This window comes from Enterococcus hermanniensis (genome assembly GCF_001885945.1).
GTDB lineage: Bacteria > Bacillota > Bacilli > Lactobacillales > Enterococcaceae > Enterococcus_A > Enterococcus_A hermanniensis.
This window is the reverse complement of the sequence record NZ_JXKQ01000001.1, coordinates 1-115343: the sequence shown is the minus strand read 5'-3', so window position 1 is coordinate 115343 and position 115343 is coordinate 1. Positions and strand designations below refer to the sequence as shown.

At 38.3% G+C, this 115343-nt stretch carries 118 protein-coding genes, 2 tRNA genes, 1 pseudogene and 1 other annotated feature (1 of these 122 running past the window's edge); of the genes and pseudogenes, 104 read left to right on the top strand and 17 right to left on the bottom strand.

Going from position 1 to position 115343, the window contains the following annotated elements:
- Nucleotides 1–599, bottom strand: the 5' portion of a protein-coding gene (locus RV04_RS00595; RefSeq protein WP_071856536.1) for an SDR family oxidoreductase. 133 nt of this gene lie to the left of the window's left edge; 599 of the gene's 732 nt are visible here — the first part of the coding sequence; the start codon lies at nucleotides 597–599; its stop codon lies off the left edge, out of view.
- A gap of 83 nt (nucleotides 600–682) precedes the next feature.
- Here RV04_RS00595 and RV04_RS00590 point away from each other — a divergent pair, with 83 nt between their 5' ends.
- Nucleotides 683–1123, top strand: coding sequence for a MerR family transcriptional regulator (locus RV04_RS00590; protein ID WP_071856535.1), 441 nt, complete (start codon nucleotides 683–685; stop codon nucleotides 1121–1123).
- Nucleotides 1124–1180: 57 nt separating this feature from the next.
- On the opposite strand, the gene RV04_RS00585 is transcribed toward RV04_RS00590, so the two are convergent.
- Entirely contained in the window at nucleotides 1181–2713 is a 1533-nt protein-coding gene (locus RV04_RS00585) for a YfcC family protein (protein WP_071856534.1), read from the bottom strand.
- Between the two features lie 245 nt (nucleotides 2714–2958).
- Between RV04_RS00585 and RV04_RS00580 the strand changes: the two genes are divergently transcribed.
- The 6 genes from RV04_RS00580 to upp all read left to right on the top strand — a co-directional run bounded on the left by RV04_RS00580 (nucleotide 2959) and on the right by upp (nucleotide 8820).
- On the top strand, nucleotides 2959–3534 hold the full coding sequence (locus tag RV04_RS00580) for a thymidine kinase (protein ID WP_071856533.1): 576 nt from the start codon (nucleotides 2959–2961) through the stop codon (nucleotides 3532–3534).
- Between the two features lie 95 nt (nucleotides 3535–3629).
- A complete protein-coding gene (gene prfA / locus RV04_RS00575; protein ID WP_071856532.1) occupies nucleotides 3630–4703 on the top strand; it encodes a peptide chain release factor 1 in 1074 nt (357 codons plus the stop codon).
- On the top strand, nucleotides 4696–5526 hold the full coding sequence (gene prmC / locus RV04_RS00570; protein WP_071856531.1) for a peptide chain release factor N(5)-glutamine methyltransferase: 831 nt from the start codon (nucleotides 4696–4698) through the stop codon (nucleotides 5524–5526). The genes prfA and prmC overlap by 8 nt, the downstream gene beginning before the upstream one ends.
- Before the next feature lie 177 nt (nucleotides 5527–5703).
- Nucleotides 5704–6714: an L-threonylcarbamoyladenylate synthase gene (locus RV04_RS00565; protein ID WP_071856530.1), complete on the top strand. Its 1011-nt coding sequence runs from the start codon at nucleotides 5704–5706 to the stop codon at nucleotides 6712–6714.
- Nucleotides 6715–6823: 109 nt separating this feature from the next.
- Nucleotides 6824–8071, top strand: a complete 1248-nt coding sequence (gene glyA, locus RV04_RS00560; RefSeq protein WP_071856529.1) for a serine hydroxymethyltransferase — start codon at nucleotides 6824–6826, stop codon at nucleotides 8069–8071.
- A 119-nt stretch (nucleotides 8072–8190) separates the two neighbouring features.
- Nucleotides 8191–8820 carry a uracil phosphoribosyltransferase gene (upp, locus tag RV04_RS00555; protein WP_071856528.1) on the top strand — a complete coding sequence of 210 codons (630 nt, stop codon included), beginning with the start codon at nucleotides 8191–8193 and terminating at the stop codon, nucleotides 8818–8820.
- 40 nt (nucleotides 8821–8860) lie between these two features.
- Here the strand turns inward: upp and RV04_RS00550 are convergent, their stop codons facing one another.
- Nucleotides 8861–9097, bottom strand: coding sequence for a hypothetical protein (locus tag RV04_RS00550; protein ID WP_071856527.1), 237 nt, complete (start codon nucleotides 9095–9097; stop codon nucleotides 8861–8863).
- Between the two features lie 136 nt (nucleotides 9098–9233).
- Between RV04_RS00550 and RV04_RS00545 the strand changes: the two genes are divergently transcribed.
- The 14 genes from RV04_RS00545 (at nucleotide 9234) to sufB (ending at nucleotide 21849) form a co-directional block, all read left to right on the top strand.
- Nucleotides 9234–9306 (top strand) — tRNA-Thr (locus RV04_RS00545).
- Nucleotides 9307–9655: 349 nt separating this feature from the next.
- Entirely contained in the window at nucleotides 9656–10342 is a 687-nt protein-coding gene (locus RV04_RS00540) for a DNA-directed RNA polymerase subunit omega (protein ID WP_071856526.1), read from the top strand.
- Between the two features lie 118 nt (nucleotides 10343–10460).
- Nucleotides 10461–11081: a DUF1361 domain-containing protein gene (locus tag RV04_RS00535; RefSeq protein WP_071856525.1), complete on the top strand. Its 621-nt coding sequence runs from the start codon at nucleotides 10461–10463 to the stop codon at nucleotides 11079–11081.
- An 88-nt stretch (nucleotides 11082–11169) separates the two neighbouring features.
- Nucleotides 11170–12363 (top strand): FtsW/RodA/SpoVE family cell cycle protein, encoded by a 1194-nt coding sequence (locus RV04_RS00530; RefSeq protein ID WP_071856524.1) that lies wholly within the window; start codon nucleotides 11170–11172, stop codon nucleotides 12361–12363.
- Nucleotides 12356–12712, top strand: a complete 357-nt coding sequence (locus RV04_RS00525; RefSeq protein ID WP_071856523.1) for an arsenate reductase family protein — start codon at nucleotides 12356–12358, stop codon at nucleotides 12710–12712. Before RV04_RS00530 ends, RV04_RS00525 begins: the two co-directional genes overlap by 8 nt.
- On the top strand, nucleotides 12713–13045 hold the full coding sequence (locus tag RV04_RS00520) for a glycine cleavage system H family protein (RefSeq protein WP_071856522.1): 333 nt from the start codon (nucleotides 12713–12715) through the stop codon (nucleotides 13043–13045).
- A 63-nt stretch (nucleotides 13046–13108) separates the two neighbouring features.
- Nucleotides 13109–13361, top strand: a binding site (T-box leader).
- Between the two features lie 168 nt (nucleotides 13362–13529).
- Nucleotides 13530–14564 carry a methionine ABC transporter ATP-binding protein gene (locus tag RV04_RS00515; protein WP_071856521.1) on the top strand — a complete coding sequence of 345 codons (1035 nt, stop codon included), beginning with the start codon at nucleotides 13530–13532 and terminating at the stop codon, nucleotides 14562–14564.
- Nucleotides 14557–15243 (top strand): methionine ABC transporter permease, encoded by a 687-nt coding sequence (locus RV04_RS00510; protein ID WP_071856520.1) that lies wholly within the window; start codon nucleotides 14557–14559, stop codon nucleotides 15241–15243. Before RV04_RS00515 ends, RV04_RS00510 begins: the two co-directional genes overlap by 8 nt.
- 74 nt (nucleotides 15244–15317) lie before the next feature.
- Nucleotides 15318–16160 carry a MetQ/NlpA family ABC transporter substrate-binding protein gene (locus tag RV04_RS00505; protein WP_071856519.1) on the top strand — a complete coding sequence of 281 codons (843 nt, stop codon included), beginning with the start codon at nucleotides 15318–15320 and terminating at the stop codon, nucleotides 16158–16160.
- A gap of 244 nt (nucleotides 16161–16404) precedes the next feature.
- On the top strand, nucleotides 16405–17175 hold the full coding sequence (gene sufC / locus RV04_RS00500; RefSeq protein WP_071856518.1) for a Fe-S cluster assembly ATPase SufC: 771 nt from the start codon (nucleotides 16405–16407) through the stop codon (nucleotides 17173–17175).
- 13 nt (nucleotides 17176–17188) lie between these two features.
- Nucleotides 17189–18463, top strand: coding sequence for a Fe-S cluster assembly protein SufD (gene sufD, locus RV04_RS00495; RefSeq protein ID WP_071856517.1), 1275 nt, complete (start codon nucleotides 17189–17191; stop codon nucleotides 18461–18463).
- The gene (locus tag RV04_RS00490) at nucleotides 18463–19698 is read left to right on the top strand and encodes a cysteine desulfurase (protein WP_071856516.1); all 1236 of its coding nucleotides are present in this window, start codon (nucleotides 18463–18465) and stop codon (nucleotides 19696–19698) included. Before sufD ends, RV04_RS00490 begins: the two co-directional genes overlap by 1 nt.
- A complete protein-coding gene (gene sufU, locus RV04_RS00485) occupies nucleotides 19685–20158 on the top strand; it encodes a Fe-S cluster assembly sulfur transfer protein SufU (RefSeq protein ID WP_071856515.1) in 474 nt (157 codons plus the stop codon). Before RV04_RS00490 ends, sufU begins: the two co-directional genes overlap by 14 nt.
- A 296-nt stretch (nucleotides 20159–20454) precedes the next feature.
- Entirely contained in the window at nucleotides 20455–21849 is a 1395-nt protein-coding gene (sufB, locus tag RV04_RS00480; protein WP_071856514.1) for a Fe-S cluster assembly protein SufB, read from the top strand.
- Nucleotides 21850–21945: 96 nt separating this feature from the next.
- Here the strand turns inward: sufB and RV04_RS00475 are convergent, their stop codons facing one another.
- Together RV04_RS00475 and RV04_RS00470 are read right to left on the bottom strand one after the other, a co-directional pair.
- Nucleotides 21946–23097, bottom strand: a complete 1152-nt coding sequence (locus RV04_RS00475; protein WP_071856513.1) for a tyrosine-type recombinase/integrase — start codon at nucleotides 23095–23097, stop codon at nucleotides 21946–21948.
- Nucleotides 23098–23142: 45 nt separating this feature from the next.
- Nucleotides 23143–24003 (bottom strand): helix-turn-helix domain-containing protein, encoded by an 861-nt coding sequence (locus RV04_RS00470; RefSeq protein ID WP_071856512.1) that lies wholly within the window; start codon nucleotides 24001–24003, stop codon nucleotides 23143–23145.
- Between the two features lie 155 nt (nucleotides 24004–24158).
- Here RV04_RS00470 and RV04_RS00465 point away from each other — a divergent pair, with 155 nt between their 5' ends.
- The 27 genes and pseudogenes from RV04_RS00465 (at nucleotide 24159) to RV04_RS00345 (ending at nucleotide 42620) form a co-directional block, all read left to right on the top strand.
- A complete protein-coding gene (locus RV04_RS00465; RefSeq protein WP_071856511.1) occupies nucleotides 24159–24344 on the top strand; it encodes a hypothetical protein in 186 nt (61 codons plus the stop codon).
- Nucleotides 24344–24616 (top strand): hypothetical protein, encoded by a 273-nt coding sequence (locus RV04_RS00460; protein ID WP_071856510.1) that lies wholly within the window; start codon nucleotides 24344–24346, stop codon nucleotides 24614–24616. Before RV04_RS00465 ends, RV04_RS00460 begins: the two co-directional genes overlap by 1 nt.
- Before the next feature lie 74 nt (nucleotides 24617–24690).
- A complete protein-coding gene (locus RV04_RS00455; RefSeq protein WP_071856509.1) occupies nucleotides 24691–24996 on the top strand; it encodes a hypothetical protein in 306 nt (101 codons plus the stop codon).
- A 136-nt stretch (nucleotides 24997–25132) separates the two neighbouring features.
- Nucleotides 25133–25288 carry a hypothetical protein gene (locus RV04_RS13150; RefSeq protein ID WP_169818173.1) on the top strand — a complete coding sequence of 52 codons (156 nt, stop codon included), beginning with the start codon at nucleotides 25133–25135 and terminating at the stop codon, nucleotides 25286–25288.
- Nucleotides 25288–25644, top strand: a complete 357-nt coding sequence (locus tag RV04_RS00450) for a hypothetical protein (protein WP_071856508.1) — start codon at nucleotides 25288–25290, stop codon at nucleotides 25642–25644. The genes RV04_RS13150 and RV04_RS00450 overlap by 1 nt, the downstream gene beginning before the upstream one ends.
- Nucleotides 25641–26546 carry a primase alpha helix C-terminal domain-containing protein gene (locus tag RV04_RS00445; protein ID WP_071856507.1) on the top strand — a complete coding sequence of 302 codons (906 nt, stop codon included), beginning with the start codon at nucleotides 25641–25643 and terminating at the stop codon, nucleotides 26544–26546. Before RV04_RS00450 ends, RV04_RS00445 begins: the two co-directional genes overlap by 4 nt.
- On the top strand, nucleotides 26543–27946 hold the full coding sequence (locus RV04_RS00440; protein ID WP_071856506.1) for a DNA primase family protein: 1404 nt from the start codon (nucleotides 26543–26545) through the stop codon (nucleotides 27944–27946). Before RV04_RS00445 ends, RV04_RS00440 begins: the two co-directional genes overlap by 4 nt.
- Nucleotides 27947–28246: 300 nt before the next feature.
- Nucleotides 28247–28516: a hypothetical protein gene (locus tag RV04_RS00435; protein ID WP_245791022.1), complete on the top strand. Its 270-nt coding sequence runs from the start codon at nucleotides 28247–28249 to the stop codon at nucleotides 28514–28516.
- 20 nt (nucleotides 28517–28536) lie between these two features.
- The gene (locus tag RV04_RS00430; protein ID WP_071856505.1) at nucleotides 28537–28866 is read left to right on the top strand and encodes a hypothetical protein; all 330 of its coding nucleotides are present in this window, start codon (nucleotides 28537–28539) and stop codon (nucleotides 28864–28866) included.
- A 12-nt stretch (nucleotides 28867–28878) separates the two neighbouring features.
- Nucleotides 28879–29019: a hypothetical protein gene (locus RV04_RS13145; RefSeq protein ID WP_169818172.1), complete on the top strand. Its 141-nt coding sequence runs from the start codon at nucleotides 28879–28881 to the stop codon at nucleotides 29017–29019.
- A 291-nt stretch (nucleotides 29020–29310) separates the two neighbouring features.
- The gene (locus tag RV04_RS00425; RefSeq protein ID WP_071856504.1) at nucleotides 29311–29769 is read left to right on the top strand and encodes a hypothetical protein; all 459 of its coding nucleotides are present in this window, start codon (nucleotides 29311–29313) and stop codon (nucleotides 29767–29769) included.
- A complete protein-coding gene (locus RV04_RS00420; RefSeq protein WP_071856503.1) occupies nucleotides 29769–30368 on the top strand; it encodes a hypothetical protein in 600 nt (199 codons plus the stop codon). Before RV04_RS00425 ends, RV04_RS00420 begins: the two co-directional genes overlap by 1 nt.
- A gap of 22 nt (nucleotides 30369–30390) precedes the next feature.
- Complete coding sequence (locus RV04_RS00415; protein ID WP_071856502.1) at nucleotides 30391–30663, top strand: hypothetical protein; 273 nt, start codon at nucleotides 30391–30393, stop codon at nucleotides 30661–30663.
- On the top strand, nucleotides 30647–30931 hold the full coding sequence (locus tag RV04_RS00410; RefSeq protein ID WP_071856501.1) for a hypothetical protein: 285 nt from the start codon (nucleotides 30647–30649) through the stop codon (nucleotides 30929–30931). The genes RV04_RS00415 and RV04_RS00410 overlap by 17 nt, the downstream gene beginning before the upstream one ends.
- On the top strand, nucleotides 30928–31557 hold the full coding sequence (locus RV04_RS00405) for a hypothetical protein (RefSeq protein ID WP_071856500.1): 630 nt from the start codon (nucleotides 30928–30930) through the stop codon (nucleotides 31555–31557). Before RV04_RS00410 ends, RV04_RS00405 begins: the two co-directional genes overlap by 4 nt.
- A gap of 125 nt (nucleotides 31558–31682) precedes the next feature.
- Nucleotides 31683–32048 carry a hypothetical protein gene (locus RV04_RS00400; protein WP_071856499.1) on the top strand — a complete coding sequence of 122 codons (366 nt, stop codon included), beginning with the start codon at nucleotides 31683–31685 and terminating at the stop codon, nucleotides 32046–32048.
- 78 nt (nucleotides 32049–32126) lie between these two features.
- A pseudogene (locus RV04_RS00395) lies at nucleotides 32127–33245 on the top strand (phage tail tape measure protein); the annotation flags it as partial.
- A gap of 77 nt (nucleotides 33246–33322) precedes the next feature.
- On the top strand, nucleotides 33323–33607 hold the full coding sequence (locus tag RV04_RS00390; RefSeq protein WP_071856498.1) for a hypothetical protein: 285 nt from the start codon (nucleotides 33323–33325) through the stop codon (nucleotides 33605–33607).
- Between the two features lie 106 nt (nucleotides 33608–33713).
- Entirely contained in the window at nucleotides 33714–33914 is a 201-nt protein-coding gene (locus tag RV04_RS00385; RefSeq protein WP_071856497.1) for a hypothetical protein, read from the top strand.
- 39 nt (nucleotides 33915–33953) lie between these two features.
- Nucleotides 33954–35030, top strand: a complete 1077-nt coding sequence (locus RV04_RS00380; protein WP_071856496.1) for a PDDEXK family nuclease — start codon at nucleotides 33954–33956, stop codon at nucleotides 35028–35030.
- A gap of 337 nt (nucleotides 35031–35367) precedes the next feature.
- The gene (locus tag RV04_RS00375) at nucleotides 35368–38142 is read left to right on the top strand and encodes a sigma 54-interacting transcriptional regulator (RefSeq protein ID WP_211271161.1); all 2775 of its coding nucleotides are present in this window, start codon (nucleotides 35368–35370) and stop codon (nucleotides 38140–38142) included.
- A 77-nt stretch (nucleotides 38143–38219) separates the two neighbouring features.
- A complete protein-coding gene (locus tag RV04_RS00370) occupies nucleotides 38220–38639 on the top strand; it encodes a PTS sugar transporter subunit IIA (protein WP_071856494.1) in 420 nt (139 codons plus the stop codon).
- 11 nt (nucleotides 38640–38650) lie between these two features.
- On the top strand, nucleotides 38651–39121 hold the full coding sequence (locus RV04_RS00365; protein ID WP_071856493.1) for a PTS sugar transporter subunit IIB: 471 nt from the start codon (nucleotides 38651–38653) through the stop codon (nucleotides 39119–39121).
- Between the two features lie 3 nt (nucleotides 39122–39124).
- Nucleotides 39125–39988: a sugar phosphate isomerase/epimerase family protein gene (locus RV04_RS00360; RefSeq protein WP_143139469.1), complete on the top strand. Its 864-nt coding sequence runs from the start codon at nucleotides 39125–39127 to the stop codon at nucleotides 39986–39988.
- Nucleotides 39976–40764, top strand: a complete 789-nt coding sequence (locus tag RV04_RS00355) for a PTS mannose/fructose/sorbose/N-acetylgalactosamine transporter subunit IIC (protein ID WP_071856491.1) — start codon at nucleotides 39976–39978, stop codon at nucleotides 40762–40764. Before RV04_RS00360 ends, RV04_RS00355 begins: the two co-directional genes overlap by 13 nt.
- A complete protein-coding gene (locus RV04_RS00350) occupies nucleotides 40754–41581 on the top strand; it encodes a PTS system mannose/fructose/sorbose family transporter subunit IID (RefSeq protein WP_071856836.1) in 828 nt (275 codons plus the stop codon). The genes RV04_RS00355 and RV04_RS00350 overlap by 11 nt, the downstream gene beginning before the upstream one ends.
- Before the next feature lie 34 nt (nucleotides 41582–41615).
- Entirely contained in the window at nucleotides 41616–42620 is a 1005-nt protein-coding gene (locus RV04_RS00345; RefSeq protein WP_071856490.1) for an SIS domain-containing protein, read from the top strand.
- Nucleotides 42621–42882: 262 nt separating this feature from the next.
- On the opposite strand, the gene RV04_RS00340 is transcribed toward RV04_RS00345, so the two are convergent.
- Nucleotides 42883–43782 carry a DUF2382 domain-containing protein gene (locus RV04_RS00340; RefSeq protein WP_071856489.1) on the bottom strand — a complete coding sequence of 300 codons (900 nt, stop codon included), beginning with the start codon at nucleotides 43780–43782 and terminating at the stop codon, nucleotides 42883–42885.
- Nucleotides 43783–44103: 321 nt separating this feature from the next.
- On the opposite strand from RV04_RS00340, the gene RV04_RS00335 reads away from it, so the two are divergent.
- From RV04_RS00335 to RV04_RS00320, 4 genes are all read left to right on the top strand, one after another.
- A complete protein-coding gene (locus RV04_RS00335; protein ID WP_071856488.1) occupies nucleotides 44104–44331 on the top strand; it encodes a hypothetical protein in 228 nt (75 codons plus the stop codon).
- Between the two features lie 149 nt (nucleotides 44332–44480).
- Nucleotides 44481–45017, top strand: coding sequence for a TetR/AcrR family transcriptional regulator (locus RV04_RS00330; RefSeq protein ID WP_071856487.1), 537 nt, complete (start codon nucleotides 44481–44483; stop codon nucleotides 45015–45017).
- A gap of 104 nt (nucleotides 45018–45121) precedes the next feature.
- Nucleotides 45122–46150 carry an amidohydrolase family protein gene (locus RV04_RS00325; RefSeq protein WP_071856486.1) on the top strand — a complete coding sequence of 343 codons (1029 nt, stop codon included), beginning with the start codon at nucleotides 45122–45124 and terminating at the stop codon, nucleotides 46148–46150.
- Nucleotides 46151–46370: 220 nt separating this feature from the next.
- Nucleotides 46371–46745: a DUF2922 family protein gene (locus RV04_RS00320; protein ID WP_071856485.1), complete on the top strand. Its 375-nt coding sequence runs from the start codon at nucleotides 46371–46373 to the stop codon at nucleotides 46743–46745.
- A gap of 56 nt (nucleotides 46746–46801) precedes the next feature.
- Here RV04_RS00320 and RV04_RS00315 read toward each other — a convergent pair whose 3' ends face one another.
- Nucleotides 46802–48010, bottom strand: a complete 1209-nt coding sequence (locus RV04_RS00315; protein ID WP_071856484.1) for an MFS transporter — start codon at nucleotides 48008–48010, stop codon at nucleotides 46802–46804.
- A gap of 125 nt (nucleotides 48011–48135) precedes the next feature.
- Nucleotides 48136–48663, bottom strand: a complete 528-nt coding sequence (locus RV04_RS00310) for a PadR family transcriptional regulator (RefSeq protein WP_071856483.1) — start codon at nucleotides 48661–48663, stop codon at nucleotides 48136–48138.
- Between the two features lie 181 nt (nucleotides 48664–48844).
- Between RV04_RS00310 and RV04_RS00305 the strand changes: the two genes are divergently transcribed.
- From RV04_RS00305 to recN, 12 genes are all read left to right on the top strand, one after another.
- On the top strand, nucleotides 48845–49546 hold the full coding sequence (locus tag RV04_RS00305) for a hypothetical protein (RefSeq protein WP_071856482.1): 702 nt from the start codon (nucleotides 48845–48847) through the stop codon (nucleotides 49544–49546).
- Nucleotides 49547–49854: 308 nt separating this feature from the next.
- Complete coding sequence (locus tag RV04_RS00300) at nucleotides 49855–50919, top strand: M24 family metallopeptidase (protein WP_071856481.1); 1065 nt, start codon at nucleotides 49855–49857, stop codon at nucleotides 50917–50919.
- 186 nt (nucleotides 50920–51105) lie between these two features.
- Complete coding sequence (gene efp, locus RV04_RS00295) at nucleotides 51106–51663, top strand: elongation factor P (RefSeq protein ID WP_071856480.1); 558 nt, start codon at nucleotides 51106–51108, stop codon at nucleotides 51661–51663.
- Between the two features lie 98 nt (nucleotides 51664–51761).
- On the top strand, nucleotides 51762–52187 hold the full coding sequence (locus RV04_RS00290) for an Asp23/Gls24 family envelope stress response protein (RefSeq protein ID WP_071856479.1): 426 nt from the start codon (nucleotides 51762–51764) through the stop codon (nucleotides 52185–52187).
- Nucleotides 52180–52638, top strand: a complete 459-nt coding sequence (nusB, locus tag RV04_RS00285) for a transcription antitermination factor NusB (RefSeq protein ID WP_071856478.1) — start codon at nucleotides 52180–52182, stop codon at nucleotides 52636–52638. The genes RV04_RS00290 and nusB overlap by 8 nt, the downstream gene beginning before the upstream one ends.
- A gap of 58 nt (nucleotides 52639–52696) precedes the next feature.
- On the top strand, nucleotides 52697–53554 hold the full coding sequence (locus RV04_RS00280; protein ID WP_071856835.1) for a bifunctional methylenetetrahydrofolate dehydrogenase/methenyltetrahydrofolate cyclohydrolase: 858 nt from the start codon (nucleotides 52697–52699) through the stop codon (nucleotides 53552–53554).
- A 15-nt stretch (nucleotides 53555–53569) separates the two neighbouring features.
- Complete coding sequence (gene xseA / locus RV04_RS00275) at nucleotides 53570–54904, top strand: exodeoxyribonuclease VII large subunit (protein ID WP_071856477.1); 1335 nt, start codon at nucleotides 53570–53572, stop codon at nucleotides 54902–54904.
- Complete coding sequence (locus RV04_RS00270; protein WP_071856476.1) at nucleotides 54904–55128, top strand: exodeoxyribonuclease VII small subunit; 225 nt, start codon at nucleotides 54904–54906, stop codon at nucleotides 55126–55128. Before xseA ends, RV04_RS00270 begins: the two co-directional genes overlap by 1 nt.
- Nucleotides 55129–56007: a polyprenyl synthetase family protein gene (locus RV04_RS00265; RefSeq protein ID WP_071856475.1), complete on the top strand. Its 879-nt coding sequence runs from the start codon at nucleotides 55129–55131 to the stop codon at nucleotides 56005–56007.
- Nucleotides 56008–56070: 63 nt separating this feature from the next.
- Complete coding sequence (locus RV04_RS00260; protein WP_071856474.1) at nucleotides 56071–56886, top strand: TlyA family RNA methyltransferase; 816 nt, start codon at nucleotides 56071–56073, stop codon at nucleotides 56884–56886.
- 19 nt (nucleotides 56887–56905) lie between these two features.
- Nucleotides 56906–57364: an arginine repressor gene (locus RV04_RS00255; protein ID WP_071856473.1), complete on the top strand. Its 459-nt coding sequence runs from the start codon at nucleotides 56906–56908 to the stop codon at nucleotides 57362–57364.
- Between the two features lie 69 nt (nucleotides 57365–57433).
- The gene (gene recN, locus RV04_RS00250) at nucleotides 57434–59104 is read left to right on the top strand and encodes a DNA repair protein RecN (protein ID WP_071856472.1); all 1671 of its coding nucleotides are present in this window, start codon (nucleotides 57434–57436) and stop codon (nucleotides 59102–59104) included.
- A 173-nt stretch (nucleotides 59105–59277) separates the two neighbouring features.
- On the opposite strand, the gene RV04_RS00245 is transcribed toward recN, so the two are convergent.
- Complete coding sequence (locus tag RV04_RS00245) at nucleotides 59278–59394, bottom strand: DUF4044 domain-containing protein (RefSeq protein WP_071856834.1); 117 nt, start codon at nucleotides 59392–59394, stop codon at nucleotides 59278–59280.
- 233 nt (nucleotides 59395–59627) lie between these two features.
- Here RV04_RS00245 and RV04_RS00240 point away from each other — a divergent pair, with 233 nt between their 5' ends.
- The 17 genes from RV04_RS00240 (at nucleotide 59628) to ileS (ending at nucleotide 77826) form a co-directional block, all read left to right on the top strand.
- Entirely contained in the window at nucleotides 59628–59996 is a 369-nt protein-coding gene (locus RV04_RS00240) for a DUF3397 domain-containing protein (RefSeq protein WP_071856471.1), read from the top strand.
- A 166-nt stretch (nucleotides 59997–60162) separates the two neighbouring features.
- Nucleotides 60163–60594: a division/cell wall cluster transcriptional repressor MraZ gene (gene mraZ / locus RV04_RS00235; RefSeq protein ID WP_071856470.1), complete on the top strand. Its 432-nt coding sequence runs from the start codon at nucleotides 60163–60165 to the stop codon at nucleotides 60592–60594.
- 15 nt (nucleotides 60595–60609) lie between these two features.
- Nucleotides 60610–61569 (top strand): 16S rRNA (cytosine(1402)-N(4))-methyltransferase RsmH, encoded by a 960-nt coding sequence (rsmH, locus tag RV04_RS00230; protein WP_071856469.1) that lies wholly within the window; start codon nucleotides 60610–60612, stop codon nucleotides 61567–61569.
- On the top strand, nucleotides 61569–61958 hold the full coding sequence (ftsL, locus tag RV04_RS00225; protein ID WP_071856468.1) for a cell division protein FtsL: 390 nt from the start codon (nucleotides 61569–61571) through the stop codon (nucleotides 61956–61958). The genes rsmH and ftsL overlap by 1 nt, the downstream gene beginning before the upstream one ends.
- A complete protein-coding gene (locus RV04_RS00220; RefSeq protein WP_071856467.1) occupies nucleotides 61959–64160 on the top strand; it encodes a penicillin-binding transpeptidase domain-containing protein in 2202 nt (733 codons plus the stop codon). It abuts the gene before it with no gap.
- A gap of 16 nt (nucleotides 64161–64176) precedes the next feature.
- Nucleotides 64177–65139 (top strand): phospho-N-acetylmuramoyl-pentapeptide-transferase, encoded by a 963-nt coding sequence (gene mraY, locus RV04_RS00215; protein ID WP_071856466.1) that lies wholly within the window; start codon nucleotides 64177–64179, stop codon nucleotides 65137–65139.
- Between the two features lie 14 nt (nucleotides 65140–65153).
- Nucleotides 65154–66518, top strand: a complete 1365-nt coding sequence (gene murD / locus RV04_RS00210) for a UDP-N-acetylmuramoyl-L-alanine--D-glutamate ligase (protein ID WP_071856465.1) — start codon at nucleotides 65154–65156, stop codon at nucleotides 66516–66518.
- Nucleotides 66519–66531: 13 nt separating this feature from the next.
- Nucleotides 66532–67623, top strand: a complete 1092-nt coding sequence (murG, locus tag RV04_RS00205) for an undecaprenyldiphospho-muramoylpentapeptide beta-N-acetylglucosaminyltransferase (RefSeq protein ID WP_071856464.1) — start codon at nucleotides 66532–66534, stop codon at nucleotides 67621–67623.
- A gap of 3 nt (nucleotides 67624–67626) precedes the next feature.
- Entirely contained in the window at nucleotides 67627–68778 is a 1152-nt protein-coding gene (locus tag RV04_RS00200) for a cell division protein FtsQ/DivIB (RefSeq protein WP_211271158.1), read from the top strand.
- A 168-nt stretch (nucleotides 68779–68946) separates the two neighbouring features.
- Nucleotides 68947–70275: a cell division protein FtsA gene (gene ftsA / locus RV04_RS00195; protein WP_071856462.1), complete on the top strand. Its 1329-nt coding sequence runs from the start codon at nucleotides 68947–68949 to the stop codon at nucleotides 70273–70275.
- A gap of 21 nt (nucleotides 70276–70296) precedes the next feature.
- Complete coding sequence (gene ftsZ / locus RV04_RS00190) at nucleotides 70297–71535, top strand: cell division protein FtsZ (protein WP_071856461.1); 1239 nt, start codon at nucleotides 70297–70299, stop codon at nucleotides 71533–71535.
- 14 nt (nucleotides 71536–71549) lie between these two features.
- The gene (locus RV04_RS00185; RefSeq protein WP_071856460.1) at nucleotides 71550–72230 is read left to right on the top strand and encodes a YggS family pyridoxal phosphate-dependent enzyme; all 681 of its coding nucleotides are present in this window, start codon (nucleotides 71550–71552) and stop codon (nucleotides 72228–72230) included.
- 5 nt (nucleotides 72231–72235) lie between these two features.
- Nucleotides 72236–72898, top strand: a complete 663-nt coding sequence (locus RV04_RS00180; protein WP_071856459.1) for a cell division protein SepF — start codon at nucleotides 72236–72238, stop codon at nucleotides 72896–72898.
- Nucleotides 72899–72910: 12 nt separating this feature from the next.
- Entirely contained in the window at nucleotides 72911–73186 is a 276-nt protein-coding gene (locus RV04_RS00175; protein ID WP_084405480.1) for a YggT family protein, read from the top strand.
- A gap of 12 nt (nucleotides 73187–73198) precedes the next feature.
- The gene (locus tag RV04_RS00170) at nucleotides 73199–73981 is read left to right on the top strand and encodes a YlmH family RNA-binding protein (RefSeq protein ID WP_071856458.1); all 783 of its coding nucleotides are present in this window, start codon (nucleotides 73199–73201) and stop codon (nucleotides 73979–73981) included.
- Nucleotides 73982–74002: 21 nt separating this feature from the next.
- Nucleotides 74003–74707: a DivIVA domain-containing protein gene (locus tag RV04_RS00165; RefSeq protein ID WP_071856457.1), complete on the top strand. Its 705-nt coding sequence runs from the start codon at nucleotides 74003–74005 to the stop codon at nucleotides 74705–74707.
- Nucleotides 74708–75039: 332 nt separating this feature from the next.
- Nucleotides 75040–77826: an isoleucine--tRNA ligase gene (gene ileS, locus RV04_RS00160; RefSeq protein WP_071856456.1), complete on the top strand. Its 2787-nt coding sequence runs from the start codon at nucleotides 75040–75042 to the stop codon at nucleotides 77824–77826.
- A gap of 100 nt (nucleotides 77827–77926) precedes the next feature.
- Here ileS and zwf read toward each other — a convergent pair whose 3' ends face one another.
- Both zwf and efaR read right to left on the bottom strand, forming a co-directional pair.
- Entirely contained in the window at nucleotides 77927–79441 is a 1515-nt protein-coding gene (gene zwf / locus RV04_RS00155) for a glucose-6-phosphate dehydrogenase (protein WP_071856455.1), read from the bottom strand.
- Nucleotides 79442–79561: 120 nt separating this feature from the next.
- On the bottom strand, nucleotides 79562–80209 hold the full coding sequence (gene efaR, locus RV04_RS00150) for a transcriptional regulator EfaR (protein WP_071856454.1): 648 nt from the start codon (nucleotides 80207–80209) through the stop codon (nucleotides 79562–79564).
- A 213-nt stretch (nucleotides 80210–80422) separates the two neighbouring features.
- On the opposite strand from efaR, the gene gltB reads away from it, so the two are divergent.
- The gene (gltB, locus tag RV04_RS00145) at nucleotides 80423–84913 is read left to right on the top strand and encodes a glutamate synthase large subunit (protein WP_071856453.1); all 4491 of its coding nucleotides are present in this window, start codon (nucleotides 80423–80425) and stop codon (nucleotides 84911–84913) included.
- A 1-nt stretch (nucleotide 84914) separates the two neighbouring features.
- Nucleotides 84915–86351: a glutamate synthase subunit beta gene (locus RV04_RS00140; RefSeq protein ID WP_071856452.1), complete on the top strand. Its 1437-nt coding sequence runs from the start codon at nucleotides 84915–84917 to the stop codon at nucleotides 86349–86351.
- Nucleotides 86352–86388: 37 nt separating this feature from the next.
- Here the strand turns inward: RV04_RS00140 and RV04_RS00135 are convergent, their stop codons facing one another.
- The 4 genes from RV04_RS00135 to RV04_RS00120 form a co-directional block, all read right to left on the bottom strand.
- A complete protein-coding gene (locus RV04_RS00135; RefSeq protein WP_071856451.1) occupies nucleotides 86389–86820 on the bottom strand; it encodes a threonine/serine exporter family protein in 432 nt (143 codons plus the stop codon).
- 13 nt (nucleotides 86821–86833) lie between these two features.
- Nucleotides 86834–87580: a threonine/serine exporter family protein gene (locus RV04_RS00130; protein ID WP_071856450.1), complete on the bottom strand. Its 747-nt coding sequence runs from the start codon at nucleotides 87578–87580 to the stop codon at nucleotides 86834–86836.
- Between the two features lie 15 nt (nucleotides 87581–87595).
- Nucleotides 87596–88273: a DUF1361 domain-containing protein gene (locus RV04_RS13660; protein ID WP_425429332.1), complete on the bottom strand. Its 678-nt coding sequence runs from the start codon at nucleotides 88271–88273 to the stop codon at nucleotides 87596–87598.
- 167 nt (nucleotides 88274–88440) lie between these two features.
- A complete protein-coding gene (locus RV04_RS00120; protein ID WP_071856448.1) occupies nucleotides 88441–88794 on the bottom strand; it encodes a DUF4828 domain-containing protein in 354 nt (117 codons plus the stop codon).
- Between the two features lie 107 nt (nucleotides 88795–88901).
- Between RV04_RS00120 and sfsA the strand changes: the two genes are divergently transcribed.
- The 4 genes from sfsA to RV04_RS00100 all read left to right on the top strand — a co-directional run bounded on the left by sfsA (nucleotide 88902) and on the right by RV04_RS00100 (nucleotide 92034).
- Entirely contained in the window at nucleotides 88902–89651 is a 750-nt protein-coding gene (sfsA, locus tag RV04_RS00115) for a DNA/RNA nuclease SfsA (RefSeq protein WP_071856447.1), read from the top strand.
- Entirely contained in the window at nucleotides 89648–90649 is a 1002-nt protein-coding gene (locus RV04_RS00110; RefSeq protein WP_071856446.1) for a Gfo/Idh/MocA family protein, read from the top strand. The genes sfsA and RV04_RS00110 overlap by 4 nt, the downstream gene beginning before the upstream one ends.
- Before the next feature lie 8 nt (nucleotides 90650–90657).
- Nucleotides 90658–91836: a DEAD/DEAH box helicase gene (locus RV04_RS00105; protein WP_071856445.1), complete on the top strand. Its 1179-nt coding sequence runs from the start codon at nucleotides 90658–90660 to the stop codon at nucleotides 91834–91836.
- A 124-nt stretch (nucleotides 91837–91960) separates the two neighbouring features.
- Nucleotides 91961–92034 (top strand) — tRNA-Arg (locus RV04_RS00100).
- Nucleotides 92035–92077: 43 nt separating this feature from the next.
- Here RV04_RS00100 and RV04_RS00095 read toward each other — a convergent pair.
- Nucleotides 92078–93316 carry an aminopeptidase gene (locus tag RV04_RS00095; protein WP_071856444.1) on the bottom strand — a complete coding sequence of 413 codons (1239 nt, stop codon included), beginning with the start codon at nucleotides 93314–93316 and terminating at the stop codon, nucleotides 92078–92080.
- 111 nt (nucleotides 93317–93427) lie between these two features.
- Nucleotides 93428–93871 carry a flavodoxin gene (locus tag RV04_RS00090; RefSeq protein WP_071856443.1) on the bottom strand — a complete coding sequence of 148 codons (444 nt, stop codon included), beginning with the start codon at nucleotides 93869–93871 and terminating at the stop codon, nucleotides 93428–93430.
- 140 nt (nucleotides 93872–94011) lie between these two features.
- Here RV04_RS00090 and map point away from each other — a divergent pair, with 140 nt between their 5' ends.
- From map to RV04_RS00005, 17 genes are all read left to right on the top strand, one after another.
- Entirely contained in the window at nucleotides 94012–94776 is a 765-nt protein-coding gene (map, locus tag RV04_RS00085) for a type I methionyl aminopeptidase (RefSeq protein ID WP_071856442.1), read from the top strand.
- Between the two features lie 13 nt (nucleotides 94777–94789).
- Nucleotides 94790–95719 (top strand): YihY/virulence factor BrkB family protein, encoded by a 930-nt coding sequence (locus tag RV04_RS00080; RefSeq protein WP_071856441.1) that lies wholly within the window; start codon nucleotides 94790–94792, stop codon nucleotides 95717–95719.
- 87 nt (nucleotides 95720–95806) lie between these two features.
- Entirely contained in the window at nucleotides 95807–96925 is a 1119-nt protein-coding gene (locus RV04_RS00075) for an MraY family glycosyltransferase (protein ID WP_071856440.1), read from the top strand.
- Nucleotides 96926–96937: 12 nt separating this feature from the next.
- Complete coding sequence (locus tag RV04_RS00070; RefSeq protein ID WP_211271160.1) at nucleotides 96938–97735, top strand: glycosyltransferase family protein; 798 nt, start codon at nucleotides 96938–96940, stop codon at nucleotides 97733–97735.
- 16 nt (nucleotides 97736–97751) lie between these two features.
- The gene (locus RV04_RS00065; protein ID WP_071856438.1) at nucleotides 97752–98525 is read left to right on the top strand and encodes a glycosyltransferase family 2 protein; all 774 of its coding nucleotides are present in this window, start codon (nucleotides 97752–97754) and stop codon (nucleotides 98523–98525) included.
- 90 nt (nucleotides 98526–98615) lie between these two features.
- A complete protein-coding gene (gene rfbA / locus RV04_RS00060; RefSeq protein ID WP_071856437.1) occupies nucleotides 98616–99485 on the top strand; it encodes a glucose-1-phosphate thymidylyltransferase RfbA in 870 nt (289 codons plus the stop codon).
- Nucleotides 99486–99496: 11 nt separating this feature from the next.
- A complete protein-coding gene (rfbC, locus tag RV04_RS00055; RefSeq protein WP_211271159.1) occupies nucleotides 99497–100069 on the top strand; it encodes a dTDP-4-dehydrorhamnose 3,5-epimerase in 573 nt (190 codons plus the stop codon).
- 20 nt (nucleotides 100070–100089) lie between these two features.
- The gene (gene rfbB, locus RV04_RS00050; protein WP_071856435.1) at nucleotides 100090–101118 is read left to right on the top strand and encodes a dTDP-glucose 4,6-dehydratase; all 1029 of its coding nucleotides are present in this window, start codon (nucleotides 100090–100092) and stop codon (nucleotides 101116–101118) included.
- A gap of 78 nt (nucleotides 101119–101196) precedes the next feature.
- A complete protein-coding gene (gene rfbD, locus RV04_RS00045; RefSeq protein WP_071856434.1) occupies nucleotides 101197–102042 on the top strand; it encodes a dTDP-4-dehydrorhamnose reductase in 846 nt (281 codons plus the stop codon).
- A 20-nt stretch (nucleotides 102043–102062) separates the two neighbouring features.
- Complete coding sequence (locus RV04_RS00040; RefSeq protein ID WP_071856433.1) at nucleotides 102063–102902, top strand: glycosyltransferase; 840 nt, start codon at nucleotides 102063–102065, stop codon at nucleotides 102900–102902.
- Nucleotides 102892–104976, top strand: coding sequence for a DUF7657 domain-containing protein (locus RV04_RS00035; protein WP_071856432.1), 2085 nt, complete (start codon nucleotides 102892–102894; stop codon nucleotides 104974–104976). Before RV04_RS00040 ends, RV04_RS00035 begins: the two co-directional genes overlap by 11 nt.
- Nucleotides 104977–104994: 18 nt before the next feature.
- Complete coding sequence (locus RV04_RS00030; protein WP_071856431.1) at nucleotides 104995–106248, top strand: EpaQ family protein; 1254 nt, start codon at nucleotides 104995–104997, stop codon at nucleotides 106246–106248.
- A gap of 322 nt (nucleotides 106249–106570) precedes the next feature.
- Nucleotides 106571–107383: an ABC transporter permease gene (locus RV04_RS00025; RefSeq protein WP_071856430.1), complete on the top strand. Its 813-nt coding sequence runs from the start codon at nucleotides 106571–106573 to the stop codon at nucleotides 107381–107383.
- Between the two features lie 14 nt (nucleotides 107384–107397).
- On the top strand, nucleotides 107398–108603 hold the full coding sequence (locus RV04_RS00020) for an ABC transporter ATP-binding protein (RefSeq protein WP_071856429.1): 1206 nt from the start codon (nucleotides 107398–107400) through the stop codon (nucleotides 108601–108603).
- A gap of 2 nt (nucleotides 108604–108605) precedes the next feature.
- A complete protein-coding gene (locus RV04_RS00015) occupies nucleotides 108606–111767 on the top strand; it encodes a glycosyltransferase (RefSeq protein ID WP_071856428.1) in 3162 nt (1053 codons plus the stop codon).
- A 4-nt stretch (nucleotides 111768–111771) separates the two neighbouring features.
- Nucleotides 111772–113919, top strand: a complete 2148-nt coding sequence (locus tag RV04_RS00010; RefSeq protein WP_071856427.1) for a glycosyltransferase family 2 protein — start codon at nucleotides 111772–111774, stop codon at nucleotides 113917–113919.
- A gap of 191 nt (nucleotides 113920–114110) precedes the next feature.
- Nucleotides 114111–115343: hypothetical protein (locus RV04_RS00005; RefSeq protein WP_143139467.1), on the top strand; the 1233-nt coding region annotated here is incomplete at its 3' end.

Sequence of the window (115343 nt, the reverse complement as noted above, 5' to 3'; positions counted from 1 at the left end):
GCTTCATAATCAGTCAAAGCACCTTGATCAGTGACGTGTGTCAGTAATTCTGTTTCCGCAGCACCTGGAGCAACTAAAGAAACGCGCACGTTGTCTTTTGAGACTTCTTCACGGATCGTTTCGCTCAAACCGTGGACACCGAATTTTGAAGCAACATACGCAGCATGGTTGGTAAATGTTTTCTTACCAGCTAATGAAGACATATTGATGACTGTTCCATGTTTACGGTCTTTCATGTCAGGAAGAACGATCTGCATACCATTTAAAACCCCCATGACATTAGTGTTCATCATTGTTTGCCATTCTTTTGGATCTTGATTCAAGACGTTTCCTAATAACATCACGCCAGCATTGTTGACTAATAAATCAACCGGACCATAGACAGCCTCGGCTTTTTTGATGCTTGCTTCAAATGCTGGATAGTCAGTAACGTCGACGGCTTCCACCATAACATTGTCAAAATTCAACGGTAATGCCTTGATTTTTTCCACTCGACGACCTAAAAGTAACATTGGAAAACCTGCTTGATTAAAAATTTTGGCGATTTCGGCACCAAAACCTGAACTTGCTCCTGTGATAACGACCAATGATTTTTCCATAGATATTGCCTTCTTTCAAATTTATGATAGACTAACTGTACTACTTGGAGTTGACTCCAGGTCAAGAAGGAAGCGTTAAAAAAATGAAAAAATATTTGATTGGTGATATCGCAGCGAAATATGGGATTTCTCAAGATACATTACGCTACTACGATAAAGCTGGATTACTGCCCTTTGTAAAGAAAAATGCCGCAGGTCGTAGAGAATTCACGGAAGATGACTTAGGCTATATCGAAGTGATTGATTGTTTGAAACGCTCGGGGATTCCTGTCAAGGAAATCGCCAAATTCATGGACTGGTGTGTTGAAGGAGACCAAACATTACCGCAGCGCTATACGTTTATGATCGAACAAGAAGCAGCCTTAGAGAAAAAAATACAGGAACTGCAAGCACAGCTTGATTTTTTACGTTGGAAGAAATGGTATTACCAGACTGCTAATGAAGCAGGAACGGAAACTATTTTCTTCAAACCAGGAACGCATCAGGTGGATGAAAAGTGGCATGAAAAATATTTGAAGCACTAAAAAATAAGCTGCGACCAAAGTAGAAAATACTTTGGTCGCAGCTTTTTTATCAAGCATTTAAATCAAGACGCCAACAGCTAATAGAACCAAAATCAAGACGATGATGATACCTAGTAATTTGCTGACAAATTTGATCCACTTATCAAAGCCAATATTTACAACGGATAGTGAAACTAAAATCAAGCCAGTTGGAGCGACTAAACCAATCAAGCCTTGTCCCCAGTTATAAGCATTTACGATCAATGCCCGATCGATACCCACGACATCTGCCAAAGGTGCCATGATCGGCATCGAAAGAACGGCTAAACCAGAAGAAGATTGGATGAAGAAGCCTAAGACGATATAGACTAAGAACATGAACCAAATAAAGATGACATTATTCATGCCGCTGATCGCATTGCTGAAGAAGTTCATGATTGTATCACTGATAAAGCTGTTTTCCATGACGATCCCAACGGAGCGCGCTAGACCTACGATCAAAGCAACACCCAAGAGATCCGCTGCACCAGTCACAAAGCTGTCGATGAATTTCTTTTCACCAAGGCCAGAAACAAATGCCAAAATATACGTTACCGCTAAGAAGACAACGGCGATCTCAGTGAAGTACCAACCAAGTTGTTGGACGCCATAGATCATGACGACGAAACCTAAAGCAAAAACAATTAATGAAAATTTTTGTCTACCGGTAAAATCAACATTGGCTAATTTCGTTTGGTCACCTAAGAAATGTTTACGATCACTTTCCGCTTGATCTGCGACCAGTGAGGTTTCCGGATTTAAACGAACTTTTTCTGCATAGCGAATCGTATAGATGATCGAGATACCGACTGCAGCGACCCACATCAAAATACGTAAAGGCATGCCCTCGGTAAAATTAATCCCTGCGGCATTGGACGCAATGACAGTGGAAAAAGGATTAATGGTCGAACTCATCGTTCCAATCGCCGTTCCTAAATAAATCGAAGCAACGGCGGTCAATGTATCATATCCTGCCAATAAGAAAATTGGGATCAAAATTGGATAAAAAGCGATCGTTTCTTCGGCTAGACCAAAGGTTGTTCCGCCAATCGCAATCAGGGTCGTCACGATCACGATCAACCATTTTTGTTTGCCTTTTAACTTTTCGGATAACCGCATCATTCCGGCGTCCATTGCACCAGTAGCGTTGACGATGCCGATCACCCCACCTAAAATCAAGATGAAGATCATGATATCGACACTTTCGGTGATCCCTTCAACTTGTGAACGTAAAAATTGGGTGATCGTGCCCGTTATCCCTCGTTTAGGTTTAACGATTTGTTCATAAGAATTGGGAATGGCTGCGGGACGGTAGATCGTGCCATCTCGGAATTTACTGACATCAATCCGAATTTTGTAGTCATCTAATGTTTGTTGTGTCGCGGGCTTCATGGTTGTTTTGTCATGAGCATCAGTAATCGCGAATTGATCTTTTCCGCTGTCATAAGTCAAGGTACTGTATTTTCCTGAGGGGATAAAAAATGTGAGTGCTTGAACCAAAATCAGTACAATGATGATGACTGTGTACGCGGAAGGGAAGCTACGGCGCTTCTTTTTAGCCGTTTGATCCATTAAAAAACCTCCTAAGTTAGTTTTGGATAATTAAATTTTATTAAAAGCACAAAACGCTCATTAAATAAAAAGTAATTATAATTAAATTATATCATTGAAGGATTGTTAACTTAAAAGATAATAGATGCTTCTATTTAAATTGTTAGAAATTTTCTCGTTGAAAGAATTCTATGAAAATTATTACTGTAAATAATTGTGCTTTTCCGCTATAATACGATAGGAACAAAAGGGAAAGGTGACAAGAAATGGCCCAGCTTTTTTTTAAATACGGTGCAATGAATAGTGGTAAGACGATCGAGATCTTAAAAGTCGCCCACAACTATGAAGAACAAAATAAGCCAGTAGTACTGATGACTAGTGGTTTAGATACGCGAGATGGAATAGGAACGATTTCGAGCCGAATCGGATTGAGCCGTCCTGCTGTCCCGATTTTTGCTGAAACGGATATTTTTACGTTTATTAAAAATCTAGATTACAAACCCTATTGCATCTTGATCGATGAATCGCAATTTCTATCGAAAGAGCATGTCGTACAATTAGCCAAAGTAGTGGATGAATTAGATATCCCAGTCATGGCATTTGGCTTGAAGAATGATTTTCGAAATGAAATGTTTGAAGGCTCAAAGTATTTGATCCTGTACGCTGATAAATTAGAAGAATTGAAAACGATTTGTTGGTTCTGTCATAAAAAGGCAACCATGAATCTCCATTATATCAATGGGCGTCCGGTCTATGAGGGCGATCAAGTCCAAATCGGCGGGAATGAAGCCTATTATCCAGTTTGTCGTAAACATTATTCACATCCTGAAATCATCGAGTAACGTATAATTAATAGTGAAAAGACCGCAGCACGAAAGTCTATTATTTTTTGAGCATTTTTAATCGGAATGAAAATGAATTAGGAGGAAATTTATCCATGTATGATCAATTACAATCAATCGAAGATCGTTACGAAGAGCTTGGCGAATTGTTAAGCGATCCAGAAGTCATCACAGATACAAAACGTTTCATGCAGCTTTCTAAAGAAGAAGCCAATACGCGTGATACTGTCGCGACCTATCGTCGTTACAAAAAAGTAGTCGAAGGTATCAGTGACACAGAAGAATTATTAGGTGAAAATCTAGATCCCGATATGGCTGAAATGGCCAAAGAAGAATTGTCAGATTTAAAGAAAGAAAAAGAAGTATTAGAAGAAGAAATTAAGATTCTTTTATTACCTAAAGATCCTAATGATGACAAAAACATTATCATGGAAATCCGCGGAGCTGCTGGTGGTGATGAAGCCGCATTATTTGCAGGCGATCTATTCAACATGTACCAACGTTATGCAGAAAGCCAAGGCTGGAAAACTGAAGTCATGGAAGCCAATGTGACAGGAATCGGCGGATACAAAGAAGTGATCATGATGATTTCTGGCGATAATGTCTATTCAAAATTAAAATATGAAAGTGGCGCTCATCGTGTACAACGCGTCCCTTCAACAGAATCTCAAGGTCGGATCCACACGTCTACTGCCACAGTTGTTATCATGCCGGAAGCAGAAGAAGTCGAAATCGATATGGCAGACAAAGATATTCGTACCGATATCTATCATGCATCTGGGGCTGGTGGACAACACGTCAATAAAACAGCTTCTGCTGTTCGTTTGACTCACCTTCCAACAGGGATCGCTGTGGCGATGCAAGATGAACGGTCACAAATCAAAAACCGCGAAAAAGCAATGAAAATTTTACGAGCACGGGTATATGATAAGATCCAACAAGAAGCACAAAGCGAATACGATGCAAATCGTAAATCAGCAGTTGGTACGGGAGATCGTTCTGAACGAATCCGGACGTATAATTTCCCACAAAACCGTGTGACCGATCACCGTATCGGTTTGACGATCCAAAAATTAGATCAAATCTTAGCAGGTAAGCTAGATGAGATTGTTGATGCCTTAATTATGTATGATCAAACCAAAAAATTGGAAGATATGCAAAATGGCTAAAACTTATGTAGAAGTCCTGTCAGGGGCTTCTTCTTTTTTAGAAGCAGCTGGCAAAGAAGGCTACGCGATCGAATATTTATTTTTGGCACGTAAAAATTGGGACAAAACCCAATGGTTGATCCATATGCGAGATGAAATTTCTTTAGCCGATGAGCAACAGATCAAAGCAGATGTGGCAGAATTGCTGAAAAATATTCCACCACAATATTTATTGGGCTATGAGTACTTTTTTGATCATCGCTTCAAAGTGACGGAAGCCACTTTGATTCCCCGTCCAGAAACAGAGGAATTGGTGGATCTATGCTTAAAGGATAATCTAAACAAACCCAAAAAAGTGGTTGATATTGGCACTGGAACTGGGGCAATCGCGATTAGTTTGAAAGCGGCTCGTCCTGAATGGCAAGTCACAGCTGTCGATATTTCAGCAGCAGCACTGGCTGTAGCTAAAGAAAATGCGGAAACAATCGGGGTTGAAATTGATTTTAAATTAAGTGATGTGTTATCTGCAATCACTGAAAAACAAGATATCATTATTAGTAATCCACCATATATTAGTCAAGCTGAGTGGCATTTGATGGATGAGAGTGTTCGGACCTATGAACCCAAAACAGCATTATTTGCTGAAAATGATGGTTTAGCAATTTATCAAAAAATCGCACAAGAAAGTCAGGCATTATTACAGCCTGAGGGAATGATCTTTCTAGAAATTGGTTTTCAGCAAGGCAAAGCAGTCAAAGAATTATTTCAAAAGGCGTTTCCTGAGAAATGTGTTGAGGTCCGTCCAGATATGATGGGGAACGATCGAATGGTCATTGTCCGTTAAAATTATTTTTAGCAAACAAAATGATAAAAAAACATTGATTTAAAAGGCTTACAAAACCTAAAAAGTTATCAACATGGTTATGCACACTTGACTTATTTACTATCCACAATGTGGGGGTAACTAAAAGACGGATGTTTTTAAATCAATCAAAATATAAAAGGGAGCTGTGGAGAAACTGTGGAAACGAAAATTTTTCAATCAGATCAACTAGATCAAGCGGCAGAATTATTGCGTCAAGGAGAATTGGTGGCCTTTCCAACGGAAACCGTCTATGGATTAGGAGCTAATGCGCTTTTACCAACTGCGGTAAAACAAGTTTTTGCGGTCAAAGGTCGTCCAAGCGACAATCCGCTGATCGTCCATGTAGCGGATTTTACAATGACTAAAGAATTTGTTGAAAGCTATCATCCGCTCACCGAAAAAATCATTAAAAACTTTTGGCCAGGACCGTTGACATTGATTTTTAAAATCAAAAAAGATAGTCTTAGCCCGATTGTGACGGGTGGGTTATCCACAGCTGCCTTTCGGATGCCAGATAATAAAAAAACATTGTCTTTAATTGAAAAAACGCAAGCGCCTTTAGTTGGGCCAAGTGCAAATACCTCAGGTAAACCGAGTCCGACTACTGCTTTACATGTATATCATGATTTAAATGGAAAAATCGCTGGAATTTTAGATGATGGTGCTACGTCGATTGGAGTTGAATCAACCGTGTTAGATTTAAGTGGTGATACACCGACGATTTTACGACCAGGGGCTGTAACGCAAGAAAAATTAGCCGCAATCTTAGGCATTGAAGTTCCTTTGGATAAGCATTTAGTATCAGAAAGTGAAACACCAAAAGCACCGGGAATGAAATACAAACATTATTCTCCAGATACCGATGTTTTGATGGTTCAACCAAATGACTGGGATGAAGCCATGGCTTGGGCGCAAGAAAATAATCAAAAAGTGGGTTTGTTGGTTTCGCCAACGATTGCAGATAAATACCTTTCGGCAGATCGGTTTGTATTTGCAGATGATACGATTGAAGCTGCGACACGCGGGTTGTTCAGTGGATTGCGGGCGTTGGATGAAGCGGATAAAGTCGATTTGATTTTTGCTCAAGTTTTCCCAGAAGATCATTTAGGTTTGGCCTATATGAATCGGTTGAAAAAAGCCGCCGGACAAAAATATTTTGCAAAATAGGCGTTGTTGATCAGAAAAATGGTTTGGGGAAAAAATAGAAACAGAAAATTCGATTATCTGCATGATCTTTCGTATACTTAAAACATGAAAATGAAAAGGTGGCGGTAGGATGGATTACAAAACACTAGATCCCGAACTATGGGGAGCTATCGAAAAAGAAGCCCAACGGCAAGAGCAGAATATTGAGTTGATTGCCTCTGAAAATATTGTGTCAGAAGCAGTTCGAGCAGCACAAGGTAGTGTTCTAACGAATAAATACGCGGAAGGCTATCCTGGCCGACGCTATTATGGCGGTTGCGAATTTGTGGATGTCGTTGAAAATTTAGCGATTGATCGAGCGAAAGCTTTGTTTGATGCAAAGTATGTCAATGTTCAAGCGCACTCAGGTTCTCAGGCAAATCAAGCCGCATATTTTGCATTGATCCAACCTGGTGACACTGTTTTAGGAATGGATCTATCTGCGGGTGGGCATTTAACCCATGGTTCACCGGTCAATGTTAGCGGGAAATTATACAACTTTGTTAGTTATGGGGTCGATCCTCATACAGAAACGATTGACTATGAAGTCGTTCGTATTTTAGCGCGCAAACATCAGCCAAAATTGATTGTTGCTGGTGCCAGTGCTTATAGTCGGACGATTGATTTTGCGCGTTTTCGTGAAATCGCGGATGAGATCGGGGCAAAATTAATGGTCGATATGGCACATATTGCCGGCTTAGTTGCTACAGGTCTTCACCCTAATCCAGTTCCGTATGCAGATATCGTCACGTCAACTACTCATAAAACATTACGCGGTCCACGAGGCGGATTGATTTTGACTAATGACCCCGAGCTTGCAAAAAAAATCAACAGTGCGGTTTTTCCTGGTTTACAAGGTGGTCCCTTAGAGCACGTCATCGCAGCAAAAGCGGTCGCTTTCAAAGAAGCCTTGGCGCCATCGTTTAAAGAGTATAGTGAGCAAGTATTGAAAAATGCTGAAACTATGGTAAAAGTATTCAATCAAACACCAGAAACAAGGGTCGTTTCAGGGGCTAGCGATAACCATTTGATGTTAGTTGAAGTCAGTGGTTTTGATGTCACCGGCCGTGAAGCAGAAGAGTTGTTAGACACGGTTCATATCACCGTCAATAAAAATTCAATTCCTTTTGAAACAAAGAGTTTTAAAGAAACAAGTGGGATTCGCGTTGGGACACCGGCCATCACAAGCCGTGGCTTTAAAGAAGCGGATGCGAAACAAGTTGCTGAATTGATCGTCGAAACCTTACGTTCAAAAGGTGATGAAGAAAAATTAGTAGAAATTCGTCAAGCAGTTTTAGCATTAACAGAATCTCATCCAATTCAAGGGGAATTAGACTAGTTTTCTTTCTGCAATTGTCTTATAATAGGAGAAATGCAGAATAAAAGGTGTTTATTTTCTGATTGATTTTAATCAAAATAGAAAACTAACGCAATCAAATGAATAAGGAGCAATTAATTATGGGCAAGTTTCAAGTAATTGATCATCCACTGATCCAACACAAATTAACAATTATTCGTGATAAAAATTGTGGAACGAAAGTTTTTCGTGAAGTCGTTGATGAAATCGCGATGTTAATGGCGTATGAAGTCTCACGTGATATGCCATTAGAAGATATCGAGATCGAAACACCGATCACACCATCAACACAAAAAACATTATCAGGTAAAAAAGTTGCCATCGTTCCGATCTTACGTGCGGGTATTGGCATGGTAGACGGAATCTTAGAATTGATTCCAGCTGCTAAAGTCGGACATATCGGAATGTTCCGTGATGAAGAAACGTTCGAACCACATGAATATTTCTTTAAAATGCCTGAAGATATCGATAGCCGTCAATTATTTATCGTTGATCCAATGTTAGCAACTGGTGGTTCAGCAATCATGGCTATTGATTCATTGAAAAAACGTGGGGCTTCAAACATGAAATTTGTTTGTTTAGTTGCTGCGCCAGAAGGTGTCAAAGCGTTACAAGAAGCACATCCAGATGTAGATATCTACACTGCGGCATTAGATGAACGTTTAAATGAACAAGGCTACATCGTTCCTGGTCTGGGCGATGCCGGGGATCGTTTATTCGGTACAAAATAAGAAAAAAGCGAACCGCTCAGCGGTCCGCTTTTTTTTGAATCTAAATCTTTTCCATTTGTTTGTAATTGATCACTGCAACACCATTAGACTGAACAATCAAGTCTTCATTGTCTTGCTTTTCATCAATTTCAACAATTGCTGCGTTTTTCAATTGTTTCGTGACGATCCCAGTTTGGGATTTGCCGCGTAAAGCGAACATGACGTGTGTCTTGACTGGAAATTCTTTTCCAGCTTCGGAAGGATCAACGTGTGTTTCAATTTTGCCAAATGTAGCCATCTGTTTCAACCGCCTCCTTTTGTATCACATAACTTATTTTAGCATATTTTCAAGAATTTTTCATGTAATCGCTTTTTGATTATAAAATCACTTTACTTTTTGGAGAAAGTTCTCTATAATTTTCTTGTATAGAAAGGCCAGCTTAGCTCAGTTGGTAGAGCAACGCACTCGTAACGCGTAGGTCACAGGTTCAAATCCTGCAGCTGGCATCTTAGTTTAAAACGACTTGATCAATAATTTATTGATCAAGTCGTTTTTTTTTTACTTTGCTCATTTAATCTGGCGCAATAATGAATAAAAAACGTTGTTTATCCAAAATGAGAAAGGTTTTATTGGAAATCCGCAGTAAATATTGTATTCGTCATTTAATAAATAATCTTTTTTCGAAATGGTATATAGTGAATTTTGAATTAATTAACATAGATATAATTTTATTTTAATCTTTGACAATTGTTAAAGTCCTAAAAAATTATATTTGTTATTGACTATTCCTAACTATATCGATAATATAATATTTGCTATTAAATATTTTAATATTTATAAGGAGAAAACTAAATAATGAAAAAGAAACATTATGTATTAATGACGGTTGCAATGTTGGTAATAATGATTGGTATGGCCGGGAAGCATTATGCAGATAACATAATCATTTGGGGTGGCGAGGACAATATCTCAACGATTAACGACAACTTAGACAAATTGAACACCTCCTTGTCGACCAAAGATCAACAAATTGCACAATTGACGACTAGAACAGCAACCAACCAAACGCAACTTGACCAAGCAATCAAAGATCGTGATACTTACAAACAACAAGCAGATACGTTAAAAAGTGAACGTGATCAATTAGCTAGTGACAAAACAAGTCTTACTGCTCAATTAAACGGGAAAGATTCAGAGCTTGCAGCCAAGCAAAATGAAATCCAAACAAAATTGGCAGAAATTGAACAAAAAAACCAAGAAATCCAACGATTGAATACCGAGATGAATGCAAAAGTAGATGCAGCAAACCAAAAGGTCAATGAATTGCAAGCAACTTATGATTCATTGAACACAAAATTAAATCAAGCGATGAGCGATAAAACTGCTGTCGAAGCGGAATTAGCAACAACAAAACAAAAATTAACTGAAGCTACGCAAGAAAATACTAACTTAAGAGCTTATATTGATAAGCTTGAAAAAGCTAAAGCAGATGTAAAAACGACTGCAGATAAATCACAACAAATCGTCGACCAACATAAATAAAGTAAACAACTCTCTACATATAATAGTAGGGAGTTTTTTTATTAGGGATTTTTAGAGCCTAATTTTAGGATTTATGCTATCGTAATAGATAGAAAAAGAAATAGAATAAAGGAGAGTTATGCAAAAGAATTATGGGTTTCATCTAGGCGTCATTCTTTACATCGTAGGAATGAGCTTTTTTCAACAGACATTTTCTTTTATGGGATTGAATGTTTTCTTGGCTTGGCTGCCAATCGTGTTTGGGCAACTTTTTATGAAGCTCGATTCTGGGTGGCATTGGTTGCTGGGGCTATTATGGCTATTATTTTTCCCGAATATTCCGTATCTACTGACGGATCTTTTCTATCTAACTAGTTTGGATATTTATCGACCAAACGGTTTGTTCAGCGCCACGTTTCCAGACTGGTGGTCCTTTTTATTGTTGGTGTTGCCGATTTTGATGATGGTCTTTATTGGAATGGGTCAGGTCTTTAGTTTATTGAAAACAGTAACTTTGGATTTAAAACAACAAGTAGCTAGTTTGACGATACTTGCGTTTTTGTCAGGAATTGCAGTCTATATCGGTCGTTTCGAACGAATCCACTCGATTGAATTGCTTATTCATCCAATAAAAACAGTGACTTTGTTGATCGGAGATTGGAGTATGGCGAAAGTTCAATTTGTAGCGCTCTATAGTTTTATCCAGTTAAGTATTTGGGGCTTGATTTATTTTTTACAAAAAATGTCCAAAGAAGAATAAAGATTTTACAAAGACAACGATGCTGACTTTTCTTTCTGGAAAAAAGTGTCTATAATAAGGCGAGTACACTGTGGAAAAGAGATGAAAAATGGATAGCTTAAGAAAAAACAATGATAGTCGTATTGATTACGGCGTTATTTTACCTGTGTTCATATTATGTTTGGTAGGGATGCTTTCCCTGTATGTGGCGTTGACCCACGACCCAAGAGATCCTAATATTTTTCGAAATATGGTCATGCAAGGCGTATGGTATCTGGTAGGAGCTTTAGCAGTTGGTATTATTATTCATTTTGACGCAAAGCTTTTATGGCGGATAACGCCCTTTTTATATGTGATCGGTTTAGCCGTCATGTTAGCATTACTGAAGTATTATGATCCGACATTAGCCGCTTCGACAGGCTCAAAAAACTGGTTTAAGATTGGTTCTTTGACGTTCCAACCGGCCGAACTTATGAAGATCGCATATATTTTGATGATGGCTTTAATCATTACTAAACATAGTGTGGCTCATAAGGTTCGTTCGTTAAAAAGTGATTTTGGTTTGATTTTTAAAATGGTATTGGTTTCGATCCCTGTATTTGGTTTAGTTTTAGCCCAAAAAGACTTCGGGACGATGCTAGTCTTTCTGGCCATTTTTGCCGGCATGTTTTTGATGTCTGGTATTTCATGGTTGATTATCGTTCCAGTGATCGTTGCTGCTGTTGTCCTTGGCGGATCGGTTATTTTCTTAGTAACGACGGACGCAGGTCGCGAGTTGCTGACGCATGTTGGGTTTAAAAACTATCAATTTGCACGAATCGATTCGTGGATTGATCCTTTCCATGACCCTCAAGGAAAAAGTTTCCAATTGGCGCATTCATTGATGGCGATTGGTTCTGGCGGGATGTTAGGAACTGGTTATAATGTCAGTCATGTCTATGTTCCTGTCCGTGAATCGGATATGATCTTTACCGTGATCGGTGAAAACTTCGGTTTTGTCGGTGGCGCATTTGTGATTTTACTGTATTTTATTTTGATTTATCGGATGATTCGTTTATGCTTTGATATGAATAATGAGTTTTATGCGTATATTGCTTCTGGAATCGTTATGATGATGTTGTTCCATGTATTTGAAAATATCGGGGCAAACATTGGTCTATTACCGTTAACGGGGATTCCATTGCCGTTTATCAGTCAAGGGGGATCTTCGATTTTAGGAAACATGATCGGGATCGGTTTGATTCTCTCAATGCGCTATCAAAGTGCTGACAAACAACCTATCAGGAGGACACGACGTGCTTAAATTTTATTGGTACCCAAAATGTTCGACTTGTCGCAAAGCCAAAACATGGCTAGATCAACAAGGAGTCGCTTATGAAACGATCGATTTGATCGAGGCAACTCCGTCAAATGCGGATTTTGAACAATGGATTAGTCAAAGTGACTTGCCGATTCGCCGTTTCTTTAATACCAGCGGCATGAAGTACCGTGAATTAGGTCTGAAAGATAAAATCGCAGATCTTTCAGTCACTGAAGCAAGTGAGTTATTAGCTAGTGACGGGATGCTAGTCAAGCGCCCATTGCTGATCAAAAATGATCAATTTTTGATCAATGGATTCAAAGAAGAAACTTACGAAGGAGCGTTTAAATAAATGAGTTACTTAAAGAAACAAGAAGGACTATGGATTTTACATAACGATAAAGACTATTGCATGGGATTGACCGCTGAGATGTCAGAAACATTAGGTGAAGTTACGTTCATCTCTTTACCAAAAATCGGCCAAACAATTAAAGCCGGCGAACCTTTTATTGAGATCGAAGCAGAAAAAGCTGTTCAAGAATTCAAAAGTCCCTTAACAGGTGTCGTATCTTCTGTCAGTGAAAAAGTCCAAGCAGATCCTGCGGCCTTGAACACAAAAGAAGAGTTAGATGCCTGGATATTATCATTGCGTGAAGTAGACGAAGCAGAGTTTGAAAATTTATAAAGAAAATTTTCAATTCGTGTTTGACATGCTAATAATTGCCTGATATAATCCTTTCATACACATGAGAAAGCGATGAAAAGAAAAGTACATCTGATTAAAGTACAAAGAGAGCTCCTGTATGCTGAGAGGGAGTTATGGAAATGAGATGGAAAATGGTCTTTGAGCGGGATAGACGAGACACAGTTAAGTCTATCACGGGAGTGCCCGTTATAGCACCTCAGTATGCGCAAGTTGCAAGTACTGGTAGAGGTCGTGATCGTAAGGTCAGGATAAATTTTAGGTGGTAACACGGAAGTCAAAAGCTTTCGTCCTAAGTGTACAATAGTACATTTATGGACGGGGGCTTTTTTTGTTAGTCTTAGGCAGACAAGCATAAAACGCAGTATGCAAATGAACGGACTATTTTTCAACAACTTGGTAAAATAGTTACATAATTAAGAGTTAGCTATAAGCTATCCGCTTATCTAGAAGGGAAGTCAGAAACATGGCATTGATTGAATTAAATCAAGTGGGGAAAAGTTTCGCTGGCAAAAAAGGAACGATCCACGCAGTCAATGGAATCAATTTAACAATCGAGGAAAAAGATGTGTATGGCATCGTCGGTTATTCCGGAGCAGGAAAAAGTACATTGGTTCGCTTATTGAATGGTTTAGAAACACCAACTGACGGCCAAGTGATCGTCAATGGCGAAGATGTAGCAAAATTACAAGGAGCAGCATTAAGAAGCTTTCGTAAAAAAGTTGGGATGATCTTCCAACATTTTAATCTGTTATGGTCACGTACAGTGATCGAAAATATTCAGCTACCACTAGAATTGGCGGGGGTAGCAAAAGAACAACGTCAGAAAAAAGCGGAAGAATTATTGAGTTTAGTGGGACTTGATGGCCGTGGGGACGCTTATCCTTCCCAATTATCCGGAGGACAAAAACAACGGGTCGGGATCGCTAGAGCATTAGCCAATGATCCAGATATCCTCCTTTGTGATGAAGCAACCAGTGCATTGGATCCACAAACGACGGAAGAAGTTTTGGAATTATTAGCCAATATCAATCAAAAATTAGGTTTAACGATCGTATTGATCACTCATGAAATGAATGTGATCCGTAAAATTTGTAACAAAGTCGCTGTGATGGAACTTGGAAAAATCGTCGAAGAAGGATCTGTTCGTGAAGTTTTCCGTCATCCACAACAGGAAGTGACCAAGATTTTCGTCCAACAAGATTTAGAACCAAAAGCAGATCCATCTGCTTTACTCGCCGAATTTATCAAAGAAAATCCAACGGGCACGTTAGCAACCTTGAATTTCTTGGAAAACAATGCGAATGAACCAGTTGTTTCACAAGCAATCCGTCAATTCCCCATCAACATCAGCATTGTTTACGGGAATATCGAACGAGCAACGGGAAGCTCTTTTGGCACATTGACTGTTCAGTTGACGGGTGAACCAAAAGAAGTCGATCAAGCGATTCGCTTTATAGAAAGTCAACAAGTTGGCGTGGAGGTGCTGCACCGTGGATAAAAGTTTTACAGAAACCTATTTAAATTTCCAACAAGTATCGTGGGATACATTAAAAGAAGCCATCAATGATACGTTGTTCATGACGATTATTTCAATGGTCATCGTTTTCATATTAGGCTTATTATTAGGCTTACTACTTTACTCATTAGGTCGAAAACATTCAAGTGCGCGCAGTATTTTATACGGATTGGTTTCGATCATCAGTAATATTTTCCGCTCAACGCCATTCATGATCTTGATGGTTTTGATCATTCCATTTACCAAAAGTTTAGTCGGAACGATGTTAGGAGCGAAAGCGGCAATTCCAGCGTTAGTACTTTCAGCCGCACCCTTTTATGCTCGTTTAGTAGAGATCGCCTTTCGTGAAGTTGACTCAGGCGTTTTAGAAGCAGCAGATGCGATGGGCGCAAGTTATTTCCAAACGATTTGGAAAGTTTTGATTCCTGAAAGTCTGCCAGCGTTGATTTCTGGTTTGACAGTTACATCAGTTTCAATGATCGGATTTACAGCTATGGCCGGTGCGATCGGGGCCGGTGGTCTTGGTGCATTAGCTTGGCAAGAAGGCTATCAACGCGGAAACTATACGGTCACTTTAGTAGCTACCGTGATCATTCTATTGATCGTATTCATCGTTCAAGGAATCGGGGACTTCTTAACAAAGAGAACCGATAAGCGTTAATTTCACTCGTGGGGTAACAGTAAGAATTTTTTCTTATTAAAAATAAAAAACAGTCAATTTAGGGGGAACCAGCAATGAAAAAGAAATTTTTAGGTTTTGCAGCAGTAGCATTATTAACAGTCGGCTTAGCCGCTTGTGGGAACAGTAGCTCAAGCTCTTCTGATAGTAGTAGTAAAAAAGATAGCGATACTTTAGTTGTCGGTGCTTCACCAACACCGCATGCTGAAATCTTGGAACACATCAAACCGTTACTTGAAAAAGAAGGCATGAAACTAGAAATCAAAAAATTCGATGACTATGTTTTACCAAACAAAGCGTTAGCTGATGGCGATATCGATGCTAACTACTTCCAACATAAACCATTCTTTGACAAAGCCGTAAAAGAAAATGATTATAAATTTACGGATGCTGGTGCGATCCATATCGAACCAATGGGCTTATATTCTAAAAAAATCAAAGACATCAAAGATTTGAAAGATGGCGCAACGATCATTACTTCAAACTCTGAGTCTGACTGGGGCCGAATCATCACGATCTTACAAGATGCGAATTTAGTCAAAGTTAAAGATGGTGTTGATTTAGAAACAGCCACTTTCGATGATATTGCTGAAAACCCTAAAAACTTGAAATTTGAACATTCTATCGATCCAGCATTGCTTGCTACGACTTACAACAATGACGAAGGCGACTTAGTTGCGATCAATGCCAACTTCGCTTATGGCGCGGGGCTAAACCCAGTCAACGATGCTTTGTTACTTGAAAAAGACAACTCACCATATGCCAACATCATTGCGGTTCGTACAGAAGATAAAAATGATGCGCGAATCAAAAAATTGATCAAAGTTTTACGTGAAAAAGATGTTCAAGACTGGATCTTGAAAAAATGGGACGGTTCTGTAAAACCCGTGGAAGAATAAGAAGTACTGACACCGAAGGGAAACATCCTTTCGGTGTTTTTTTGTCACAATAGGTTTGTAAATAAGAGCTACAATAATGAAGGATTTTATTGTTTGCAGAAGATTTAAATTGCAAGCGAACATAATTATAATAATTCTAAATAAATAGTCGTTTTTGAAAAGAAATTATGCGAATCAATTTGTATTCCATTCTCATTTAGATTAAAATGTGTGAGAACGAGAAAAAATATTTGGAGGTACTTTCATGTCAGTTTTAGAAATCAAAGACTTACACGTAGCCATTGACGATAAAGAAATTTTAAAAGGCGTTAACCTAGTAATGAAGACTGGCGAAATCCACGCCATCATGGGACCAAACGGTACAGGGAAATCAACATTGTCTGCTGCTATCATGGGCAACCCAAACTATGAAGTCACACAAGGGGAAATCCTGTTTGACGGTAAAAATATTTTGGACTTAGAAGTCGACGAACGTGCGCGTTTGGGCTTATTCTTAGCAATGCAATACCCAAGTGAGATCCCAGGAATCAGTAATGCTGAGTTCATGCGTGCTGCGATGAATGCACGTCGTGGTGAAGACGATAAAATCTCAGTGATGCAATTCTTGAAAAAATTAGATAAAAAAATGGAATTATTGAATATGCCGGAAGAAATGGCAGAACGCTATTTAAATGAAGGTTTCTCGGGTGGAGAAAAGAAACGTAATGAAATTTTACAATTATTGATGATCGAACCAACCTTTGCGATCTTAGATGAAATCGACTCTGGGTTAGACATTGATGCCTTAAAAGTTGTGTCTCGCGGTATCAACGAAATGCGCGGTGAAAATTTTGGCGCTTTGATCATTACTCACTACCAACGTCTATTGAACTACATCGTACCAGATGTGGTCCATATCATGATGGAAGGCCGTGTGGTCTTAACTGGAGATGCGGATCTTGCACGCCGTTTAGAAGCAGAAGGCTATGCAGGAATCTCTGCTGAATTAGGTATCGAATACAAAGAAGAAGTTTAGGAGGGCAAGATAGATGAAAAAATGGACAGAATATCTTGAGGCCGTCAAAGCATACTCTGCTGAATGGGCCGAACCTCAATGGATGACCGACTTACGTGTCAATGCGTTGAATAAAATCGACGAATTGCCATTGCCTGTCATCGAAAAAGTAAAATTCGCGCGTTGGAATCTGTACAACGTGAAACCAGAACATCAAGAAATCGGTGGAACGATCCCAAGCTTTGATGAAATGAAAGACAATCCTATCATTGTCCAAGCTGGTGAAACTACGATTTTTGAACAAATCTCACCAAAATTGGTCGAACAAGGAGTGATCTTCACTGATTTAGTGACAGCACTTCAAGAATACCCTGAATTGGTACAAGAATATTACATGCAAAAAGCCGTACCAGTTGAAGAAAATACGATGACCGCTTTACATGCAGCTTTCATGAACAATGGTGTGTTCTTATATGTTCCTAAAAATGTTGTGATCGAAGAGCCTATCGAAAGTCTATTCTTACACAACGGCAATGACGATGCGCACTTTTTCAAGCATGTCTTGATCGTAGCGGAAGCCAACAGTGAATTTTCTTACTTAGAGCGTTTTGAATCTCAAGGTGTTGAAGCGAAGAAACTTTCTGGGAACGTGGTCGTTGAAGTAATTGCCAAACCAGGTGCCCGCGTGAAATTCTCAGCGATCGATGCCTTAGGGGCCAATATCGCAACGTACATGAATCGCCGTGGTTATTTGATGCGCGATTCAATGATCGATTGGGCAATCGGAATCATGAATGATGGCAATGTGATCGCAGACTTTGATTCAGATTTAGTCGGCGAAGGGTCGCATTCAGAAGTAAAAATCGTTGCTATCAGTACAGGAAAACAAATTCAAGGAATCGATACACGTGTAACGAACAAAGCACCACACACGATCGGTCACATCTTACAACATGGAGTTATTCTTGAAAAATCAACCTTGACATTCAACGGGATCGGTCACATCTTAAAAGGCGCAAAAGGAGCAGATGCGCAACAAGAAAGCCGTGTGTTGATGTTGTCTGAAAAATCTCGTGGCGACGCCAACCCGATTCTTTTGATTGATGAAAATGAAGTTACTGCCGGCCATGCAGCCAGTGTTGGTCGTGTCGATCCGGAAGAATTATTCTATTTGATGAGCCGTGGATTAGAAAAAGCAGCTGCTGAACGTTTGGTGATCCGTGGTTTCTTAGGACCTGTGATCACAGCGATCCCTGTAAAAGCTACGCAAGAACAATTGATTGATCGGATCGAAGGGAAGTTGAACTAATGAAAGATTTTGCTACGATCAGAAATGATTTTCCGATTCTTTTTCAAGAAGTCAATGACGAACCATTAGTCTATTTGGACAATGCAGCAACCACCCAAAAACCGAAACAAGTCTTGGATGTTTTACGTCATTACTATGAAACGGATAATGCGAATGTTCATCGCGGCGTCCATACACTTGCTGAACGTGCAACCGCTGATTATGAAAAGAGTCGCGAAAAAGTTCGCGCGTTCATCAATGCCAACGAAACGGCCGAAGTTCTGTTTACTCGTGGGACAACGACGGGTTTGAATTGGTTGGCGCGTAGCTATGGTGATGCGTTTATTAAAGCTGGAGATGAAATCGTCATCTCTTATATGGAACACCACTCAAACATTATTCCGTGGCAACAATTGGCTCAACGAAGCGGCGCGATCTTACGCTACTTGCCATTGACAGCCGAAGGTTTTATCGATCTGGCTGAAGCCAAAAAAATCATCAATGAAAAAACAGCGATCGTCTCTTTAGCGTATGTCTCAAATGTTTTAGGCGTGATCAATCCGATCAAAGAGTTGGCAACACTTGCGCATAGCAATGATGCAATCATGATCGTCGATGGGGCCCAAGCAACACCGCATATGCAGGTGGACGTGCAAGCACTGGACGCAGATTTCTTTGCCTTTAGCGGGCATAAAATGTGCGGACCGACCGGAATCGGTGTATTATATGGCAAACGTTCGTTATTAGAACAGATGGAACCGGTCGAATTCGGCGGTGAAATGATTGATTTTGTTCGTCTGTATGAAAGTACCTGGAAAGAGCTACCTTGGAAATTTGAAGCCGGTACACCAAACATTGCCGGTGCAATTGCCTTAGGCGGAGCGATCGATTACTTGAATGAGATCGGGATGGACAACATTCATCAGTACGAACAAGAATTAGTCGCTTATGTCTTGCCCAAATTACACGCAATTGGCGGCGTAACGATCTATGGACCGCAAGATCCAGAACATCATACGGGAGTGATCGCCTTTAATTTAGATGGCATCCACCCACATGATGTCGCGACGGCACTAGATATGGAAGGCGTAGCGGTAAGAGCCGGGCACCATTGTGCGCAACCATTAATGAACTATTTAGATGTATCTGCGACGGCGCGGGCCAGCTTCTATTTCTATAATACGAAAGCAGATGCGGACCGTTTAGTCCAAGCAATCCAAGCTACAAAGGAGTTTTTCAAAGATGGCGCTAACTAGATTAGACAACTTATATCGACAAGTAATCTTGGATCACTCAGCTCATCCTCATCATCGCGGCAAATTAGATGAATCGACCAAGACGATCGAGATGAACAATCCGACGTGCGGCGACGTGATCGAACTTGAATTGATCGTTGAAGAGGGCATCATCAAGGACATCGCTTTTACTGGTAGCGGCTGTTCGATCTCAACGGCCAGCGCATCAATGATGACGGATGCAGTGATCGGTAAACCTGTTTCAGAAGCTGAACATTTAGCGGTGATTTTTGCTCAAATGGTTCAAGGCAATGAGATTCCCGCAGCGGATGAAGACGCATTAGGCGACGCAGCGATGCTTAGCGGTGTGGCGAAATTCCCGGCTCGAATCAAATGCTCGACTTTGGCCTGGAAAGCCTTAGGGAAAGCTTTGACAGATGAACAAGGAAAAGCCCGTGAAGGACAACTGCATAAAGATTAAATAAAACATTTTTCGTTTTTTTGAAAAATGAATACTTAAATAGGAATAAGGATGTCAGCTCTGCTTTTCACAGTTTTCTAGAAGCTAAAAATGTTTAGCAGAGTGATAAGATCAAACTCATTTTTCGTTCTTTTGAAAAATGAATACTTAAATAGGAATAAGGATGTCAGCTCTGCTTTTTGCAGTTTTCTACTAGCTAGAGTTGTTTAGCAGAGTGATATACGGCATGAAGATCAAACTCATTTTTCGTTCTTTTGAAAAATGAATACTTAAATAGGAATAAGGAGCGGGATACTATGAGTAGTGTACCAGAAATCGAAGAATATCAATTTGGCTTCCATGATGATGTCGAACCCGTCTTTACGACTGGTGAGGGTCTATCGGAAGAAGTCATCCGCGAAATCTCCCGCGCAAAAGGAGAACCAGAATGGATGTTGGATTTCCGTTTGAAATCCTTAGAAACATTCCGTAAATTAGAGATGCCTGATTATGGCCCTGATTTATCTGGTTTGGATTACGATAAAATCAATTACTTTATCCGTTCAAGTGACAAACCAGCACGTGATTGGGATGATGTTCCAGAAGAAATCAAAACAACCTTCGAACGCTTGGGAATCCCTGAAGCTGAACGAGCATACTTAGCCGGTGCTTCAGCCCAATATGAATCAGAAGTGGTTTACCACAACATGAAAGACGAATTCACAAAATTAGGCATCGTCTTTACCGATACCGATTCAGCACTAAAAGAATACCCTGAATTGTTCAAAGAATATTTCGGAACTTTAGTGCCACCTTCAGATAATAAATTAGCTGCCCTTAATTCAGCCGCTTGGTCAGGTGGAACCTTCATCTATGTACCAAAAGGTGTGAAGACCGATATTCCGATCCAATCATACTTCCGTATCAATTCAGCCAATACAGGTCAATTTGAACGGACATTGATCATCGTAGACGAAGGTGCCAGCATCAACTATGTCGAAGGATGTACCGCACCAACGTATTCTTCAGATAGTCTACATGCAGCAGTCGTAGAAGTTTTCGTGAAAAAAGATGGCTATTGCCGGTATACAACCATCCAAAACTGGTCGAACAACGTTTATAGTTTAGAAACCAAACGTGGACAAGCCCAAGAAAACGCAACGATGGAATGGGTCGATGGCAACTTAGGATCAAAAGTTACGATGAAATATCCAAGTGTTTATATGGAAGGTCGCGGAGCTCGCGGTACGATGTTATCAATTGCTGTCGCCGGTAAAAATATCGTTTTAGATAATGGCGCTCGCATGATCCATAATGCACCGAATACCTCTAGCACGATCGTTTCAAAATCAATCGCTAAAGATGGCGGTGCCGTGGATTACCGTGGAACGGTTCGTTTCGGTCGTGATAGTGCCGGTTCATTCAGCCATATCGAGTGCGATACGATCATCATGGATGACCAATCAAGTTCCGATACGATTCCATACAATGAGATCTTAAATGGCAATGTTTCGCTGGAGCATGAAGCGAAAGTCTCAAAAATCTCCGAAGAACAATTGTACTATCTAATGAGTCGCGGTATCTCCGAACAAGAAGCGACTGAAATGATTGTCATGGGCTTCGTCGAACCATTCACTAAAGAACTACCAATGGAATACGCAGTCGAATTAAACCGCTTGATCCAGTACGAAATGGAAGGCAGTGTAGGTTAAAACCTAACTATAGGCTAAGAACGTTGATATTATAGCGTTCTTGGCTTTTTATTTGCCTTCAATCTCATAAATACTATCCGAAAAACTATCTATTTGTCAGAAACCTAAATAGTTTGCTAACTTCTGACTGGTGTTTTCTGCTTGTTGCGGTGTAACGTGGCTATAAATGTTCATGGTAGTCTTTACATCCTTATGACCTAAGCGCTTCTGAACCTCATTAATCGTTGCGCCAGCTTCAAACATAAGCGAACAAGCAGTATGTCGGAAACCATGAGGACTTATTCTTTTTAAAGTTAGGCCTTCTTTTTCTGCTTTGTCATAAATCCAATCAAGCCAATCGTTTACTACTTGTGGATAATATAAATCGTTACTCATATTGCTAAACATGAGTTGTTTTGCTTTTGACGTATTAAATCCGAGTTTGAAGTAATCTTCTTTTTGAATACTGAACCATTTTTGTAAAATTCGTATCGTTTCATCATCTAAGCTGATGGTGCGGTATGAATTTTTTGTTTTAGGGGTCTGTAAAACAACTTGATCGTATTCATCAATGGCTATTGTTTTACCGATTGTTAGTGTTTTGTTGAATATGTTCAAGTCTTTAATATACAGCCCTAACGCTTCTGATTTACGCATGCCAGTAATAGCAAGTAAACGGAAAAAAGCATAATATTTATAGTTATCAAGTGTTTTAACGAATGTCATAAACTCGTGTAATTCATCTTTACTATAAAAGTTAGGTTTCTTTTCCTCTTCTTTTTTGCGTGGAAGAATCGTCTTTTTCATGGGGTTACTTTCCATTAATTCCATAGATACGCCATAATTCATGACCTGAGCAGTAGCACGTCTTATATAGTGATATTGCTTGTATTTGTCGTGCCATTCATTCACACATTTTTGACAAAAAGAAACGGTTATTTGGTCTAGTTTTAACTTGCCGAATTTTGGCAATACATGACCTTCAATAAACCGTCTATTGGTGGCTACTGTAGAAGATTTAACACTTTTGCGGTGTTGTTCCAACCAATCGTCATACAGCTCTTGGAATGTGATTGTACGCTTCTTTTTAGAACCTTTTAGAATGCTTGCTTTCAATTTATCAAACTCAAGACTTGCTTCTGCCTTGGTGTCAAAACCCTTACGAGTGGTGACAATCTTTTTTTCTGTAATAGGATCAGTAGCAACATATCCACTGAATAACCATTTTCTCTTATTGTTTTTATCTTTGTATTGTTCAAATTTTGCCAATATTATTCCCTCCTGGTACTGCTGGGGGCAAGTGGTGGAGGTTAGTTAGTCGGCTAATCTATTGATAATATTTAGAAGTAACGTTTTATCATCTTCATTTAAAGTCTTACCATTCACTACGATTGTTTCACCGTCAAATAAATCTTCTTGGGTATTAATGCGAATGGTTTTTTCAGTGACTTTTTTGTAATAATACTCTTGACGTAAAGCAGATAAGTAAAAGTATTTATCATCAGATGAAAGTTTAGAAATATCACTCTTGATCGCAAATATTTCACATAAACGATAATGTATTAAAAGTTGTTCTAATATATTTCCGGATAAGCGAATCGAAAGTAATTTTACATCTTTATCAGAATAATTTTCTACAAGTTTGTATAAGTTTTTGTCGTCTAAAATAATCTCGTCTTCAGAGAAGAGTTCTGGAACATTGTCAATTGGAATATTATTTTTATTAATAATGAAATCAAATAAATCAGAAGGTAGTTTGAATTTGCCAAAATCAATTATCTCATTACTTGAACTATAAGAGTAAGCATTTTTTTTATTTTCTAAAGTAGATTTGGCATTCTCTTTTTTTATTTTAGATAAAAGGTTAAAAAACTGGTCTGTACGTTTTTCGACAACAAATTCATCTAAATATTTGTCTCTATAAGGATTTTCAGAATCATAAAAGCCGTCAAATACATCTTTTCCCTTAGCTAAAGCAATAGAAAGTTTACGGATAATTTTTTCGCTAGGAAGTCGTACATCATTTTCTAATTGCGAAATATATGGTTGCGAAATATTTGCTTTTTTTGATAATTCGGTTGTTGTCATTTCCTCGTTATATCTAATTTTTCTTAAAGCTTCTCCAAATGAGAGTTGTAACCAAGCTTCGCTTTCAAAATCAATTTCTTCATTCATCTTTTTCCCTCCATTAGTGTATTTATTATAAAGTACCAAAAAATAGCAAATATAGCAACAATAAAAATAATATTGTTTTTATTGTTGACACCAGGATGAATAAGTAATATTATTGCAATATAGCAAATATTGTTTTTGTGAGAAAGGAGAATTAGATGAAAGCGAATAAAGATTTAAGAGAACTGATTTACACAGAAAGATTAAAAAATTGGCAAGTGGCAGATAAAATCGGAATTTCTGATAGTCGTTTTTCAGTGTGGTTAAGAACGCCACTAAATGAAGAACGAAGATTGAAAGTTATTACTGCAATTAATGATTTAAAAAAAGAAGGTGAATGTTGATGAAGTTAGAAGTAGATTTGACTCCCGTATTCGAAGAGCGTTTTGAAGAAGTTGCTAATCGCGTAGAGAAGGAAATAAAGCAGCGTGAAGCGGAGAAACGGATTTTCCCAGAATGGATGGACTTAGAAACGACTTGTGATTATCTACAAGTATCACGATCCAATCTATCTAAATTCATTAAAGAGCTGGATTTTCCAGTTTCTGTGATCAATCAAACGAAGCGCTGTAATCGGAAAAAGGTTGATGAATGGATGACGCAATTTGAAATTTAATTAATCGCTGGGGGCAAATGGGAGACAAGTTAGTCAAGTGTAGTCGCAAAGGGTTTGATATAGGAGGAATAACAATGGAAATCACACAAAATCAAGCAGTCGAAAAAGCTTTACGAGAAGTCATTTCAAAGGAAGCAGCGGCAGAATTAGCAAATATCGAGGGGCAAAGTTTAACTGATGTTTATAATTCCTTGCACGAACAAATGGAGTGTCAAGGCTTGGTACCTGAAGAGCCAACGGTTACTTCTGTTGTGAAAAGTTTGAACGAACTTGCAACCGCAGAAATAGAGGAAAACCTAACTCTGAATAATGAGTATCAAGATATTTTATATCGTGAAATTGATTTGTTGGCTATGTTGTTAGGTATTGACTTGGAGTAAAAAAACTATGGATGGAGAAAAGAAAAAGCCCTTGCTGTAAAGATTCTTGACGGAATCAGCAAATGGCTACACGATAGGATATTTCCTATTATTCTTTTCTCCATTATATCAATAAATGGATGGGAGATAAAGAAAAATGAACAGAAAATTAAAATTAATCATTGTGCTATGTGTCACGGTGTCAGCACTTCCTTCAATGGTGAAGGCACTCATTGCGCTACCGATCGTTGCGGCACTTGTAATCGAATTTGATGAATACGATTATAAAAACAAATTTGGAGGCATGGAATAATGGATATTTTAAAATCGGATGTACTTAAAACATTAGATTCTTTTAGTTTGGAAGATATTCAGCAAGCTATTGAAGAAGTGAACACGCAAAAAGGGCGTGTGTGGTTTGGAAAAAGTTGCGATAACCTTCAGCAAGTTTTATATATTTTAGCAGAAAACGCCGAAAAAAAATTACTTGATAAAGAAGTCCATGATTTAAAACAAGCGCTAGTTGATAAATATAAAAAAAATATGGACCATGCTTGCGCTAGTGCTAAGGTTTACAATATTTGGGGCTTTTACCAAAACAAAGGCAAAGGGCAAGTTTTTGTAAGGGATGCGTTGTTAAAAGAACTATATGGGGAAGTGACGCAATGATTTATATAGGTAAAGTGCGGCCATCCATTATGGAACCACCAATAGATAAAAGTATTATTCAATTTTTTTCAGAATATACACCGATTAAAGTTAATGTTTCTGATAATCCTGAAGAACAGAAGAAATTAAAAACGATTGTAATTGATGGGTTCATAGCTGGTGAAATGAAGGCTTTGATACGAAAAAATGAAAATTTAATCAATCGAGATTGCCTAATTTTAGATTTAGATGATGTGACCGTATCTGAAATTGATTTGATAGCTGCCATCAAACAAAAACTAGCCAAGTTTGCTTATGTTCTTTATCCAAGTGTTAGTCATGGGTTAAAAGGCGTACGCTATCGGTTAGTTATTCCACTGGATAAACCAGTGAATGAACAAGAGTACAAGCTACTGATTTACTTTTTTTCAAATAAAATACTGAATGGCATTATCCACAATGCGGATCAGTCAAACCTTACCTGGTCGCAAATACAGTTACTACCAGTGTTGACACAATATTCTAAGCAAGAACAAATTATTGTCCATGGCGGAGAAAAATTATTTCCCATATCTGATGGCTTAGATGCCGCAAAACGTTGGCTGAAAGACTACAAGCAAGACACGGGAGGCGTAACTTCAAGAAAATTGTACAAAAACACAAGCCAATTCAAAAAAGGCGGGTCAAGATATAGGAATACAACTACTGAACTTTTCGAAAGCATTGTGTGCGGATGTGAAGAGGGAAATCGCAATAATCGCATTGCACAAATCACAGGGGGATTGTTGGCAAGAGCAGTAGATGTAAAGGCAGTATTCGAATTAGTTAAAGTCGCCAATCAATATTTTACAGAACCACTATCCGAAAAAGAAGTGGAGGAAACATTCTATTCGATAGCGAAAAAGGAGTTGGGAGCCAATTGAGTGAAATTATTGAGTTACAAGAATTACAAAAAAAGAAGATTGGCGAAGAAAAGAAACTGCCTTATTGGATTTACACAGATGAAAAAGGAAACACTAAAGTAAATGCTTCTAAGTTAGGTTATGAAATTATGAACGAGATACCAATGATCCGAACAAATGGTTTGCTCTACGGTGCGAGGTTTGATAAAAAAACAGGATCATGGCGAATTGATAGTTTAAGCGACTTTTTAGACGGTTATATCACTGACAAATTGGAATCTTTCAATAAGTGGAGCCAGCAAAAACTAGGCGAAACAAAAAAGTTCATCATGATTAAGATTTTTGACCCGGCTATGAAAGAAAATCCTTTTAACAATAGCAAGCCGTATCTGGCCAATTTTAAAAACGGAACTTACAACATAAAAACTGGTGAACTGAAACCGCACGATACTAAAGACTATATTCTTCAAAGTCATGATTATGTTGTAGATCCGAAATCAAATTTGAAGCCAGAGAAGGCAATCGAATGGCTGCGAGATTTGACTGGTGATGAAAAAAGCGCACAGCATTTAATGGAAATCATAGGATACTGTTTCTATCGAAGTTATGCACCTTTTCAAACCATAACGATTTTGCAAGGGAGCGGCGAGAATGGTAAATCCACTTTCTTAGATTTTCTAACAAAAGTCATCGGTAAGGACAATACCAGCAATATGACGCTTCAAGAATTAGGGAACAAACAGAATCGTTTTGCTGGTGCCAACCTATTTCAGAAAGAAGCCAATCTGTTTGCGGATGTTGATTCCGAGTTTCTCAAGTCAACAGGGCTACTCAAAGCCCTCACTGGTGGGGATCGTTTATCTGCTGAGTTTAAAGGAAAAGATCACTTTATGTTTGTGAATTTTGCGAAGTTGATATTTTCAGCCAACGAGTTGCCAGCGTTCAATGACTTCACACACGGTTTTGAGAGGCGCTTATATGTAGTTCCTTTTGATTGCGTGATAGACGAAAGTTTTAAAACTAAACACGATTTGAAGGCCATTGAGAAAGAGATCCCACTATTCGCCACCTATTGCATAAGGATGTTTAAAGAAGCGCTAGACCGCAAAGAACTGACTGTATCAGACAAGATGAATCAAGCGAAAGATAAATGGTTGAAAGAATCGAATCATATCATGAGGTTCATTGAAGAAGTGTGCGAGGTTGACATGGAATCAAGTGAGGGAGATTCTTCTAAAATGATATACGAAGAATATAGAAATTTTTGTTTCAGGGAAAACCTCAAAGAACTATCTCAACCGAAGTTTACTAAGCAACTTGAAAAAATAGGGATTTATAAAAAGAACCCAAGAGTAGAAAATCAGCGAATGAAACGTTACATTCATTTGTTTTTGAAGCAATATATTTCGATCGAAGACTGAGTGTGTGTCTGGAAGAAGTGAAAAATACCGAACCATCCGAACCTGTTTTGGAAAACGTTGGCATAGCAGTGTTCTGAAGTCGAACCAACCAAGAAAAAAATCGAACCAACCCGAACCAGAATTTTCGAACAAATGAATAGGTACTTAATGGTTCGGTATGGTTCGGTATGGTTCGGTTTAGGTACTTAGTGGTTCGATAATAAACAGCAGTGGAAATGTTGATAAATCAGGGTTTTGTACTAACGGTTCGGACGGTTCGGCTATATTTATCTAAGGAATACACACGCAAAGAAGATAGGAGTGAAAACACTGAAAACCAATAAAAATGAAAGAAAATACCCAATTTTAATCGCTTATGATACAGGATCACAATATGCAGTTTGGTGTCCGTATTGTTCGAAATGGCATTTTCACGGAAAGAAAGATGGAATGAGGGTGGCCCATTGCACTAACCCACACTCACCGTTTAAAAAAACTGGTTATATTATCAAGCTGGCGACAAGAAACGATTTGGATTTCAAAAGTCATAATCTCTATCCAAATGACTATCCAATGTTTGAGGAAAAATAAAAAATGAGCGGAGGCATGTAATGGAAGAACTTACGATTATTGAACAATCGGTACTTGAATTAATCCCAAGAGGGTTTGAAAGGAAAATCAAAGTACCAGATATATGCTCTATTATTGATCTGGACGAACGAGACGTAAAAGCAGTTATTCAAATGCTGCGAGCCAAAGGCGTGCCTATTGTTTCTGTCAGAGGATATGAAGGCGGCATGTTCATTGCTACTAATGAAGACGAACGGACTATTGGCCTTCAAGCGTTTAGAAACCAATTTAAGAGCATGGAGCAAACAATCACGAATATTGAACAAGCAGATCTAAAAAACTGGCAAGAAACAATAAAAATTGCTAACTAAGGAGATGGAACGATGAACACAGATAAAGTATATATTGACAAACCAACGAAAACGGTAGAACTTACACTACCAGAATATGGGGAAATTATCCTGATCGTAAAAGATGGTCAAGTAGTCAGATATGAGACGAAAACAACAAATAAATTAGAATGAAAAAGTGTGTTAAAAGTTGATATATCAACGTTTCATAAAGATTTTATCGCTCAAATATGGTATAATAAAGACAACTTAATAATAATATCTGATTAGGAAGAACCAACGGATATGAGACGAAAAAAGCCAGTAATATGGCAGACGTCTCGTGTCCGTTTTTTATTATTAGTTGTCCTTTGAAAACTGTATACTGCGGTTGCTGAAAAAGCCGTCCTAGATGATGACAATCCCAAGCTAGACCAACGATCAAAGCCGCAACATAATAGAATACTGTTTTTTTAGGAGGGAAGCATGGATAGTGAATACAATTTAAACCGCTATTTGAACATAGAGGCTTATATCAGAAAGCTGGAAGAAGAAAAACGATTAATTAGGCAAGAGCTTTATTGCCAAAGCCTATGCACAGGAATTGCCTATGATGAAATTGCTATCCATGCAAAAGCTCCCAAGATTGATTATTTAGTAGCAGATAACGTTGAAGCGTGTATGCTCATTGACAAGCGGATAGAGCGGTGGAAGTTTAGGCACAAACATTTTACGCACTTCTTAAATGAATTGCCTGTAACTGAACGTGAGAGCCTTTTAAAAGGGATTGAAAGCCTACCGTTGAGACAGAAGGCACTCGATGAAATATACGAGATAGAAACAGCTATGGCGTTCAGATATGAATGGGAAGTGCCGCAAGAAAAGGTTGAACTAACGGACGATTTATTTTCGAATATTGCACTAATGGCGGAGGTGTTTGGATAGTGAGTTATGATTTCGAGATTCGTCCAAAGTGGATACTCACACAATGGAAGGCATTTGTGGTAAATAGGAATCATTTAGGCGATGGCAATGCCAAGGGGTATGCTCGTCTACTATTTGCTGCTTTAAAAGAGTTGCCAAAAGAAGATGTTTTAATTCTTTCTGAAAAGTATTACGAAACTGAACAAGGTGCCAACTTTAGTTATATGCATAACGGTTATCGAACTTATATACCTATAACAGATAAGGTATTGGCTGACCGAAGAGGAATATCTGTTCTTGAATATCGAAAAATCAGGAGCAAGTCGGAGGCGAAACTGCAGGCTATTATCAATCGGCTGAGAAAAGAGTTTATCGAAATTGATGCTGACGAACTAGAGGAATACATTCTAGGCGTAGGAACTATTTATTTGAAGGACTACAAAATCATTAGCGGCAATCGCGCGGATCCAGATTCTTATATCTTCACGCAAGATAGGTCCAAAGCGAAAAGATTCAAACAGGACTCTACACAGGGTCGCCAGCTAAAGATGTACCTTCGATTAAAGAAAATGGAACCTCGAGACGAGTATATAAAGTTTATTGATATATGGTTTGACTGATTAAGCAGAAAGGAAAGTGTAAATGACTATTGTAGAGATTATGAAGACACGTAAAATCAAACAGAAGCATTTGTGTGAAGTCACAGGGCTAAGTCCTGAGCAAGTGGAGAATGCTCTAAATGAGGATCGGGATGGAGTGTTAACTGATAAGAAGAAGTTGGTTTTGCTTAAAGGCATTTGTACCGCTGAGTTTAAACGCAAAGCAATGCTCACCTTGGTAGCAAAGAATACAAATGGGTTAGATCCTGGTACTCGTAAGAAAGTAGAGGAGTTGGCAAATGAAAACAGAAGATGATTTCTTTAGCTATAGAGAATGGGAGAAATACCTTGAAGAACAACAAATGAAGCAAGAGCTGGAAGAAAACCCAGATGAAATTAAAAAGCTCTCGTTAGTCGAATTAAATAAGTTGATCGAGGAAGACAGTACAAATGAAATTGCCATCGAGCGCCGCAGAGAGTTGTTGGCTCAATATAAGAAAGAACGAGTAACACAGATCAAAGAACCTAAGAAAACAGTAGTAAGTAAACTCAAAGAAAAAATCAAAGGAGCGAATCAAGAATGACAGTAGAGTACACAGTAACCACACCAGAGGTAAAAGAATTAAAAGAGATCGATATCAATATCAATGAGTTGGAGAAAGAGTTAGATAGTCTGGTTGAAAAGAGAGACAAGAAAGCTTCAGCAAAAGGTAAGTATAGTCTAGAAACATTCAAGGCTAACAAAGAAGCGAATAAGGATATTGAAGATCTTGAGAAGGTGATTGCCGAGGCGTATCAAGAGCGTGCAGAGATTGCCGATAGTATCTATCTGAATTATATCAATCAGTTGAGAAATGAAACAAACCGAAAAGAAGCAGCGCTGTTATCTGAAACAAAAGAACTATTTGACAATAAGGGATTCGCTGAAGTAACTGCTTTATTAGGAACAGAAACCACTAGACTGCTTCAATTAAATGGTCAGTTAATCAAATCGCATAACAGCTCAATGAAACAACTTATAGATGTGTTGGGCATTAAGAACAAAAACATATTGGAGAGAGTTCAACGAGAATACTACAAAGGAGGATGGGGCTACGCCTCAGTGTTGGGTTCTTATTTCCATGATGTTAAACGATCAGTGAGTAACTACTTAGATGAAATCATTAGACTAAATGGTACGGCAAATAATAAATTTGAAATTAAAAAATAAATTAAATGATTAACGGTGTGGGATTGCTTTATCCCCCCGTTATTTTTATAAAAAATAAATCGTTTAGGAATCGGGGATGGAACTCCGAAAAACACACAGGACCACACACGGGAGGGGGGCAAACATTGAAAAAGAAAGCAAAAGAAGCACGGATAGCGGCTGAGAAAGAAAGACTAACAACATTGATGGACGGAGTACCCAGTAGTAGCGCTGAAGTAGTCAAAGGTTTGATTGAGCGAGTTTCATTTATGAATGTTACTTTGTCAGAACTTGAAGAAGATATCAATAAAAATGGGTCTATTGAACTTTTCAAGAATGGCAGCCAAGAATTTTATAAAGAATCTGCTTCAGTCAAGACATATAACACGATGATCAATAGATATACTGCCGCAGTTAAAGAATTGCTTAGATTGGTAGTCGAGAATGATAAAACAAAAATAGGAAATCCAGAAGTAGATGAATTTATGAACTTTCTAACAACCAGAGAATGATCGGGGGATGAAAAATGGATAGATTAGAATTTTTGCGGGATAAGGCGGATAACATTTGGTATCAACATACAGTAAAACCTAGAAGACTTGGCAAAAATAGCAGATGAAAGCCAAGGAGCGGTTGGAGAAACATTTGAAGCTACGCTAGATCCGATTGATAAGTCTAACCAAGCGATGAACAATGCAAAATTCGCTTTAGCAGACGTCGGCGAATCCGTCCAAATAAGCTTATTACCTTTCTTTGAAATGGCGATTGATGCTTTAAAAAGTTTTAAAGGTTGGTGGGATTCTCTGGATCAAGGCACTAAGAACTGGATTATTACACTCGCTGGTATAGCTGCAGTAATCGGACCAGCTTTGGTTGTCATAGGAACGCTTATGAGTTCCGTTACTAAGATCACCGCTGGGGTTAAAGATCTGGCCACTGTGTGGAGTGGGCTAGGCAAATTATTCGGATTATCTGGCGGATGGTTTGCCGTAGCTGTAATAGCAATAGCCGCATTAGTCGCTGGGCTAGTTTGGGCTTATAACAATGTTGAATGGTTTAGGAACGGTGTGAATGCATTCTTCCAAGGTGTTTCTGATATAGCGGTAGAAGTATTTAATTTTATGGGCGGATACATGAGCAATATTTTTGGAGGAATCATTCAAAATTTCCAAAACTTTTTCGATGCAGGAAAGAAAATTTTTACCGGCTTTATAGATTTTATAACTGGTGCGTTTACTGGTGATTGGGAACTAGCTTGGAAAGGCGTTGCAAATATTTTCGGTGGTATATTAGATGGAATCGCTGCTATGGCGAAAGCGCCAATTAACGGAATGATCGGCTTGATTAATGGATTTTTAGGTGGTTTGAATAATATCAAGATTCCTAAATGGGTTCCTGGCGTAGGCGGCAAAAGCTTTAGCATTTCCACTTTGCCTTATTTGGCAGATGGCGGTCATGTACTGAATGGCCAAGCAATCGTTGGTGAAGCTGGACCAGAATTGCTTACGAATAAAAACGGTAAGACGACTGTTACTCCGTTATCAGACGAAGAAAAACGCAAAGGCATTGGCGGCAAAGTACAGTCAAGCAAGGTTGAACAACATATTCATATTGGAAGTGTGGATGCAAACAATCCAAGCGAACTGAACAAGATGAATCGGAAATTATTTAAAGCCGGTAAACAAGCACTTGGCGGAATAGGAGGATAAATATAAGGCACCTAGCTTATCGGCTGGGTGTCTTTTTTGTTATGCTTGAAATACTAAGAAGAAAAGGAGTGGAAGCAATGATTTTACACATACCTGATGAAATGATGCAAAAACAGATAGCTTCAGAAATCGTTGCAATCGCAACTGCAGAAATTGAAAAGCGCATGAAGCTTTTAACGAAAACTATTGAGCTACCACCGTACGGAAACAAAGAAACCATCAAGCAGGTTTTAGGTATTGGAGATAAAAAACTCAACAAGTGGATTTCTATGGGATTAAAAATACAGGTTTGGAGTCCGCAAGATATTCGGATTGAGAGAAATAGTCTTCAGCAGTTCTTAAAAGAAAATTTTGAAGTATAAATAAAATTATCAAAAGAATAGTACGGATCGGGTTTTATCAAAACAAAAAAATATTTGAATAGCATATAATTAATTGGTAATATCAATATAAAAAGGAGCTTATTATATGAAGATTGGCATGAGAAAACCAAGCATAAAGAAATCAATTTCCGCCAGGACTACAGGGAAAGCAAAAAGAGCAGTGAAAAAGTCTATCAATCCATTGTACGGCAAAAAAGGGATGGGGTTTGTTAAATCGCCTACCAAATCGGTAAAGAACAAAATTTATAAGAAAACTACATTTAGTTTTTGGGATTTGTTTAAGTGAATTAGTGTAAAAAGTCTAGTCAAAAAAACGGAGTTAATTATGACTTTAATTTCTATGAGTGTAAAAAAAAGAAAAAGCAGGCATTTTAATAAAATAGAACATACTTTTAGAATGATGCCGAATTTTCAAGAACAACTAGGAAAATATATCTATTTCGAGATAATTGATTTCGATGATTTTTGGAAAAACTATCAAGAAATAGAAATGTTATATGATACGTTAGTAAAATGGAAAGATGTCAGAATTACAATATTTGAAAAAGAGATCCCTTTTAGATATAAAATATATTTCAGAGAGTTGGAATCTTATGTAAGAAATAACTATGCTTTCTTACCGTCGTCGGATTTTACAATTGAGGATAATCTTCCCATGAAATATGTTTTCTACGATTGGTGGGCTTGTTTTTTTGTTTTTATGGATAAAAAAGATACTTCAGCATATTATTTTTGTGATTGCCAAAAAAATGCCGTTATGGAAAGCATGAGATTATTTGATAATATGAGACTAAATTTCCCTGATTTTGTGTGTAAAGATTATGAAATATCTGATAGAAAAGAGAAATTTTTTGACGGGAAATTCAAAAAGAATCTTTGTTTTACTTGCAATGGTAGTTCATCTGTTAGAAGTTTTTGTAACCGAATGTATGGATCTAGATTTTTACAAGATTATGGGTGGTACGTATATAGCAGAGCTTACGAGAAAGGAATAAATCCATGGTGTGATAATGAGGACTTGAGAGAAGTAGAAAATGAAGTTAGGGAAAATTATGGATACCATAAAATCGGGGAGAAATGGATAAGCGAAACTAAAATGTATACTCTTATTAAAGAAATATTTCCAGAGGAAGAAGTTATTTTCCACTATAGGTCGGAATGGCTATCGTACTTAGAAATCGATGTCTATATTCCTAGATTAAAAATAGGTTTTGAATATCAAGGAAAGCAGCATTTTGAGCCTGTAAACTTCTTTGGTGGTGAAAGTAGTTTTAATATTCAACGTGCCAACGATAAGAAGAAAGAAAAAATTTGCAATGATAACGGAATTAAGTTAATTAAAGTCAATTATGACGATCCGTTAACTAAAAGATTTATAAAACAATTGATTGCCCCCAGCTAAAAAAGCTATCTAAAAACTATCTATTTGTAAAAATAGTTGTGAATATATGGATTTTAGAAGATAACTTTTAGAGATTTTTTTGTTGATATAACAGCATTTGTGCGTATTAAGATAGAAAATCGTTAAATGGAAGGATCAGTGGGATAGTGTAAGTTGAAGATAGAGACACCAATTAATTGGTGTCTCTATTTTTTAGTTTAAATATAAAAATAATTGATTAGATGGGTTAAACAATCGATCTTTTATTAATTTTTTTAAAAAAGTTTCAATAAATTTAGAATTGCTTTTTTTAAAAGATTTGTTAGAATTTTCTAGATTGAAGGTAGTTAGGAGGAGTATCGTGAAAGAGAAATTATTAAACTATTTAGAAATACAAACGGCGTTTTTAGACCTTGATAAAATCGATCAATTATTTTCTGCTAAAGGACTCGCTGAAATTTTTAAAGTGAAACGTAATACAGTCAGTCATTATTTAAATCAGCTAAATGAAAGTGGTTTCTTAGTTAAAATAAATACTCGTCCAGTCTATTATTTTCATAAAGTATCCTTCAGTGAACATTTTTTCCCTTTAAATAAAGACATCTATACTGGAATACAAGACATTAAAAAAGAACGCCCTTTTTTTCAACCAAAACAAGACTTATTTTCTTTGTTAGTTGGTAGTGAAAAAAGTTTGACTAGAACTATTGAGCAAATTAAATCAGCTCTTTATTACCCTGATAATGGTCTGCCCGTATTAATCACAGGAGAAAGTGGAACGGGGAAAAGTTATTTGGTACGTTTAGTTTATGAGTATTGTTTAGAACATGATCTAATAGAGGAAGATGCCCCTTTTGTGACACTAAATTGTGCTCAATACGCGGATAATCCAGAACTATTAACAAGCAATCTTTTTGGTCATGTCGAAGGAGCGTTTACGGGTGCAGATAAAACAAAAATTGGAGCTTTTGAAGCTGCAAATAAAGGAATTCTTTTTTTAGATGAAGTTCATCGATTGAACCCTGAAGGACAAGAAAAACTCTTTACGTATTTAGATCAAGGAAATATTTATCGAATGGGTGATACTAGCCATCCAATAGCCATCCAAACACGATTATTCTTTGCAACAACGGAAGATTTAGAAAGTACTTTTTTGACGACATTTATCAGAAGAATACCTATTCAAGTCAAATTGCCTACTTTAGAAGAACGCAGTCGTAGTGAACGAATAGAATTGATTTACTCATTTTTTATTGGTGAACAGCGGCGCATTGATCGTCCAATCAATATATCAAGTCAAGTTTTGTCTTTATTGTCTAATAGTTCATTTAAAGGAAACATCGGTGAGTTAAAGAATCTAGTAAAAGTAATGACAGCTAATGCTTTTGCTGAACAAACGGATCAAGAAGAATTAGCTATAACTATTTATCACGTACCAGGAAATAAATTTGGTCACTCGGTTCAAAATATAAAAAATAATTCTGAAAAGGATGTCCGAATTACTAGTAATAGCACAACTGCATTATTGATCAATCGAAATTTTCCTAAACAACAACGCTTAGTTCATACCTTCAAAAATTTATTGAATACATTTAAAAGAAATGATTGTCAGATTGAATTGTGCAAAGAAATTTTAAAAAAAGAAGTAGAATCATTATTTGATTATTTACTATTTGAGACAGGGCGTCAGCAAAAACACGAAATCCTACTTTATATGACGCAATATATTCGTGAGACGCTTAGACAAATGGAAACTGCTCATCAAATAAAGTTCAATGGAAACAGTGTGTATGCCATTAGCTACTATCTTTTCCAAAGGGATGCTAGAAGTTGGCAACCTGAATCGATCGAAATCAATCAATTGATTCGAGTGATGGAAAGTCAAATAGTCGAGGTGTATTCAGGCAGTTATTACTATGTAACGAGAATTTTAGAGTTGTGTCAGCCAAAACTTGACTTAGACATCTCTTCTATGGATAAAATTTTGATGACTATTTATCTTCAAGGGGCAGATTGGGCAAAAGACAAAGCCGTACCAAAAGCAATAATTGTAGCACATGGATATGCTACAGCAAGCAGTATCTCCAATGTAGCTAATCGCTTCTTAGATAAAGAAATCTTTGAGGCGTTTGACATGCCGTTAGATGTGACACCACAACAAATCGCTGATGAAATTCTTGATTACAGTGAGTATAATAATATTTCCAATGGATTGGTCATTTTGGTAGATATGGGATCATTAAAAGAAATTTATCAATACTTTCCTAAACAAATTACTGCACCAATTATTATTATGAACAATGTCACAACGCCATTAGCGATTTCTATTGGTGAAAATTTACAAAAAAATCTTCCCTTGAAAGAGTTGGCGGAAAAATCTATTAGTGAGTCACAGTTAGACTGGGAAATAATCTATCCGCAAGAGAATAAGTTACAAGTTTTATTAACAACTTGTTTTACGGGGATCGGAACGGCAACTCAAATTTCTCACTTATTGGAACGAAGTTTGCCACAAAATTCTGAGTTGAAAATTTTTCCATATGAATATGAGTTATTAGAACGAAATAAGCACTCAGAAGCAGTTTTTTCAATGTATGAAGTGGTAGGAATCGTTGGGACTGCTGACCCAGTCATTGAGGATATTCCTTATATTACTTTAGAAAGCTTAATCTCAGGAGATAAAGAACATATCTTAACAAAATGGTTGAGTAATGTGTTGTCAGAAGAAGAACAAAAAGCTTTTAATGCAAATATTATCCGTAACTTTTCTCTGGAGAAAGTCATCGACTCCGTAACTATTTTAGATACGGATAAAGTGATGAAGGAGATAGAGTTATTCATGCGTGAATTAGAGGAAAACATACGAGTTACACTTACAAATGCTCAGAGACTCTCTCTTTATGTGCATATCAGTTGCTTAATTGAGCGATTGATCCGGAATATTCCGATTGAAACATATAAAGGATATGATGAATTGTATCAGTGTCAAAAGGAGTACTTATTTAAAATTAAAAGGGCCTTTAGTGTCATAGAGAAAGATTATAGTGTCAAAATACCTGATTCTGAATTAGCCTACATCTATGATATTTTAAAACAAACAGTTGATAATTCAGCAGAAATAGAAGAATTCTAAAATGTACAGAGCGTGCCACTAAATTTGGCACGCTCTTTGCTTATATATAAGTGAAGAGGAAAGAAAGGAGCAAAAAGATGAGAAAAAAAATTATTTTAGCTTCACATGGACATTTTGCCTCAGGGATTTTGAGTTCTTTACGGCTTATTTGTGGAGAAAACAAATCGATTGAAGCTTTAGATTGTTATGTAACTAAAGATTTTGACTTGCAAAAAGTTGTAGAGCATTTAATGTTAGATTCAAAAAATTCAGAAATAATTGTTATCACGGATATCTTTGGTGGCAGTGTGAATAATGAATTTTTAAAGTACATCGAACAACATAATTTTTATCTTATTGCCGGATTAAATTTACCATTTCTAATCGAGTTGTCAACTAAATTATCTACTTTAGATTCTGTCGAAGTTCTAATTAGAAGTGCATTGGAAGAATCAAAACATTCTATTCAGTTTTGTAATGATACATTCAATAAAAAAGTAAGTGAAGAAGAATTTTAGGAGGGAAAATAATGATTTTATTAACAAGAGTCGATCATCGATTGTTACATGGCCAAGTGGCTTTTTCATGGACACAAGATATTGGAGCAGATTGTATCTTAATTGCAAATGATCAAGTCCCTAAGGATGAGATACGTAAGACGACCATTAAACTAGCAAAACCACAAGGAGTAAAGTTAGTCATCAAAACACTGGAGGATTCTATTACAGCCTTAAAAAGTGGTGTGACTGATAAATATAAACTATTTATTGTAGTTGAGTCGATTGAAGATGCCTATAAATTAGCTATAGCTTATCCAGAAATCCACCAAATTAATCTCGGAGGGACAAGGGCAGCTGAAGGAAAGTCTAATCTATCAAAGGCTATTCATGCAGACGAATCAGAACGACGGTTATTGAAAGAGCTTTTAGAAAATGGGACGGAAGTTGAAATTCGTCAAGTCCCCTCGGATAAGAAACTTCAGTTACAGGACGTGTTATAAAGCGTGAAAAAAATAATGAACCGATTTGCTGGGATGAACTACTATTATCGGTATTATCCAATCGATTATTTTTTTGAATCTCTTAAAAAAAATCAGCTAACGTGTTTTGAATTATGGACCTGTGCGCAACACTTTGATCTATCGGATGCAAGCTACCAAGAGACAGGGTTATTTAAGAAAAAAATGACCCAGCTAGATTTAAAAGCTATTTGTTTAACCCCGGAACAAAGTAATCCTAAGCCGTATAACTTGGCAAGCAAAGATCCTTTTCTAAAAAATAAAACACAGTCCTATCTAAAAAATGCAGTACGAGCGGCAAATGAGTTAGAAATTCCAATGCTTTCTCTAAATACTGGATGGGATTTCTACTCTGAAAATCCCTATGAAGCATGGCAACGTTCGACAGAAATGATGAATACTATTGCATCATTTGCTGAAGTAAATGGGGTGAAAATAGTTTGTGAAGCTTTGCAGCCAAATGAATCTCATTTAGTCAATACAATCAATGATATGTGTTTATATCTTGATCAAGTTAACCATGAAAATGTGTTTGTCAACATTGATTTAGGAGCAATGGCTCGCGCATATGAAACTATCCAACAGTATTTTGAAACATTTGGTAAAAGAATCCGTCATTGCCATTTTGTGGATGGAAAACCTACGGGGCATCTAGCTTGGGGAAATGGAAATCGAGATGTAGTAACTGATTTAGTGAACTTTATCAAAAATGATTATAATGGATACTTTACTTTTGAATTTGCCAATCCGGCTTATTTTTTACAACCATTTGAAACAGATAAAGGAGCATTAACGTTTATAGAAAAGGAATTAGATAGAGGGGAGAACAGGTTGTTATGGGAAATCTAGTTACAGCATTACTTATTGGTTTAATAGGTTTTTTAGGACCAATGGACTTTGCGATTGGAAGTAATTTACTGAATCGTCCACTGATCATGGGACCACTAGTGGGTTTAGTATTAGGTGATTTGACACAAGGAATTATTATCGGCGCTTCATTAGAATTAATATTTATGGGAGCAGTTTCAGTAGGAGCTTATTTACCCCCTGATGTTATTGTAGGAGGGGTTTTAGGAACAGCTTTTGCTATTTCACTAGGAAAAGGCGTAGGAGCAGCAATTACGATCGCTATGCCAATTGCCATGCTTTCTCTGGCTGTCGGAAATTTAATGAGTATTATTTTCCCTATGATTGCTCATTACGGTGATCGAGCTGCAAAGGAAGGAAAAGCTGGCGGCATCACGTTATCCATGTGGTCAATTGGATTATTAGAATGTTTAAGGCGTGGTGTGTTGTGTTTTGCAGGTTTTTATCTAGGAAGTGCTCAAATAGAAAAAGTTTTGAATACGATTCCAGATAAAATTATCAGTGGACTAGAAGTATCTGCTAATTTATTACCTGCAATTGGGTTTGCTATTCTTTTACAAATGATTTTATCTAAACCGATCATTCCATATTTTTTCTTAGGATTTCTTCTTTCATCGTATTTAAAAGTTCCAGTGTTAGGTGTAGCATTATTTGGCTTAATTCTAGTCTTTATAATGACAAAAAATAATGCAAAAAATGCAAATTCAGTTGTTGTAACAACGAGTCAGGAGGTAGATGTTGATGATGATGACTTCTAATGAAGGAGCCGATAAGAAGATAACCAAGAAAGATTTATGGCAAATTTTGTGGCGTTCGTTACCAATGGAATTCGGTTGGAATTATGAGCGTCAAATGCATTTAGCATTTGCTCATATGATGGCTCCTCTAATGAAAAAATTATATGGAGATACGACTGAAGCCTATACGAATTCTTTGGAACGCCACATGGAATTCTTTAATTGTACGCCTCAAATTGCTCCATTTATTGGAGGTGTAGTCGCTTCTATGGAAGAAAGTAACGCAACAAATAGTAATTTTGATGTATCTTCTATTGGTGCAATAAAGACAGCATTAATGGGTCCTCTATCTGGAATTGGCGATTCTATTTTTATCGGAACGATTCGAGTGATCGCGACCGGATTGGCTACTTCTTTAGCAGCAAAAGGAAATGTGTTGGGACCAATTTTATTTCTTTTGATTTATAATATTCCAGGCTATTTACTACGTTACTTTGGAGTGATGTATGGCTATAAATTGGGCGTAGGATACTTAACCAAGATACAAGAATCGGGCTTAATGGAATCGTTTAAAACAGCCGCTTCAATTTTAGGCGTCATGGTTATTGGCGCGATGACTAATGAAATGGTGAGTATAAATTTCGTAATGAAATTAGGTAGTGGCAAGAGTGCAGAAACATTACAAAGTGTTATTGATAGTATGATTCCGGGCGTTATGAGTTTAATCGTCCTTTATATCTTTTATGTGCTTAATAAAAGAAAAGTTAACGTGTTGTGGCAAATATTAGGTGCAGCAATTATTGGAATTACGTTAACATGGTTTGGTATTTTAGGCTAGATCATAATTTTTTTAATGTAGGAGGAATATGATAATGTTAAAATTTAATGAAGAACAACAAGTTAAAGATATTCAAGGAGCACTTGAATTACGTCCAGAAGTGGAGAATATCGTAGATGAAATTTATGACCGTGGGTTTGATAATATCTTTTATTTAGGTATTGGTGGAACGTATGCGTCAGCGATGCAAGCAGTCACGTATATTAATGGTAAAAGTAATTTACCCGTGTATGTTCAACATGCTGCAGAGTATTACACGACAGGCAATAAACGTCTAACTAAAGAATCTCTTGTGATTATTTCTTCCGTAACCGGGACTACTGAGGAAGTGGTTCATGCTACAAAAATGGTAAAAGAAGTTGGCGCAACTATTTTAGGTTTTATCGATACTAAAGATAGCTTATTATCAAAAATCTGCGACTATGTCATTAGTTATCCAAATCCTGGAACAGAACAATTAAAATTCTTTATGGTAGCAGATCGTTTAATGTACAAACAAGGCGAGTTTACTGATTATACAGAATACTATAAAGAATTGGATGAACATTTAGCAGTTGGCCTAGTCGAAGCAGAAAAAGAAGCAGATGAGTTTGGCCGTATTTTTGCAGAAAAACATCGGCATGATGCGATGCATTACTTTATTGGTGCTGGAAATCAATGGGGAGCCGTTTATTCATATGCGATGTGTTATTGGGAAGAGCAAAGCTGGTTACGATCAAAATCAATTCATTCAGCTGAATTCTTACATGGTACATTAGAAGTTATTGATGAAACGACACCAGTAACTTTATTTATTGGTGAGGATGAACAACGTCCTTTATCAGAAAGAGTGGCTAAATTGTTACCACGTATTTGTGGCGATTCAACATTCATTGATACAAAAGATTATAAAGTTAAAGGAATCAGTGAAAAATATCGAGGCCGTATTTTAACGGTACTCTTAATGCATGCTGTAACACAAAGAATTGATGCACATGTAGAGAAGTTAAATTGTCATCCGCTAGATATTCGTCGTTATTACCGTCAATTTGAATACTAAAATGAATGTCAGTTTTTCAAGATAAGTTATGCAAATTTATCCCAGTATTCTTCTTTGTATAGGTATTTTACTGTTTTCTTTTAGAACAGTGAGTCAATTCATTCTGAAAAATTATAAGGTGTTTTTTTAGTATTTTAGAAAATCAAAAAATACTGGCGAGTATCCACTAATACTAAAGATATATGTAGCAACAAAGAGATTACTGATTTGCAACTTAGATGCTTGTCAGTAATCTCTTTGTTTATTTATTCAACGCTTTATCTTAAAGTCTATCATGGTTTTCCCGTGGGTTATCACGGAGGTCTTCGATATGAACATCACCGCTCGTATCGATATCTAGTTCTTCACGGCTTACGTTTTCAGTCACTTTTTTCACGTCTTCATGTTCTTGTTTGTGAATGTCGACTTCTTCTCGGACGACTGTGCGTTTGTTGACATCGATTTGCTCTTCTTTGATTGGGATCGTGATTGTATCGTCTTCTAAAGTATCATTGATGTCTGTATTTGTAGTCTCGCCGTTTACCGGTTTTCTTTCGATCACGATTTCTTCTCGTTTCACGGGGACTTCGACTGTTTTTGTTTCATTGACAACATTTTTGTGGATGTTAACTTTACCAGTTGTTACATCGTGAGTATTGATATCCAGTTGCTCTTCTTTTAGTTGGATACTGTCATTATCTGTGTCTAGTACATTTGTGTGAGCAGCTTCTGATGCATGGAGATTATTTGTGCTAGGTCTTTCAGTTGCATGTTTGCTCGCAACATTTTCCGGTGTTTGGACAGTGTCATTTTTATAATTATTGACGGTAATAATGATTTTACCAGCTGAGATATCATCTCGGTATTGGTAAAGTGGGTCATGTTCAGCATAGTCAGCTTCTTCATTTAAGGTTGTATCGTATTCATAAGTATCAGCAGAAAACGCATCTTTGATTCTTTCCCATAACGAGCGATCTTCGTGAGTTGTTTCGGCATCATTGATATCAGTTTCGACATCAATTCCAGACAATCCAGCAAAACCGAAATTTTTTGCGGCTTCTTTGGTGGTGTAAATAATGATATCATCGCGGCTATAGCCTTTTCTCTGTAGTTGTTCAATAACAGATAATGCCTCTTCTCTTGTACTGTAACTACCAATAACCGTTAGCTTTCTTTCCATCATATGAATGCCTCCTGTAAGATTTTTTGAATTCGCTTACAATAATAGCTTAACGAATAAATTATAATAAAACAAATAATACGGATGGATAACGTGGATAAAGGGAATCGATATTAATCTTTTTATTATAAACCAAAGCTGTTTTTGCGTTTTTTTAATTAAGTATAATTTTACTACATGCCATTTGTATGAGTAAGTCGGTTTTTTTCGTCGTCGTTTGGCTGTTTGCTAGGCATGCATATCGACGCTGAGTGCAAGAAGGATTATGATAGTGGTAAGGATGAACCATTATTCAAACACAAGCATGACAAGGGGGAGAATCAGATGGAAGAAACAGTATTCTTTAATCTAGGAAACGCAATTGCAGCAAAACGTGACCCGAAGGAATTGATCAAAGAGGCGCAGATTGTCAAAGACCATCGTGGTCCTTTAGGCAAATTGGTCATCGTGGAAGATGAAACAAATGGCGACCACATTTTATTTGAGGTCAATGATCAAGAAGCACCCTCAGATAAGACTAAAGAATTTAAAGTAAAAGAGATTATCGATTAATGAGTTCTCATAGTAGTTAACAAAAGCTAAGGATCTGAAGCTAGATCTTTAGTTTTTTTGTATTGCGAAGGAAATTGACGCAGGTATTTATGGGTGTTTTAATAGAATAGATAGCAGTAGAAGCTGTTTAAAATTTTAAAGGAGCGATTATGAAGATGACGGGTGATGTACGGTTTAAACGAACGGAAGAGAAAATCTATCAAGCTTTACTGGAACTGTGCCAGCAAAAAGTCGATTTTGAAACGGTCAGTGTACGAAGACTCGCTGAGGTGGCAGGCATATCCCATCAAACATTTTATCGGCATTATGATTCGCCAAAACAAGTGATCATCCAAGTCATCGATCGTCATCTGGCAGAATTTTTAAAAGATTTTCATCGGAAAAATCTCACTGCTCGCAAAATGGTCAACCAATTATTGAAAATTTGGAATGAGCGGGAAGAGGTATTTCAATTATTGGAATGGTCGGATCTGAGGTATGAATTTATTGAACGATTGGCACGTTTCAATCAAAAAATCGCGGAGCAAAATGGTATCCATTTGATCGATATCGAACAGATCTGTAATGTCTATGCGGCGGCTATCTATATGTTTTTGCGGAGTTATGTATTAGAAAAGCGTTGGAACGATGAGCAGGCGACAGAGCTATTATTGGATCTGACGAATCAAATGAATAAAATTTTTTAGTTATGTGACAAATGTCTAAAAGCTGTCCATAACTTAGCTAGAATCGGCCGTATACTTTAGTCAAGCTCTTAACCGAGAGTAAAACACAGACTGGAGTGACAAACATGAAATTAATCGCAATCGAAGAACATATGAGTACCGCTTATGCGAATCAAGCGATCATGGAATACTTACAAAAACAACCGATCGAAGACCCAAAAGCATTACAGGAATTTGGTCGTTCATTTGAAGAAGGGTTAGTAGCCTATGCGACGAATCCGGAGGAAATGCAAGATTTAAGTGAAAAACGAATTCAATATATGGACCAAAATGGGATCGACGTCCAAGTTTTATCGTATGGCGATGCCAATACGAATCCTGATCTATTACCGCCAGAACAATCGATTCCCTTGACGCAGCAGATCAACAATGACATTGCAGCGGCTGTCAAAGCGCATCCAGATCGTTTCTTAGGCTTTGCGACATTGCCTGTTTCTGATCCAGAAGCAGCTGCCCAAGAATTGAAACGTAGTGTAACCGAACTTGGATTAAGTGGTGCGTTATTATTGGGTACGTCCCAAGGGCATTTTCTGGATGAAGAACGTTACTTCCCGATTTTTGAAATGGCCGCATCGATGGATGTGCCGTTATCGATCCATCCATCGATGCCGAGCGAAACGATTCGCAAAGAATATTATAGTAACATGGCACCGATTGGTTTTAATGCCATTATGGCTACACCCGGTTGGGGCTGGCATATGGAGGCTGGCTATCATGTGATTCGTTTGATTTTATCGGGATTGTTTGATAAATTGCCGACTTTGAAATTGATCTCTGGACACTGGGGCGAATTCGTTCCTTATTTCTTAGAACGTTTGGATGAAGCCGTCTCACCAGTTGTTGGAAACCCGTTGGAACATTCGATTTCTTATTATTATAAAAAGAATGTCTGGATCACACCAAGTGGAATGTATACTTGGCCGCAAATGCAATTGGTTTTAGCTGAAATGGGCGTCGATCATGTGATCTGGGCGCAAGACTATCCGTATGTTAAAGGCGATGCGCAAGCTTTTCTGCTGGCTACACCGATATCTGAAGAAGACAAAGAAAAAATCGCACACGGCAATGTCGAGAAGTTATTGAAATTGAAGTAATTAAAAGAGCTAAACCACGGTCAAATTGGTCTGATCGTGATTTAGCTCTTTTTTATTATCGAGGAAATGATTGGCTGCCGCAATATTTTTGAATTGTTTCCAGCAATCGTTTTTTAGTCACTACCTTGTTAAAAGATAGCACGTCAATTGAACATTTGCTTTTTCTATTCGTTAATACTAATGACAGATGAATTAACAGCTAGAAAAAGGAGGCCGTTCAATGTTTTGTTTAGTGGTATTATTTCAAACCAGTGCAGGGAAAATCCATAAATGGCAGTTCAAAGACGTAGATCCAACAAAGACGGCCAATGAATACCAACGATTGTTAGAAAAAATGACGACACTGGGCTTATTTGAAAAGAATGGTGAGCGTTTATTTGATACAGTCCTTTCGGCAACCCTAGTCCAAACGATTGAGACCTCGATTTTTGATCTGACCGATAAAGAATCAGAATCAATCAGCGAGGTGTCTAAAGAAATGCTAATACAGGCGCAAGAAATAACTATTATTGAGCGAATAAGAGAGTTAAAAATCGTTGAACAGATAAAACAGTATTTGCTAGCAAAACAAGAGTTTTATTGGAACACAAGCTAAAAAAGTAGATCCTAGAGACTAGAATCTACTTTTTGAGGTTATTTTTGTCCTGCTTTTTACTGAATTTGTTCTAATTCTTCTGCGGCTTCTTCTTTAGTTCCGAAGTATTGTGAGTGAACCACCACGAGAATGATACCGATGAAGACCATCGCACTTGCAAAGTAGAAGGTATAATTACCACCAAATTTGGCACCAATCAGACCGGCTACAAACGGAGCTAATGAACCGCCGAAGAAACGAACGAAGCTATAAGTCGATGAAGCAATGTTGCGTTTGATCCCAGGAATTTCCATCGCGATCGTTGTCATCAATGTATTGATAATTCCTTGGAAGAAACCAGCAACGATCAATGCTGCAGCAACTAGTGTTGGTTGATCTGCATTGATCCCCATCAATAATAGACAGATCACGAAGCCGATGAAGCCAATCATTAAGGTATAAAAAGTACCGATTGCACGTTCAAAACGTGTGGCTAAGAAAATCGATGAGATTGCTAGTAAGATACCCCAACCAAAGAAAGTCAAACCGATTTGCATTTCTGAGAAATTCGGCATCAAGAATGGTGCGTAAGCTAATAATGTGAAGAAGCCAAAGTTATAAAGCAAGGCGATCAAACCAACAGAACGTAACTTGTGGTTTTTCAATGCTTTAGCTCCAGCGAAGAAAGCAACTTTTTCAGTTTTGCCTTTTGGTTCTTTGAACATGATAAAGATCGATAAGAATGAAATGAACATCAAAACGGATACGCCTGCAAAAGGTAAGCGCCAAGAGATTGAACCCAGTGAGCCGCCGACTAGCGGTCCGATAGACATCCCAAGACCCATCGCTGCTTCATAAAGCATGATCGATTTTTCTGTTTGTCCTACTAAAACACTGACGATTGCTGAAAGAGCTGTTGAAATGAACAATGCATTTCCAAGGCCCCAGCCAGCACGGAAATAAATCAAGGCGTTGATCGTGTTGGATAAACCAGCAAAAAGAGCAAATAAAATAATAATTACTAGACCTAACATCAACGTTTTCTTTGTTCCGATACGACTTGACACAAAACCTGTAAACAACATAACAATACCAGTAACCATCATATAACTTGTGAATAATAGGGTTGTTTGTGCCGGTGTTGCTTGTAATGATTTAGCGATCGAATTTAAAATTGGATCCACCAAACCGATCCCCATAAAGGCGATCATGCAGGCGAAGGCGACAACGTAAGCGGCCTTGCCATTTTCCTTTTCTGTAACTGAGTTTTCATTTAAATTTTCCATTATGTCACCACTTTCCGTTCTATAGTCTACTGATAAAATGATTTTATGTCAATATTTACATAAAACTTTTTACATAAAATTTCAGAAAAAAAGAAACAAGTCTCAAAAGACTTGCTTCAAACGAGTTATTCTGCAAAATATGTTTCAATTTTTTCTTCGGCCCACGTGCACCAGTTCAACTCTTCTTTACATAATCGAATCTTGCGCTCTAAAATCAACTCGCGACCGAAATTTTTCCGTCGCTCAAGTGCTGATAGCTCGTCGAGTGTTTTTAGGACGTCGGAGTATTCATTTAATTGTTCATGAAAGTATTGTTGCCGTTCCATGATCAAAAATTTAGCGGTGTCACGATCAAGGGCGGACATTGTAAAGACTTTGGCTAGAAACTCATCTTTTTGCGAAGGGGCGTGACTAGGAGAGAAGACCCATTCTTTAACGATTTTTTTTCCAGCTGGAGTGATGTCATAGATTTTTCGCTTACCATCGGGAATATCGACGATCTCGATCAATTCTTGTTTGCGTAATTCTTTTAAAGTTGGATAGATCTGGCTGTGATGGGCTTCCCAAAAAAGATTCAAAAAGCGTTTTAATTCGTAACCAGTTAGTGGCGAACGGACCAACATCGCCAAGACAACGTAACTAATCGTATTCATTCTATGATCCTTTCTTGATTTTAAATTAAGTAGATTCGCTAAGAAAGTCTGTTTTCTAAACATCTGCCCACCTATTGTATCACTGTTTGGAATCGGGGAGAACTATTTATCGGCTCAGTCTTTTGTCGGATGTTTCTAATTCAATGTTGCGGTATGATAAGAAGGAGAGAGGAAGATGAGGATGAAAGTATTATTTGTATTTGATGATCAAAAGAACTCTAGCTTTTTTGTTTATGATTTGAGTAGCGGCATAAACAGTTTGCTGCGGGTTTCACCCGAAATAAAAATCAAAAATGTGACTCTGGGAGAACTTTATACGCAAGTACCGATCGAAAAATTTTTAGCCTATTTTTCCGTCGCCTTTTCTATAGAAGTAAAAAAATATTTAGTGTTGAAAAAAGCAGATAGTCTACTGGCAATCAAAGAAGCGGGACTGGAAGCTGATGGCAAGTTGCCGGTAACGATCTACAAAGATTTCGTCGCACAAAAAAACAATCAGCATTTTACCAAAGGCGCGCAGCGTTTGTCATTAGCTGAGGTCGATGCCTATATCAGTTATCAGATCGATGAGGATGGACAGTTGGATGTTTTTGAACGCCAAGAAGATATCATCCGCTTGATGAAACGTAAAACAGTCAAACCGCGTTTGTCTTCTATTACCAATAATTTTGGTACGGTGAAAGAGTATTCTGGTAGTAACTTGAATTTGAAAGACATGCTGAAGATGGGAACGGGCTATTTGGCCAAAGGAAACGCACGGATGAATAAAATCAATGTACCGGCTAACCATACATTTACCGTGAGTAATACTGCACCGTATCGTTTAGCAACTGTTGATTGGTCTAAAAACGAAATAAAATTACGCGCAGATCTGTATAAATAAGAAAGTTATTAACAGGGACGCCTAAGAAAACGGTTTTAAAAAATAATTTAGCCGCTTTCAATTAGATAAACGTTGATATGATAGTATTTTGCTACGTTTCACATGTGCGAAACTTTTTGATGAAACTGTTTTATCTAGCTTGACATTTGTTAATATCATTTTAAAAATGACTTGATCGACAGATAACCAAAGAAGCTAAGGCCAAATTTTTTAACTTTGGCCCTAGCTTCTTTTTTATTCATGATTTTCTAGCCTTGTTCGTTCTGCTTTTTCCAAGTCTTTGCTATAATAAACGGTGGGTGATAAGAATGATAAGACGAATTGAAAAATTACGTACATTAATGGCAGAAGACATGATCGATGCCTACTTGGTGACGAGTCCAGCGAATTTACGCTATTTGACAAATTTCACTGGTACCGCCGGGATAGCAGTCATTACACAAGAACAGGCCTACTTCATTACGGATTTCCGTTATATGGAGCAAGCCAACAACCAAACACAAGGCATGACGATTTTACAGCACCAAGGCGATCTCGTCGGTGAAATCATTAAATTAGTTGAAACACAGCACATCAGTGTTTTAGGTTTTGAGGATGCCTTTTTGACCGTGGCAGAGTATTCTGTATTTGAAGAAGTGATCGATGCTGAATTGGCTCCGGCGAGTGGCTTGATCGAATCTTTACGGGAACAAAAAGATGATGCAGAGATTGCGATCATTGAGAAAGCCTGCGCAATTGCAGATGAAGGATTCGAACATGTATTAAAAATGATCCGACCGGGTATGACAGAAATCGAGGTAGCCAACCAACTAGATTTCTTCATGCGTTCATTAGGTGCTTCGGGAACCTCTTTTGAAACAATCGTGGCGAGCGGTGCCCGTTCTGCACTACCGCATGGCGTGGCAAGCGAAAAAGTGATCGAACAAGGAGACATGGTGACTTTAGATTTTGGCTGTGTATATCAAGGCTATGTTTCTGACATCACGCGAACCTTTGCAATCGGTGATCCGGGACAAGAAATGAAAGCTATTTATCAAATCGTATATGAAGCACAGCAAAAGGTGATCGATGTAGCTAGAGCCGGCGTGACCGGAGCACAACTCGATGCAGTAGCCCGTGATTTTATCACGCAAGCCGGTTATGGTGAGGCATTTGGACATTCAACAGGTCATGGAATCGGAATGGAAATCCATGAAGGTCCGAATATCAGTCGTAGCAATGACGAGGAATTGATGATCGGAAATGTCATCACGGATGAACCTGGGATCTACATTGCCGGTCTTGGCGGTGTTCGAATCGAAGATGACTTGCTGATTTTAGCAGAAGGCAATCGAATTTTAACCCAATCACCAAAGGAACTCATCATTTTGTAGTTCACACAGAGTAGTGGTAGCGTAAGTAAAGAAGAAATGATAAACTAGAACCAAATCTGCAAAGATTGGCATAGGTTTTACTCTATTTATTTTTTTATAGAGTAAACATAGTGACTATATTTGAAAGAATATGGTGTAGCATCTATTTTAAATAGATCCCTTTAAAGTAATTGAGGAGGAAGTATCATGATTTCAGTAAACGATTTTAAAACTGGCTTGACGATTGAATTTGATGGCGGCATTTGGCGTGTCGTTGAGTTTCAACATGTAAAACCAGGAAAAGGTGCAGCCTTCGTACGTTCAAAACTGAAAAATTTGCGTACTGGAGCGGTTCAAGAAAAAACTTTCCGTGCCGGTGAAAAAGTGGCGAAAGCGCAAATCGATAATAAAAAAATGCAATATCTTTATGACGAAGGTGACAACTACGTCTATATGGATATGAATAGCTACGAGCAAATCGAAATGCCGAAAGAACAAGTGGCAGATGAGATGCGTTATGTGTTAGAAAATACAGAATTGACCGTAATTATGTATGGTTCCGAAGTATTGGGCGTTGATCTACCAAACACAGTCGTCTTAGAAGTGGCTGAAACCGATCCAAATATCAAAGGCGATACTTCTTCTGGTGGCTCAAAACCAGCAGTGATGGAAACAGGTATCACAGTCAACGTACCATTTTTCGTTAACCAAGGTGATAAATTAATCGTAAATACGCAAGACGGAAGTTACGTTTCTCGCGCCTAAAGAGCCTTGGTTCGTGATACAATATGATGTGAGAACATCAGACTTATTTTTTCGATTAGAAAAAATAATTACACTTGAAGGAATAAGGAGAGAGTAAGATGGCAGATGAAAATAATTTGGTTTTAGGTGCAACTCCTGAACTTGGCGAGATCATCATTGCACCAGAAGTGATCGAAGTCATTATCGGAATCGCAGCTTCAAAAGTTGACGGTGTCTATGGCATGCGTGGAACGTTAGCAAACAACGTTAGTAAATTGCTAGGCAAAGCTGCTCACGGTAAAGGTGTCTACCTTAAAAATGATGAAGACGGCTTGAAAGTCGATATCTATTCTTACTTTGACTATGGCATTTCGGTACCGAAAGTAGCTATGGCAATGCAAGAACGTGTCAAACAACAAGTTTTATTCATGACAGATGTTGCATTGAGCGAAGTAAATATCCATGTTGTTGGCGTTGTCGCTGAAAAATTAGAGCAACCGACCCTACAAGAACTATTTAATGATGAAGAGGAAAATAATGAGTAAAGAATTGTCACGTCATGAAATCCGCGAAAAAGCATTACAAGCTTTATTCCCGTTAGATTTCAATCAAGAATTAACAAAAAAAGATGCGATCAACCATGCTTTGAGCATTGATCAACAAGAGTTTGTCAGTGAAGACGAAGAAGAGTTTGTTCCAGTTTATCTAGATGAATTAGTTGGCGGCGTTGTCGAACACCAAGCGGAATTAGATGAAATCATCCAAAACCATTTGCGTTCGAATTGGTCGATCAAACGGATCGCAAAAATGGATTTGATCTTGTTGCGTTTAGGTATCTACGAAATGTTATACAACCAACAAGTACCCAATCGCGTTGTTTTGAATGAAGCAATCGAATTAGCCAAAACTTTCAGTGATGACCAATCAAGAAAGTTCGTTAATGGGATCTTATCGAATGTAATGAAAGAGATCGATGAAGCTGGGGCAAATAGCTAATTTTAGCTATTTTTCCCAGCTTTATTTTAAACTATATAAAAAGAAGCGGGGCTTGAACGTGGCACAACTTATTAATGGTAAAGAATTAGCAGAAAACTTGCAGCAAGAAACGGCTACTCGGATTGAAGAATTAGCAAAACGAGGCATCCATCCAGGCTTGGTCGTGTTATTAGTCGGTGAAAACCCCGCCAGCCAGATTTACGTTCGCAACAAAGAGCGTGTGGCTAAAAAAATCGGTATCCATTCAGCAGTCAAACGCTACCCAGCGACGATCACGGAAGCCGAATTAATCAAAGAAATCGAATTTTTCAATCAATCAACAGAATTCCATGGCATTTTGGTCCAATTACCATTACCCGATCATATCAATGAAGACCATATTCTATTAGCAATCGATCCAGCAAAAGATGTTGATGGGTTTCATCCGCTGAACATCGGTCGTCTTTTTGCCGGTATGCCACAAACGATTCCTTGTACACCTTATGGCATCATGAAAATGTTTGAAGCTTATGATATCCCATTAGCTGGTAAAAAAGCGGTGGTGATTGGTCGAAGCAATATCGTTGGTAAACCGATGGGAATGCTACTTTTAGCTGCGGATGCAACCGTCACGATGGCGCATTCGAAAACGCTTGATCTACCGGCTGTAGCAAGCGAAGCCGACATTTTAGTCGTAGCGATCGGCAGAGGTCATTTTGTGACGAAAGAATTTGTCAAACCGGGTGCGGTCGTGATTGATGTCGGGATGAACCGTAACGCAGAAGGTAAATTGATCGGTGATGTGAAATTCGATGAAGTTGAACCGATCGCGAGTCATATCACACCGGTTCCTGGCGGTGTTGGTCCGATGACGATCACGATGTTGATGCAACAAACAGTCGAATGTTGTGAACGACAAGTACTGGATCACGAATAGCAAAGAGGTGTTCAGATGGCACAAGAGTATTTAACAATCAGTGCTTTGAATAAATATATCAAACGAAAATTCGACGTAGACCCGTATTTAGAGCGGGTCTATTTGACCGGAGAAATCTCCAACTTTCGGATGCGGCCAAACAATCATCAATATTTCAGCTTGAAAGATGAACGTTCAAAAATCAATGCGATCATGTTCAAAGGAGCTTTTCAAAAATTGAAATTCGCGCCGAAAGAAGGCATGAAAGTGTTAGTGGTTGGTCGTGTGGCGTTATACGAAGCCAGTGGGATGTATCAAATCTACATTGATCACATGGAACCTGACGGTGTCGGGGCGTTATATCAAGCATTAGCTGAACTGCGTGAAAAGTTGGAAAAAGAAGGACTGTTCTCGCAGCCCAAAAAAGCGTTGCCTCGTTATCCCAAACGCATCGCAGTGATCACGAGCCCAAGTGGCGCGGTGATCCGGGATATCATAACGACGGTCAAACGGCGTTACCCGATTGCGCAATTAGTCTTATTTCCGACATTGGTCCAAGGGGATAAAGCGGCTGGAGATATTGTCAAAAATATCAAAAAAGCTGAAACAATGGACTTTGATACGATGATCATTGGTCGTGGTGGAGGTTCGATCGAGGATCTATGGCCTTTCAATGAAGAAGTCGTGGCGCGTGCAATCGCCGCTTCACCGATTCCGATCATTTCATCTGTCGGACATGAAACGGACACGACGATTGCGGATCTCGTTGCGGATATGCGAGCAGCTACGCCAACTGCGGCCGCTGAGTTAGCCGTTCCGGTCTTATCAGAAGAGATTTTACGGATCAAAGAAAAGCAAGCGCGTTTGGAACAAGCTTTCTTGCATCAATTGCAACGCAAAAAAGAACGTTTTGACCGCTTGCAAAAATCCTATATTTTTAGGCAACCGAATCGCTTGTACGAAGCACAAAGTGTGCAATTAGATCGATTGACGCAACGTCTGCAACAAAACATGACGGTGCTGGTAAATCAACGGGAACGCGGATTAGCACAATATCATACCCGTCTAGCCCAAGCCAACCCTATCAGTCGGGTCAAACAAGCACAACAACAACAAACGTATCTGCAAGAACGGTTGCAACAGCAAATGCAAGCGTATCTAGAGATGCAACAGCGAAGAGTCCAACAAGCCATTACTTCTTTGGATCTTTTGAGTCCATTGAAAACGATGGGACGTGGATTTACGTACACCACCCAAGAAGATCACGTGATTCGGACAGTCAAAGACTTGAAAGAATCAGATATAACGATCCATTTTGTGGATGGGAACGTGAAAGCAGCCATTTTAGAAATTGATGAGGTGAAAGAATAATGGAAAACAAGATGACCTTTGAAGAATCGATTGCTCAATTAGAAGCGATCGTGACCCAATTAGAACGTGGCGATGTCCCGTTGGAAGAAGCTTTAGATGCTTTTCAAAAAGGCATGGTCTTGAGCAAACAATGCCAAGATACGTTGACGAAAGCAGAAAAAACATTGACTAAAATGATGAGTGAAGACGAAGAAGTACCATTTGCTGGTGAGGAGGAAGCTTAGATGTTGCAGCAGCTTTCAGCCCAAGAATTGCCAAAAGTCGAACAAGAGATGACCGATTTCATCACGCAATATACAACGCAGGAAGACTTGAAAAAAAGTATGCTGTATTCGATCGAAGCTGGTGGCAAACGAATTCGTCCGCTGATCGTCTTAGCGACAGTTCAAGCCTTTCAAAAAACTTTGAACGCGCCGGTTTATCAAACGGCTGGGGCATTAGAGATGATCCATACGTATTCCTTGATCCATGACGATCTACCAGCGATGGACGATGATGATTTACGTCGAGGCAAACCAACGAATCATAAAGTTTTTGGTGAAGCGTTAGCGATTTTAGCTGGGGATGGACTATTGACCGGTGCTTTTCAATTGATCAGTGAAACGACGTTGGAGCCAACCGAAAATGTATTATTGATTCAATTATTAGCCAAAGCGGCTGGGATCGGTGGGATGGTAGCTGGGCAAGCTGGCGATATGGCAGCAGAACATCAGCAAGTCTCGCTAGGCGAATTGAAAGCTATCCATCGTGGCAAGACCGGGGCGTTATTGACGTATGCGTTTGTGGCTGGAGGAATCTTAGCGCAACAACCAGCATATGTTCTTACTTTGTTAGAAAAACTAGGTGGACATATTGGTTTGGCTTTTCAAATTCGTGATGATCTATTGGATGTGGTCGGAACGACCGAAGCCTTAGGCAAACAAGTCGGACAAGATGAAAAATCAGCTAAAAGTACTTACCCAGCCTTGTTGAGTGTCGCTGGTGCTAAAGACGCGTTGGAACAAGAATTGGCCCAAGCCCAAGCGACAATCGAACAACTAACTAAAGCAGCCGGATTTCAACCACAAGTATTTCAAGAATTATTAGCATTATTTACGTTATGATCCGTCATAACGCTAGAAGAAAAAGAGTCAGATAGAGAGCAATCTATCAATTAGGAGAAGACGATGAAAAAAGAACGTGTCGATGTTTTAGCGTTTAATCAAGGACTATTCGAAACCCGAGAAAAAGCCAAACGTGCTGTCATGGCTGGGCTGGTTTACGATGCAAAGAATGAACGCTTAGACAAACCAGGTGAAAAAATCTCAATCGAAACAGTCTTGCAAATCAAAGGCCAAAGTTTGGCGTATGTCTCACGCGGCGGTTTGAAGTTAGAAAAAGCGTTGAAAGAATTTGATCTTTCGATCGATCAAAAAATCTTACTAGATATTGGATCTTCAACGGGTGGCTTTACCGATGTCGCTTTACAAAATGGTGCGACCCTAAGCTATGCGCTAGATGTTGGCTACAATCAATTGGCCTGGAAATTACGGCAAGACGAACGGGTCATCGTGATGGAACGGACGAATTTTCGGTATTCAAAATTAGCAGATTTTGAACATGGACAGCCCAACTTCGCAACGATCGATGTGTCATTCATTTCATTGAAATTGATTTTACCGCCATTACATGAGATCTTGACCGATGATGGCGATGTCGTGGCCTTGATCAAACCGCAATTTGAAGCCGGAAAAGAATATGTTGGAAAAAAAGGAATCATTAGGGATCCGAAGACCCACTTGATGGTGTTGAAAGAAATCACTGATTTTGCTACTGCCCATGGATTTGATGTGCAAGAATTGACTTTTTCACCGATCACAGGTGGCGAAGGAAATATCGAGTTTCTTGCCCATCTTAAAAAGGTGCCTGAAACAGGTGAATTGAATCCAGCGATCAGTTTGGAAGCTGTGGTCGCAAATGCTCATCAACGCTTAGATAAATAGGAGTACGGGAGGAGAAGGGATGAGAAAGCAAGAACGTCATCGGCTGATCACGGAATTACTCAGTGAATACGATGTAAAAAAACAAGAAGATTTTGTTGAAATCTTGGCGCAACAAGACGTAACTGTTACGCAAGCAACGATCTCTCGTGACATCAAAGAGATGAAGTTGATCAAAGTACCGGCACAAAACGGCGGCTATCGTTACAGCATGCCCCGCAAAGAACCAGAAGATGTGAATGAAAAATTGACCGATCTGTTAAAAGATGCCGTGATTTCTGTCGATCAAATGGAAAAATTCATCAATGTAAAGACGTTGCCAGGGAATGCTTCGGCTTGTGCCAACTTATTAGAAAAACAATTTTCTAAAGTATTGTTTACGACTATGAATGATGACGATGGTGTTTTGATGATCGCGCGGACTGAAGAGGATGCGGACTGGATTCGTCATGAGATCTTGGCAAAGAGTCAAAATAAATAGCTTGCTGGAATAAACGCAGATCCTTCATTTCAGTCAGCAAATACATTAGTAAGATAAGGGGAACGAAACATGTTACAAGAACTGACCATTAAAAATTTTGCGATCATTTCTTCCTTGCATTTAGGTTTTACTGATGGCATGACTGCTTTGACGGGAGAAACAGGTGCCGGCAAATCGATTATTATCGATGCGGTCAGTCTTCTTGCAGGCGCACGTTCTTCGATGGAATATATTCGTCAAGGCAGTGAAAAATGTCTCGTGGAAGGTTTGTTTGACCAACCAGAACAACCTGAGTTCAAGTTTTTGCTAGAGGAATTAGGAATTGAAGTCGATGAAGCTGGTTTGATCGTCCAAAGAGATCTGAATCTTTCTGGTAAAAGTGTTTCACGGGTAAATGGCCGAATCGTTACCTTAGCCAATCTGCGTCGGATCGGTCAGTACTTGGTTGATATCCAAGGCCAGAACGACCATCAAGAATTGATGCATCCTGAATCGCATTTACGCTTATTGGATAGTTTCGGCGATGCGAAATTTCAAACGGTCAAAGCCACTTACAAGACGGCGTACCAAACGTATCAAACGTTAGCTAATCAAGTGAAAAAATTCAAACAAAATGAACAAACCTTTGTCCAACGGATTGATATGTTGAAATTTCAGCAAGAGGAAATCGGTAGCGCAGAACTTGTATTAGGGGAAGAAGATCGTTTGATCGAAGAACGGGACAAATTGACGAATTATCAAAAAATCGTCGATAGTTTTTCGTATAGCTATCAAGCGATGACCAATGAAGAAACCAACGCACTAGATGCCATCGGTTCAGCTAGCCAAGAGCTTCAGACGATTGCTTCTTTAGATAAAGATTTTGAGAATATTTCGGACAATGTCCACAGTGCCTATTACTTATTGCAAGACGCAGTCAGTGAGATCGGACGGCAATTAGACTTACTTGAATTAGATGAAGAGCGCTTGGATCAAGTCAATGAGCGTTTAGAATTGATCCATCAGTTGAAACGCAAATATGGTGATTCGATCGAAAAAATCTTGCAGTATTACGATCAAATCAGTCAGGAATTATTGGATTCTGATTTTTCGGGTGATAAATTGGAAAAGTTAGAAAAAGAATTGGCTGAAAAAGAAGCGGCTTTACAATTATTGGCCGAAAAACTGCAAGCAGCTAGAATGACGATGGCCAAAAAACTAGAGACCGCGATCCAACATGAACTAAAGGATCTCTATATGGAAAACGCTCGTTTTGAAGTCAGATTTAAACCGATTCGTTTTTCAGCTGAGGGGATCGACGAAGTAGAATTTTATATCACCACGAATCCAGGAGAACCATTAAAACCGTTAGTTAAAGTGGCTTCAGGGGGAGAGATCTCACGGGTGATGTTGGCCTTGAAGACGATTTTTTCAAAAACACAAGATTTGACCAGTATCGTTTTTGATGAAGTAGATACTGGGGTCAGTGGCCGAGTGGCGCAAGCGATTGCGGATAAAATCTACCAAATCGGTAAAAATTCGCAAGCATTATGCATCACGCATTTGCCACAAGTGGCAGCCAAAGCCGATCACCAACTCTTTATTCGTAAAGAGGTCATTGACGGTCGGACGATCACGAAGGTCGAAGAACTATCAGAAACTGAGCGAACCAAAGAAATCGCTCGGATGTTAGCTGGGACAGAGATCACAGAGTTAACCGTTCAACATGCCAAAGAACTTTTACAATTAGCAAAAAAATAGAATCTAGGACAAAAGGATTTTCTACTTTTGTCCTAGATTCTTTTTGCAAATAAATAGTGGTTAAAATCAGATTCGTCAGTCAGTTCGTAAAAACTAGACTCATCGAAGCATCTAGCGACGAACCCTTTTGCTAACTGTTCGAACGCCCAATGGCGCTGTCTCAACGGTTGTTTTTACATCAAGCTGATGATGCTGCTTAAAATCAATGAACCGATGGTCAATATCAACATCGTCCAAATAACGATCTTCGTTACTTTAGAAAAAGTACTCGTGGATTTTTTCTCACTCATGGTGTCACCATCCTCAAAAAATTTCAAATTCATCATACTCTATTTTTCTTCACTCCGCAAATTAGAGAGAAAAACTTTTAAAAAAGACTAAACAATCTTTTTTTAACGAATCCGCAACTTTCAATTGTTAAAACTTGCTAAATCCTTTATATTTTTAAATGAAATGCAACACGAATGTAACGCGAATACAGTATAGTGAACAGTAGTAATTTGAAGAGGAAGGACTGTTTCTTTTGGCAACTTTTTCACCGATTTTAATCTTATGGTATTTTTTTCCAATCATCGTTTTTTTAGCATCCGATTATATCGTCAATCTATTTAAATTAAAACAACGTTTCAATATAAAAACGCCTGATATCACCGTGCCCTTTTTGATTGTTGGGATGCACGAAATCTCAAAAAGTTTTAGTACATTTTCGATTTTACCTTACTTTTTGTTAACGATTTTATTATTAGGGATCGGCGTTGTTGTTTTCCAAGCTTATCGTTACCGTGAAATCATGTATGGACGTTTTTTCAAGATGTTTTGGCGCATGACATTCTTGTTGTCGATCTTGATGTATTTTCTGTTGATAATCGTCAGTATTTTAAGCTTTTTTTAAACAATAAAAACTTTTTAAAAACTGCAAATTACTTTTGCGGTGATTGAAATCATAATATGGTTAGTAAAGGTCAATAAAGTGTTATTTTTGTTTTTTACAAAGTGTGGTAGATTGTGGGTGATTGTGGTAGACTAAACTCATGTAGTGGGGAAGGGGTGTAGTCTAGATGTTCATGGGCGAGTTCCAGCACAATATCGACGCAAAAGGGCGTTTGATCGTGCCAGTAAAATTACGTGAACAACTAGGTGAAAAGTTTGTGGTTACCCGCGGTATGGATGGCTGCTTGTTTGGATACCCTTTGACTGAATGGAATCAATTAGAAACCAAGTTGAATGAGATGCCGCTTTCTAAGAAGGATGCGCGGACCTTTGTTCGTTTCTTTTATTCCGCTGCTACTGAGTGTGAGCTTGATAAGCAAGGACGAATCAATATCCCTGCATCATTGCGCACCCATGCATCTTTAGAAAAAGAATGTGTCATTATCGGCGTGGCTAATCGGATCGAGATCTGGGATCAAGCCCGTTGGAATGACTTTACGAAAGAAACAGAAGCAAGCTTTGATGACATTGCAGAGACAATGATCGATTTTGGATTTTAGAGAAGAGGATTAATCATGACAGACTTTCAACATACAACCGTTTTGCTCCACGAGACAGTTGATGGTCTAGCAATCAAACCAAACGGAATTTATGTTGATTGTACATTAGGCGGCGCTGGACACAGTGAATACTTGTTGAGCCAGTTGGAGACAAAAGGACACTTATATGCTTTTGATCAAGATCAAAAAGCAATCGATAATGCAAAAATTCGTTTAGCAGATTACGTTGCCAAAGGGCAAGTAACATTTGTTAAGGCGAATTTTAGAGAACTCAAGAGTGCGTTGAATCAATTAGGCGTAACCGAAGTTGATGGGATTTTATATGATTTAGGCGTGTCATCCCCCCAACTCGATGAAGCACAACGTGGGTTCAGTTACCATCAAGATGCACCGCTAGATATGCGGATGGATCAATCAGCACCTTTAAGTGCGTATCAAGTCGTCAATGATTATTCCTATCATGACCTAGTGAAAATTTTCTTTCGCTATGGTGAAGAGAAATTCTCTAAACAAATCGCTCGTTTGATCGAACGCCATCGAGCAGATAAACCGATCGAAACAACCGGGGAATTAGTCGAAATCATCAAAGAAGCGATTCCGGCTCCGGCCCGTCGTAAAGGTGGTCATCCTGCAAAACGTGTTTTCCAAGCGATCCGGATCGCCGTCAACGATGAACTAGGCGCAATCGAAAGTTCATTAGAACAAGCCATCGAGCTAATTGCAGTCGGCGGTAGAGTCAGTGTGATCACGTTCCACTCATTGGAAGATCGGATCGTTAAAACAATGTTCAAGGAATTCAGTACACCCAAGGATATGCCGCCAGGCTTACCGATCGTACCTGAAGAATTCCAACCCATTTTAAAATTAGTCAATCGTAAGCCAATCACGGCTTCTAAAGAAGAGTTAGAAGAAAATAATCGTGCACGTAGCGCGAAATTACGAATCGCCGAGAAAGTGAAGAAAGGATCAGATTAATGGCAGAACTAAAGAACGAGCAAAATTATCAATTTGATCCTAAGTTTGATCCTAAACTAGAAGAAGTCCAACAAACACCGGATTCTTTTGAAGTCTTCGTTTCTCCGGGAGATCGACTAAAACGTATTTCAAAAGTCGAAAAACTAGCAGTCGTTGCTTTTTTGGTGATGGTGATCGCATTGTCAATCACGATGGTCAACTACCGCAATGATATCAGTAAGACACAAAATGAAATTACGAGTATCCAAACGGACATTGATGCAAAAGGGAAAACAGCCACTCAACTGCAACAAGAAAAAAGCGAGTTGTCTCGTTCTGATCGTTTGAAAGAAGTTGCTGAAAAAGCGGGGCTTTCGATCAATGACGCTAATTTAAGGAAAGTGAAGTAAATGAGCTTTAAAAAGCTAAAAAGAAAAATCCGTAAAAAGAATTTGACTCCGATGAACAATCGCAAAAAAGTAGGCGTTATTTTGTTTGCTACGAGTATTGGGTTGTTCTTTTTGTTTGCCGTTCGAATGATCTATGTCGTGGCCGGTGGACATGTAGCAGGTACGTCATTAAAAGAAAAAACGCAAGAATTGTATAAAGGTGAAGAAGTCGTCAGTGCTAAACGCGGGACAATCTATGATCGCAATGGAGAAGTGATCGCTGAAGATGCGACTTCGTATTCTATCTATGCCGTGTTATCAGAAAGTTATGTTTCTGGGGATACAAAATTATATGCGCAAGAAAAACATTTTAATAAATTGGCCTCTATCTTGAATCAATATTTAGGCATTAAAAAGAAAACCGCACTTAAAACCCTAAAAGGTGGGCTTAATAGTGACGGAACAAGTAAATACTATCAAGTAGAATTCGGTAGTAAAGGAAAGAATATTTCCGAAGATACGAAGCAAAATATCGACGAAGCGATGAAAAAAGCTAAAATTAAAGGGCTATATTTCACCGAACACACCTCTCGGATGTATCCGAACGGGAATTTTGCTTCCCATTTCATCGGCTATACGCAAGCAGATAAGAAGGAAGAGCTTGTTGGGATGATGGGTGTCGAAGCCGCGTATGACGATGTCTTGAAGGGAACCGATGGGAAAATCGTTTATCAAAAAGATAAAAATCAACGTCCAATTCCAGGGAGTGTCGCAGAAGAGAAAAAAGCGGTTGATGGCGAAGATATCTATACGACGTTGGATGCCGGCTTGCAAAGCTATCTTGAAACGTTGATGGATAAAGTCAATTCCGAAGCTGAACCAGCTGAATTGACTGCTACATTGATGCAAGCAAAAACAGGGGATATCTTAGCCATGTCTCAACGGCCAACCTTTAATCCTGAGACCAAAGAAGGCTTAGGTGAATCCGATGCATGGCGAAACTTCTTAGTCGAAGATACGTACGAGCCTGGTTCAACCATGAAAGTCTTCACCACGTCCGCTGCTGTCAATGAAGGCGTCTTTAATGAAAATGAAAGTTACGTTTCTGGAAAAATAAAAGTCGCAGATGCGACCATCAATGACTGGGACTTTGGTAAAAAAGGCGTCTTAACGATGCGCCAAGCCTTATCGTGGTCTAGTAACGTCGGTATGGTGAAATTGGAAGAAAAATTAGGCGACAAATGGCCAGAATATGTTAATCGTTTTGGCTTTGGTAAGAGCACCTACTCTGGCTTGCCAGGGGAAGCTACGGGTTCATTGCCAACATCTAATATTGTCGACCAAGCGATGAGCTCTTATGGACAAGCGATTGGAGTAACCAATTTCCAAATGATGCGCGGTTTTACCGCAGTAGCAAATGATGGAAAAATGTTGCAACCTCATTATATTTCTAAAGTAGCTAATCCTAATACGAATAAAGAAATTGTTACCAAACCGGAAGTAGTCGGTGAACCAATCACGGCAGAAACGGCCCAAAAAGTCCGTGAGTATATGCGTGATACAGTTGAAAGTGAAAATTATGGTTCAGCCTACGACCAATATAGTGTACCGGGTTATCATATCTCAGCCAAAACTGGGACAGCTCAAATCGCCGAAAATGGCACCTATTTGACGGGGGATACGAACTATATTTATTCCATCGCGTTGATGGTTCCGTCAGAAGATCCGGAGTACATTTTGTATATCACCATGAAACAACCGCAACATTACTCAGCGGGGATTTTAGGTGAAATCGCCAACCCATTATTGACGCGGGCGATGGATTTCCAAAGTGATAGCTCCAGCACAGAAACTGATTCTGCTGATACAAAGAGCAACACGAAAGTAACAGTCGAGGATTATCGCAATCTTTCGACATCTAAAGCAGCTGCCGATGCGAATAAACGCGGCTTGACTGCGGTTGTAGTCGGAGATGGCGACAAAGTCGTCAAACAATCTGCGAAGCCCGGCGAAAAAGTCATGGCCAATGAACACTTGATCTTGATGACTGATGGCACGAAAGAAATGCCAGATGTTCGTGGTTGGTCAAAAGCTGATATCTTAAAATTGACCAATCTATTGGATATCGATGTCACGTTCAAGGGCGATGGGTATTGTACGAAACAAAGTATTGCTCCTTATGCAGAAATAGGGAAGAAAAAATTGAAAATCACTTTAGGTTAGGACTGGAGAGAAAAAAATGGAACCGGCACAATTATTTATCGCTTTTGCCAGTAGTTTTGCAATTACTGTCGTAAGCATGCCATTTGTCATTGGCTATTTTAGAATGAAGAAACAAGGACAAGAGATTCGTGATGAAGGGCCTAAGTGGCATAATTCAAAAGCAGGCACACCTACAATGGGAGGCTTAAGCTTTTTAGCAGCTGCGGTGATCACATCGCTTTGGTATAGTATTTGGACGCATCAAATGTCAACGTCGTTATTGATTTTAGTTTTCGTATTATTGCTTTATGGGATCATCGGTTTCTTAGATGATTTCATCAAGCTAGCGAAAAAACAAAATGAAGGCTTGACTTCAAGTCAAAAATTTATTGCTCAAGTCATTGTTGCAATCATCTTCTATGTCGTTTATCGCATGGAAGGTTATCCAAATACTTTGAATTTCTTTGGAATTGAATTGCCTTTGAGTATCTTTTATGGCGTATTCGTGATCTTTTGGTTGGTCGGTTTCTCTAATGCGGTCAATTTGACTGATGGGATCGATGGTCTGGTTTCTGGACTCGGCACAATCTCTTTTGCGACTTATGCGATCATCGCATGGAAGCAACAACAATATGAGGTTTTGATCGTCTGCTTAGCAGTTATGGGCGGACTTGTCGGCTTCTTCCCTTACAATAAAAAACCAGCTAAAATCTTTATGGGTGATGTGGGTTCTTTAGCATTAGGCGGGTTATTAGCAGCGGTATCGATCGTTCTTCATCAAGAATGGACATTGCTATTAGTCGGCTTGGTTTATATTTTTGAAACAGCAAGTGTGATTATTCAAGTGACTTCATTTAAAATGACAGGTAAACGTGTTTTCAAGATGTCACCATTGCATCATCATTTTGAGATGTCTGGTTGGTCTGAATGGAAAGTAGATACCGTTTTTTGGTTAGTTGGCTTAATCGCCTCTATTATTGTTTTATTGATCGTATTGTAGGAGATGACTAGAAGATGAAACATATCAAAACATATGAAAATGAAAAAGTATTAGTATTAGGATTAGCAAAAAGCGGATATAGTGCGGCTGAGTTATTAAATGACTTAGGCGCACTTGTTACGGTCAACGACGGAAAACCTTTTGAAGAAAATCCTGAAGCACAAGGCTTATTGGAACAAGGCATCCGTGTGATCACTGGCAGCCATCCCATCGAGTTGCTCGATGAAGATTTTTCTTTGATGGTCAAAAATCCTGGGATCCCATATGACAATCCCTTGGTAGCTAAAGCAGAAGAATTACATATCCCAATCTTGACCGAAGTGGAGTTGGCTTACCAAGTCGCTGAATGTCCAATCGTTGGTATCACTGGAACGAATGGCAAGACGACAACAACGACCATGATCGGTCTATTATTGAATCAAGAGCGAAAAGCAGGCAAGGCCCATCTTGCAGGAAACATTGGATTTCCGGCCAGTGCAGTTGCTTCAAAAGCGCAAGCGGAAGATGATATCGTGATGGAATTATCAAGTTTTCAATTGATGGGGGTGGAAGCCTTCAAACCACAAATCGCGGTGATCACGAATATCTATGAAGCACATTTGGATTATCATAAGACACGTAAAAATTATGTGGCTGCTAAATGGGCGATCCAAGAAAATATGACGGAAGAAAATTATTTAGTGTTGAATTGGAATTCCGAAGAATTACAAGTCATGAGCAAAAATACACGCGCGCAAGTCGTTCCCTTTTCGACCAAAGAAAAAGTTGCTAACGGGGCGTACTTATTCGAGGGAGACCTTTATTATAAAGAAGAAAAAATCATGGCAGCCGACGAATTAGGCGTGCCAGGTGCTCATAATATCGAAAATGCGCTAGCTGCGATCGTCGTAGCAAAACTAAAAGGTGTCTCAACTGAAGCGATCCGCCAAGCATTAAGTACATTCCATGGTGTGCCTCATCGGACACAATATGTCGATACGATCGAAGGCCGCAAGTTTTATAATGACTCTAAAGCAACCAATAGTTTAGCGACTGAAATGGCTTTGAGTGGTTTTGATAATGACAAATTGATTTTATTAGCAGGTGGATTGGATCGTGGAAATGGCTTTGATGAATTGATTCCTTCATTAGAAGGCATTAAAGCGATCATTTTATTCGGTGAAACAAAAGATAAATTAGCTGAGACTGCTAAACGTGCGGGTATCGAAACGGTCATCTTAACGTCAAATGTTGAAACCGCGGTACCTTTAGCATACGAACAAAGTGAAGCAGGCGACAGCATTTTACTTTCTCCCGCTAATGCAAGTTGGGATCAATACCCGAACTTTGAGATCCGTGGAGATAAATTCATGCAAGCAGTCAAGCAATTAGAAAAGTAGGGAAAATAAAAAAATGAGAATACTCGTTACAGGCGGCGGCACCGGCGGACACATCTATCCAGCCTTAGCATTTATCCGCTACGTACAAAAAATCCAACCTGACTCGGAATTCCTATATGTAGGAACCCATCGAGGCTTGGAAAATAAGATCGTGCCTGAAACAGGCATTTCGTTTAAGACAATCAAAATCCAAGGCTTCAAACGGAGCCTTTCGTTTGATAATGTGAAGACGGTCAAATTATTCATTGAAAGTATCAAACGTTCAAAAGAAATTCTACGGGAATTCAAACCCGATGTCGTGATCGGAACTGGTGGGTATGTTTCCGGATCGGTCGTGTATGCTGCGACTAGAATGAAGATTCCGACGATCGTTCATGAACAAAATAGCGTCCCGGGAATCACCAATAAATTCTTGAGTCGATTTGCTGATCGAGTAGCGATTTGCTTTCCGGATGCAGCCCAATATTTCTCAGCTGAAAAAACGGTTTTAGTTGGAAATCCTCGTGCCCAAGAAGTCGTTACGAGTGGTAAATCGGAGGTGCTTTCAGAATACGGACTTAAGTCAGATATTCCGACTGTTTTGATTTTCGGCGGCAGCCAAGGAGCACTAAAAATCAACCAAGCGGTGATTCAAGCCTTACCGAAACTTGCTCAAAAAGAGTATCAAGTTTTGTACGCTTCGGGGGATCGTTATTTCAATGAACTCACAGAAAAATTTGATATTGATAAAATGAGCTCTAATGTATCGCTTCAACCGTATATCAAAAACATGACGGATGTTATGGCAAATGTTAATCTATTGATTGGACGTGCGGGTGCCACTTCGATCGCGGAATTCACAGCTTTAGGACTACCGGCAATTTTGATTCCTAGTCCTTATGTGACGAACGACCATCAAACGAAAAACGCGCAAAGCCTCGTGAATGCTGGGGCAGTAAAAATGATCGCTGATGCCGAACTTAAGGGTGAGAATCTTGTTGCAGCAGTTGATGAAATCATGAATGATGCCGAAAAACGTCAAGCAATGGCTAAGGCATCTCGCCAAGAGGGCATCCCAGATGCAGCGGAACGCCTATGGTCATTAGTCAATGATATTGTTAAATAACTTTTGGGGGTGAAGATCATTAGTCGCAAAGAATTTCCAGAAGAATCAAAACCAAACGAAAACCAAAAACCAACAGAGCCAGAGACGCTCACACCTTGGCAATTAGCTAATATGGAATACATGAAACAAAAAGCGCTTGAGAAAAAAGAAGGACAACCGGAAGATTCTCTTTCAGAATCAAAAGAGGATGAAAGTGCTACTGATGATTTTCCCACAGAGTCAGAAGCAGAAAAAACAGCGGCAGTCAAAGAAGATAAAGAAACTACAGTCGCCAAAGAAGAAACGCCGGTAGAGCTTGAATCTGAAACACCGGAAGTAGAAACAACAGAGTTGCCCAGTGGGCCAAGAAATGGCTCGTTTTTAGATCGTTTACCCAATATTCGCCATGAGCGCAATCGTCTGCTGGTTCGACGTTCATCGATCTTGATTGGTTTGTTTGCGATTCCGGCACTTTTTCTATTGTATTATATTTCGCCTTTAGCAGATTTAGGCGCAGTCACGATCAAAGGCAATGAACACGTTGCGACTGAGACGATCAAACAAGAACTCGATTTCAAAATTGGTGGGAATTTATGGAGCCAATACTTTGATCGTAAAACGAATGTGAAACACTTAAAAAAACAAGAACTTCAAATCGAAGATGTGACCGTGGGAATCGACGGTTTCAATCACTTTGCAGTCACGATCAAAGAATATGCTGAAGTCGCTTACTTAGAAAGTAATGGGAAATATTCTCCGGTCATCTCTAGTGGGAAAGTGATCCCAATCGAAGTTGAAAAAAGTAACGGCAATCTACCAATCCTAGAAAGTTTTACCAGCTCTAAGCGCATCTTAAACGTATTAGATCAATATAAAAAACTGTCAGAAGAGGTCAAGCAAGGGATCTCTCAAATCAAATATGCTCCGACTAGTGAGAATAAAGAGTTATTGGAAATCCTAATGAATGATGGCAACAAGGTTTTAGTCAGCATCGATGATGTAGGGAAAAAAATGAATTATTATCCACAAGTCGTTGAACAAATGAATGAAAAAGGAATCAAAGGGGTCGTAGATATGGAGGCTGGGATTTACAGTTATCCTTATGAAGACAATTCTTCAGAAGCCGATACGACCCAAAGTTCCACAAATCAATCAGAAACAACTGAAGCACAATGATTAAATTTATTGCAAGAAAGTGTTGATTCTTCTTTTTCATTCTAGGTAATATGTGTTAAAATTGGAGGCAGTGAATTACTTGCAAAAAATAATATTTCATGCTTGATATCAAGAGAAACATAAAATCTTGAAAAAGCATTTATCTGAAAATAGGAGGGAATCCCATTCATGGCAAAAGCAGGAATGTATGTAGGTCTTGATATCGGGACAACATCGATCAAAGTTGTTGTTGCCGAATATATCGACAGCCAAATGAATATCATTGGTGTTGGAAACGCAAAATCAGAAGGAATCAATCGTGGGATTATCGTCGATATCGATAAAACAGTCAACGCGATTCAACGAGCAGTAAGACAGGCTGAGGAAAAAGCTGGGATTCAAATCAAAAGTGTCAGCGTAGGATTACCGGCCAACTTACTAGAAGTTGAACCTTGTCAAGGCATGATTGCTGTCAATAATGATTCAAAAGAGATCATGGATGACGACGTTCGTAATGTTGCTTCAGCCGCAATGGTTCGTTCAGTTCCTCCTGAAAGACAAATCGTTGCTTTATTGCCACAAGAATTTACAGTTGATGGATTTGAAGGCATCAAAGATCCTCGTGGTATGATTGGTGTTCGTCTAGAAATGTTTGGCCTAGTATTCACGGGACCTAAGACGATCCTCCACAACATCACGAAATGTGTTGAAAAAGCCGGGTTATCTGTTGCTGAAACAGTGATCACTTCATTGGCTTTGACTGAATCAACCTTGTCTGATGGCGAAAAAGATTTTGGTACGATCGTGATCGACATGGGTGGCGGTCAAACCACGACAGCTGTAATGCACGATCAACAATTGAAATTCACACATGTAGATCAAGAAGGTGGCGAATTCGTCACAAAAGATATCTCAATCGTTTTGAATACATCATTCAATAATGCAGAAGCATTGAAAATCAATTATGGCGATGCGTATCCTGGCCGTACATCTGCTGAAGAAGAGTTCCCAGTCGATGTGATCGGCAAATCAGAACCCGTCAAAGTGGATGAACGCTATTTATCAGAAATCATCGAAGCTCGTTTAGAACAAATCTTCCGTAAGGCGAAAGATGCGTTAGATGATATCGAAGCGCTTGACTTACCAGGCGGAATCGTTTTAACTGGTGGAGCAGCTAGTTTACCAGGCGTTGTTGATTTAGCAGAAGAAATTTTTGGGACGACAGTGAAACTACACGTACCAAATCAAATGGGCCTAAGAAATCCAGTCTTCACCAATGTGATCAGCATTGTGAACTACTCGGCTGATTTAAGTGATGTTTACCACTTAGCCAAATCAGCAGTAACGGGCGAAAAAGTTACTTTATCTTCTTCACCACAACAAGTAACTTCTGTTTCAAAAACACCGGTATACGATGATTATGAAGCAGCAAATGAATATGAAGAAGAACCAAAACCAAAAAATGAAGAAAAAGTTACTGGGAAGATCAAAGACTTCTTCTCTAATATTTTTGACTAATTCGTAGGAGGAATACAAAATATGGAATTCTCAATAGATAACAATATTAACGAAGGTGCAGTTATTAAAGTTATCGGTGTAGGTGGCGGAGGCGGAAATGCCATCAACCGTATGATCGAAGAAAACGTTAAAGGCGTGGAATTCATCGCTGCCAATACTGATGTGCAAGCATTAAAAAATTCGAAAGCAGAGACAGTTATCCAATTAGGCCCTAAATATACACGTGGTCTAGGTGCTGGATCTCAACCAGAAGTTGGTCAAAAATCAGCAGAAGAAAGCGAACAATTCATCAGTGACGCATTAGAAGGCGCAGATATGGTCTTCATCACTGCCGGTATGGGCGGCGGAACTGGTACGGGTGCTGCTCCAGTCGTAGCGAAAATCGCGAAAGACTTAGGCGCTTTGACAGTCGGCGTTGTTACACGTCCATTCAGCTTTGAAGGACCAAAACGTGGTCGTTTTGCGGCAGAAGGTATTGCTTTATTAAAAGAAAATGTTGATACATTATTGATCATCTCAAACAACCGTTTATTAGAAGTTGTTGACAAGAAGACGCCAATGCTTGAAGCATTCCGTGAAGCAGATAATGTTTTACGTCAAGGTGTTCAAGGGATCTCTGATTTGATCACTGCTCCTGGTTACGTAAACTTGGACTTCGCTGATGTGAAGACAGTAATGGCTAATCAAGGAACTGCCTTGATGGGTATCGGTGTTGCCAGCGGTGAAGAACGTGTCGTTGAAGCAACGAAGAAAGCTATTTCTTCTCCATTACTAGAAACTTCTATCGATGGTGCAGAACAAGTATTGTTAAACATCACTGGTGGTTTAGACATGACATTGTTCGAAGCACAAGACGCTTCTGACATCGTTGCAAATGCTGCAACAGGCGATGTAAACATTATCTTAGGTACATCAATCAATGAAGAATTGGGCGACGAAATTCGTGTAACAGTTATCGCTACAGGGATTGACCCAACAAAAAAGGAGCGTAAGACTACTCGCAATACACAACGAGCTAGTCAAGTCCAATCCGTTCCACAAAAACAAAATTTAGATATCGAACCTACACGTACTACTGAAAGCCAATCTGCTTTTGGTGAATGGGATATTCGTAAGGAAGAAAATGTGCGTCCTCGCGTAGAAGAACCACAATTTGATAATATCGAAAAGAAAGAATTTGAAACCTTTAATCGTGAAGAAGTAAAAACTGACAAAGATGAGGAATTAGATACACCACCATTCTTTCGCCGTAGAAAATAAAAGGGGGAGAGCACATGATCGCTGAAAACTTGCATAGGATCGAGCAAGAGATTCAGGAGTCGTGTGCTCTTGTTTCTCGTAAACCAGAAGCAGTAACATTGGTTGCGGTAACCAAGAGTGTCGACTCCAATGCAGCAGAAGAACTGATTAAATTGGGTGTCGGTGATGTTGCTGAAAATCGAGTAGATAAATTACTAGAGAAAAAGCAAGCTCTGACCGATTATCCACAAGTAAAATGGCATCTTATTGGCAATTTACAGCGTCGCAAGGTAAAATTGATTATAAATGAAATTGATTACTTTCACGCGTTAGACAGTTTACGCTTAGCGCAAGAAATCCAAAAGCGTGCAGAGCATCAAATAAACTGTTTTATCGAAGTCAATGTTTCAGGTGAAGAATCTAAGCAAGGGATCACTCCAGCTGAACTACCGGCATTTATTGAAGCGCTAGCCGAGCTTGATAAGTTGACGATCGTGGGTCTGATGACGATGGCACCTTATGAAGCATCACAAGCAGAGATCCGTGCTGTTTTTGCAAACTTGAAACAGCTTCAAGTCCAAATGAAAGAATTAAACTTGCCATACGCCCCATGTAAAGAGTTAAGCATGGGAATGAGCCAAGATTTCAGTTTAGCAATTGAAGAAGGTGCTACTTTTGTTCGGGTTGGGACAGCACTATTCAAGGAAGGTAGGTAAAGTTAATGGGAATTAGTTTAGCAAAAATCACTGATTTTTTTGGGTTAGATGCTGATGACGATATGTACCACCATGAAGTTGCCGCACCAGCAGCCCCTGCACAAAAAAAGAAGCAGGTCAGCCGCCCAAAGCAGAGTGCGCCAGCTAAAAAAGAACGAATGAAAGTTCGTCCTACATATCAAAAACAAGTAGCGCCACAAAAGTCACAAGCGGTGACACCACAAAGACAAGCACAATCTGTTGCTGCACCTCAGATGACGAACCGTCGATCTGATATAATCAAACAAAAAGTTGAAACAACACCGGTTACTAAGAATGAAAAAGTTGTGGCAATACCTAGCAATAATCGTTCACAACAATTTACGCCAAAGACAGAAACAAAAGGCAAAGACCGTATCTCTGTCATTGAACCGAAGTCTTATTCTGAAGCAACCTCGATTGCCAAACGGGTCGGACAAGGGGAAGTTGTTTTGATCAACTTTGAATCACTGGATGAGATGAAAGCTCGCCGGATGGTCGACTTTTTGACAGGTGTCGTATTCATGATCGATGGAGACATCAAACGGGTCGGTAATGAGATGTTTTTGTGCACACCAACAAATTATGAAATCAACAATTCTTCATTAAGCACGATGGTTGATGAAGATATCTATGGGTTAGGAATGTAAAGGAGAAATTTATTGAGTTTACTAATTACACTATTTAATGTATTGAGCCGACTAGTTTATCTGTATACAATTCTTTTAGTTGTTTATGCACTGATGTCTTGGTTTCCTGGGGCATATCAATCAAAACTTGGTCAGCTATTAGGTAAGATCTGTGAACCATTTTTAGATTTATTTCGACGGTTGCCGCTCCAATTTGGCGGAATTGATTTTTCTGTCATGGCAGCAATCATAGCGTTGAATATTGCGATGGAGGTTTTACAAAAAATTCTGATTAGTCTTATTTATTAAGGAGGTGTGCACATGAATACAAATCTCTATCAACATTTTAGGCCAGAAGAGCATCCTTTTGTTGATAGCGTTGGTGATTGGCTAGAACAAGTCGAAAGCCAGTACGCACCTTATTTGACGAATTTTTTAGATCCTCGGCAAGCGTATATTTTAGAAACATTGGTTCGTGAAAATAGTGAGCTGAAGTTTTCTTTTTACGGCGGGTATGAACATGCTGAGCGTTGTCGCTGTTTGATCTATCCAGAGTATTATGAGCCTACGATCGAAGATTATGAGCTTGTTATGATTGAAGTCAAGTATCCACAAAAATTTGTGGAACTTTCTCATGGGAAGATTTTAGGAACATTGATGAGTGCCGGTATCAAGCGTGATTACTTTGGGGATATCATCTCTGATGGGGAGCGTTGGCAAATCTTTTTAGCTAAAGATTCTGCTAGTTACATCATCAACCAAGTCACAAAAATCGGTCGAGTAACCGTTCATTTAGAAGAACAGCCCTATACGGAGATCATCGTACCGAAGGATAGTTGGCAAGAAGAAACCATGACGGCGACGTCACTACGGTTAGACGCGATTATTTCAACGGTTTACAATATCTCTCGTCAACGCTCTAAACAATTAGTTGAAGCAAGTAAGGTCAAAGTTAATTGGGCAGTCAATGAACGGCCTGATTATGTCCTTGATTTATTAGATGTTGTTTCTATCCGCGGATATGGACGAATCCAGATCCAAGGATTAGAAGGAAAAACAAAAAAAGAGAAATTTCGTTTACGCTTAGGTGTGTTACGAAAATAAATTTATGAGGTGAACAAAACAATGGCATTAACTCCGTTAGATATCCAAAATAAAAGTTTCTCCACTAAAATGCGTGGATATAATCAAGATGAAGTCGATGATTTCTTAGATATGATCGTTCGCGACTATGAAGATAGTATCGCAAAAAATCGTGAATTAGAAAAAGCTTTAAAACATTCAGAAGAAAAACTAGAATATTTCAACGAATTAAAAGAAGCTTTGAATCAATCAATCGTCGTTGCACAAGATACAGCAGATAAGGTAAAATCTTCTGCCAGCAAAGAATCAGAAGTCATCGTGTCATCAGCACAAAACCGTGCGGATGAATTGGTTTCTAACGCAATGCAAAAAGCTAACTTATTAACAACAACGGCTGAAGACAAAGCCAAAGAAATCTTAACAGATGCGACTGAAAAAGCCCGTCAACTAGCAACTGAAACAAATGATTTGAAGAAATCAACACGTGTCTTCCATCAAAAATTACTATTATTGTTAGAAACACAGTTAGATCAAGCGCGTAGTGGGGATTGGGATGAAGTCCTAAAACCGATGTCAACTTACGTTGGTGATAGCCATGAAGTCTTGAAAGAAGTTTTAGCGAACGAACTTGACAATGATACGGTGAATGCAGTAGACTCAAGTGAACCAATCATTATCGACGAACCACAAGAAGATATGGGTTTGACGATTGATATTCCTGAATTGATTAAATCAGACGAAGAGTAAACAGCTAGAACAGAAAAGCTGATTAGATTCTTTTAAGCGAGCCGATGGTAGTGTAAGTTCGGCAAGACCCTCTAATTAGAAAGATCCTCTAGTATCGATCAATTGCGAACATTCAGTAGCAATTGACGCATCATTGCGTTAAAGATGGCTAGAGGAAACTTTCATGTTTCAAATTTTGGGTGGTACCACGACAAGCTCGTCCCTTTGCGGATGCGCTTGTTTTTTTGTCTTTTTTTTCAAAATTACCACCTAAACAGCTGCTCACCTCTTACTGAGAATAATCAAAACAGTCTAAAGTAGTAATCAAAAAGAAATAAAGGAGACGATCGGTAATGAAAACAAAAGAAACCCTTCAATTAGGGAAAACTGGTTTCCCGATGCGTGGTAATTTACCTAATCGCGAGGGACAATGGGAAAAAGAGTGGGAAGAAAATAAAATCTATGAGAAACGTCAACAATTAAACGAAGGCAAACCAACTTTCGTTTTACACGATGGCCCTCCTTATGCAAACGGAAATATCCATTTAGGACATGCCTTGAACAAAATCAGTAAAGATATTATTGTTCGTTCAAAATCAATGTCAGGTTTCCGTGCACCCTACGTTCCTGGTTGGGATACACATGGACTACCAATCGAACAAGTACTAGCCAATAAAGGTATCAAACGTAAAGAAATGACGATGTCTGAATACCGTAAAAAATGTGAAGAGTATGCCTTGTCACAAGTTGATAAACAACGTGAAGACTTCAAACGTTTAGGAATCGCCGGCGAATGGAACAACCCATATGTGACATTGACACCGGACTATGAAGCAGCTGAAATCCGCGTCTTCGGAAAAATGGCAGAAAAAGGCTACATTTATAAAGGCTTAAAACCAATTTACTGGTCTCCATCAAGTGAATCTTCACTAGCTGAAGCTGAAATCGAGTATAAAGATGTGAAATCACCATCGATCTATGTTGCTTTCCAAGTTAAAGATGGCAAAGGTTTATTAGATACAGATACATCGTTTATTATTTGGACAACGACACCTTGGACATTACCAGCAAACCAAGGAATTTCTGTGAATCCAGCCTACACCTATGTAGTCGTGGAAGCAAACGGCAGAAAATTTGTTGTTGCAAAAGATTTATTGGACACTGTCGCAACTGAATTGGAATGGACAGAACCAAAAGTCTTACAAGAAATCGCGGGACAAGAGCTTGAAAACATGACTGCCCAACATCCATTTTATGATCGTGAATCATTAGTGATCTTAGGTGACCACGTAACTCTAGATGCTGGTACTGGTCTAGTTCATACAGCTCCAGGACATGGGGAAGATGACTATTTTGCATGGAAAAAATATCGGAATGACATCATTTCACCAGTCGATGATCGTGGTGTGATGACCGCTGATGCACCTGGATTCGAAGGTGTTTACTACGATAAAGTCAATCCAATGGTCACGGATCTACTAAAAGAAAAAGATGCGCTATTGAAATTAGACTTCTTTACTCATAGTTACCCACATGACTGGCGGACGAAAAAACCCGTTATTTATCGGGCAACACCGCAATGGTTTGCTTCGATCGATAAATTCCGTCAAGATATTTTAGACGAAATCGAAAAAGTCGATTGGATCATTCCTTGGGGGAAAACACGTTTGTATAACATGATCCGTGATCGTGGCGATTGGGTCATCTCTCGTCAACGCGCATGGGGCGTACCTTTACCTATTTTCTACGGGGAAGATGGTGAAGCGATCATTACACCAGAAACAACCGAACATGTCGCAGAATTATTTGCCGAACATGGTTCAAATGTTTGGTTTGAACGTGAAGCAAAAGACTTATTACCGGAAGGTTTCACGCATCCAAGTTCACCAAATGGTGAATTTACGAAAGAAACAGATATCATGGATGTTTGGTTTGACTCAGGTTCTTCTCATGAAGCGGTCTTACGTCAACGTGAGAACTTATCATTCCCAGCAGATATGTATCTGGAAGGCTCTGACCAATACCGTGGTTGGTTCAACTCAAGTATCACTACTAGTGTGGCAATCAATGGTGTAGCACCATATAAAGCCGTTCTATCGCAAGGATTTACATTAGATGGTGAAGGCCGCAAAATGAGTAAATCACTAGGCAACACGATCGTACCGGATAAAGTGATCAAACAAATGGGTGCGGATATCTTACGTCTATGGGTCAGCAGTGTCGATTATGAATCAGATGTTCGTGTATCAATGGATATCTTGAATCAAGTTTCAGAAGTTTATCGTAAAATCCGTAACACGATGCGTTTCTTATTAGCGAACACAACTGATTTTGAACCAGCTGAACATGCGGTTGCTTACGATGAATTACGTTCAGTCGATAAATATATGTTGGTACGTTTGAATCAAGTGATTAAAACGATTCGCGAAGAGGGATATGAAAAATACGATTTCACTCAAATCTATAAAACAGTCATCAATTTCTTGACAGTAGATTTATCTTCATTCTATCTAGACTTTGCGAAGGATGTTGTTTATATCCAAGCAGAAGATAGCTATGAACGTCGTTGCATGCAAACCGTTTTCTATCAAGTAGCAGTGGCTGTCACAAAATTGTTAACGCCAATCATTCCACATACGACTGAAGAAATCTGGACGTATTTGAAAGAAGAAGAGGAATACGTACAATTAGCTGAATTACCAAGTTATGAAGAATATGCCAACCAAGCAGAATTATTAGATACTTGGAAAGCCTTCATGGATTTCCGTGATAATGTCTTGAAAGCCTTAGAACAAGCTCGGAATGAAAAAGTAATCGGTAAATCATTAGAAGCAAAAGTAACAGTTTATCCAAATGAACAAGTGAAAACAATATTAGCTGCGTTAGACGCTGACCTTGCTCAATTATTGATCGTATCACCAGACTCATTCAGTATCTCAGATGAAGCTGCGCCAGAAGAAGCAGTAAAATTTGAAGATGTGGCGATCTTAGTTGAAAAAGCTGATGGCGAAGTGTGCGACCGTTGTCGTCAAGTTCGGACAACTGTTGGATCAGATGAAAAATTACCAACATTATGTGCCTCATGTGCTCATATCGTTGAAGAAAACTATCCTGAAGCAGTGGCTGAAGGCTTAGAATAAGCAAAAAGACTGTCCCATTATTGGGACAGTCTTTTTTTACTAAAAATAATGAAAAGCTGAGACGAAAGTAGAACTTCCTTTTGTCTCAGCGTCTTTTTATTTAATCTAATTTTCCACGTTCGCGGTACCATTGATCTGGTTGCCATGCCCATTCGTGGTCATTTTTGGCTAAGAGTTCAAAGGCACAGTCAGGCCCCATGGTTCCTGCTGCATAGTTTGGAAATTCAGGCGTTGTTTGATCCCAAGCTTTACGGATTCGATCAACGATTTCCCATGAATTTGCCACTTCATCCCAGTGGGAGAAGTTCGTGCCATCACCATTCAAGGCATCAAGCAATAATTTCTCATAGGCCTCAGGACTGTTACCTGTGACTTCTTCACTTTGACGGAAATCTAATTTTACCGGTTCAGGATTGAAGCCTTGACCAATTTGTTTACCATTCAATGATAAAGAGAAACCTTCAGTTGGTTGGATATAGATGGTTAAAATATTTTGTGGCAATTCTTTGCCACCAGTCTCTTCTTGTTCAAAATTGAAGACATTGACCGGCACTTGTTTAAAGACGATATTGATACGAGTGCCTTTTTCCGTCATGCGTTTACCTGTGCGGATATAGAAGGGGACATCGGCCCAACGGAAATTATCGATCATGAATTTACCAGCAACAAAGGTTTCCATTGTTGAGTCTTCAGCTACATTTGGCTCATCGCGATAGGCAGCAAACTCCTTATCGTCTAATTTGCCGGCCGCATATTGGCCGCGGACAAAGTTTTGTGCCACTTCCTCTTCATCGTAACGACGAATGGCTTGTAAGACTTTAACTTTTTCTTCACGCAATGATTTGTTTGAGAAGGAAGTTGGGACTTCCATTGCTAATAAAGAAACAACTTGTAGGATATGATTTTGGACCATATCTTTTAGTGCACCACTATTTTCATAATAGCCGCCACGGTCTTCTACGCCCAATGCTTCTGAGAAGGTGATCTGGATATTTTCAATGTAGCGATTGTTCCAAAGTGATTCAAAAATATTGTTGGCAAAACGGATCACTGAGATATTTTGGATCATTTCTTTGCCTAGGTAATGATCGATTCGGAAAATGGCTTCTTCAGGGAAGACGTTACGAATTTGTTCATTTAATTCATCCGCTGAATCATAGTCGAAGCCAAACGGTTTTTCAATCACCAGTCGGTTATAACCCGTTTCAGTTAGAATCCCTTGAGATTTCAAATGATTGACGATCGTCCCAAAAAATTGTGGCGCCATCGCTAAGTAAAACAAACGATTGCCTTCTAATTGATATTCTTCGTCTAAACGATCAGATAATTCTTTTAACTGATCATAATGTTTTGTGTCATTCACGTTATGAGAAAGGTAGTAGAAGTGATTAGAGAATTCTTCTGCTTCTTCTTTGGTTGGGTGTAAGTCTTTGATCGTGTCTCGTACGATTTCGCGGTAGTGATCGTCACTCCATGGCCGACGAGCTGTACCGATTACAGCAAAATGTTTTGCTAAACTGCCTTTTTTATAAAGACGAAATAATGAAGGATAAAGTTTGCGCTTCGCTAAATCGCCGGTGCCACCGAAGATGGTGAATAATGCTGCTTGTTCCATATACGTTCACTCCAAATTCTTTTAAAGATGATTGGTTCAAATCCCACATGCTCATTGACGTAGTGGGAGGAATTTTTCAAGCATATCACTCTAAGGATCTGCTTGTCACTAAAAATAAGTTTATAAAAGATCAACAAAAATCGTTGAAGCTGCTTTATAACTAATTGAAACTTCTTTTTGATCATTTTGTAAAGTAATTGGTCCTTCGTAAGCAGCGATTGCTTTAATCGTATAGACATCATGGATATCGATTGTTAAATCCATCAAGTAATCCAATAATTCTTTTTCGTCTAAAACACGCGCGATGCGGATGGTCGATCCTTCAGGATAATTGACCAATGTCTCGCGCCCTTTTTCGTGGACCGTTTGTCCTTGCTGAGGAATCATCCCACCATGCGGACAAAATGTTGGATGACTCAGGTAAGCATCCAAACGTTGTTCCATTTGTGAAGAAGTCACATGTTCTAAAACTTCGGCTTCATCATGGACTTCGTTCCAAGAATAGCCAAGATGATCGACTAAGAAAACTTCCCATAAACGATGTTTACGCACTAAAGTGCTTGCTTTTTCTAGTCCAGCAGCTGTCAGTTGGACACCTTGATATGGAGAGTGTTCAACCAAACCTTCTTTGACTAGCTTATTGATCATTTCACTGACAGAAGCTCCAGAAATAGACAAACCAGCAACGATCTTTTTATTGCTTACTTTTTTTTGGTCGCCACCTAATTCTAATATTAATTTTAAGTAATCTTCGCGATTCGGTGTCATTGATGTTCATCCTTTCATAACGAAGCATATCAGATTAAGTTTACCAAAAAATTCGGATTATTTCCATTTGATTGGATTTTTCTTTACTAAAAAGAACAACAGATAACGGAGGTAATTAAAAAAAATTTCTAAGAACGCTTGCCTATCTTTTAAAAAAAAGGTAGTATATTAAAAATAAATGAGAATTGTCAAATTATTTAAAGGATGATGGTAATGACGACACAAAAAATTTACAAAGCTCCAACCATGTATGATCCTTCTTTCGAGAAAGATGCTTGTGGTATGGGCTTCATTGCCCAAATGCAAGGGAATTCCTCGCATCAATTAGTCAGCTATGCACTAACGATGCTTGAACGAATGAATCACCGAGGCGGAACCGGAGCAGAACCGGAAACAGGTGATGGTGCTGGAATTTTGACAACGATTCCAGACCAGTTTTTCCAACGAGAAGCAAAGAAAGCTGCGGCTGTTTTGCCGATTAAAGGCCACTATGCAGTAGGGATGTTTTTCCTACCTAGTGATTCAGAAACAAAAAGAGGTCTACAACAAGCGTTAGTAACTGAGATTGAAGCTGCTGGATATAATGTTTTATGGCAACGCGATGTGCCATTTCAATATGAGAACTGCGGACCTGGCGCTCAAAAAGTCATGCCTAGCTTTGTGCAATTATTCATTAAGCGCCCGCTAGATGTTTTGTCAGATCGTGATTTTGAAGATCGATTGTATCGCTTACGACGTAAACTAGAAAAAAATTATCATGCAGAAGAAGTTTCGATCTGTAGTTTATCTGCTAAGACGATCGTCTACAAAGGAATGCTTCATGCGTATCAAGTGGGTATTTTTTACGATGATTTGCAAGATGAAGCCTTCGAAGCAAGTATTGCAGTGGTGCACTCACGTTTTTCAACCAATACCTTTCCTAGTTGGGATCGTGCGCAACCATTTCGGTTTTTAGCACACAATGGTGAAATCAATACGTTGCGCGGATCAGAAAATTGGATGAAGAGCCATGGTATTGAGGTTTACAATGAAGCAGATTCCGATTCTGCTAAGTTAGAAAATTGTATGGAATATCTATACCGAAATGGTCGTGATATCCCACATGCTTTGATGATGATGGTCCCAGAGGCATGGTCAAAAGAGGCTGGTTTAGGCGAAGAATTGACGGCTTTTCAAGAATACAATGCCAGCTTTATGGCTCCTTGGGATGGACCGGCTGCATTATGCTTTACAGATGGGGATATAGTTGGTGCAACGTTGGATCGTAATGGATTACGCCCGTCGCGCTATTCGATTACTAAAGATGGTTTTGTTCAAGTTGCTTCGGAATCTGGTGTAGTTGATTTCGCCCCTTCAAATGTGATCGAAAAAGGTGTCTTAGGACCTGCTAATATGATTATTGTTGATACCGTTACCGGTAAATTTTATCGAAATCAAGAAGTTAAAGAACGCTATGCGAAAGCTCATAGTTATAGCAAATGGTTGGCAGAAAATCGAATTGAATTAGCAGACCTTCCAGAAACGAATGTATCAAAAGCTAATTGGTCTAAAAAAGAGTTGCAAAGAATGTGGAAGTTGAATGGTTATAACGATGAAATCATTCGCGGCGCGTTATTGCCAATGGCTGAAAAAGGCGAAGAGCCTGTACTTTCGATGGGGTATGATTCACCTTTAGCTGTTTTAAGCAACAAACCGCAGTCACTATTCACTTATTTCAAACAGCAATTTGCTCAAGTCACGAATCCACCGATTGATGCGATTCGAGAACAGTTAGTGATTGGAACAGAAATGTTTTTAGGTCGAGATGGTGATATTCGTCAAGACGATGAAAAAAACTGTCAAAAGGTTAAAATTGCTAGTCCTGTATTGAGTACGGAAGAATTCCAAAAAATTACAAACTTGGAAACGAAACATCAAAAGACGGTGACGATTTCAACTCTTTATCCGATCACGCGTTCAAATGCCTTAGAAGATGGATTGGAACAGATGTTTAAAACGGCAGAATCAGCCGTCGATGATGGGGCAACGCTATTGGTTCTATCTGATCGAGATCCGCAAAAGACACAGATGGCAATGCCGGTTCTACTTGCTGTTTCTGGCCTACACAATCACTTGGTTCGAAAAGGCAAAGCCGCTCTGGCCAGTATCGTTGTCGATTCAGCAGAAGTCTGTGAAGTCCATCATTTTGCGACATTGATCGGTTATGGTGCCAGTGGGATCCATCCCTATGGAGCTTATGCGACATTAAAAGAGTTCAAACTAGAAAATGGGTTAGAAAATTATCGTAAGGCGGCCGAAAAAGGCATCGTAAAAGTAATGTCCCGGATGGGGATCTCAACGATTTCGGGCTACCATGGTGCACAATTATTTGAAGTGGTGGGAATTAGTCAGACAGTGACCGAAAAATATTTTACTGGAACAGCAAGCCGGATCGGTGGCTTATCGTTAGAACAAATCGAAGAAGAATATTTAGCAAGACACTATTTAGCTTATGGTCCACGTCAAAATGATTTGTTGTCTTCTGGTGGTAGCTTCCAATACAAGGCAGATGGGGAGCACCACTTATTCAATCCACAAACGATCTATAATTTTCAACAAGCCGTTCGTTCAGGGGATTATCAACAATTTAAGCACTATGTAGAAGCGATGAATCAAGAAGCACTAGATGAACCAACCAATCTACGAGCTTTATGGGAATTTAAAAAAGACCGTTCAGCCGTTAAACTTTCTGAAGTAGAACCAGCAAGCAAAATCGTCAAACGGTTCAAAGTCGGTGCAATGTCTTATGGTTCCTTGAGTGAAGAAGCTCATCAATGCATTGCTGAAGCGATGAATGCGATCGGTGCAAAATCAAATAGCGGCGAAGGCGGCGAAAATCGTCAACGATTTAAAGTCCAAGCTGACGGTAAAAACTATAATAGTAAAATCAAGCAAGTGGCTTCAGGGCGTTTTGGCGTCAACGCTGAATATTTGATGAGTGCCGAAGAATTACAAATTAAGATGGCGCAAGGCGCAAAACCAGGCGAAGGTGGTCAATTACCAGGTAATAAAGTCTTCCCATGGGTCGCAGAGATCCGAGGGTCGACACCAGGAGTCCGTTTGATTTCACCGCCACCGCATCATGATATTTATTCAATCGAGGATTTAGCACAATTGATCTACGATTTAAAAGCAATCAATCCGTATGCGAAGATCAATGTGAAATTAGTTTCCAGTACCGGCGTCGGCACAATCGCTACGGGTGTGGTGAAAGCTGGAGCAGATGTTGTCGTGATTTCAGGCTACGACGGTGGAACGGGGGCATCTCCAAGAAATTCGATTCGGGATGCTGGCTTGCCATGGGAAATGGGTGTGGCCGAAGCTCATCAAACATTGGCTATGAATAATTTACGTCAACGGATGACGTTAGAAACAGACGGAAAATTGATGACGGGTCGCGATGTGGCGATGGCCATTTTATTAGGGGCTGAAGAATATAGCTTTGCATCATTGGCACTAGTCGCAATCGGCTGTGTCATGATGCGTGTCTGCAGCTTGAACACTTGTCCAGTAGGTGTTGCCACACAAAATCCGGCGTTACGCAAATTTTTTGTTGGAAAACCAGAACATTTGATCAATATGATGTCTTTTATCGCTGAAGACTTGAGAGAAATCATGGCTGAATTAGGTTTTAGAAGTATTGATGAAATGATCGGTCATACGGAAGTGTTACAGCCTCGTTTTATTGCAAAAGGTAAAGCAAAATCATTAGATTTTTCACGGATCCTTTCGACGAGTATCGGGATCGAACGTAAAATGGACGATCCATTTAAAGCAGCTCGTGAATGGCCAGAGTTAGATCAGTTTGCGGCGGCAGCAATCAGAAATGGTGAACGCATATCCGTGACGGATTCGATCAATAATGTGAATCGAACAGTTGGGGCCCGGATGGGTGGCTGGATTGCAGAACGTTTTGGTAATTATGCGCTGACACCAGGTCAAATCAACTATACGTATCACGGAATTGCCGGACAAAGTTTTGGGTCATTTATCACTCAAGGGATGGAACTAAAGTTGATCGGAGAAGGCAATGATTATGTAGCTAAAGGGCTAAGCGGCGGACGTGTAATCATCGTTCCACCGACAGATGCGGCTTATGATGTAGAAAATTCGCCAATCGTGGGAAATGTTGTTTGTTTTGGAGCCAATCGTGGGGAAGGATACTTCCGCGGAAAAGCGGGCGAACGTTTTTGTGTCCGTAATAGTGGTGCTAATGTTGTTGTTGAGGGAGTCGGTGATCATGGTTGTGAGTATATGACGGGCGGAGTTGCAGTAATTTTAGGAGCAACGGGTCGAAATTTTGCTGCCGGTATGTCGGGTGGTGTCGCTTATGTCTATGATCCAACAGATAGTTTTGCTGCGAAGTGTAATCGTGAGATGGTTGATCTCTTCAAAGTCGGTGAGACGGGAGCAGATACGATCTTGAAAGAAATGATAGAAAAACATCTAGTTTATACGGATTCAGTGAAAGCAGCAGAATTATTGAATAATTGGGAGGAAGCTCAAAAACATTTCGTCAAAGTTTATCCTCGGGAATACCATGAAATGGTTCGCGTAACCGAAAAATTAGCCACTACTGGCTTAACAGGAGCAGAATTAATTGAAAAAGCGTTTGTGACCGTAATCGGTGAGCAAACGGTACCGGCTGGAAAGGAGCGTGGCTAGAATGGCAGATCCATTTGGCTTTTTAAAATATCCGCGTAAGGACAATCCGTATCGTCCAGTCGCCGAACGGGTGCAAGACTGGGAGGAATTACAAACGCCACTCAGTGTCGCCGAAAGAAAAGAACAAGCTGCGCGTTGTATGAACTGTGGTATTCCGTTTTGTCATACAGGAATTTTTTATGGTGGAAAACGAGCAGTATCAGGTTGTCCAAATGACAACTTGATCCCTGAATGGAATGATTTTGTTTATCGAGGAGATTTCAAAAATGCCTTTGATCGTTTAGTCAAAACCAACCCGTTACCAGAAATGACGGGTCGTGTTTGTCCTGCTCCTTGTGAAAAATCATGTACTGAAGGATTGAACGGGTCTGGCGTGGCGATTCATGACAACGAGCGTTTTATTATTGATCAAGCATTTGAAAATGACTGGGTCAAAGCAGAGGGACTACCCGTTGAACGGACAGCTTTCAAAGTAGCAATCGTAGGTTCGGGTCCTGCAGGATTATCAGCGGCGTGGCGTTTGAACCAACTAGGTCATCAAGTGACTGTCTATGAACGTAGTGATCGGGCGGGTGGTTTACTGATGTATGGTATTCCAAATATGAAATTGGATAAAGCGATCGTCCAACGACGGATTGATGTGATGGAAGAAGTTGGGATTCATTTTGTACTTAATACAGAGATCGGTAGCGATATTTCAGCCGAAGAATTACAGTCAGCGTACGACCGTGTAATCCTTGCTTCGGGTGCTAGTGTGGCAAGAGATTTGAAAATTCCGGGTCGTGAATTGACGGGGATTCATTTAGCAGTGGATTATTTAACAGAGTGTACCAAGCAAGTCATGAAATATGGTAAAAAGGTCACTGAAAAACCATTGGCTGGAAAACATGTCGTGGTTATTGGAGGCGGAGATACTGGGAATGATTGTATTGGCTCTGCGATTCGCCAAGGTGCGGCCTCAGTGAAACAATTAGAGATTACACCGCAATTACCTGGGACTCGTATAAAAAGTAATCCTTGGCCGGAGTATTCAATGATTGATCGTTTAGGTTATGGACAAGCAGAAGGACTCGTTGAAAATCCTGAGTTGACGGTATACAGTACCTCAACTAAAACATTTATCGGTGCGGAAACTGGAAAAGTTTCTGCAATTGAAACGGTCCAAGTTGATAGCCAATTTCAACCAATCAAAGGTACGGAAAAAATAGTGAAAGCCGATCTTGTCTTATTGGCAATGGGCTTTACCGGTGCTGAAAAAAATTTATTAGAGGCTTTTGCCATTAAAGAAGTTTATGAAAACTATGCTACAAACAATGAAAAAGTTTATGTAGCCGGTGATGCACGTCGCGGACCGAGCTTAGTTATTTGGGGAATTCGTGAAGGACGTAAGGCAGCAGAAGAAGTCGATCAATTACTGCGCACCCTGGTCTATCAATAATTGCAAAAACCGAAGTGAACGATTCACTTCGGTTTTTTTATTTGTTAAAGATAAAATAGTTCTTCTTTTTTAGGACATAGGTGATCGATTCGTTCAAAATCAAACCGATCGCAATCGAAAATCCCACAAGCATCACCTGTAGACCAAGTGATAAAGCCTGGCTGTACTGATCCTCAACTAAAAAATTAAAGGCTTTGAAAAGTAAGCTCCCGGGAACAATAGGCATAATGCCAGGAATCGTAAAAATCGTACTAGGAACCTTAGCTATTTTAGCAAATAATTGGCTGATGACTGCTAAGATAATACAGGCTAACAAGGAAGCAACGGATTCATTCGTATACTTCGCAAAGAAAAGATACGCCATATAAGTCAAAGCACCAGATAATCCACATAAAAGAAAATATTTCCGTTGGATATTATTTAGCACGGAAACACCACCGCTGACTAAAAAACTACATAGATAAATCATTTTTTCGCTCCTATCAAGTGTTGGTCAATACAAAGACAACTGGAAAAACTAACATCAAAATGGTGTTGATCGCATAGATGCCTTGGGTCAAACCAGAAATGTAATCTCCATTGATACTGGCTTTGATGGAATTTACGATGACTGATCCGGGAAGCAAGGGCATCAAGCCGCTTAAAATCAAGGAAAAGGAATCTGGAATGAGGGCTTTTTTATAAAGAACAATCGAAATAATCGAGACACATAAAGAATAAACCAACGCCGACAACATTTTTACTTGTAAGAATTTTTGGACCAATAAATAGACGAAGTAAGCAATGATCGTAACGAAAAAAGCTAAAAAAGCAACGGCTGATGTTTGATTAAACATACAGTACGCAGCACCAGAAATCGTTCCGGCACAAAGTAGTTGGATATATAAGGGAAAATCAACTGCTGTATGGTCGATAGCAGCTAATTTTTTATATAAAGTATCTGTTGAGATCTGATTGTTATAAAATGATGTGACCTCTTTTTCTACCAACGTTGTTTTTTCAAAATTGTAGGCATTGTCTTTAACGGTAACCATCCGAACTTCGTTATCGATCGAATTGATCACTACTAATGCTGTCTCAGTGACAAAAAAAGAGTATTCAGCCGACTTGATAAAGCAGGCCATTTTCATCAAATTGTTTTTGACATCATTTGTTGCATAGTTACTTTTTAACATGATTTTTCCATATCTCAAAAGCAAGGCTGCATTTTTAGTATCAAACTCTTCCATGTGGTAAATCTCCTTTCATTGATTGGATCTATGCATAAAGCTTTTATGTTCATGGGTCAAAAAGAAAAAAATAATCAATTGAAAAATGGTCATGCTTGCGATAAATAAACAGGCATCTATATTTAGTGAATAAAAAATTTTACTCAAGACTGTTAATGGCTTAGAAAATAAATCAATTGTATTAAAACGTAGAAAACGGCCAATATATGTACCAAAACTAAATAAAAGTAAAAATAGCCCGTTGACTAAAAAACATTTTTGATGATTAAGTTCATAGTTTCTTTTCAAACAATCGCTTATTTGTCGTATAAGCAGATTTCCAACATAAATCAAAAGAAAGATGCCTAGGAGCATCCAAAAAAAACATAACCAAGTCGTAGGATTCAAGGTCATAATCAAACTATTTGTTGGATAAAAGCTCAAACGACTGACATGGATAATATCGGTATAAAGGTAAGTATTATTAGGGAAAAAAAGCAACCATAATAAAAAAAATAGTTTTTTATTCGTTTTCAAGTAAAATAGTCCAATTTCAATCGCTAGATAAGCCAAAAAGGAATCAATGACGATAAACTGAATTACAGAATTTCGTAATAAATAATAGGATAGTCCGCCATATCCCCAGTAACTGAGTCTAAACAATTTGAGTGGAGTAACATATTTTTTTAGAAATGCTTTGTTCAAAGTTTCCACCGCCTTTTCTTTTGAATAGGGGATATGTATTAAGTACACCACATGCAAAAAAAAAGAGGAGCTGAAATCTGTCGTGAAAAACGACGGAATCCTCCGCTGAAAAAATAAAAACTCCCCAGTAACGTTCAGCTTTTACATGGACGTTACTGGAGAGGAATAATTGCTATTTAATTATTTGATACAAGAGGTAAAGATAAATCATCCAGTTCATCATAGAGTGTGTCTGGAATACCGTTTTTTGTTTTGATCAATAAATGGTAGCCGTATTGGTCTTGAATCGCTAACTTTTGTTCACTTAATTCAATCAACTGATAGATAATTGCTGTTCCATCTAAAATAATCGAAAGATCTGGATAGATAATAATCGTATGTTTCGTTTGGCGATTGGGGTGAACAAACTCCCAAGACCCAACATAGAGCTGATTTAAATCTTTGTTTTCATGTTTATGAACAAGACTAGAGGTCACAGCAGCAATCCCCAAAGAGGTCGCACTTAGAAAGACCGGCCATTTCAATCTCATCAAAAAACTCCTTTCACACTAGCTTTGTTATACTATATAATAAAGTCCGTCCTCTTTCCATCCGACTTAAGGACTATTTAACTTTTTTTAGAAGGATTTTGATAAAAATGAACTATTCTGCGATCCAATTAGCCCGATTTTTAGAAAGAAGCAATCGATTTATCGCACGATGCCGTTTAATCGCTACAGACGAAGAAATTATTGTGCATGTTAAAAATACCGGACGATGCAAAGAACTGCTTATTCCTGGTGTGACGGTTGCCGTCAATTATCAACCTGCGGTAAAACGGAAAACGGCTTATGATTTGATTGCGGTAAAGAAGAACGCACTGTGGATCAATATCGATTCACAGATTCCAAACGCTCTTGCTGCAGAGGGCATTTTATCAGGCTTGGTTTCTTTACCAGGTATAGAAGGGGCACTTTCTTTGTTAAAAAGAGAAGTGACCTATGGCCATTCAAAATTTGATCTTTATTTTGAAACGGATCAACAAGAAAAAGGTTTTGTTGAAGTCAAGGGAATGACTTTGGAAAATCAAGGCGTGGGCGCTTTTCCCGATGCGCCAACGATGAGAGGGTTAAAACATGTTGAAGAACTTCAACAAGCACAACAACGAGGTTATCATTGTTTTGTACTTTTTATCGTTCAATTTCCTAAAATAAATGTAGCTACGATTCATTCTGCGATGCAACCGGCCCTTTCTGAGGCCATAAAACAGGCTACAGCAGACGGCGTGCAAATTTTAGCGTATAATTGTGAGGTAGATCAAGAAACAATCGCCCTTAAAGGGGCAGTTACGTTTGACCTGAACCAACCATTTATTGATCCAAATCAAGGAAAGGTGGAAAAAGCATGATTAATCTAGGAATTATTGGGACGAACTGGATCACTGAACAGTTTGTCCAAGCCGCACACGAAACAGGAAAGTATCAACTTGCAGCAGTCTATTCAAGAAAATTAGCGAGTGCTCAAAAATTTGGTGAAAAATATGGCGACATAGAATACGCGACAGATTTAGCGACTTTTTTTGCGATCGAGCATTTGAATACGATCTATATTGCTTCCCCAAATAGCTTACACTTTGAACAAGCTAAGCAAGCAATTCTAGCTGGTAAAAATGTGATTGTTGAAAAACCGGCCTTTTCAACGCCAAACGAAATGGATGAAATCATTGAATTAGCGAACCAAAAACAAGTTTTCTTTTTTGAAGCCGCTCGAAATATCCATGAGCAAGCCTTTAAAACCGTTGCCGATTTTTTACCTTTAAAAGATCATATCGTAGGGGCTGATTTTAGCTTTATGAAATATTCTTCTCGTTACGATCAAGTCTTAGATGGCGATGAACCAAATATTTTCTCACCACATTTTTCAGGGGGCGCCTTAGTTGATTTAGGCGTGTATCCAATCTATGCTGCCTTGGCTTGGTTTGGAATGCCCAATGAGAGTCTTTATTTTGCTAAAAAGATTCGCACTGGTGTAGACGGTTTTGGAACAGGGATCTTACGTTATGATAATTTTGACGTGACGATTCGCACGGGGAAAATGACTGATAGCTTCCAAGCTTCGGAGATTTACTTAACTAATGGGACCTTAGTATTAAACGCAGTCAACTCGATCGATGAAGCAGTATTTCATGATCGTGCCCATGTACAAAGAGAAAAATTGAACGTGCATCAATTAGAAAATCCCATGGTCGAAGAAGCCAATGATTTTGCAAAAGTAATCATGAATCCAACGGATCGTGAGTTAGGAACGTTTTATGAAGAATGGGTAGAGCTTGCCCGAAATGTAAACCAAGTGATTTATGATATGAGAAAAAGTGCGGGTATTGTTTTTGATGCCGACAAGAAATAGGGGAAACTATGAATAATCAAGAATTTGTACCATTTTTACAAAAAAATTGGGAGACTGCAGGTTTTCAAAAACCAGCGTTGATCCAAGCAAGCGTCTTTGAACCAATTACAGAAGGAAAGCATTTGGTCGGAATCGCACCTACAGGTAGCGGGAAAACACTGGCGTATCTATTACCATTGATCAATAAATTAGAAGCTGGAAAGGCAAGCCAAGTATTGGTCTTGACATCGTCGCAAGAATTAGCGATGCAAGTCGTAGAGGTTGCTCGCAAATGGTTGGCTGGCTCTGGCATGAAAGTGCAGGCGTTGATCGGTGGAGCGAATGTCAAACGCCAACATGAAGCATTGAAGAAAAAACCAGAACTATTAGTCGGAACACCCGGTCGAGTATTGGAATTGATCAGTGCTAAAAAAATCAAAGCACCTGCAATCAAAACCTTGGTGTTTGATGAAGTCGATCAGTTGGTCCAAGGACAAAGTTTTCAATTGATTCAAAAAATCTTGAAAACGACCGATAATGAAGCCCAACGATTGTATTTCTCAGCGACAGCGGATGTCGTATTGGACGAATTGAATACGATCGAATCGGATTTGTTAGTAGTCGACGTAACAAAAGAAGACGACAGTCAAGGAGACGTCCAACATTTTTATATCGAAACCAATGACCGTAAAAAAGTGGATCAAATGCGTCGTTTGTTAAACATGCCCGCGTTCTGGGGAATGATTTTCTTTAACCAGCTTAGCGATATGGGGAGTGCAGAAGAAAAGTTATTGTTCCACCAATTACCTGTAGCTAGTTTGGCCTCAGACCAATCAAAAATTTTACGCAAAAATGCGATTGAACAGTTTAAAAAGCATCAAGTTTTAGGACTCCTAACCACTGATTTAGCTAGCCGCGGTTTAGATATCGAGTCGTTGCCATTTGTGGTCAATGCGGATGTGCCGTTGAGTGAAGAAAGCTATCTTCATCGGGCTGGTCGGGTAGGACGTATGGGTGAAACAGGGGTTGTTATCACGTTTGTAACACCAGCAGACAAAGCAGATCTACTAAAAATCGCGAAAAAACTTGAGTTGCCTGTTGCACCGATTTATCTATTTGGCGGTGAACTATTAACCGAAGAACCGGTTCGACAAGCAGATCCTAAAAAGAAAAAGAGTAAAAAAAGCAAAGGGAAAAGACGGAAATAAGTCTTTTCCTTTTCTACTCTAAAAGGATTTTTTAAGATAATAAAATAAGGCATTCGCAAAATCCGTTAAATCTTTATTAGTTATCTTGCGAAATTAATCTAAAATGGCTACAATGAGAGAGCACGTTCTCGTAGCTCAGTAGGATAGAGCGATCGCCTCCTAAGCGATAGGTCGCTGGTTCGATTCCAGTCGGGAACATCAAAAAAACACCGATTAAAATTTTTAATCGGTGTTTTTTCTTTTAAGCCCAATCACCATTTCTAAAGATTGGTGTAGTTGAGCCGTCTTTACGAATTCCGTCGATGTCCATTTGAGCAGATCCAACCATGAAATCGACGTGAGTTTGGCTACTGTTCAAGCCAGCTTGCGCCAATTCTTCTTTGGTCATCTCGGTCCCACCTTCAACACTGAAAGGATAAGCAGCACCTAGTGCCAAATGGTTCGAAGCATTTTCATCAAATAAAGTATTGAAGAAAGTGATGCCTGATTGTGAGATTGGTGATGGGTCTGGAACAAGTGCGACTTCTCCCAAGTGTTTAGCACCTTCATCGATCGATAATAAAGAAGACAATACGTCGGCACCTTCTTTGGCTGAGAACTCAACGACTTTTCCGTCTTTAAAGGTAAATTTCATTTCATTCAAAGTTGTTCCGGCATAGCTTAATGGTTTCGTGCTAGTGATATAGCCATCGATTCGATTACGATCAGGAGCCGTGAAGACTTCTTCTGTCGGCATATTTGCCATAAACTCATTACCATCGGCGGCAAAACTCCCAGCGCCTTCCCAAACATGATTGTCAGGTAATCCGATGATGATATCAGTACCAGGAGCGGTGTAATGTAAAGCAGAAAATTGTTCTTTATTCAATCGTTCCGCTTGTTCGCGCATCGCAGCATCATGTTCTTCCCATGCTTTGACCGGATTTTCTGAGTAAATGCGCGTCGTTTTGAAGATCTCATCCCACAAACGATCAACTTGTTCTTCACTTGTAGTAAGCTCAGGGAAAACCTTTTTAGCCCAAGCAGGACTTGAGGCCGCAACCACGGTCCAGCGTAATTTGTTTGATTGCGTCGCTTCCATCACCGCTTGCAATGCTTTTCCACGTGCTGATTGGAAAGCCGCCACTCGATTGGTATCGACACCTAAAAGTGCATCTGGATTTTGTGAGACGATACTAATCCGAGTCACTCTTTTTTCAGCGAAAGTATTGGCTTCCTCTATTTTATAAGCTGGCACTTCATTGATTCGATCATCTTTTGCATGGCTTAAAAATTCTCTTTGGATTTCATCATCGTTCCATTGGACAATGACTTCAGCGGCACCTAACTGATAGGCTTCTTTCGTTACTAAGCGTGCTAAGGGTGCTTGTTCAACGCTAGCATAAACAACAACAGTATCTTCCTTTTGGACATTGACCCCAACTTTTGCGATCAGGTGAGCGTATTTTTTTAAAAGTGTATCAAAGTTTGATAGAACCATTCAAATCCCTCCATTTCATTAGTACTATCTTAGCATTTCTTTGAAATTCTCCAAAGAAAATATGTTCAAAAAAAGAGTACCCGATTTTTTCAGGCACTCTTTTTTCTTTTTTTATGATGCAGCAGCGACAATTTTTTTAGCGAAAGCTTCTAAGTTTTCGATATCTTCTTCTTCAGCAGCCATTTCGATTTTCACCACGTCAGCACCGCGCGTCGCACCGGTTTTAACAAAGGCCGCATCAAAATCATCGACTGATTTACAATACTCATCATAGAAAGTATCCCCAGATCCACAAACACCGAAGATCTTTCCGCTTAAATCTAGTTCTTGTAAATCTTCATAAAAATCAACGATCTCATCAGGTAGGTCACCTTCGCCGTACGTATACGTTGCAACGACACAGATATCTGCATCTTCGAAATCCTCTGCTTCTACTTGAGTACACTCATCAATCTCAACTTCAATATCTAAATTTTCGAAGGCTTCGGCCACAATATCAGCGATTTCTTCGGTATTTCCAGTCATGCTTGCATAAACGATTTTTGCTAATGTCAAAAAAATTCCTCCTCAGCTTTAAGCCAAATTTAAGGCAATTATACCAAAATAAAATCAAAAGGAAAACTAGGCTTCTAACCATTTGTTCGCTTTATAGGGTTATGTTAAAATAGACAAGATGAAAAAGGAGACGAACACGAATGATTACACTAAAATCAAACCGAGAAATTGAAATGATGAATGAGTCTGGAGAATTATTAGCGGATGTACACCGTCACTTACGCGATTTTATCAAACCAGGCGTTTCAAGTTGGGACATCGAAGTCTTTGTTAGAGACTTTATCGAAAGCCATGGCGGCGTAGCTGCCCAAATTGGTTTTGAAGGCTATGAATATGCAACTTGTTGTAGTATCAATGATGAAATCTGTCATGGATTTCCTCGTAAAAAACCGTTGAAAAATGGTGATTTGATCAAAGTTGATATGTGCGTTGAATACAAAGGAGCTATGTCTGACTCTTGTTGGTCTTACGCTGTTGGCGAAGTATCACCTGAAATCCAAAAATTGATGGATGTTACAAAAAAAGCGATGTATATTGGAATTGAACAAGCTCAAGTGGGCAACCGCATCGGTGATATCGGTCATGCAATCCAAGCCTATGCAGAAGGCGAAGGCTTTTCTGTTGTCCGTGACTTTGTTGGTCATGGCATTGGACCAACTATCCATGAAGAACCCGCGATCCCACACTATGGTGTAGCTGGAAAAGGATTACGTCTAAAAGAAGGTATGGTCATTACCATTGAGCCTATGATCAACACAGGTACATGGAAAATGAAGATGGATCCAAATGGTTGGACAGCGTACACACAAGATGGTGGTTGGTGTGCACAATACGAACATACACTAGCAATCACCAAAGAAGGACCAAAAATTTTAACTTCACAAGGTGAAGAAGGAACGTACTAAGACGAGGAACTTTATGGGACCAATAGATAAAATTAAAGAGAACAAGAAGTTAATGGATTTTATCCAAACGATCCGCAAACATATTACAGAAACAGAAATAGGCGACCGCTCCGTGGTAGTCGCCTATTATTTGTTGCTGTCTTTTTTTCCGATCTTAATCGTGATCGGTAATTTACTACCTTTTCTAAATATTACCCCTGAAAATGTATTACCCTATCTAAGCGAGGCGATTCCGCCAAATGTTTATAGTTTTTTGAAACCAGCAATTATTGGCTTATTAGAGAATACTTCTGGTGGTGCGTTATCGATTTCCGTACTAGCATCTTTATGGTCATCTAGCCGAGGCATCAATTCATTGCAAAAAGCATTGAATCGAGCATATGGCGTAGAGGATCGTGGGAATTTTGTCATCAGTCGAGTGGTCTCCGTCGGAATGGTGGGCATAATGATGATGGCAATTATTGCTATGGCACTAGTCTTTAGTGCGGGACAAGTTATTTTAGATGCGTTGCAGCCGATGTTTGGCTTTTCTCCTGAGATCATCTCGACTTTTCTAGCCTTACGCTGGCCAGTGACCGTAATCGTACTGTTAATTATTTTAGGCGTCGTTTATATCGTTATTCCGAATGCCCATGTACGCGTGAAATATGCGTTACCGGGCACGATTTTTGCCACTGTTGGCTGGATTGTATTGGCACAAGGTTTTAGTATTTATGCGCAAACATTTGCTCAACGCGTCTCAGGGTATCAAATCATCGGAAGTTTTATCGTCTTGATGTTTTGGCTGAATTTTTCTGCAACGATTATTATAATCGGTGGCGTTTTAAATGTAACGATTGAGGAATTTCGGACAGGAGAAGAAGTAACCGAAGGGTCGAATCGTGTAAATAAATGGTTCAATAAACTCAAAAATCGTCTAATAAAGAATAAAAAGAAGAAATAATTGCTAGAAATTTTGTAAGTTTATTGAAAAACCTTGTAAAGAGTTAGAACTCCGTTATATTATTTTTATACAAAGGTAGGTGGCAACATGTTAGTGTCCTTCGGGCTGATCATTAAATACTTTTTGACCTTTTTGATTGCCTTGGTGTTAACCCCGATTTTTAAGATTATTTCGGTCCAGACTGGATTAGTCGATAATCCGAATGCACGTCGAATGAATCAAGTCCCGATGCCTAGTGCTGGTGGATTACCCATCTTCATTACATTTACGTTGTCTTCTTTGATATTGTTTCGCGGAGTAATTCCGTTTGATTATATTAGTAAGATTTTACTAGGTGGCTTGATCATTGTCATTACTGGATTATTAGATGATAAATTTGAATTGTCGCCCAAGCAAAAAAGCTTAGGCATCTTGCTTGCAGCATTAGTTATTTATTATGTTGCAGATATTCGGTTTAATTTTTTTACCGCGCCTTTATTAGGAAAAATCAATTTAGCATGGTTAAGTTTACCAGCGACGATCTTTTGGATCTTTGGAATTACAAATGCGGTAAATTTAATTGATGGTCTAGATGGCTTAGCGGCCGGTGTATCTATGATCGGTTTAACCACAATCGGCGTCATCGGCTATTTCTTTTTGCACTCAGCAACGGCCTTTATTTCATTGACGATTTTTTGTCTAGTTGCGAGTATTATGGGATTCTTTCCTTATAATTTTCATCCGGCTAAAATATATCTGGGGGATACTGGCGCACTCTTTCTAGGCTTTATGATCGCGGTACTTTCGTTGCAAGGGTTGAAAAATGTAACGTTTATCTCCTTAATCACACCATTATTGATCCTAGGAGTACCTGTTACGGATACTTTTTTTGCAATGGTACGAAGAAAAGCCAAAAAAATGCCAATTTCTGTCGCAGACAAACAACATTTGCATCACCGCTTGCTCAATTTAGGTTTCACTCATCGAGGAGCGGTGTTGACGATCTATGCCATTGCAGTATTGTTTTCATTTACTGCGCTATTGATCAATTATACTAGTCAACTAGGAACGATTGTATTGATCGTTGCAATGGTCTTTGCTTTTACCTTCTTATTAGAATTAATTGGATTGATCAGTGAAAAATATAGTTTTATCACGAAGACGTTTCGTTTATTCGGGAACAAAGAGTATCGTTCCCAAGTATTGCATAAATATTTCAAGAAATGAGTGTTGATCTTCATTATGAATAAACTAAAGAATGATGTGACGATCAGCATCGTGACCCATAACAGTGACAAGATTTTTTTAAGTCTAGATGCATTGATTCAGAGTTTAGGACAGCAGGAAACGATCAAAATCAGAATTTTCGATAATGCTTCAGAAACAGCGTATTGTGAACAGTTAAAAACGTATGCAAACTATCCATTTATCGAAATCAATTTTTATTCCGAGAATAAAGGCTTTGGTTTTGGTCATAATGTTAATCTATTGAATCAGACAGGTTACGGCATCATCTTTAATCCTGACATCATATTATCAGAGAACCAACTGAATGCGATGGTTGATCATTTAGCCAATCAGCCTGAATGTGGTTTGTTAGCACCTAAGATTTTGAATGAAGATGGGACGACCCAATTTTTGATCCGGGATCATTTAAACGTTTTTGACTATATGCTACGGTTCATTCCTTTTAAGTTTGTAAAGAAAATGTTCGCAAAGCGGTTAGCAAAATTTGAATGCCGAAATTTACCTGAGGATCAAGATAGCTATGTCCGGATGATTTCTGGCAGCTTCATGGTCGTTGATTTACAAAAATTTAATCAAATCGAAGGATTTGATCCACGCTATTTTATGTATTTTGAGGACAATGATCTTTGTCGAAAAATGGAACAAGCCGGCTATAAAGCATTGTATAGTCCGCAGTTTACAGTCGTCCATCTATACGAACGTGGAGCGGTCAAAAGTCGCAAATTATTTATTGTTTTTTTACAGTCTATGAGAAAATACTTTTCAAAATGGGGCTGGCAACTTTTTTAATTTTTGGAGGTAGGGAATGGACCAACAGTCTAACGTGCAAGTTTCTGTTTGTATGGCAACATACAACGGGAGACACTTTATTGAAGAACAATTGAACAGCATCTTCCCCCAACTTTCTGCTGAAGATGAGTTGATAATTTCCGACGACCATTCAACCGATGGGACGTGGGAATTTTTATTAGCCTTGGCAAAAAAAGATCCGAGAATAAAGTTGTTTCAAAATGATCAGCAAGGATTGATCAAGAATTTTGAGCATGCGATCAAGCAAAGTTCAAAAGCAATTATTTTTTTATGTGATCAAGATGACGTATGGCATAAAGACAAAGTTGAAACAACCTTAATCTATTTTGCCGACCCTAAAACGCAAGTTGTCGTTTCTGATTTGATTATCGTTGACAATGATTTTGAAGTATTAGTTCCTTCGTACCAAGCGATGCGTCACACACATTCAGGCTTTTGGGCCAATCTAGTGAAAAGCAGTTATATAGGTGCGGGCATGGCTTTTCGTTCAGAACTAAAAGCAGTTGTTTTGCCAATCCCTAAGGAAGTGCCCATGCATGATATGTGGATCGGACTGCTAGCGGATTATCATAACGGAGTTAAATTTATCCCAGAACAATTGGTGTACTATCGCCGTCATGGCTTGAATGCCTCCGAAATAAAAACAACAGCTTCACGCATACAGCAATTTAAATGGCGTTGGAATGCTTTTCAATTAGTTAGAAAAAGAATAAAAGAAATTAAAGAAAAGCAACAAAATCATTTTTCTAATAACAAACATCAGGTATAATAAGTCCGTATGCTTTTAAAGAATACCGATTTAGTGAATAACTTATGTAAGTAAAATCGGAACAGATTATAATGGATAAGGAGCGTAAGTATGAAAGGAATTATCTTAGCAGGTGGTAGTGGAACACGTTTGTATCCACTGACTAAAGCAACGTCGAAACAATTAATGCCGGTTTATGACAAACCGATGATTTATTACCCAATGTCTACGTTGATGTTGGCGGGGATCAATGAAATTTTGATTATTTCTACACCGCAAGATACCCCACGTTTTGAAAATCTTTTTGGAGATGGTCATGAACTAGGGATTCACATCGAATATGCGGTACAAGAAAGTCCAGATGGATTGGCCCAAGCCTTTATCATCGGAGAAGAATTTATTGGCGACGATAGCGTTTGTTTAGTATTAGGAGATAACATTTATTATGGGGACGGATTGTCTCGGATGTTGCAACGTGCTGCGAAGAAAACCGAAGGCGCAACCGTCTTTGGCTATCATGTAAATGATCCAGAACGTTTTGGTGTAGTTGAATTCGATGAAGAGATGCGTGCCGTATCGATCGAAGAAAAACCAGAAGCACCAAGATCTAATTACGCGGTTACGGGCTTATATTTTTATGACAATGAAGTTGTAGAAATCGCCAAAAATATTCAACCATCTGAACGTGGTGAATTAGAAATCACTGATGTGAACAAAGAATATTTGAAACGTAATAAATTATCAGTCGAAGTGATGAGCCGTGGTTTTGCATGGTTAGACACAGGAACCCATGAATCCTTATTAGAAGCTTCAACGTTTATCTCAACGATTGAAAAACGTCAAAACTTAAAAGTAGCTTGTTTAGAAGAAATTTCTTATCGCATGGGCTACATTACGAAAGAACAATTAGTCGAATTGGCCCAACCATTGAAGAAAAATCAATATGGCCAATACTTAATCCGTTTAGCAGAAGAGGAATAGATATGGGAAAAATCAAAGTTACAGAAACAAACCTAACAGATGTAAAAATTATTGAACCAGCTGTTTTTGGCGATCATCGTGGCTTTTTCACGGAAAGTTATTCAGAAGAAGATTTTAAAGCAGCAGGCATCGAGCATAATTTTATCCAAGATAATCATTCATTATCGACCCAACCAGGTGTCTTACGGGGATTACATTTCCAAAAAGGAAAATCAGCTCAAACAAAATTAATCCGGGTCGTTTCTGGTGCCGTTCTTGATGTGATCGTGGATATCCGTAAAGGCAGTCCAACCTACGGTAAATGGGAAGGCTATATCCTTTCAGAACATAACCATCGTCAATTATTGGTTCCTCGTGGCTTTGCTCACGGTTTTGTAACCTTGACGCCGAATGTGAACTTTATGTATAAATGCGACAATTATTATGATGCTGAAGCGGATGGTGGTATCTCATTTGCAGATCCAGAGCTTGCCATTGATTGGCCAATCGATATCGAAAAAGCCATCACGTCAGAAAAAGATGCAAAACAACCGACTTTGAAAGAATTTGAAGCTGAAAATCCTTTCGTCTACGGTGAAATTTAAACAAACTAGGAGCAAAATAGATGAAAAATATTATCGTAACAGGTGGAGCTGGCTTTATTGGCTCTAACTTCGTTCATTATGTAGTTAATAATCATCCTGAAGTCCATGTAACTGTTTTGGATAAGTTGACTTATGCAGGAAATAAAGAAAATTTAGCAGGACTGCCTGAAGACCGAGTAGAACTAGTTGTTGGCGATATTGCAGACACTGAATTAGTTGAGCGTTTGGTCCAAAAAACAGATGCAGTCGTTCACTATGCTGCAGAATCTCATAATGATAATTCATTGAAAGATCCATTCCCATTTGTTCAAACAAATATCATTGGAACATATACATTGATTGAAGCCTGCCGTAAAAACAATGTGCGCTATCATCATGTTTCAACCGATGAAGTGTACGGTGACCTTCCATTAAGAGAAGATTTACCAGGACACGGCGAAGGCGAAGGTGAAAAATTCACTGCTGAAACACCGTATAACCCTTCAAGTCCATATTCATCAACAAAAGCTGGATCAGATTTATTAGTAAAAGCTTGGGTTCGTTCATTTGGCTTACAAGCAACGATTTCAAACTGTTCAAATAACTATGGACCTTACCAACATATTGAAAAATTTATTCCACGCCAAATCACGAATGTCCTAAGCGGTATTCGTCCAAAACTTTATGGCGATGGAAAAAATGTTCGTGACTGGATCCACACAAATGACCATTCTTCTGCTGTTTGGGCAATTTTAACCAAAGGCAGAATCGGTGAAACGTATTTGATTGGTGCAGATGGCGAAGAAGATAATAAAACAGTGATGGAAATTATCTTAGAAGAAATGGGTCAACCAAAAGACGCTTATGATCACGTAAAAGACCGTGCAGGTCATGATTTACGCTATGCGATCGATTCAACCAAGTTACGTGAAGAATTAGGCTGGAAACCTGAATTTACGAATTTCCGCGCTGGGATGAAAGATACCATCAAATGGTACACTGAAAATGAAAACTGGTGGCGCGCTGAAAAAGAAGCGGTTGAAAGCAATTACGCGAAAAATGGCCAATAATATTAGTTAAATGAGGCAGGGTATCCTGCCTTTTTTTGAGAAATAATAAAATGGATAAAAAGTAAGGAGTAGAGATAAATGATCTTAATTACAGGTGGACAAGGACAATTAGGAACAGAGCTACGCCATTTACTTGATGAAAGAAAAATCGAGTACGTGTCAACAGATGCTGATCAATTAGATATCACAGATAAAGAAGGTACTTACAAATTCATTACTGAAATGAAACCAGAATTGATTTATCATTGTGCTGCTTATACTGCAGTCGATAAAGCTGAAGAAGAAGGCAAAGAATTAGATGAAAGAATCAATGTCGAAGGCACACGTAATGTAGCTGAAGCTGCAAAAGCTGCCGGGGCAACATTGGTGTATATCAGTACTGACTATGTTTTTGATGGTAAAAAACAAGAGGGCATGTATCAAGTCGATGATACAACGAATCCATTAAGTGAATATGGTCGGACAAAACTTTTAGGTGAACAAGCAGTCCAAGAAACAATGGAAGACTACTATATTATTCGGACTTCTTGGGTTTTCGGTATTTATGGCCACAACTTCATTTATACAATGCAAAACTTAGCTAAAACTCATGATCGTTTAACCGTTGTGAACGACCAATTTGGCCGTCCAACATGGACTCGGACACTAGCTGAATTTATGACATTTGTGATTGCCGAAAAAGCCCCATTTGGTGTCTATCATTTATCAAACGAAAACAGTTGTTCATGGCATGAATTTGCGAAAGAAATCTTAAAAGATACAGATGTAGAAGTTGCACCTGTAACTTCAGCGGAATATCCCCAAAAAGCTACGCGGCCACAATATTCAATTATGGATTTGAGTAAAGCAAAAGCATTAGGTTTTGAAATTCCAACATGGCAAGAAGCATTAGCTAGTTTCTTAGAATTAGAAGCGAAACAATAAGGAAAAAGGAAGTGAGTAAGATGTTCGAATTAATTGTTGTTCTGTATAATATGACTTATTCAGAATCACCGACAATCAATAGCTTGAATACACTGCTTACTTCTGATTGTTTTCCTGAAATCCAACAAGTATTGATTTTTGACAATAGCAATCAAGCAACCCAGCCTAGGGACTTAGCAACACGCTTTGTTTATCAGCACAGTGAAGAAAATGTAGGCTTAGCCAAAGCCTACAACTATGCCATCAAGCAGCGAAATCCGAAGACTGAATGGCTCGTGACGCTAGATCAAGATACTCAGCTGACAAATGCCTACCTAAAAGAACTGCTTTCAAAAGCAAAGACATTACCTGAGACAGTCGTCGCGCTTGCGCCAGTAGTTATGGATCAGCAGCAACAAATCTCTCCAGTTCGTAGTGATACTCTACGTCCTTTACATAAAGAATTGCCCAAAGGTGACCAAATTTTTTCGAAAAACATTATGGTTATCAATTCAGGTACGGCTATTCGCATGGCCTTCTTACTTCAAATCGCAGGCTATAATGAAGAATTCCCGTTAGACTATTTGGACCATTGGCTAAGTTGGAAGATTTTTTCAGAACAGAAACAACTATATAGCTTAAAAAGTGTTCTGCAGCATGAATTATCTGTGTTAAATTATGCGGAACAAATGACAGTTAGTCGTTATCAAGCTATTTTACGAGCTGAGTATAGTTATTATCTTAAATACGCTTCTAATTTATTACCAGCTTATCGTAAGCAATTATTTTTACGTAGTTGTAAACAATTTTTAACAGGAAAAATAAACTATGGGAGATTGACTTTTAATTTTTTAATCACAGGAGGAAACAATGGAAACTAGGTCAACTAACCGCTACAGAAAAATTTCGTATGAAAAAAAGAATCCATTTTTATGGTTACTTGATCAAGCGATCCGCTTTCGTTACTTAATCGGGCTCATCTTTCTTATCTTAACTGTGGCTTTAAATTTGAATGGCAGTTCGATTGGATCATGGGATAAAATTGTTTCTGAGCGGTCTGATAATAAAACATCCGATATTATTTTAGGCGAAAATCGAGGAGTTCGATCAGATGAGTGGATGGTTCAAACACCTTTTTATTTTTCTCAGGCGGAGCATGATTATCCGGTAGTGAATAAGCAATATGGTAAAGCAGGGCAAAACATGATTATTGCTTATAATTCGCCAGTAAAAGACTTAACAGTGATTGGGAAACCCTTTAATTGGGGCTTTTTATTTCTAGGAAAATCAAGAGGATTATCTTTTTATTGGGCCTTTAAAATTATTGGAATGCTTTTACTAAGTTTTGAATTGGTCATGATTTTAACTAAAAGAAATAAGTACCTATCTTTACTGGGCTCTTTTTGGATTACATTTTCACCTTCAATTCAATGGTGGTTTATGCAGCATGTAGGAGACTTGATGTTCTTCACTTTAGCAATCATGGTAGCAAGTCATTACTTTATTGCTAGGCATGAAAAAGTTTTGCTACGTCTTTTGATGATGCTGTTGATTGTTATTAGCGGTATTGGTTTTGTGTTAGTCTTATATCCTGCGCATCAAGTGCCGTTAGCGTATCTTATTTTATTTTGGTTGTTTGGAACTCTGATCCACTACAGGAAAAAGATTGTATTAGATGTTTGGGATTTACCAATTATTATAGGTGGACTAGGGATTATTACTTTTATCCTTTTGTATTTTTATTATACGTCTAAAGATGCTGTCGAGGCGACTATGAACACGATTTATCCTGGCCATCGAGAGGCTAGTGGTGGTGGACGTCCACTCTCCGATTATTTCTTATTTTTAACGAATTGGAAGATTCCGTTTGAAAATTTCAATTTCCACGGAACCAATAACAGTGAAGTAGCTTCTTATTTTAACTTTTTTCCACTAACTATTTTGCTTTCGCCATTCATTATTTTTTCTAAGCAAGGTAAAGAAGAAAAGTATATGGGTGCTATCTTAGGATTGTTCTGCTGTTTTATTTTTGGTTGGACATTCTTTGGATATAGTCATGGAATTGCAAAAGTACTCTTACTGACTTATGTTACAAGTACCCGAGGATTAGTAACCTTAGGTTTTGCCTCAGTATTATTGTCATTATGGATGATTAATTTTCTTTGGGAATATGGGCACATGCCTTATTGGATCAAATTAATTTTTTTAGTACTTGTTATGGGAATAGCAACTTATTCAGTAGTATCCTCTATTATGGGACAGTACTTTAATTATTTTGAAATATTTATGACTTTAATTGTATTTGGTTTGATTATGTTTTGTTTGCTCTTTAAACGGAAGCGAATGTTCCTATGGTTGATGTTGTTAGTTGTTTTAGTTTCAGGTATAACCGTTAATCCAGTAGTTAAGGGGATTGGCGCGATTGAGAAGAAAACATTGGCAGAAGAAATCGTAAAGATCAAAAAAGAGGAACCCAATGCTTTATGGCTTTCAGAAGCAGATTTATACAATTTTACCCCTGCTTTAGGAGTAAAGACTGTGAATTCTGTTAGATTTTATCCAGATATGAAGTTATGGGAAAAAATCGATCCAAAACATAAACATGAAGATGTATACAATCGCTATGCTCATGTACGGGCATTTGTGACAGCAGATAAAACAAAATTTCATTTAGATCGGCCAGATAATTTTACTGTTAATATCAATTTTACAGATTGTAAAAAACTAGGCATCGATTATGTGATCAGTAAACGTCCCTTAGAAGATTATAATGCTTTAAATTATGCTCAATTTGAACGTGTTTACGGCCCAGATAAGGATAGTTGGTCTATCTATAAATTAAGCTTTACTTCCGACGAAACTAAAGCTCAAACAACAGTTGATCCAGTTGGAGGAACTGAGGACTATCAAGAAATTCCTCAGCAAGCTCCCGAAGACTATGGATATATCTATTAAAAAGTTCGGAGGAAAACAATGGAACGAGTAAGTAAAGAAACCTCTGCAGTTTTAAATTTAATCAGTGCGCTTATTTTAATTGTAATGACCTTAATGTGCTTTTTCCTATGGACAAAAGGGATAGGTACTCAAGGGATGTTTAATTTATATGCGAACATGAACCGCTATATGCCGATTGGAGCAACAATAGTATTACTATTGAACATTTATCGTTTAAAAGTTGGAGATATCATCTGGATTGCTTTAGCAATTGCTTCTATCTTTTTTTACCATCAATTCGATACTTTAAGAGAAGCTGGTTTTTTACAAAATATTACATTAGCCTTGATTATTTTTATCGTACTAGATTTTAAATTAGTTGAATTTACCAAGGAAATCAGAGTCTTATTTGCTGGTTTAATGTTATTGATTTTGTTGATTACAGCTTATCGTATTTTTACGGAGATACCAACCACTGAAGGAATCAGTATCTGGGATAAAAGTAATAAACTTCAGGAAATATGGATTAATACCAATACGATTGGGAGTAGTGTCATGTGTTCTAGTTTTATTGCGAGTACATTATTTCAATCTCTAGAATGGACTTGGGCAAAATATTTAAAATACCCAATCTATTTGATCGCCTTAGCTTGTGCCTGGGTCGTGCAATCGCAAGCGGCTTTTCTAGCTGTTGCCTTTTTTGTCTTTTTCGATTTATGGCCTAATTTCTTAAAAGAAAAAATGAAATGGACCTATGGAATTGGTTACAGTATTTTTTTGATAGGGATTTTCCCATTATCGCTTATTTTAGCTAACTCAAATGAAATTGATTTATTTACTGGTCGGGAAGATATCTGGAAACATTTTTATCAAACACTGTTTAAAGTAAAAGAACAGTTTTGGGTAGGAATGCCCCCGTTTACGTTTCATAGAGGCACGCAAATTTTAGGCAACCACAACAGCTATAATGCAACTATAGGTGCGTTCGGTCTCATTGGACTAACTTTTATGAGTTTATTTATCTTGTACAATGTTTGGTTATTGATCTTAAAAACAGATACGCAAAAAACACAATGGAGTTTTCTGATTGCTTTCTTTGGCATTTTACTTCAATCAACAATGGAAGACACGTTGATGGCGCCTTATTGGATTCCAATCACCTTTTGTTTATTAGGTTTGGCTTGGCAGAAAAATAAAGTAACGATTATTGTAGATACAAATGAATATTCAACTGATTTTTTTGAATCGGGTGAGGAAATTAATTCAATGACTCGCTCGCAAAGACATCAATAAAATAAAATCTTAAAAAAAGCTTAGATAAATCAAAATATCTGAGCCTTTTTATTTTTACTAATTTTAACTGTAAAATTTGCAATAAAATTGTTAAATTAACCCCATTTAGTTAGTATTCTTTAAGGATCTACTTGCTTTTTGATGATGCTTGTTAGGAAAAAATATTTAGTTAGAAGAAATGCTATTTCTTCCTTCTTATTAAAAAGAGGAAACCTTGTTGCTGTCTATGAAGGACCTTGCTTTTATATTTATCTTTCTGTAGAATAATAACGTTAATCAACTAAAGAAGTAATAAATCAAGAGTTAGATGAGAGGAAAAAAAATGTTTAAAGACCTACTGAGTTTTTTCAAAGAAATTTTTCAAAATCGCACGTTATTAAAACAATTTTCTGTAAATGATTTTAAGTCACGTTATGCGGGATCGGCTTTAGGAATCTTTTGGGCTTTTGCTAATCCATTAGTTATGGTAGTAACTTATTGGTTTGTTTTTGGTGTTGGATTTAAAGCAGCAATGACGGATGGAAAGTATCCATTTATTGTTTTCTTATTAACCGGTTTAGTGCCATGGATGTACTTTTCTGAAGTGCTCGGTTCGGCAACAAATGTCTTTCGTGAATACAGTTACTTAGTTAAGAAGGTTGTTTTTAATATTCGTATATTGCCTTCTGTTAAATTATTTTCTGCCATGTATATGCACATCTTTTTTATTGCAATTGCGCTTATTGTCGCGCTTTTCAATCATATCATTCCAGGATTACATCTATTGCAATTGGTTTACTATCTATTTTGTATGATTATGTTTTTAACTGGGCTAACGTGGATTACATCATCTATTCAACCATTTTTCCCTGACATCAATCAGTTTATTGTGGTAATCATGCAAGCATTGATGTGGGGAACCCCCGTTTTATGGAGCATCAACCAATTTGCTGCACATCCAACAATTCAATTTATTTTGAAATTCAACCCAATGTTCTATGTTGTTCAAGGATATCGTGATGCCTTCTTCGGGGAGCAATGGTTTTGGGACAAACCTTTATTAACCATCTATTTCTGGGTTGTAACGATCATTCTACTAATAGTTGGCAGCATTGTTTTCAAACGCTTGAAACCACATTTTTCTGATGTTCTATAAGGAGATAAATTTAAATGACTGAAACAGTAATTGAAATCAACCACTTAACAAAAAAATACGATATGTACAAAAAGCCTTCAGATCGTTTAAAAGAAGCTTTAAGCCCTTCAAGAAAGACCTATCATGAGGTGTTTTACGCTTTGAACGATGTAAATGTTGCAGTAAATAAAGGCGAAATGATTGGATTTATAGGTGAAAATGGATCAGGGAAATCAACTATTTTGAAAATTATTACAGGTGTTCTAACCCCTTCTTCTGGTGAAGTAAAAATAGAAGGAAATATTGCCGCCTTATTAGAACTTGGTTCTGGGTTTAATCCTGAATATAGCGGATATGAAAATATTTTTCTTAATGGAATGGTCCTTGGCTTTTCTCGTGAGGAGATGGCTGAAAAAGTCGATGACATCATCAACTTTGCGGACATTGGGGATCATTTGTATCAACCAGTTAAAACTTATTCGAGCGGGATGTTCGTACGCCTTGCATTCGCAGTAGCAATTAACGTTGATCCGGATATTCTTATTGTTGATGAAGCTTTGGCCGTAGGAGATTTAGAATTTCAATTAAAATGTATGGAAAAATTTACCGAACTTCGTAACGCTGGCAAGACAATTCTTTTTGTTTCTCATGATGTAAATGCAGTGCGTCGTTTTTGTGACCGGGTATATTGGTTGAAAAATGGTGTAGTAGAAGCTGAAGGTGAGACGATGGAAATTACTGAAACGTATGAAAATTTCTTAAAGAAAAAATCATTGAAAACTGTTGATCGTGAAAGTTCAACATCCGAGGAATTTTCAGCTTACGATATCGTAGAAGTAAAATCGGCCGAATTATTAGATGGAAATTTACAGCCATTAGAATTAGTTGAGCAAGACAGTAAAGTTGTTATTAAAGTCGTTTACAATGTTAAAGATGATTCAATCAAGAAGCCTGTCTTAGGGGTAGCGATTCGGACGGTAGACAATAACTATGTTTGCGGATTAAACACCTTATTAGATGAAGAATCGATTCCTTGGAAAAAAGGCGAAAATATTTTTTATTTAGAATACGAAAAGATGGCACTATTAGGTGGAGAATATTACTTTGATGTCGCGCTTTTTGAAGAAAATGCGACTGTGCCGTTGGTTTACAAAACAAGATACCTAACAATGTTTATTTCAGGTAAATATGTCGGCGAAGGCATCGTTGTTTTGGATCATAAGTGGAAGGATACGATTTAACTATGAAGTATGATTTTGATTTATCATTAGAAGAGCATACAAGTGTAGGGAAAATTATCAGCCAAATCACTGAGGGATCTTCTGTTCTAGAATTTGGTCCAGGCAATGGACGAATGACTAAGTATCTGATTAATGAAAAAAAATGTAAAGTATCGATTGTTGAATTTGATCCTGTTTTATTTGAGCACGTCATGGGCTTTGCCCAGGACGGCTTTTTAGGAAATATCGAAGATTATACTTGGAACAATCATTTTTCAGAAAAGACGTTTGATTTTATTGTTTTCGCAGATGTATTAGAGCATTTAACAGATTCAGAAAAGGCGTTACAAGAAGCAAGTAAATTTTTAGCGCCCGGTGGGGAAATATTACTGACTTTTCCTAATTTAGCTCATAATTCTGTCATGATTGATTTATTTAATAATAAATTGGATTGGAAGCAATATGGTCTTTTAGATCGTACGCACAATAGTTTTTATACTCAGACTGGTTTTGAAGAATTATTTGCAAGAATTGGTTTGTCCATTCGACGAGAGGACTTTACTTACTCTCAAGTGGGACAGAATGAATTACCTGCAAGCTATGATGAATTGCCTCAAATGGTCAAATATGATTTTAAAAATAGACCCTTTGGAGAAGTATATCAATATTTTTATGCATTGCGTAAAGAGGCAGTTGAAAATCCAGAACGAGTAGAGCCCATCAATTCTAATTACAATAAACAAATACAATTAGCGTATTTGATTGATGGTAAATTTGAAGTTGAGCCGTATATCGTTAACAACCATACTGGTGAAAATAAAGCAACAACTCATCAAGCGCCAGTAAATGCAGAAAAATTACGAATTGTGGTCGGTAGTGTGCCAGCTACCGTCCAATTATCCATCGTAGTTGATCATAAGTTAACGGCTATTGAAGAAACGAACGCTTCATGGTATCAAGAAGACCTATTTCTATTTCCTGAAATTACTGAAGAACCTTATGTTATTGTTGATGGCTCTTTAGTTGCAGGAAAACAGTTTACAGTTAATATCGATGTATTGAATGAAGAAGACTTTATCCCTTCTGAAGTTAAAGTGATGCATGATGTTGCGAATGAAAAGGAAAAAAACAGATTATTAACTGCCAAATTGAGTTACTTAGATCAATATGATTATCAGATCAAGACGATCCCTTATGTGGAAGCCCATCATGAAATTGAGGGCATCAAGCTGACAATCGAATCAATTGAAAATAATGAGGCTGAGAATGAAGCAATCATTAAAGGCTGGGGGTTCTCTGAAAAGAATCATTTACCACTGGATTACTTGCTAGCTGAGTCTATGAATACCTTGCAAGTCAATCACATCTATCGTCCCGATGTAAACGAGGTATTTGGTATTGATTCAGAAGAAAAATATGGATTTATTTTGACTGTAAAAAATATGCAGATCTTAGAAGATATTAAATTATTTGTTTTAGATGATGAAAGTCAAATATACCCGATCATAGTAAAACAAATTAAAGCATCGAATACACCAACGGCAAAAAAAATCCGTCATTTATTAGGTTCAATCAAGCGCAATGGCTTTTCAGGTGCGCTGAAAAATTATCAACGTTCAAAACAGCAAAGCGCAAACTACGAAGACTGGATCACTAAAGTTGAGGAACCTAATAATACTCAATTAGTAGAAGCAATGCAGAGCCTTGCTTTTCAGCCAAAAATATCTTTAGTTGTTCCAGTATACAATGTGGATGAAAAATGGTTGCGCGCTTGTGTGAGTTCTTTGACTGACCAAATATATCCTAACTGGGAACTTTGTTTAGCAGATTATGCCTCTCCGAAGGCACATATCAAACCTTTATTACAAGAGTTGGCTGATGAAGACGAAAGAATCAAGATTGTTTTACGGGAAAAAAATGGACATATTTCAGAAGCAACGAATTCAGCCATTGAAATTGCTACAGGCGACTATATTGGTTTTTTAGATAATGATGATATTTTAGCAGATACGGCACTGTTAGCAGTGGTTAATGCCTTAAACGAAGACCAAGAACGAGAATTTATTTATACTGATGAAGATAAATTATCAATGAGTGAAAAACGCTTTGATCCTTTTTTTAAACCAAATTGGAATGAAACACTATTGTTGGGTCATAATTATATTACTCACTTTGTGGTGGTTAAACGTTCAATTATTGATGATATAGGCGGATTAAGAACAGAATTTAATGGTAGTCAAGATTATGATTTTGTATTACGAGCAACTGAGGCGGCAAAAAAGATCCATCATGTTGCCAATATCCTTTATCATTGGAGAACGATTGAAACTTCAGTAGCGATGGATCCACAAAGTAAAGAGTATGCATATGTTGCTGGAAAAGAAGCGTTACAAGCGGCTTTGGAACGTCGACATTTGTCTGGAATTGTGACAATGACTAAAAATTATGGCGCCTATAAAGTTGATTTCAACTATGCAAGGGATCCTAAAGTTTCAATTATTTTGACTGGAAAACCTAATCAAGACTATTTAGCAAAAGTTTTAAAGACTGATTGGAAACAGTTTGAAGTTTTAACGAATTCAGATAGTTTATTAGATGAAAAAATAAAAACGTATTCTAATAAGAATGAAAATGAGTTAGCCGATGTAGCTACCGGTGAGTATTTGATTTTTCTATCAGAAGAGATGATTCCTACTAAAGATTCTTGGTTAAAAGAAGCTATGAATTTTGTTCGCTTACCAGAAGTAGGCGCTGTAACTGGTAAAGTAATCAGTAAAGATGAAGCAATTTTTAATTGCGGAGTTATTATCGATCCTGAAAACGAACGTATTATTTATGAACAACAAGGACTATCAAATAAAACAATCGGAACCTATTTCAGACCGACGTTGCCACGAGAAATTTATACTGCAACGGAAGATTGTTTGATTATTAAACGTACTGATTTCTTAGAAATCGGAGGCTTCGATTTAGCAATGCCTGCTCAAATCAAAGGAATTGATTTTTCGATTCGTTTAGCAGAAAAAAATAAAAAATTGATTTTTGATCCATATTTTGAAGTGTGTTATCCAGGTGAAAATCATTTTAGTATCAAAAAAGAAGCATATGAAAGCTTAACTAAAAAATATTCACGAGAATTGAATGATCCATTGATCAATCCAAATCAATTCAGCATAGGAGGTTAATCCGATGGCAAAAAATGAACAAATTTGCATTGATCAATGCAGTTATCAATCAACCACAAAGAAGTTAGAAGTTAAAGGTTGGGCCCTTGATTTAACTTCTAAGTTAGTCCCTAAAATCGGAATAGAAGCGAGTAACGTAGCGAGTGAGAAAATTGAGATGTATCCTCGCTCGGATGTTGCTGCAGCTCATAAAACGAGTGCTAGTTTATCGATGGGATTTCAATTACTAATCGAAGTCATCGATCCAACAAAAGCAGTTCAGATTGGTTTTATTTTTGGGGATACGAAGCATGAAAAAAGTTTTATTCCAAATGAATATATTGTCCAAAAAACTAAACAAGCTTCTCAATTCAATGCTTTTTATGGAAGAGCTCGTAAAGGTTTAAGCTACTTAAAACGTAATGGTATAAAAAATACACTTCGTCGAGTTAAATTGGAAAAGAATAAACAGTCAGATACAAGCTACCAACAATGGATTTCTGAGAATGAAGATTGGAACATTGATACGATTAAAGCAGAAATAGCAACTTTTGACTATCAGCCAGTCATTTCTATTTTAATGCCCGTTTATAATGTCGAGGAAAAGTGGTTGGCTAAGTGTATCGAATCTGTTCAAAATCAATTTTACTCAAACTGGGAGTTATGTATGGCGGATGATCATTCTACTGATACGACCGTTCGACCAATGTTAGAAAAATATGCTGCACAAGATCCCCGAATCAAAATTGTATTTAGATCAGAAAATGGGCATATTTCAAAAGCAACAAATTCCGCTTTAGAAATAGCAACTGGAGACTTCGTTGCTTTATTAGATAATGATGATGAATTAGCACCAATCGCCTTGTATGAAGTCGCTAAAAAATTAAATGAGAATCCAGAACTAGATTTAATTTATTCGGATGAAGATAAAATTGACATGGAAGGGAATCGGTTTGATCCAGCCTTTAAACCAGATTGGTCACCTGATTTATTATTAGGCACAAACTATATTTCCCATTTAGGTATTTATCGTCGTTCAATTATGAATACAATTGGAGGATTTCGGGTCGGATATGAAGGCTCACAAGATTTTGACTTAGTCTTACGTTTTACTGAGCAAACTGAAGCACAACGGATCGCCCACATCCCACAAATTTTATACTATTGGCGTATTTTGCCAAGTTCGACTGCTGCAGATCAATCAACCAAAAGTTATGCTTTTGATGCTGGCTTAAAAGCAGTTCAAGATGCCATTGTTCGTCGTGGAATTGAGGCGACAGTAACTCATGCTGCTGGAAATGGATTATATGAGGTAGAATATAAAGTATTATCCGAAGATTTAGTTAGTGTAATTATTCCGACTCGCAATGGTTATGATGATGTGAAACGATGTGTGGACTCAATTATTCAATTGACAACTTATCCTAATTACGAAATTATAATGGCGGATAATGGCAGTGATCAGCCAGAGATGCAACAATTATATGCAGAATATAAAAAACAATTAGGTAAAAAATTTGTTGTAGAATCTATTGATATTCCATTTAATTATTCGCGGATCAACAATTTAGCTGCAAAAATAGCTAGTGGAAAATATTTACTGTTTTTAAATAATGATACTGAAGTGATTACTCCAGAATGGATGACCAAAATGGTCTCTTTTGCTCAATTTGAGCGGATTGGTTGCGTAGGAGCTAAATTGTATTATCCAAATAACACGATTCAACATGCTGGTGTCATATTAGGTATGGGTGGAGCTGCGGGACATGGACACCATACTTATCCCCGAGGCGATTTTGGTTATTTTGGGAAATTAGAAATTAACGTTGATTATTTAGCAGTAACGGCTGCTTGTCTGATGATAAGAGCAAAAGATTTCAGTGAAATAGGTGGGTTTAATGAAGAGTTAACCGTTGCATTTAATGATGTTGACTTATGTTTGAAAGAATACGAAAAAGGCCATAATAATGTCTGGTTGCATGGCGTTGAATTGTATCATTTTGAATCTCAATCACGTGGCTATGAAAATACACCAGAAAAACAAGCTCGTTTCGAAGCCGAAACAAAATATATGGAAGAAAAATGGGCGAAGTATATAGAAAATGATCCATACTATAATCCAAATTTATCGAGAACCGGTGGAGATTTTTCAGTTCGGCTAAAAGTAAATTAGAAATTACAAGTAAGTAAAAAGCAGTAATCAAATTAAACATTTGGTTACTGCTTTTTTATTAAGTCTATTTTTTATCAGTATCTGATCAAAAAAGATAAAATATCTCTCTTTATATGATAAAATATTTATAAGTTTATTAAATATTAAGGAGGGAAGTTAAATAATTTTTTCTAAGTTATTTGACGATAGTTATGAAAAAAACAAAAGTGTTAGGACTAACTTTTTTAGTAATCAGTCTTTGTGTTCCTTTGTTAGGCTTTAAATCGGTCGCAACAGAAATATCAACAGAAGCTAATTCTATACTAAACACTAGTGAAATCCAAACAAGTAGTTCTTTAAAGATGTTTGAATCCACGGAAACATTATCAAGTAGTACTGCGGTAGTTAATAAAACTTCAGAATCTTCTACAACAAGTATCAGTGAACAACCAAGCACAACAACTACTGAATCAAGCGAAGAAAAAAATATCTTAATGATAACACCTACAGATGAAAAATTTTATATTTCAATTACTGATAAAAACTATGACTTATTAGATGAACCCGATGGAACTATTATTGATGATGGAAAACAACAATATCAAAAAACATTTGCCGCTCAATCTGTTATTGATCAAGGTGGTACAGAATACTATGAACTATCTAATTCGGTGAACCATCTAATTGGTTATATTCGTTCTACAAGTGCAGAAATAGCTGAAGGTAGTCAAGGTAAATTTTATTCTGAATCTAACGTATATGCGAGTATTGTTTCAGCTAATTTTGATTTGCTGAATGAAAAATTTCAGAAACAAGGTACGACAGAAAAAATAATTGATCACACTTTTAAAATCGATGGCTACTATAATCATTTTGATGGCAAGACTTATTATTTATTAAGTAATATAAACAGTCAAAGAATTGGTATTGTAGAATCTTTAGCAGTAGAAACTTCAAAAAATGCCTCAGGTAAGGCAAATATTGTAAACGATTTCTATTCAGTGGTTAAAGATGATCAAAAATTATGGCTAGATTTAGAGTCTGATGCAACAGGCACTACCGAAAAAATAATGGATCAGACATTTAATGTAAAAGAATGGTACTATCATTTAGATGGTAAAAAGTATTATGCTCTCTACGATAATAGTGGTAATTTTAAAGGATTTGTGGAAGAAAGTTCAATCAAAAAAGCATCAAGTCGAGGTGGAATTTGGCATTCAGCTGATTATTATGTGAGCATTACTAAAAATAATTGGACAATTTGGTATGATTTTAATTTTAAAAATGGTAATTCTACAAAAAATTTATACCAACGGACATATAAAGTAACTGGATACTATAAGCATTTTAATGGTACGGAATATCTATCTATTTATGATAACAACGGAAAATGGTTAGGCTATCTAAATGCCGATGGAGTTGAAGTAACTAATAATCCAGGCGGA

Coding starts and splice junctions, on each gene's coding strand:
- gltB (WP_071856453.1), top strand. CDS start 80,423: ATGACGACACAAAAAATTTACAAAGCTCCAACCATGTATGATCCTTCT.
- sufU (WP_071856515.1), top strand. CDS start 19,685: ATGGCGCTAACTAGATTAGACAACTTATATCGACAAGTAATCTTGGAT.
- recN (WP_071856472.1), top strand. CDS start 57,434: ATGTTACAAGAACTGACCATTAAAAATTTTGCGATCATTTCTTCCTTG.
- RV04_RS00530 (WP_071856524.1), top strand. CDS start 11,170: ATGGATAGCTTAAGAAAAAACAATGATAGTCGTATTGATTACGGCGTT.
- sfsA (WP_071856447.1), top strand. CDS start 88,902: ATGAACTATTCTGCGATCCAATTAGCCCGATTTTTAGAAAGAAGCAAT.
- RV04_RS00415 (WP_071856502.1), top strand. CDS start 30,391: ATGACTATTGTAGAGATTATGAAGACACGTAAAATCAAACAGAAGCAT.
- RV04_RS00130 (WP_071856450.1), bottom strand. CDS start 87,580: ATGGAAGAGTTTGATACTAAAAATGCAGCCTTGCTTTTGAGATATGGA.
- RV04_RS00515 (WP_071856521.1), top strand. CDS start 13,530: ATGGCATTGATTGAATTAAATCAAGTGGGGAAAAGTTTCGCTGGCAAA.
- rfbA (WP_071856437.1), top strand. CDS start 98,616: ATGAAAGGAATTATCTTAGCAGGTGGTAGTGGAACACGTTTGTATCCA.
- RV04_RS00370 (WP_071856494.1), top strand. CDS start 38,220: ATGAGAAAAAAAATTATTTTAGCTTCACATGGACATTTTGCCTCAGGG.
- RV04_RS00020 (WP_071856429.1), top strand. CDS start 107,398: ATGACTGAAACAGTAATTGAAATCAACCACTTAACAAAAAAATACGAT.
- RV04_RS00010 (WP_071856427.1), top strand. CDS start 111,772: ATGGCAAAAAATGAACAAATTTGCATTGATCAATGCAGTTATCAATCA.
- ftsL (WP_071856468.1), top strand. CDS start 61,569: ATGGCAGAACTAAAGAACGAGCAAAATTATCAATTTGATCCTAAGTTT.
- nusB (WP_071856478.1), top strand. CDS start 52,180: ATGAGTAAAGAATTGTCACGTCATGAAATCCGCGAAAAAGCATTACAA.
- RV04_RS00135 (WP_071856451.1), bottom strand. CDS start 86,820: ATGATTTATCTATGTAGTTTTTTAGTCAGCGGTGGTGTTTCCGTGCTA.
- rfbD (WP_071856434.1), top strand. CDS start 101,197: ATGATCTTAATTACAGGTGGACAAGGACAATTAGGAACAGAGCTACGC.
- RV04_RS00355 (WP_071856491.1), top strand. CDS start 39,976: ATGGGAAATCTAGTTACAGCATTACTTATTGGTTTAATAGGTTTTTTA.
- RV04_RS00590 (WP_071856535.1), top strand. CDS start 683: ATGAAAAAATATTTGATTGGTGATATCGCAGCGAAATATGGGATTTCT.
- RV04_RS00535 (WP_071856525.1), top strand. CDS start 10,461: ATGCAAAAGAATTATGGGTTTCATCTAGGCGTCATTCTTTACATCGTA.
- RV04_RS00385 (WP_071856497.1), top strand. CDS start 33,714: ATGAAGATTGGCATGAGAAAACCAAGCATAAAGAAATCAATTTCCGCC.
- RV04_RS00265 (WP_071856475.1), top strand. CDS start 55,129: ATGTTGCAGCAGCTTTCAGCCCAAGAATTGCCAAAAGTCGAACAAGAG.
- RV04_RS00075 (WP_071856440.1), top strand. CDS start 95,807: ATGTTAGTGTCCTTCGGGCTGATCATTAAATACTTTTTGACCTTTTTG.
- RV04_RS00065 (WP_071856438.1), top strand. CDS start 97,752: ATGGACCAACAGTCTAACGTGCAAGTTTCTGTTTGTATGGCAACATAC.
- RV04_RS00300 (WP_071856481.1), top strand. CDS start 49,855: ATGATAAGACGAATTGAAAAATTACGTACATTAATGGCAGAAGACATG.
- RV04_RS00430 (WP_071856505.1), top strand. CDS start 28,537: ATGGAAGAACTTACGATTATTGAACAATCGGTACTTGAATTAATCCCA.
- RV04_RS00170 (WP_071856458.1), top strand. CDS start 73,199: ATGAATACAAATCTCTATCAACATTTTAGGCCAGAAGAGCATCCTTTT.
- RV04_RS00505 (WP_071856519.1), top strand. CDS start 15,318: ATGAAAAAGAAATTTTTAGGTTTTGCAGCAGTAGCATTATTAACAGTC.
- prfA (WP_071856532.1), top strand. CDS start 3,630: ATGTATGATCAATTACAATCAATCGAAGATCGTTACGAAGAGCTTGGC.
- RV04_RS00320 (WP_071856485.1), top strand. CDS start 46,371: ATGTTTTGTTTAGTGGTATTATTTCAAACCAGTGCAGGGAAAATCCAT.
- RV04_RS00015 (WP_071856428.1), top strand. CDS start 108,606: ATGAAGTATGATTTTGATTTATCATTAGAAGAGCATACAAGTGTAGGG.
- efp (WP_071856480.1), top strand. CDS start 51,106: ATGATTTCAGTAAACGATTTTAAAACTGGCTTGACGATTGAATTTGAT.
- RV04_RS00345 (WP_071856490.1), top strand. CDS start 41,616: ATGTTAAAATTTAATGAAGAACAACAAGTTAAAGATATTCAAGGAGCA.
- RV04_RS00270 (WP_071856476.1), top strand. CDS start 54,904: ATGGAAAACAAGATGACCTTTGAAGAATCGATTGCTCAATTAGAAGCG.
- RV04_RS00105 (WP_071856445.1), top strand. CDS start 90,658: ATGAATAATCAAGAATTTGTACCATTTTTACAAAAAAATTGGGAGACT.
- RV04_RS00095 (WP_071856444.1), bottom strand. CDS start 93,316: ATGGTTCTATCAAACTTTGATACACTTTTAAAAAAATACGCTCACCTG.
- RV04_RS00030 (WP_071856431.1), top strand. CDS start 104,995: ATGGAACGAGTAAGTAAAGAAACCTCTGCAGTTTTAAATTTAATCAGT.
- RV04_RS00465 (WP_071856511.1), top strand. CDS start 24,159: ATGAAAGCGAATAAAGATTTAAGAGAACTGATTTACACAGAAAGATTA.
- RV04_RS00165 (WP_071856457.1), top strand. CDS start 74,003: ATGGCATTAACTCCGTTAGATATCCAAAATAAAAGTTTCTCCACTAAA.
- RV04_RS00450 (WP_071856508.1), top strand. CDS start 25,288: ATGGATATTTTAAAATCGGATGTACTTAAAACATTAGATTCTTTTAGT.
- RV04_RS00290 (WP_071856479.1), top strand. CDS start 51,762: ATGGCAGATGAAAATAATTTGGTTTTAGGTGCAACTCCTGAACTTGGC.
- prmC (WP_071856531.1), top strand. CDS start 4,696: ATGGCTAAAACTTATGTAGAAGTCCTGTCAGGGGCTTCTTCTTTTTTA.
- RV04_RS00445 (WP_071856507.1), top strand. CDS start 25,641: ATGATTTATATAGGTAAAGTGCGGCCATCCATTATGGAACCACCAATA.
- RV04_RS00185 (WP_071856460.1), top strand. CDS start 71,550: ATGATCGCTGAAAACTTGCATAGGATCGAGCAAGAGATTCAGGAGTCG.
- map (WP_071856442.1), top strand. CDS start 94,012: ATGATTACACTAAAATCAAACCGAGAAATTGAAATGATGAATGAGTCT.
- RV04_RS00580 (WP_071856533.1), top strand. CDS start 2,959: ATGGCCCAGCTTTTTTTTAAATACGGTGCAATGAATAGTGGTAAGACG.
- RV04_RS00540 (WP_071856526.1), top strand. CDS start 9,656: ATGAAAAAGAAACATTATGTATTAATGACGGTTGCAATGTTGGTAATA.
- RV04_RS00490 (WP_071856516.1), top strand. CDS start 18,463: ATGAAAGATTTTGCTACGATCAGAAATGATTTTCCGATTCTTTTTCAA.
- RV04_RS00350 (WP_071856836.1), top strand. CDS start 40,754: ATGACTTCTAATGAAGGAGCCGATAAGAAGATAACCAAGAAAGATTTA.
- RV04_RS00585 (WP_071856534.1), bottom strand. CDS start 2,713: ATGGATCAAACGGCTAAAAAGAAGCGCCGTAGCTTCCCTTCCGCGTAC.
- RV04_RS00365 (WP_071856493.1), top strand. CDS start 38,651: ATGATTTTATTAACAAGAGTCGATCATCGATTGTTACATGGCCAAGTG.
- RV04_RS00550 (WP_071856527.1), bottom strand. CDS start 9,097: ATGGCTACATTTGGCAAAATTGAAACACACGTTGATCCTTCCGAAGCT.
- RV04_RS00390 (WP_071856498.1), top strand. CDS start 33,323: ATGATTTTACACATACCTGATGAAATGATGCAAAAACAGATAGCTTCA.
- xseA (WP_071856477.1), top strand. CDS start 53,570: ATGGCACAAGAGTATTTAACAATCAGTGCTTTGAATAAATATATCAAA.
- sufC (WP_071856518.1), top strand. CDS start 16,405: ATGTCAGTTTTAGAAATCAAAGACTTACACGTAGCCATTGACGATAAA.
- RV04_RS00245 (WP_071856834.1), bottom strand. CDS start 59,394: ATGAGTGAGAAAAAATCCACGAGTACTTTTTCTAAAGTAACGAAGATC.
- sufB (WP_071856514.1), top strand. CDS start 20,455: ATGAGTAGTGTACCAGAAATCGAAGAATATCAATTTGGCTTCCATGAT.
- RV04_RS00460 (WP_071856510.1), top strand. CDS start 24,344: ATGAAGTTAGAAGTAGATTTGACTCCCGTATTCGAAGAGCGTTTTGAA.
- murD (WP_071856465.1), top strand. CDS start 65,154: ATGAAACATATCAAAACATATGAAAATGAAAAAGTATTAGTATTAGGA.
- RV04_RS00315 (WP_071856484.1), bottom strand. CDS start 48,010: ATGGAAAATTTAAATGAAAACTCAGTTACAGAAAAGGAAAATGGCAAG.
- glyA (WP_071856529.1), top strand. CDS start 6,824: ATGGATTACAAAACACTAGATCCCGAACTATGGGGAGCTATCGAAAAA.
- RV04_RS00310 (WP_071856483.1), bottom strand. CDS start 48,663: ATGAATACGATTAGTTACGTTGTCTTGGCGATGTTGGTCCGTTCGCCA.
- RV04_RS00330 (WP_071856487.1), top strand. CDS start 44,481: ATGAAGATGACGGGTGATGTACGGTTTAAACGAACGGAAGAGAAAATC.
- RV04_RS13145 (WP_169818172.1), top strand. CDS start 28,879: ATGAACACAGATAAAGTATATATTGACAAACCAACGAAAACGGTAGAA.
- RV04_RS00455 (WP_071856509.1), top strand. CDS start 24,691: ATGGAAATCACACAAAATCAAGCAGTCGAAAAAGCTTTACGAGAAGTC.
- RV04_RS00140 (WP_071856452.1), top strand. CDS start 84,915: ATGGCAGATCCATTTGGCTTTTTAAAATATCCGCGTAAGGACAATCCG.
- efaR (WP_071856454.1), bottom strand. CDS start 80,209: ATGACACCGAATCGCGAAGATTACTTAAAATTAATATTAGAATTAGGT.
- RV04_RS00305 (WP_071856482.1), top strand. CDS start 48,845: ATGAAAGTATTATTTGTATTTGATGATCAAAAGAACTCTAGCTTTTTT.
- RV04_RS00325 (WP_071856486.1), top strand. CDS start 45,122: ATGAAATTAATCGCAATCGAAGAACATATGAGTACCGCTTATGCGAAT.
- RV04_RS00260 (WP_071856474.1), top strand. CDS start 56,071: ATGAAAAAAGAACGTGTCGATGTTTTAGCGTTTAATCAAGGACTATTC.
- RV04_RS00120 (WP_071856448.1), bottom strand. CDS start 88,794: ATGAGATTGAAATGGCCGGTCTTTCTAAGTGCGACCTCTTTGGGGATT.
- RV04_RS00410 (WP_071856501.1), top strand. CDS start 30,647: ATGAAAACAGAAGATGATTTCTTTAGCTATAGAGAATGGGAGAAATAC.
- RV04_RS00180 (WP_071856459.1), top strand. CDS start 72,236: ATGGGAATTAGTTTAGCAAAAATCACTGATTTTTTTGGGTTAGATGCT.
- RV04_RS00380 (WP_071856496.1), top strand. CDS start 33,954: ATGACTTTAATTTCTATGAGTGTAAAAAAAAGAAAAAGCAGGCATTTT.
- mraZ (WP_071856470.1), top strand. CDS start 60,163: ATGTTCATGGGCGAGTTCCAGCACAATATCGACGCAAAAGGGCGTTTG.
- RV04_RS00255 (WP_071856473.1), top strand. CDS start 56,906: ATGAGAAAGCAAGAACGTCATCGGCTGATCACGGAATTACTCAGTGAA.
- zwf (WP_071856455.1), bottom strand. CDS start 79,441: ATGGAACAAGCAGCATTATTCACCATCTTCGGTGGCACCGGCGATTTA.
- sufD (WP_071856517.1), top strand. CDS start 17,189: ATGAAAAAATGGACAGAATATCTTGAGGCCGTCAAAGCATACTCTGCT.
- upp (WP_071856528.1), top strand. CDS start 8,191: ATGGGCAAGTTTCAAGTAATTGATCATCCACTGATCCAACACAAATTA.
- RV04_RS00335 (WP_071856488.1), top strand. CDS start 44,104: ATGGAAGAAACAGTATTCTTTAATCTAGGAAACGCAATTGCAGCAAAA.
- RV04_RS00025 (WP_071856430.1), top strand. CDS start 106,571: ATGTTTAAAGACCTACTGAGTTTTTTCAAAGAAATTTTTCAAAATCGC.
- rfbB (WP_071856435.1), top strand. CDS start 100,090: ATGAAAAATATTATCGTAACAGGTGGAGCTGGCTTTATTGGCTCTAAC.
- ftsZ (WP_071856461.1), top strand. CDS start 70,297: ATGGAATTCTCAATAGATAACAATATTAACGAAGGTGCAGTTATTAAA.
- RV04_RS00040 (WP_071856433.1), top strand. CDS start 102,063: ATGTTCGAATTAATTGTTGTTCTGTATAATATGACTTATTCAGAATCA.
- RV04_RS00340 (WP_071856489.1), bottom strand. CDS start 43,782: ATGATGGAAAGAAAGCTAACGGTTATTGGTAGTTACAGTACAAGAGAA.
- murG (WP_071856464.1), top strand. CDS start 66,532: ATGAGAATACTCGTTACAGGCGGCGGCACCGGCGGACACATCTATCCA.
- mraY (WP_071856466.1), top strand. CDS start 64,177: ATGGAACCGGCACAATTATTTATCGCTTTTGCCAGTAGTTTTGCAATT.
- RV04_RS00470 (WP_071856512.1), bottom strand. CDS start 24,003: ATGAATGAAGAAATTGATTTTGAAAGCGAAGCTTGGTTACAACTCTCA.
- RV04_RS00080 (WP_071856441.1), top strand. CDS start 94,790: ATGGGACCAATAGATAAAATTAAAGAGAACAAGAAGTTAATGGATTTT.
- ileS (WP_071856456.1), top strand. CDS start 75,040: ATGAAAACAAAAGAAACCCTTCAATTAGGGAAAACTGGTTTCCCGATG.
- rsmH (WP_071856469.1), top strand. CDS start 60,610: ATGACAGACTTTCAACATACAACCGTTTTGCTCCACGAGACAGTTGAT.
- RV04_RS00035 (WP_071856432.1), top strand. CDS start 102,892: ATGGAAACTAGGTCAACTAACCGCTACAGAAAAATTTCGTATGAAAAA.
- RV04_RS00110 (WP_071856446.1), top strand. CDS start 89,648: ATGATTAATCTAGGAATTATTGGGACGAACTGGATCACTGAACAGTTT.
- RV04_RS00520 (WP_071856522.1), top strand. CDS start 12,713: ATGAGTTACTTAAAGAAACAAGAAGGACTATGGATTTTACATAACGAT.
- ftsA (WP_071856462.1), top strand. CDS start 68,947: ATGGCAAAAGCAGGAATGTATGTAGGTCTTGATATCGGGACAACATCG.
- RV04_RS00405 (WP_071856500.1), top strand. CDS start 30,928: ATGACAGTAGAGTACACAGTAACCACACCAGAGGTAAAAGAATTAAAA.
- RV04_RS00425 (WP_071856504.1), top strand. CDS start 29,311: ATGGATAGTGAATACAATTTAAACCGCTATTTGAACATAGAGGCTTAT.
- RV04_RS13150 (WP_169818173.1), top strand. CDS start 25,133: ATGAACAGAAAATTAAAATTAATCATTGTGCTATGTGTCACGGTGTCA.
- RV04_RS00220 (WP_071856467.1), top strand. CDS start 61,959: ATGAGCTTTAAAAAGCTAAAAAGAAAAATCCGTAAAAAGAATTTGACT.